This is a genomic window from Aeromonas sp. S5(2024) (assembly GCF_041403025.1).
In the GTDB taxonomy this organism is placed as follows: domain Bacteria; phylum Pseudomonadota; class Gammaproteobacteria; order Enterobacterales; family Aeromonadaceae; genus Aeromonas; species Aeromonas hydrophila.
Genome location: NZ_JBGLRI010000007.1, coordinates 57,047 through 172,389, shown reverse-complemented (window position 1 = coordinate 172,389; position 115,343 = coordinate 57,047). Strand labels below are relative to the sequence as shown.

82 protein-coding genes, 1 tRNA gene and 1 pseudogene (2 of these 84 running past the window's edge) are annotated in these 115,343 nt (G+C 62.8%); 34 read left to right on the top strand and 50 right to left on the bottom strand.

The annotated features are described in order from the left end of the window. From ACB032_RS14950 to dcuC, 5 genes are all read right to left on the bottom strand, one after another. Positions 1-813, bottom strand: partial view of a DUF2927 domain-containing protein gene (locus ACB032_RS14950; protein ID WP_371138224.1) — the 5' portion only. Its footprint begins 9 nt before the window's first position; the window shows 813 of its 822 coding nt (coding positions 1-813); its start codon is at positions 811-813; its stop codon lies off the left edge, out of view. A gap of 24 nt (positions 814-837) precedes the next feature. Continuing rightward, positions 838-1,341 carry a M48 family metallopeptidase gene (locus tag ACB032_RS14945; RefSeq protein WP_011705787.1) on the bottom strand — a complete coding sequence of 168 codons (504 nt, stop codon included), beginning with the start codon at positions 1,339-1,341 and terminating at the stop codon, positions 838-840. Positions 1,342-1,482: 141 nt separating this feature from the next. Next, positions 1,483-3,126: a hypothetical protein gene (locus tag ACB032_RS14940; RefSeq protein WP_029303209.1), complete on the bottom strand. Its 1,644-nt coding sequence runs from the start codon at positions 3,124-3,126 to the stop codon at positions 1,483-1,485. A 195-nt stretch (positions 3,127-3,321) separates the two neighbouring features. Next, the gene (locus ACB032_RS14935) at positions 3,322-4,980 is read right to left on the bottom strand and encodes a bifunctional UDP-sugar hydrolase/5'-nucleotidase (protein ID WP_371138223.1); all 1,659 of its coding nucleotides are present in this window, start codon (positions 4,978-4,980) and stop codon (positions 3,322-3,324) included. Between the two features lie 129 nt (positions 4,981-5,109). Further along, entirely contained in the window at positions 5,110-6,462 is a 1,353-nt protein-coding gene (dcuC, locus tag ACB032_RS14930) for an anaerobic C4-dicarboxylate transporter DcuC (RefSeq protein WP_016350497.1), read from the bottom strand. 335 nt (positions 6,463-6,797) lie between these two features. Here dcuC and ACB032_RS14925 point away from each other — a divergent pair, with 335 nt between their 5' ends. After that, entirely contained in the window at positions 6,798-7,397 is a 600-nt protein-coding gene (locus ACB032_RS14925) for a DUF922 domain-containing Zn-dependent protease (protein ID WP_371138222.1), read from the top strand. An 82-nt stretch (positions 7,398-7,479) separates the two neighbouring features. On the opposite strand, the gene mnmC is transcribed toward ACB032_RS14925, so the two are convergent. After that, entirely contained in the window at positions 7,480-9,498 is a 2,019-nt protein-coding gene (gene mnmC / locus ACB032_RS14920) for a bifunctional tRNA (5-methylaminomethyl-2-thiouridine)(34)-methyltransferase MnmD/FAD-dependent 5-carboxymethylaminomethyl-2-thiouridine(34) oxidoreductase MnmC (protein WP_371138221.1), read from the bottom strand. Positions 9,499-9,588: 90 nt separating this feature from the next. On the opposite strand from mnmC, the gene fabB reads away from it, so the two are divergent. Continuing rightward, on the top strand, positions 9,589-10,800 hold the full coding sequence (gene fabB / locus ACB032_RS14915) for a beta-ketoacyl-ACP synthase I (RefSeq protein WP_016350500.1): 1,212 nt from the start codon (positions 9,589-9,591) through the stop codon (positions 10,798-10,800). Positions 10,801-10,859: 59 nt separating this feature from the next. On the opposite strand, the gene ACB032_RS14910 is transcribed toward fabB, so the two are convergent. The 3 genes from ACB032_RS14910 to ACB032_RS14900 form a co-directional block, all read right to left on the bottom strand. Next, positions 10,860-11,354, bottom strand: coding sequence for a GNAT family N-acetyltransferase (locus ACB032_RS14910; protein ID WP_371138220.1), 495 nt, complete (start codon positions 11,352-11,354; stop codon positions 10,860-10,862). Between the two features lie 112 nt (positions 11,355-11,466). Beyond that, entirely contained in the window at positions 11,467-11,793 is a 327-nt protein-coding gene (locus tag ACB032_RS14905) for a DUF4377 domain-containing protein (protein ID WP_371138219.1), read from the bottom strand. Positions 11,794-11,887: 94 nt separating this feature from the next. Next, positions 11,888-13,174: a citrate synthase gene (locus tag ACB032_RS14900; protein ID WP_005300205.1), complete on the bottom strand. Its 1,287-nt coding sequence runs from the start codon at positions 13,172-13,174 to the stop codon at positions 11,888-11,890. A gap of 424 nt (positions 13,175-13,598) precedes the next feature. Here ACB032_RS14900 and sdhC point away from each other — a divergent pair, with 424 nt between their 5' ends. From sdhC to ACB032_RS14850, 10 genes are all read left to right on the top strand, one after another. Next, positions 13,599-13,988 (top strand): succinate dehydrogenase cytochrome b556 subunit, encoded by a 390-nt coding sequence (gene sdhC / locus ACB032_RS14895; protein ID WP_011705795.1) that lies wholly within the window; start codon positions 13,599-13,601, stop codon positions 13,986-13,988. Beyond that, positions 13,982-14,326, top strand: coding sequence for a succinate dehydrogenase, hydrophobic membrane anchor protein (gene sdhD / locus ACB032_RS14890; RefSeq protein ID WP_011705796.1), 345 nt, complete (start codon positions 13,982-13,984; stop codon positions 14,324-14,326). Before sdhC ends, sdhD begins: the two co-directional genes overlap by 7 nt. A gap of 1 nt (position 14,327) precedes the next feature. Then, positions 14,328-16,094: a succinate dehydrogenase flavoprotein subunit gene (gene sdhA / locus ACB032_RS14885; protein WP_011705797.1), complete on the top strand. Its 1,767-nt coding sequence runs from the start codon at positions 14,328-14,330 to the stop codon at positions 16,092-16,094. Positions 16,095-16,110: 16 nt separating this feature from the next. Next, positions 16,111-16,827: a succinate dehydrogenase iron-sulfur subunit gene (locus ACB032_RS14880; RefSeq protein ID WP_011705798.1), complete on the top strand. Its 717-nt coding sequence runs from the start codon at positions 16,111-16,113 to the stop codon at positions 16,825-16,827. A 122-nt stretch (positions 16,828-16,949) separates the two neighbouring features. Next, a complete protein-coding gene (gene sucA, locus ACB032_RS14875) occupies positions 16,950-19,760 on the top strand; it encodes a 2-oxoglutarate dehydrogenase E1 component (protein WP_371138218.1) in 2,811 nt (936 codons plus the stop codon). 92 nt (positions 19,761-19,852) lie between these two features. Further along, on the top strand, positions 19,853-21,040 hold the full coding sequence (gene odhB / locus ACB032_RS14870) for a 2-oxoglutarate dehydrogenase complex dihydrolipoyllysine-residue succinyltransferase (protein WP_011705800.1): 1,188 nt from the start codon (positions 19,853-19,855) through the stop codon (positions 21,038-21,040). A 223-nt stretch (positions 21,041-21,263) separates the two neighbouring features. Continuing rightward, positions 21,264-22,430, top strand: a complete 1,167-nt coding sequence (gene sucC, locus ACB032_RS14865) for an ADP-forming succinate--CoA ligase subunit beta (protein ID WP_016350506.1) — start codon at positions 21,264-21,266, stop codon at positions 22,428-22,430. Continuing rightward, the gene (gene sucD, locus ACB032_RS14860; RefSeq protein WP_005300222.1) at positions 22,430-23,302 is read left to right on the top strand and encodes a succinate--CoA ligase subunit alpha; all 873 of its coding nucleotides are present in this window, start codon (positions 22,430-22,432) and stop codon (positions 23,300-23,302) included. Before sucC ends, sucD begins: the two co-directional genes overlap by 1 nt. 268 nt (positions 23,303-23,570) lie before the next feature. Then, complete coding sequence (locus tag ACB032_RS14855; protein ID WP_371138217.1) at positions 23,571-24,599, top strand: hypothetical protein; 1,029 nt, start codon at positions 23,571-23,573, stop codon at positions 24,597-24,599. 379 nt (positions 24,600-24,978) lie between these two features. Continuing rightward, the gene (locus ACB032_RS14850; protein ID WP_005300228.1) at positions 24,979-25,434 is read left to right on the top strand and encodes a YcgN family cysteine cluster protein; all 456 of its coding nucleotides are present in this window, start codon (positions 24,979-24,981) and stop codon (positions 25,432-25,434) included. 116 nt (positions 25,435-25,550) lie between these two features. Here ACB032_RS14850 and ACB032_RS14845 read toward each other — a convergent pair whose 3' ends face one another. From ACB032_RS14845 to phnR, 5 genes are all read right to left on the bottom strand, one after another. Next, a complete protein-coding gene (locus ACB032_RS14845; RefSeq protein ID WP_371138216.1) occupies positions 25,551-26,957 on the bottom strand; it encodes an FAD-dependent oxidoreductase in 1,407 nt (468 codons plus the stop codon). 18 nt (positions 26,958-26,975) lie between these two features. Continuing rightward, positions 26,976-28,712, bottom strand: a complete 1,737-nt coding sequence (locus tag ACB032_RS14840; protein ID WP_371138215.1) for a putative 2-aminoethylphosphonate ABC transporter permease subunit — start codon at positions 28,710-28,712, stop codon at positions 26,976-26,978. After that, positions 28,709-29,803 carry a putative 2-aminoethylphosphonate ABC transporter ATP-binding protein gene (locus ACB032_RS14835; protein ID WP_371138214.1) on the bottom strand — a complete coding sequence of 365 codons (1,095 nt, stop codon included), beginning with the start codon at positions 29,801-29,803 and terminating at the stop codon, positions 28,709-28,711. The genes ACB032_RS14840 and ACB032_RS14835 overlap by 4 nt, the downstream gene beginning before the upstream one ends. A 271-nt stretch (positions 29,804-30,074) precedes the next feature. Further along, entirely contained in the window at positions 30,075-31,094 is a 1,020-nt protein-coding gene (locus ACB032_RS14830; RefSeq protein WP_371138213.1) for a putative 2-aminoethylphosphonate ABC transporter substrate-binding protein, read from the bottom strand. 120 nt (positions 31,095-31,214) lie between these two features. Beyond that, positions 31,215-31,922 (bottom strand): phosphonate utilization transcriptional regulator PhnR, encoded by a 708-nt coding sequence (phnR, locus tag ACB032_RS14825; RefSeq protein ID WP_005300236.1) that lies wholly within the window; start codon positions 31,920-31,922, stop codon positions 31,215-31,217. Between the two features lie 253 nt (positions 31,923-32,175). On the opposite strand from phnR, the gene phnW reads away from it, so the two are divergent. The 3 genes from phnW to phnX are packed head-to-tail and all read left to right on the top strand — an operon-like array spanning position 32,176 to position 35,589. Then, positions 32,176-33,318, top strand: a complete 1,143-nt coding sequence (gene phnW, locus ACB032_RS14820) for a 2-aminoethylphosphonate--pyruvate transaminase (RefSeq protein WP_371138212.1) — start codon at positions 32,176-32,178, stop codon at positions 33,316-33,318. After that, entirely contained in the window at positions 33,315-34,757 is a 1,443-nt protein-coding gene (locus tag ACB032_RS14815; RefSeq protein ID WP_371138211.1) for an aspartate aminotransferase family protein, read from the top strand. Before phnW ends, ACB032_RS14815 begins: the two co-directional genes overlap by 4 nt. Continuing rightward, positions 34,750-35,589: a phosphonoacetaldehyde hydrolase gene (phnX, locus tag ACB032_RS14810; RefSeq protein ID WP_371138210.1), complete on the top strand. Its 840-nt coding sequence runs from the start codon at positions 34,750-34,752 to the stop codon at positions 35,587-35,589. Before ACB032_RS14815 ends, phnX begins: the two co-directional genes overlap by 8 nt. 123 nt (positions 35,590-35,712) lie before the next feature. Here the strand turns inward: phnX and pflB are convergent, their stop codons facing one another. From pflB to sugE, 4 genes are all read right to left on the bottom strand, one after another. Then, the gene (gene pflB / locus ACB032_RS14805; RefSeq protein WP_371138209.1) at positions 35,713-37,995 is read right to left on the bottom strand and encodes a formate C-acetyltransferase; all 2,283 of its coding nucleotides are present in this window, start codon (positions 37,993-37,995) and stop codon (positions 35,713-35,715) included. Positions 37,996-38,040: 45 nt separating this feature from the next. Then, on the bottom strand, positions 38,041-38,889 hold the full coding sequence (gene focA / locus ACB032_RS14800; protein WP_011705812.1) for a formate transporter FocA: 849 nt from the start codon (positions 38,887-38,889) through the stop codon (positions 38,041-38,043). Positions 38,890-39,269: 380 nt separating this feature from the next. Then, entirely contained in the window at positions 39,270-41,030 is a 1,761-nt protein-coding gene (ycaO, locus tag ACB032_RS14795; RefSeq protein WP_371138208.1) for a 30S ribosomal protein S12 methylthiotransferase accessory factor YcaO, read from the bottom strand. Between the two features lie 127 nt (positions 41,031-41,157). Then, positions 41,158-41,472, bottom strand: coding sequence for a quaternary ammonium compound efflux SMR transporter SugE (sugE, locus tag ACB032_RS14790; RefSeq protein ID WP_371138207.1), 315 nt, complete (start codon positions 41,470-41,472; stop codon positions 41,158-41,160). A 339-nt stretch (positions 41,473-41,811) separates the two neighbouring features. On the opposite strand from sugE, the gene asd reads away from it, so the two are divergent. Together asd and ACB032_RS14780 are read left to right on the top strand one after the other, a co-directional pair. Further along, positions 41,812-42,927, top strand: coding sequence for an aspartate-semialdehyde dehydrogenase (asd, locus tag ACB032_RS14785; RefSeq protein ID WP_371138206.1), 1,116 nt, complete (start codon positions 41,812-41,814; stop codon positions 42,925-42,927). Positions 42,928-43,532: 605 nt separating this feature from the next. After that, positions 43,533-46,310: a M16 family metallopeptidase gene (locus ACB032_RS14780; RefSeq protein WP_371138205.1), complete on the top strand. Its 2,778-nt coding sequence runs from the start codon at positions 43,533-43,535 to the stop codon at positions 46,308-46,310. Between the two features lie 94 nt (positions 46,311-46,404). Here ACB032_RS14780 and ACB032_RS14775 read toward each other — a convergent pair whose 3' ends face one another. From ACB032_RS14775 to ACB032_RS14765, 3 genes are all read right to left on the bottom strand, one after another. Continuing rightward, positions 46,405-47,568: a PLP-dependent aspartate aminotransferase family protein gene (locus ACB032_RS14775; protein WP_371138204.1), complete on the bottom strand. Its 1,164-nt coding sequence runs from the start codon at positions 47,566-47,568 to the stop codon at positions 46,405-46,407. 92 nt (positions 47,569-47,660) lie between these two features. Further along, entirely contained in the window at positions 47,661-48,731 is a 1,071-nt protein-coding gene (locus tag ACB032_RS14770; RefSeq protein ID WP_371138203.1) for an isopenicillin N synthase family dioxygenase, read from the bottom strand. 459 nt (positions 48,732-49,190) lie between these two features. Then, positions 49,191-49,829 (bottom strand): NAD(P)-dependent oxidoreductase, encoded by a 639-nt coding sequence (locus tag ACB032_RS14765; RefSeq protein ID WP_371138202.1) that lies wholly within the window; start codon positions 49,827-49,829, stop codon positions 49,191-49,193. Between the two features lie 101 nt (positions 49,830-49,930). Between ACB032_RS14765 and ACB032_RS14760 the strand changes: the two genes are divergently transcribed. After that, positions 49,931-50,836: a LysR family transcriptional regulator gene (locus ACB032_RS14760; RefSeq protein ID WP_011705820.1), complete on the top strand. Its 906-nt coding sequence runs from the start codon at positions 49,931-49,933 to the stop codon at positions 50,834-50,836. A 115-nt stretch (positions 50,837-50,951) separates the two neighbouring features. Here the strand turns inward: ACB032_RS14760 and ACB032_RS14755 are convergent, their stop codons facing one another. Beyond that, the gene (locus ACB032_RS14755; protein ID WP_371138201.1) at positions 50,952-51,692 is read right to left on the bottom strand and encodes an SDR family oxidoreductase; all 741 of its coding nucleotides are present in this window, start codon (positions 51,690-51,692) and stop codon (positions 50,952-50,954) included. Positions 51,693-51,889: 197 nt separating this feature from the next. Between ACB032_RS14755 and ACB032_RS14750 the strand changes: the two genes are divergently transcribed. From ACB032_RS14750 to ACB032_RS14740, 3 genes are all read left to right on the top strand, one after another. Further along, positions 51,890-52,867 carry a helix-turn-helix domain-containing protein gene (locus ACB032_RS14750; protein ID WP_371138200.1) on the top strand — a complete coding sequence of 326 codons (978 nt, stop codon included), beginning with the start codon at positions 51,890-51,892 and terminating at the stop codon, positions 52,865-52,867. 255 nt (positions 52,868-53,122) lie between these two features. Next, positions 53,123-55,267 carry a TonB-dependent siderophore receptor gene (locus ACB032_RS14745; RefSeq protein WP_371138199.1) on the top strand — a complete coding sequence of 715 codons (2,145 nt, stop codon included), beginning with the start codon at positions 53,123-53,125 and terminating at the stop codon, positions 55,265-55,267. A gap of 38 nt (positions 55,268-55,305) precedes the next feature. Then, the gene (locus tag ACB032_RS14740) at positions 55,306-56,112 is read left to right on the top strand and encodes a siderophore ferric iron reductase (protein ID WP_371138198.1); all 807 of its coding nucleotides are present in this window, start codon (positions 55,306-55,308) and stop codon (positions 56,110-56,112) included. Between the two features lie 150 nt (positions 56,113-56,262). Here the strand turns inward: ACB032_RS14740 and ACB032_RS14735 are convergent, their stop codons facing one another. Continuing rightward, positions 56,263-57,183, bottom strand: a complete 921-nt coding sequence (locus ACB032_RS14735) for a LysR substrate-binding domain-containing protein (protein ID WP_371138197.1) — start codon at positions 57,181-57,183, stop codon at positions 56,263-56,265. Positions 57,184-57,365: 182 nt separating this feature from the next. Here ACB032_RS14735 and metE point away from each other — a divergent pair, with 182 nt between their 5' ends. Continuing rightward, entirely contained in the window at positions 57,366-59,630 is a 2,265-nt protein-coding gene (metE, locus tag ACB032_RS14730) for a 5-methyltetrahydropteroyltriglutamate--homocysteine S-methyltransferase (protein ID WP_371138196.1), read from the top strand. A gap of 87 nt (positions 59,631-59,717) precedes the next feature. On the opposite strand, the gene ACB032_RS14725 is transcribed toward metE, so the two are convergent. Next, complete coding sequence (locus tag ACB032_RS14725) at positions 59,718-60,839, bottom strand: glycosyltransferase family 9 protein (RefSeq protein WP_371138195.1); 1,122 nt, start codon at positions 60,837-60,839, stop codon at positions 59,718-59,720. A 284-nt stretch (positions 60,840-61,123) separates the two neighbouring features. On the opposite strand from ACB032_RS14725, the gene ACB032_RS14720 reads away from it, so the two are divergent. Continuing rightward, positions 61,124-62,251, top strand: coding sequence for an HPP family protein (locus tag ACB032_RS14720; RefSeq protein ID WP_371138194.1), 1,128 nt, complete (start codon positions 61,124-61,126; stop codon positions 62,249-62,251). A 42-nt stretch (positions 62,252-62,293) separates the two neighbouring features. Here the strand turns inward: ACB032_RS14720 and ACB032_RS14715 are convergent, their stop codons facing one another. Further along, the gene (locus tag ACB032_RS14715; RefSeq protein WP_371138193.1) at positions 62,294-64,228 is read right to left on the bottom strand and encodes an amidohydrolase; all 1,935 of its coding nucleotides are present in this window, start codon (positions 64,226-64,228) and stop codon (positions 62,294-62,296) included. A 166-nt stretch (positions 64,229-64,394) separates the two neighbouring features. Between ACB032_RS14715 and ACB032_RS14710 the strand changes: the two genes are divergently transcribed. Further along, positions 64,395-65,087 carry a TetR/AcrR family transcriptional regulator gene (locus ACB032_RS14710; RefSeq protein WP_371138192.1) on the top strand — a complete coding sequence of 231 codons (693 nt, stop codon included), beginning with the start codon at positions 64,395-64,397 and terminating at the stop codon, positions 65,085-65,087. A 94-nt stretch (positions 65,088-65,181) separates the two neighbouring features. Here ACB032_RS14710 and ACB032_RS14705 read toward each other — a convergent pair whose 3' ends face one another. From ACB032_RS14705 to ACB032_RS14695, 3 genes are all read right to left on the bottom strand, one after another. Then, complete coding sequence (locus ACB032_RS14705; RefSeq protein WP_044799873.1) at positions 65,182-66,435, bottom strand: D-amino acid dehydrogenase; 1,254 nt, start codon at positions 66,433-66,435, stop codon at positions 65,182-65,184. A 151-nt stretch (positions 66,436-66,586) separates the two neighbouring features. Further along, positions 66,587-68,107: a cryptochrome/photolyase family protein gene (locus ACB032_RS14700; protein ID WP_371138191.1), complete on the bottom strand. Its 1,521-nt coding sequence runs from the start codon at positions 68,105-68,107 to the stop codon at positions 66,587-66,589. Further along, positions 68,107-68,271, bottom strand: coding sequence for a DUF2256 domain-containing protein (locus ACB032_RS14695; RefSeq protein WP_224480362.1), 165 nt, complete (start codon positions 68,269-68,271; stop codon positions 68,107-68,109). The genes ACB032_RS14700 and ACB032_RS14695 overlap by 1 nt, the downstream gene beginning before the upstream one ends. 470 nt (positions 68,272-68,741) lie before the next feature. Here ACB032_RS14695 and ACB032_RS14690 point away from each other — a divergent pair, with 470 nt between their 5' ends. After that, positions 68,742-70,127, top strand: coding sequence for a tryptophanase (locus ACB032_RS14690; RefSeq protein WP_371138190.1), 1,386 nt, complete (start codon positions 68,742-68,744; stop codon positions 70,125-70,127). Between the two features lie 107 nt (positions 70,128-70,234). Here the strand turns inward: ACB032_RS14690 and pbpG are convergent, their stop codons facing one another. The 10 genes and pseudogenes from pbpG to ACB032_RS14640 all read right to left on the bottom strand — a co-directional run bounded on the left by pbpG (position 70,235) and on the right by ACB032_RS14640 (position 80,389). Then, entirely contained in the window at positions 70,235-71,155 is a 921-nt protein-coding gene (pbpG, locus tag ACB032_RS14685; RefSeq protein ID WP_139391162.1) for a D-alanyl-D-alanine endopeptidase, read from the bottom strand. A 402-nt stretch (positions 71,156-71,557) separates the two neighbouring features. Beyond that, positions 71,558-72,011, bottom strand: a pseudogene (locus ACB032_RS14680) (NUDIX pyrophosphatase). 137 nt (positions 72,012-72,148) lie between these two features. After that, on the bottom strand, positions 72,149-73,339 hold the full coding sequence (gene nrfF, locus ACB032_RS14675; protein WP_371138189.1) for a heme lyase NrfEFG subunit NrfF: 1,191 nt from the start codon (positions 73,337-73,339) through the stop codon (positions 72,149-72,151). Further along, positions 73,336-73,935, bottom strand: coding sequence for a DsbE family thiol:disulfide interchange protein (locus tag ACB032_RS14670; protein WP_371138188.1), 600 nt, complete (start codon positions 73,933-73,935; stop codon positions 73,336-73,338). Before ACB032_RS14670 ends, nrfF begins: the two co-directional genes overlap by 4 nt. Beyond that, on the bottom strand, positions 73,932-75,893 hold the full coding sequence (gene nrfE, locus ACB032_RS14665) for a heme lyase NrfEFG subunit NrfE (protein ID WP_371138187.1): 1,962 nt from the start codon (positions 75,891-75,893) through the stop codon (positions 73,932-73,934). The genes ACB032_RS14670 and nrfE overlap by 4 nt, the downstream gene beginning before the upstream one ends. A gap of 162 nt (positions 75,894-76,055) precedes the next feature. Continuing rightward, positions 76,056-77,009, bottom strand: coding sequence for a cytochrome c nitrite reductase subunit NrfD (nrfD, locus tag ACB032_RS14660; protein ID WP_268038761.1), 954 nt, complete (start codon positions 77,007-77,009; stop codon positions 76,056-76,058). A gap of 87 nt (positions 77,010-77,096) precedes the next feature. Then, the gene (gene nrfC, locus ACB032_RS14655) at positions 77,097-77,789 is read right to left on the bottom strand and encodes a cytochrome c nitrite reductase Fe-S protein (RefSeq protein ID WP_016350544.1); all 693 of its coding nucleotides are present in this window, start codon (positions 77,787-77,789) and stop codon (positions 77,097-77,099) included. Next, positions 77,786-78,400 (bottom strand): cytochrome c nitrite reductase pentaheme subunit, encoded by a 615-nt coding sequence (nrfB, locus tag ACB032_RS14650; RefSeq protein WP_045789974.1) that lies wholly within the window; start codon positions 78,398-78,400, stop codon positions 77,786-77,788. The genes nrfC and nrfB overlap by 4 nt, the downstream gene beginning before the upstream one ends. Before the next feature lie 51 nt (positions 78,401-78,451). Continuing rightward, positions 78,452-79,897, bottom strand: coding sequence for an ammonia-forming nitrite reductase cytochrome c552 subunit (gene nrfA / locus ACB032_RS14645; RefSeq protein WP_371138186.1), 1,446 nt, complete (start codon positions 79,895-79,897; stop codon positions 78,452-78,454). 276 nt (positions 79,898-80,173) lie between these two features. Beyond that, positions 80,174-80,389 carry a hypothetical protein gene (locus tag ACB032_RS14640; protein ID WP_371138185.1) on the bottom strand — a complete coding sequence of 72 codons (216 nt, stop codon included), beginning with the start codon at positions 80,387-80,389 and terminating at the stop codon, positions 80,174-80,176. Positions 80,390-80,613: 224 nt separating this feature from the next. On the opposite strand from ACB032_RS14640, the gene ACB032_RS14635 reads away from it, so the two are divergent. Beyond that, positions 80,614-91,290 carry a retention module-containing protein gene (locus ACB032_RS14635; RefSeq protein ID WP_371138184.1) on the top strand — a complete coding sequence of 3,559 codons (10,677 nt, stop codon included), beginning with the start codon at positions 80,614-80,616 and terminating at the stop codon, positions 91,288-91,290. Positions 91,291-91,378: 88 nt separating this feature from the next. On the opposite strand, the gene glpC is transcribed toward ACB032_RS14635, so the two are convergent. From glpC to ACB032_RS14615, 4 genes are all read right to left on the bottom strand, one after another. Next, positions 91,379-92,581 carry an anaerobic glycerol-3-phosphate dehydrogenase subunit GlpC gene (glpC, locus tag ACB032_RS14630; RefSeq protein ID WP_043165129.1) on the bottom strand — a complete coding sequence of 401 codons (1,203 nt, stop codon included), beginning with the start codon at positions 92,579-92,581 and terminating at the stop codon, positions 91,379-91,381. 51 nt (positions 92,582-92,632) lie between these two features. Continuing rightward, the gene (gene glpB, locus ACB032_RS14625; RefSeq protein ID WP_371138183.1) at positions 92,633-93,913 is read right to left on the bottom strand and encodes a glycerol-3-phosphate dehydrogenase subunit GlpB; all 1,281 of its coding nucleotides are present in this window, start codon (positions 93,911-93,913) and stop codon (positions 92,633-92,635) included. Then, positions 93,903-95,582: an anaerobic glycerol-3-phosphate dehydrogenase subunit A gene (glpA, locus tag ACB032_RS14620; RefSeq protein ID WP_371138182.1), complete on the bottom strand. Its 1,680-nt coding sequence runs from the start codon at positions 95,580-95,582 to the stop codon at positions 93,903-93,905. The genes glpB and glpA overlap by 11 nt, the downstream gene beginning before the upstream one ends. 193 nt (positions 95,583-95,775) lie before the next feature. Then, the gene (locus ACB032_RS14615; protein ID WP_148248271.1) at positions 95,776-96,231 is read right to left on the bottom strand and encodes a YchJ family protein; all 456 of its coding nucleotides are present in this window, start codon (positions 96,229-96,231) and stop codon (positions 95,776-95,778) included. Between the two features lie 131 nt (positions 96,232-96,362). Here ACB032_RS14615 and ACB032_RS14610 point away from each other — a divergent pair, with 131 nt between their 5' ends. From ACB032_RS14610 to ACB032_RS14595, 4 genes are all read left to right on the top strand, one after another. Continuing rightward, positions 96,363-98,030: a methyl-accepting chemotaxis protein gene (locus ACB032_RS14610; RefSeq protein WP_371138181.1), complete on the top strand. Its 1,668-nt coding sequence runs from the start codon at positions 96,363-96,365 to the stop codon at positions 98,028-98,030. 131 nt (positions 98,031-98,161) lie between these two features. After that, positions 98,162-99,373 (top strand): ROK family transcriptional regulator, encoded by a 1,212-nt coding sequence (locus tag ACB032_RS14605; protein ID WP_323995174.1) that lies wholly within the window; start codon positions 98,162-98,164, stop codon positions 99,371-99,373. Next, a complete protein-coding gene (locus ACB032_RS14600) occupies positions 99,370-100,953 on the top strand; it encodes an ATP-binding protein (RefSeq protein WP_371138180.1) in 1,584 nt (527 codons plus the stop codon). Before ACB032_RS14605 ends, ACB032_RS14600 begins: the two co-directional genes overlap by 4 nt. Next, complete coding sequence (locus ACB032_RS14595; RefSeq protein ID WP_011706286.1) at positions 100,954-101,619, top strand: response regulator; 666 nt, start codon at positions 100,954-100,956, stop codon at positions 101,617-101,619. A gap of 78 nt (positions 101,620-101,697) precedes the next feature. Here the strand turns inward: ACB032_RS14595 and ACB032_RS14590 are convergent, their stop codons facing one another. The 6 genes from ACB032_RS14590 to ACB032_RS14565 all read right to left on the bottom strand — a co-directional run bounded on the left by ACB032_RS14590 (position 101,698) and on the right by ACB032_RS14565 (position 109,216). Continuing rightward, entirely contained in the window at positions 101,698-103,230 is a 1,533-nt protein-coding gene (locus ACB032_RS14590) for a tripartite tricarboxylate transporter permease (protein ID WP_139707256.1), read from the bottom strand. A gap of 9 nt (positions 103,231-103,239) precedes the next feature. Next, positions 103,240-103,701: a tripartite tricarboxylate transporter TctB family protein gene (locus ACB032_RS14585; RefSeq protein ID WP_010634132.1), complete on the bottom strand. Its 462-nt coding sequence runs from the start codon at positions 103,699-103,701 to the stop codon at positions 103,240-103,242. Between the two features lie 42 nt (positions 103,702-103,743). Then, positions 103,744-104,709 (bottom strand): tripartite tricarboxylate transporter substrate binding protein, encoded by a 966-nt coding sequence (locus ACB032_RS14580; RefSeq protein ID WP_118881332.1) that lies wholly within the window; start codon positions 104,707-104,709, stop codon positions 103,744-103,746. A gap of 230 nt (positions 104,710-104,939) precedes the next feature. Further along, the gene (locus ACB032_RS14575; RefSeq protein ID WP_371138179.1) at positions 104,940-106,472 is read right to left on the bottom strand and encodes a transglycosylase SLT domain-containing protein; all 1,533 of its coding nucleotides are present in this window, start codon (positions 106,470-106,472) and stop codon (positions 104,940-104,942) included. A 207-nt stretch (positions 106,473-106,679) separates the two neighbouring features. Next, positions 106,680-108,365: an aspartate:alanine antiporter gene (locus ACB032_RS14570; protein WP_011706282.1), complete on the bottom strand. Its 1,686-nt coding sequence runs from the start codon at positions 108,363-108,365 to the stop codon at positions 106,680-106,682. Between the two features lie 775 nt (positions 108,366-109,140). Further along, a tRNA-Asn gene (locus ACB032_RS14565) sits at positions 109,141-109,216 on the bottom strand. 135 nt (positions 109,217-109,351) lie between these two features. Here ACB032_RS14565 and uvrB point away from each other — a divergent pair. The 3 genes from uvrB (at position 109,352) to ACB032_RS14550 (ending at position 112,440) form a co-directional block, all read left to right on the top strand. Further along, positions 109,352-111,364: an excinuclease ABC subunit UvrB gene (gene uvrB / locus ACB032_RS14560; RefSeq protein WP_029303152.1), complete on the top strand. Its 2,013-nt coding sequence runs from the start codon at positions 109,352-109,354 to the stop codon at positions 111,362-111,364. Continuing rightward, positions 111,361-111,630 carry a YkvA family protein gene (locus ACB032_RS14555; protein WP_011706280.1) on the top strand — a complete coding sequence of 90 codons (270 nt, stop codon included), beginning with the start codon at positions 111,361-111,363 and terminating at the stop codon, positions 111,628-111,630. Before uvrB ends, ACB032_RS14555 begins: the two co-directional genes overlap by 4 nt. 156 nt (positions 111,631-111,786) lie before the next feature. Further along, the gene (locus ACB032_RS14550) at positions 111,787-112,440 is read left to right on the top strand and encodes a DedA family protein (RefSeq protein WP_011706279.1); all 654 of its coding nucleotides are present in this window, start codon (positions 111,787-111,789) and stop codon (positions 112,438-112,440) included. A gap of 107 nt (positions 112,441-112,547) precedes the next feature. On the opposite strand, the gene dsbB is transcribed toward ACB032_RS14550, so the two are convergent. Together dsbB and nhaB are read right to left on the bottom strand one after the other, a co-directional pair. Next, positions 112,548-113,069, bottom strand: a complete 522-nt coding sequence (dsbB, locus tag ACB032_RS14545) for a disulfide bond formation protein DsbB (protein ID WP_371138178.1) — start codon at positions 113,067-113,069, stop codon at positions 112,548-112,550. 85 nt (positions 113,070-113,154) lie between these two features. After that, positions 113,155-114,735, bottom strand: a complete 1,581-nt coding sequence (gene nhaB, locus ACB032_RS14540; RefSeq protein WP_273763749.1) for a Na(+)/H(+) antiporter NhaB — start codon at positions 114,733-114,735, stop codon at positions 113,155-113,157. A gap of 333 nt (positions 114,736-115,068) precedes the next feature. Here nhaB and fadR point away from each other — a divergent pair, with 333 nt between their 5' ends. Then, a protein-coding gene (fadR, locus tag ACB032_RS14535; protein WP_016350565.1) for a fatty acid metabolism transcriptional regulator FadR crosses the window boundary here: on the top strand, positions 115,069-115,343 show its 5' portion. It continues 439 nt past the right edge of the window; 275 of the gene's 714 nt are visible here — the first part of the coding sequence; it begins with the start codon at positions 115,069-115,071; its stop codon lies off the right edge, out of view.

Sequence of the window (115,343 nt, the reverse complement as noted above, 5' to 3'; positions counted from 1 at the left end):
GGCCCAGCGTTTGAGGCTGTTTATCTGCACCCGCTGATCGGCCTGGGCGATGTCGCCGCTGGCGCGCAGTGCCTTGAGGGCGACGGGCAGGGCGGCCCGCACTTCGCTGGCCGTCATGCCGGCCTGCAGGGCCGGGTGATAGGCGAGCTTGAGCAGCACGTAATCGAGCCCGGTCGGAAAGCTGTCGATGCTGTTGTCGTTGAAGATGGAGGGGAACACCTTGTCCGAATCGTTGGGCAACCCCATCACCTGGGTGAGTTCTTCCACCACGCAGTCGAGAAAGCGCCCCTTGGCCCGGCTGTAATCCACCGGAATGATGATGGTGGCGCGGGCCATCTCGCGGCGGGTATTGGTGGTGAAGTTGGCCATGCAGAGCCCCTCCTTGAGCGCGGTCTTGACGGAGGCATCCTGCCCCATGGTGCGCTTGGCCCAGCTCGCCATCTTGGCGCGTTCGGTCATGATCAGGGTGATGTTGGGCCGCTCGCTGACCAGGGCGATGGGACGACCTATGATGCCGGCCAGATGCTGACTCTGTATTTTGACCACCTCGCTTTGCAGCGCCTTGTCGCCAAATTCGTTGACCAGCTTGAGCCGGATGGGCTGTTCCCAGCGGGAGAAGTGCACGTTCTGTTCGTGGCCGTACTCCCGCTTCATGGCGACCTCGAAGAAACTCTCGGTGAGATAGGCATCGCTCTGCCAACGCTCGGCGGCTTGCAGCCAGGGGCTCAGCAACAGGAGCGCCACCAGCCAGCGGCCGAGCGGTCGGTGCCGGCCTGAGTGGCGCACGGCAAGGTAACGGCGCAATGAAGTCATGTCTCCTCCTTGAAACAGTCGGGATCAGCGCGTGGCCCGTTCGAGATCGCGCCAGGTGAGCCAGAGCCGCAGATCAAACTCCAGTTGATGATAGTCCGGCTCCATATGCTGACAGAGCTGATAAAAGCCCTTGTTGTGATCCTTCTCCTTCAGGTGGGCCAGCTCGTGCACCACGATCATCTTCAGGAAGGCCGGGTGGGCCTCCTTGAACAGGGCGGCGATGCGGATCTCGTTCTTGGCCTTGAGCTTGCTGCCCTGCACCCGGCTCACATAGGTGTGCAGGCCGAGGGCATCCTTGATCACGTTGATCTTGCCGTCGAAGATCACCTTGGAAAGTGGCGCCGAGCTTTTCAGGTAGCGGTTCTTCAGCTCCATGGTGTAGGCGAGCAGCGCCTTGTCACTCTGGATGAGATGGGTCTCTGGATAACGCTTGGCCAGCACGTCTCCCAGCTTGCCCGCCGCGATCAGCTGTTGCACCTGGGCCTTGAGGGGCTCGGGGTAGCCACCGAGGTAGGTCAGTTCCGCCATGTCTGCATTACTCGTCATATCAAAAGAGCGCCATTGTAGTCAGCGCGTCGCCGCTTGCCTACCGTTTCGGGCCTTGCCTGCGTTGGCGCAATGAAAAGGGCCGTCATCGCGGGATGACGGCCCTTTTCGGGGAAGGGGGGCTCAGCGTCTGCGATAGAGGCCCGGATCCACCTCTTCATATTGGCTCACCAGATATTGATAGAAGGCGAGGCTGGAGGGGGAGCTGGGCTTTTTGAGCTCATCGGCCACCCGATCCGGCTTGGCGATGATGAACTTGGGACTCTGGCGCTTGAGATCGGCCAGCACCCGTTCACGCACGTCGTAGGGCGGGTTGACGTTGGCAAAGAACAGGTAGGCGGAGGCCGGCTGGCGATCGGTCCAGAGGTAATATTGCGGCTGGATGCCGTCCACCCAGATCTTGTCGGTGGGGCTGGTCTCGGCCTTGATCCGATCGACCCGTACCTGGGCCGGCGGGTTGAACGGCGTGCCCTTCAGGGTGCCTTCCCAGGCGTTGTTGAGCAGCAGGGCCAGCATGGCGAGCGAAGCGAGCCAGGGGGTGGCGCTGCGCACATCCCAGGCACGCCACAGGGGCACCAGGATGAGCACCGGCAGGGCCCACAACAGGCTGTTGCCGAGCACTTCACGCACCCGCTCCAGCGACCACTCCTTGGTGCTCCAGCCGTAACCCAGCTGCTGGGCCAGCAGCCAGCTGGCGGTCAGCACCACCAGCGAGATGCAGAGCAGGCCGAGGCCATCGGCTTGCTGTTCGCTGCGATCCAGCAGGCAGGCGAGCGGTAGCAGGGCCAGCGGCAGATAGAGCACATCGTAGTGATCGAACACGTGGCCGGAGACCGAGTTGGCGATCAGGGTGAAGATGACCCCAAACAGGGTGGCGCACAGGGCCGGCAGATACCACTCCTGACGGCGCCCCATCATCAGCACGATGAAGGCGGGCAACAGCATGATGAGGCCGGTACGCAGCAGGCCGACGCTGCCCACATCCGGCGAGAAGCCGTTGCCATAGCTCCCCTCGAAGAAGATGTCGAAGGCGTAGTATTTGAATTCGGCCAGCAGGTTGTGATGCTGGAAGTAGGCCAGCAGCGGGCCGCCAACCAGTGCCAGCCCCAGCAGGCTGGAGCAGAGCAGGGAGAGGGCGCAGCGCCACTGCTCGCGCAGGCACCAGTGGCAGAACAGCACCAGATACCAGGCACCCCAGAAGGCGCCGTTGTTGGTGCGCATCCAGGCGACGATGGCAAAGGTGAGCGCGGCCACCAGCGCCGGTCCCCAGCTGCAGCGCTTGTCCAGCAGCATGGTGATGAAGGCCCACTGGGCGATGAGGGCCAGATGGAACGTCCAGTCCTCGGTCATGTTGCCGTAATAGTAGCGGGTGCCGTAGAGCGCCAGTACCGCCAGCATGCTGCCGAGCCGGGCACGCAGCGAGAGGCCGAGCTGACCGAACGCCTGCCAGCTGGCCAGCAGCCCCAGCCAGCAGAGTGCCCACTCCAGCAGCCAGATCCCGAAGAAGCCGCCAAGGCCGTAGCCGAGGGCGTCGAGGGCGAAGATCATGGGGCCCTTGATGTCGATCATGTCCCGGTACAGCACGCCCCCTTCGCTCCACATCTTGCCCATCACCGCAAACAGCGAGGCGTCGAAGCCTGGCGCCATGCCGTGGAACAGCGGGTTGCGCAGGCAGAACAGCAAGGCCAACAAGCCGGTGAGCAGGATCACCAGCGGCCGCAGGCCCGGATTGACGCGAGGAGGGGTAAAACGGATGGCATGATTCATGGGTGACCTGTTCCTGCTGGGAAGTCTCGAAAGCGGGCCTATCTTGCCGAGCCTGACAGCACGATGCAATGGGCGAGGGGAATGTGCTTGAAATAATTTGTAAAAGTGCCGCTTTACGGCATGAAAGCGGCACGTTTTCTGACAAAACCGGCTAAAGCAACCTGGCGGGCCACCCCCAAGGGGCCCGGCAGATCCTTACCGGGTGGATGGCCCCTGATACTCCACCAGTGCCGGCGCAGCGGCGAGCTCGGGCAGATAGCGGGCCCAGCGGATGAAGGCATCCGCCAGGGTGATGCCGAGCTCCTGGTTGTGCTGGGTCAGGGTGCGGGCCAGCGCGGTGTAGCCCTCCTTGCCGGAGGCGGTGTAGGCGCTGGAAACCCCCCGGTAGATGGCGTCGGCTTCGACTGGCTGCCACTGGCCGGGGGCGCGCTCCCACTCCAGCCGCGTGATCCGGCGCCCCTTGGGCTGGTCCGCCTGATAACAGAAGCGCACTCCGGCGGTATAGGGGAAGCTGCCGCTGCCATTGCCCGTCACGCCGTTGTTGGTGGCGTTGTCGATGGCCCCCTCCAGCGCTTCGGCCAGCTCATGACCGTGCACCCGATAGAGGGTGAGCGGGATGGCGAAGGGCAGCAGGCGGCCGGCGATGTCCGCTTCGCTGAGTGGCCCGGGCTCGAGGGAACAACGTACCCCGCCGGCATTGTGCAGGGCGAAGTCCACCTGACCGACCTGCTCGCGGGCCCCGGCCAGCATGGCGCTTGCTACCAGGGGCGCCACCTGGCTGCCGGCCGGCAGGCTGGCATCGGGCAGCCGCTGGTGGTGCAGCGGCCCGCCAAGGCGGGTCACGATGCGCTGGGTCATGGTCTCGAGCTCTGGCCGGTAGCGTTTGGCCAGCAGTTGCTCGAGTGCGGGCGCCGGCTCGCAAAAGTGCAGCCCGGCCGGCGGCGTCGAGGCAAACGGCCAGGGCTGCCAGGGTAGCCACTCCAGCTGGCCACGGCTGCGCGCTACCCGGCCGTGCTGGTCAAACGTCAGTTCGCACACCCCGAGGCAGAGGGCGCTGTGGGCGGCGTGCAGGATGGCGACGCCGTTTCGCATCAGCGGATAGCTGCCCTCGCTCGCCAGACCCAGCGGCGCCAGATCCCCCAGCTGGCTGTGGGTGTGGCCACCGATGATGAGGCTCAGCTCGGGGAAATGCTCGGCCAGCTGTTTGTCCTGCTCCAGCCCCAGGTGGCTCAGCAGGATGATGTGGTGGATGCCGGCGGCCTTGATCTCTGCCAGTGCGGCCTTCAGGGTCTGCTCGATGCCGTGAAAGTGGGTATGGGGATCGGGGCTGGCGATGGCGGCCATCTGCGGCAGCGTGATGCCTAGCAGGGCGAAGGGCACGCCGTCGATGATGCGCTGGTGCCAGGGACGGCTGGCGTCATACAACTGGGGCAGGCCGCGCAGCCGCCGCGGGGCGTCGGCGGGCTCCTGACTGCTGTCGAGGTTGGCGGCCAGCACCGGAAAGTCGAGCTGGCGCAAAAATTCCACCAGCGGCCCGTTGCCCAGATCGAACTCGTGATTGCCGATCACCATGGCGTCTGGTTGCAGCAGGCTCAGCAGGTCGGCGTTGGCCCGCCCCTTGAAGCGGTTGAAATAGAGCGAGCCCTGGAAGGTGTCACCACCGTGCAGAAACAGGCAGGTCTGGCCCGCCGCGTCGGCCTGTCGGCGCAGGGCGTTGAGCCGGGTCAGGATGCGGGCGTAGCCACCACACTGGGTGCGCCACTCGGACTCGCCTGCGGGGGCGAAGCGCATGGGTGCGCCATCGAAATGGGAGTGGCAGTCACTGAAGTGGGCAAGTTGAACCGTAATACTCATCTCGGTCCTCCTTAGAGAAAAAAGAGCACCGAGTCTACTCCAATGGCGGGGGGAGATACCAGCCCGGCGGCAGTCCGGGCTGGTTGAGCGAGGGAGAGGCGGGGCAGCCGCTCAGGGAGCCCCGTCCCTTCAGGCGGGTACCATGATCTGGGTGGCGAGGATCACCACCAGCAGGCCGACCGCGACCGGCACCGAGGTGCGCTTGACCACTTCGAACGGAGAGAGGTTGCCCATCCCCGCACAGGCGACCACCACCCCGGAGACCGGCGAGATGGTGCGGCCCAGGTTGGAGGCCTGCAGCATGGGGATCACCAGATAGGCGGGATTGACGCCGAGGCTGGTGGCCAGATGGGGAATAAGCTCCACGAAGGCGTAGAAGGGGGCGTTGCCGGACCCCGTAGTAAAGGCGGCCAGGGTGGTGATGACCACCAGCACCAGCATGATGACGATGCCGCCGGTACCAAAGCTCTGGGCCAGATCCAGGAGATTGGCGATGAAGCCGAGCCCCATCAGCCCCTGGGCAAACACCCCGGCACCCACCAGCAGCATCACCACGCCGGCGAAGGCATCGGCCATGCTGCGCCAGCAGACCTGCAACCCGTCCAGCAGCTCTTTGCCGTTGCGCTTGCGGGCCAGCTCCAGCAGGGCGGCCAGCACCAGGCAGATGACGATGATGGTGACGATGTCGAGCTTGGGCCCGAGTTTGCCGTCAAATAGCAGCACCCCGATGATGGGGGTAAACGGCAGGATGGCGTAGAAACCGGGAGCATCGGTGATGAGATCGCTCGGGGCGACCGCCTCGTTGTGCTCGCCTGCCTTCTGATCCAGATAGCGCTGCCAGAAGAAGTGGGTCACGGCCATGGCGGCGATGGCCACCAGCGAAATGGGCAGGGTCAGCTTGAAGGCAAAATCGAGCAACTCCATGTTGGCGGCCTGGGCGGCCATCACCACGTCCCCGGAAGTGGGGGCCAGGATGATGGCGGCCGGTGAGGCGCACACCGCTGCCGCGGCGCCACGGGAGATCCCCATGTTGACCATCAGCGGGAACAGGGTGGCCATCAAGAGCACGCCGAGGCCGGTGGCGGAGCTCACCGCCAGCGACATGGCGCAGGCCACCAGATAGGCGGCAACCAGCAGGATGTAGGGGGACTTGATGATGCCAAGCGGCTTGCTGGCCAGCTTCACCAAAATGGTGTTGGCGCCGATGTGGCTCATGTAGCCGGCGAAGCCGCACAGCACCATGATTAGCATGCCGAGGCCACCGCCCCGATCCACCAGCAGGAAGCGCACGTATTCGAAGATGTCGGTAGCCACGTGGCCGGTGGAGGTGACGCTGGTGGGCAGTACCGCCTTGCCCATCAGGGCGGTGATCGCCAGCAGCAGCAAGCCGCCGCTGAGCAACACCCCGGTGGCCGAGTAGCCCTTGAAGATGTAGCGACCCACAGCCAGGGTGACCAGGGTGCCGATAAGGAGTTCCATCATAGAGTGAGTTCCTGAGTACGAATGAAGGTGGATGCATTCCTGGCGTCAACTTGGAGGTTAATCTGGCCAATCCCGAAATGTATCGACATAAAACTCGGCGATTATTATCCAATAAGGGGTATCTCACCATGATGTTGCGCATCACTTGTGATCTTGCTTGCAAATCAATGGCGGTGCGGGGTTGCGACTTGTCAACCTGACACTTAGGCTTTGTGACGGGAGTAGGTGACAGTCGCGGGGATCGCGGTTAATCTCCTGCTTCGAGTATTAATGCATTGATTATTAATTAAAATAACAACCCCGCCAGCAACGAGGTCAAGGCAGCAGAGATGGGAATGGTCAGCAAAGTTTTCATGGTGGCATTGATGTTGTTCGCCGCCACGGCCGGGGCCGAGAGTTCCCATTACACCGGTATCAAGGCGGTGCCTGACATCAAGGTAGACTTTCAGTTTTATCGGGTTTCCGGGCCGGACGTGGCGAGCCTGGTCCGCCAGATGACCAGCGCGGGCACAGCCCGGGCCAACGGTCACATCGGCATGGCCAGTTACCAACTCTCCTGGCAGTTGCAGACCCGTCCCGAGGCGCAGCGCTGCGAGCTGGAACAGGTCAGGGTAACCACCCGGATCAAGGTGATGGTGCCGAACTGGATGGACAAGGCCAAGGCCTCCGCCGCCGAGCGTCAGAAGTGGGACAAGCTGGTGGCCGCCATGTTCGATTACGAGAGCCGTCACAAAGACATACTGCTGGAGAGCGTCAGCCAGCTCGGCATCCAGCTGGCGCAGCTGCCGGTGGAGCGCGACTGCGCCGCGCTGGAGTATCAGGCCTGGCAGCGGGGGCAGGGGGTGTTGGCCAGCTCGCGCCAGCGTTTCAGCCAGTTGCAGCAGCAGACCGATCACGGTCGCAAACTGGGGCTTAACTGGCCAAAGGGCATCTGAGCCCGACAGGATTTGAGCGAACAAAAAGGGCTCCCGCCGGGGAGCCCTTTTTGTTGTTGCACCTTGCCGAGCATCTGGGCGCTCACTGGAGCGGCTTGCCCTTGAGCAGCTTGCGCACCCAGTAGCGGGCCGGGTGGAGCGCCTCCAGCAGATCGGCTGCCAGCGGCAGCGGATCGCCGCAGATCTCGCTGGCCAGCAGCTCGCCGCAAAGGGGTGCCGAGCAGAGTCCCCGCGAGCCGAGCGCCCCCAGCACATAGAGACCGGGATGCAGCGGCAACGGCGGTGCGCTTTGCTGATCGCCCTGCAGTACGGCGTAGTGATCCGCCAGGTTGACCAAGCTGGCGACTGGCCCCGCCACTGGCAGGTGATCCCGGCTGGCACTGCGCACGCCGACCCGGGCCTGATTGCCACTCGCATCCACCTCGGTGGGCCAGGTCTGCTGCGGCAGGCAGGCTTGCAGTCGCGCCTGGTTCTGGGCCTGCTCGTCGGCGCGAAACGCGAGGTCGGTCTGGTTGCGGCCATAGCTGGCACCGATGCAGTGGTGATCGTGGTGGGCCGGGGTGAGGTAGCCATCGTAACAGAGCACGGTATTGAGCTTGCTCAAGCTCGCCGAGGTCGGCACATGGCTCACCTGACCGCGCACCGGATAGAGCGGCAGCTCGGCAAAGGGGATGAGTGCAGGCAGCTGATGGCCGGCAGCCACCACCAGATTGGGGGCTTGCCAGCGGCGCCCGTCACGAGACTCGACCTGCCAGCCATCGGCCTGTTCGGCCATGGCGACCACCTCGGTATTGAACGTCACCTCAAGCAGCCCGCTGGCCTGCGCCTCCTGGATGGCGGCGCGGGTGAGATCCGCCGGGCAGAGCCAGCCCCCCTGCGGATAGCTGACGCCACCGTGACCGCAGGGCAGGCCGACCACTTGCTCAACCTCCGGCTCGGAAAGTACCTGCATCAGTTCGGGCGGGAAGGGGCCTTGTGCCATCTTGGCCAGCTTGGCGGCGGACTTGTCGTCATAGCCGAGCTGGGTGACGCCGCACAGCGAGAAGGCGACAGGGTGGCGCTCGGCCAGGGATAACAATCGGTTTCTGGCAAAGCCGAAGGCCAAGGAATAGAAGCGTGACAGGGCATCGTGTTCGCCGTTGAGCAGCGGGTAGAGGGCTCCCTGCCGGTTGCCGGAGGCGCCGGTCGCGGCCTCGCCATCCCGGCACAAGAGCGTCACCCTGCGGCCTCGCTCCACCAAGGAGAGCGCCGTCATGGCCGAGGCGATGCCGCCACCGATGAGCAGCACCTCACCCGCGCGGCCGGCGGGTCTGGCATACCAGGGGGCGATGGTCTGCTGTGGCTGTTTCTCTGCACGCTCCCCGGCCAGCATCTCCCGCTTGCTGCCGTGTCCTTTCACCTTCTGCATGGTAAAACCGGCGGCAATCAGGCCGCGGCGCACGAAGCCGGCACAGGTAAAGGTGGCGATGGTGGCGTGGGGCCGCGCGAGGCGGGCCAGGCCGTCGAACAACTCTTGTGTCCACATCTCCGGGTTCTTGGCGGGGGAGAAGCCATCCAGATACCAGGCGTCCACCAGCCCGTCTGCCGGGTGGGGCACCTGGGGCAGCATCTCCTTGATGTCGCCAAACCAGAGATCGAGCCGGATCCGGCCGCCGGCAAAGAGCAGCCGATGACAACCTGCGACGGGCAGTGGCCACTGCGCGATGAGGGGCTGGCTGAAGGTGGCAAGCTCTGGCCAGGCGGCCAGTGCCTTGCGCAGATCCTCCCGGGTCAGCGGGTATTTTTCGAAGCTGATGAAGTGGAGGCGGGCACCGTTGCCGGATTGGGGCGCCTGTTCCAGAAAGGCGGCCATTGTCGCCAGAAAGTTAAGACCTGTGCCGAAACCTGTCTCACCTATCACGAAAATGTCACTATCGTGATGCGAAAATCGCGCTGGCAGCCGATTTTGCTGCAAAAAGACGTAGCGGGTTTCACTTAGACCGTTATCATTGGAAAAGTACACATCCCCGAACTCACTGGAGACTGGAGTTCCCGCTTCATTCCAGTCCAATCGGGCATGATGTAAGGATGTTTGACTCACGTTTTCCTCTGCTCGCGTCACAAAATCGCGGGCATTCTACGTGAAAGCAGACCAGTTTGGCAGCCGAAAGCGGGTAGACTTGGCGCCAGTTTTTCCAGACGAGATGAATTAATGAGAAGAGCAGTGATCACCGGTATCGGCGTCATCTCCAGTATCGGCAACAACAAGGAAGAAGTGCTGGCCTCCCTGAAAGCAGGCAAATCTGGCATCACCTATTCCGAGCAGTTCGAACAGTACAACCTGCGCAGCCGTGTCTGGGGTAACATCAAACTCGACCCGTCTGAACTGATCGACCGTAAAGTCATGCGTTTCATGGGCGATGCAGCGGCTTATGCCTATCTCTCCATGCAACAGGCCATCGAAGACGCCGGTTTGCCGGAAGAGATGGTGTCCAACGAGCGTTCCGGTATCGTGACCGGTTCCGGTGGCGCCTCCGGCAAGAACACCTCCGAGTCTGCGGATATCGCTCGTGAGAAGGGCGTCAAGCGTGTGGGCCCCTACATGGTGCCGCGCACCATGTCCTCCACCACTTCCGCCTGTCTGGCCACCCCGTTCAAGATCAAGGGTGTCAACTACACCATCAGCTCCGCCTGCGCCACCTCTGCCCACTGCATCGGTCACGCTCTGGAACTGATCCAGCTCGGCAAGCAGGACATCGTCTTCGCCGGCGGCGGCGAGGAGCTGGACTGGTCTTCCACCATCCAGTTCGATGCCATGGGCGCCCTGTCCACCAAGTACAACGACACCCCGGAAAAAGCCTCCCGTACCTATGATGCGGATCGCGACGGTTTCGTCATCTCCGGTGGCGGCGGCATTCTGGTGGTCGAGGAGCTGGAACACGCCCTGGCCCGTGGTGCCCACATCTATGCCGAGATCACCGGTTACGGTGCCACCTCCGATGGCTACGACATGGTCGCGCCGAGCGGTGAAGGCGCGGTGCGTTGCATGAAGATGGCGATGCAGGGTGTCGGCAAGGTGGATTACATCAACACCCACGGTACCTCCACTCCGGTCGGTGATACCAAGGAGCTGGAAGCCATCCAGACGCTGTTTGGCAGCAATGCGCCCAAACTCTCCGCCACCAAGGCCATGACCGGTCATGCCCTGGGTGCTGCCGGCGTGCACGAGGCCGTCTACTCCCTGCTGATGATGGAACACGGCTTCATCGCCCCCAGCATCAACATCGAGACCCTGGACGAGAAGGCCGAAGGCCTGCCCATCGTGCGCGCGTACGAAGAGGCGGATCTCAACACCGTCATGTCCAACAGCTTCGGCTTTGGCGGGACCAACGCCTCCCTGGTGTTCAGCAAGTTCAAGGCTTAATGAGCCCACCATGAGTCGAAAAAAAGGCGCCGCAAGGCGCCTTTTTCATTGGGTGCTCGTCAGCCCCGTTGCGACAGTGGCAGCCGCATGTAGGTCGCGCCCTCGCCATATTCAGTGAGGGACTTGCGGGTACTGGCCGGCTGGAAGCCCTGCTTGCGCCAGAAGGCCGGTGCATCCTGTACCGCCACCAGACCGGCATGCTCGAACCCTTCGTCTGCGGCAAACGCGAGGGCGGTGGCGAGCAGCCGCTGCCCTATGCCCTTGCCGCGGGCCTGCCGTGAGACGGCGAGATCGTGCAGATAGAACTCGTCGTTGCCGGCCAGGTGCTGAATGGGAACGGAGAGGGGCGGGGGCTGGTGGGCACGCCAGGGGTGGCAGAGCAAATAGCCGAGTACCTGGCCCTGATGTTCGGCCACCCAGCAGCAGGCGGGGGCCAGTTCGGCCTTGTTGCTCATGACTTCGATGGGCTCAGGATCCAGCTGGTGATAACACTCGTCCTGAATGGCCATGATGGCGGGCCAGTCGTTGGCCCGGGTCGTGCGGATCTTGATCATAGTGGTAGGGCATGGCTGCCCGAAAACGCTGATTAAACAATGGATTCATCAACCAGCGTACCAGAACCGGGTCATGAACTGAACAAGCATCTCCAAATGATGCCTTTTTTGATCAGCGTGCGGCCTGCTTGCTGACGACCTTGATGAGCTGGTAGCGCAGGGAAGGGGCATCTGCCGGCACATCGGTGAGCTGCTCCTTGCTGACGGTCAGCTGATAGCGGTAGCCGGCTTCAAACTGAAAGCCTTCAATCTGCTGATAGAACAGGGTCCAGGGCTGCTGCTCGTCACTGCGCACCTGCATGCACTGCATGGGGCCGACGCCGACGCAGTGTACCAGCTGGCTGTTGACGTAGAGGGTCTCGCCTGCGGTTGGCGTGGGGGCGCTTTGACAGGCGCTGAGCAGCAGGGCGGCAGCGGCGCTGAGGAACAGTGGTCTCATGATGAACTCCTTCAATGGAAAGGGGGGCATTAGAGCGGCAAATAAAAAGGCGGTCAATGACCGCCTTTGTAACAAAAAATCCGAAACCCGTGACTCAACGCTGGTCGAGCGGGGTGAACTCGCGTTGCGGCTGACCGGTATAGAGCTGACGCGGACGGCCGATCTTCTGATCCGGATCCGAGTGCATTTCGTTCCAGTGGGCAATCCAGCCGATGGTACGGGAGATGGCGAAGATCACGGTGAACATGGACATGGGGATGCCGATGGCCTTCATGATGATGCCGGAGTAGAAGTCCACGTTCGGGTAGAGCTTCTTCTCGATGAAGTAGGGGTCGGAGAGCGCGATGCGTTCCAGCTCCATGGCCACGTCCAGCAGCGGATCCTTGATCTGCAGCTCGGTCAGTACCTCGTGACAGGTTTCGCGCATCACAGTGGCACGGGGGTCGTGGTTCTTGTAGACCCGGTGGCCGAAGCCCATCAGACGGAACGGATCGTTCTTGTCCTTGGCCTTGGCGATGTACTCGGGAATGCGGTCAACGGAGCCGATCTCCTCGAGCATCTTGAGGCAGGCTTCGTTGGCACCGCCGTGGGCCGGTCCCCACAGGGAGGCGATCCCCGCGGCGATACAGGCAAACGGGTTGGCGCCGGAGGAGCCGGCCAGACGCACGGTGGAGGTAGACGCGTTCTGCTCGTGGTCCGCATGCAGAGTGAAGATGCGGTCCATGGCGCGTTCGACGATGGGGTTGACCTTGTACTCTTCGGTCGGCACGCCAAACATCATGTGCAGGAAGTTGCCGGCATAGGAGAGGGCGTTACGCGGCTGCATGAACGGCTGACCGATGGAGTACTTGTAGCACATGGCGGCCAGGGTCGGCATCTTGGAGAGCAGACGGAAGGCGCAGATCTCGCGGTGCTCTTCGTTGTTGATGTCGAGGGCATCGTGATAGAAGGCGGAGAGCGCACTGACCACACCGCACATGACGGCCATGGGGTGGGCATCGCGACGGAAGCCGCGGAAGAAGAAGGCAATCTGCTCGTGCACCATGGTGTGGCGGGTGACCAGACGTTCGAATTCCGTGTACTGCGCCTTGGTGGGCGCCTCGCCGTACAGCAGGATGTAGCAGACTTCCAGATAGCTGGCCTGGGTGGCCAATTGGGCGATGGGGTAACCACGGTGCAGCAAGACACCCTGATCGCCATCTATGTACGTAATGGATGATTTGCAAGAACCGGTTGCCATAAAACCGGGGTCGAAGGTGAAGTACCCTTGCGCGCCCAGTTTTCTGACATCGATCACGTCGGGTCCGACAGTTCCTGACAGGATCGGGAGTTCTACCGGGTCTTTACCGGGCAGATGTAGGGTGGCTATCTTATCAGCCATAGCACGTCTCCTTTGCTCTTTTATAATTTGATTCCAGCTCTACTTTATTACGAGTTTGATGACGCTGGCAAAGGTTCTGACCCGTACCAGGGCGGCTGGAGCGCCTTATTTGAAACAGAGTTCAGGGCTGTTGTCAATTTTGCTGGATGATCATTAATGATTTGTTAAATGATTTGTGAGATCTGGTTTACGGTTTTGGGTTTTCTTTGTAGCTAATTGATTGTCATTGGTTAAGCCCGCCGATATACTGCGCCTCGTGGGTGATGGCTGTCGGTGTTTGAAACGCTTTCGCAAAGCTAGATGTGATATTGAAAATGTTATTTTTGGCTTTCCTGAGTTGTTTTGGTAACAAAAACCTAACAAATGCCACTCCATGCCCTCATAAGCGTGTAAAAACAATAACTAACGTGCTCAATGGAGCTGAGTGGGCAAAGCCGTGAAAAATAAACAGAGACCTGTAAACCTCGACCTACAGACGATCAGCTTTCCTGTCACCGCCATCGCTTCCATCTTGCATCGTGTCTCAGGGGTCATCACCTTTGTGGCGCTCTCAATCTTGCTGTGGATGCTTGGTACTTCACTCGCCTCTCCCGAAGGATTTGAGACCGTGGTGTCCATCATGGACAACTTCCTGGTCAAATTCGTGCTGTGGGGGATCCTGACTGCGCTGGCTTACCACATTGTGGGCGGACTGCGTCACCTGGTCATGGACATGGGCTATTGGGAAGAGCTGGAATCCGGTAATCAGAGTGCCCGTGTGGCCTTCGTGATCACCGCGGTTTTGGCGGTATTGGCGGGGGTACTGGTATGGTAACCAATTCTGCAACCTTCGGGCGCAGCGGCGTTCACGATTACATCCTGATCCGCGCCACCGCCCTCATCATGACCTGTTATGTCCTCTACCTGGTGGGCTTTGTCGCGTTCAACGACATCAGCTACGAGGTGTGGACCGGCTTCTTCGCCAAAACCTTCACCAAGGTGTTCACCCTGTTGGCGCTGCTGTGCGTACTGATCCACGCCTGGATCGGTCTGTGGCAGGTGCTGACCGACTATATCAAGCCGGTGGGGTTGCGCGGTGCGCTGCAATTTGCCCTGGTAGTGGTGCTGTTCGTCTACCTGATGACCGGCTTCGTTGTACTGTGGGGGGTGTAAGGTGACTATTCCAACTCGTGAGTTTGATGCGGTGGTGATCGGTGCCGGTGGCGCCGGTATGCGCGCCGCGCTGCAGATTGCCCAATCCGGCAAGAGCTGCGCTCTGTTATCCAAGGTATTCCCGACCCGTTCTCACACGGTTTCTGCCCAGGGCGGGATCACGGTTGCGCTGGGCAATGCCCACGACGACAACTGGCAGTGGCACATGTACGACACCGTCAAGGGCTCCGATTACATCGGTGATCAGGAAGCCATTGAATACATGTGCAAGACCGGCCCCGAGGCCGTCTATGAACTGGAGAACATGGGTCTGCCCTTCTCCCGCTTCGACAACGGCACCGTCTATCAGCGTCCGTTTGGCGGCCAGTCCAAGAATTTCGGTGGCGAGCAGGCGGCCCGTACCGCGGCGGCAGCCGACCGTACCGGCCACGCCCTGTTGCACACCCTCTATCAGCAGAACGTCAAGAACAAGACCACCGTCTTCTCCGAGTGGTATGCGCTGGATCTGGTGAAGAACCAGGACGGTCACATCGTTGGCTGTACCGCCATCGACATGGAGAGCGGTGAAGTCGTCTACTTCAAGGCCAAGGCCACCGTACTGGCCACCGGCGGCGCCGGTCGCATCTACCAGTCCACCACCAACGCCCACATCAACACCGGTGATGGCGTCGGCATGGCGCTGCGCGCCGGGGTCGGCGTGCAGGACATGGAGTTCTGGCAGTTCCACCCGACCGGCATCGCCGGGGCAGGGGTGCTGGTGACCGAAGGGTGCCGCGGTGAAGGCGGCTACCTGCTCAATAAAGACGGCGAGCGCTTCATGGAGCGTTATGCGCCGAACGCCAAGGATCTGGCCGGTCGCGACGTGGTGGCCCGTTCCATCATGATCGAGATCCGCGAAGGTCGCGGCTGTGACGGTCCCTGGGGCCCGCACATCAAGCTCAAGCTGGATCACCTCGGCAAAGAGGTGCTGGAATCCCGTCTGCCGGGCATCTGCGAGCTCTCTCGCACTTTCGCCCACGTAGATCCGGTCAAGGAACCCATCCCCATCATTCCGACCTGCCACTACATGATGGGCGGCGTGCCGACCAACGTGAACGGCCAGTGCCTGACCCAGGACAAGGACGGCAACGACGTGCCGGTGGTCGGTCTGTTTGCGGTGGGCGAAATCGCCTGCGTCTCGGTGCACGGTGCCAACCGTCTGGGTGGCAACTCGCTGCTGGATCTGGTGGTATTTGGCCGCGCCGCCGGCATGCACCTGGTCAACACCCTGAGCGAGATGGAGCACGGCCGCGCCGCCTCCGACGCCGATATCGACGCCGCACTGTCCCGCTTCAACCGCTGGGAAAATTGCCGTGACGGTGAAGATCCGGTGCAGATCCGCAAGGACCTGCAGCGCTGCATGCAGAACAACTTCTCCGTATTCCGGGAAGGCGATGCCATGGCCGAAGGGCTGGCCGAGCTGAAACTCATCCGCGAGCGCCTCAAGAACGCCCGTCTGGACGACACCTCCAAGGAGTTCAACACCCAGCGCATCGAGTGCCTGGAGCTGGACAACCTGATGGAGACGGCCTATGCCACCGCGGTGGCTGCCAACTTCCGTACCGAGAGCCGGGGCGCCCACAGCCGCTTCGATTTCCCGGAGCGTGACGATGAGAGCTGGCTGTGCCACAGCCTCTATCATCCGGACACCGAGTCCATGACCCGTCGCGCTGTCAACATGTCACCCAAGACCCGTGAGGCGTTCCCGCCCAAGGTCCGGACTTACTGATTGCGGAGCTAGCCCTATGAACGTCACATTCTCTGTCTACAGATACAATCCGGATGTTGATAACGTCCCCCATATGAAGGAATATCGTCTTGATATTCCTGAAGGTTCCGACATGATGGTGCTCGATGCACTGATCCAGCTCAAAGAGCTGGATCCCACGCTCGCCTTCCGCCGCTCTTGCCGCGAAGGGGTCTGTGGATCTGACGGTCTCAACATGAATGGCAAGAACGGTCTTGCCTGCATCACCCCGCTCTCCGATCTGCTGAAGAAGGGCAATAACGTCGTTATCCGCCCCTTGCCAGGCCTGCCGGTGATCCGTGATCTGGTGATCGACATGACCCAGTTCTACACCCAGTGGGAGAAGGTCAAACCCTTCCTCATCAACGACGAAAAATTGCCGCCCGTGCGTGAGCACCTGCAATCCCCCGAAGAGCGCGCCAAGCTGGATGGCCTGTACGAGTGTATTCTCTGTGCTTGCTGCTCCACCTCTTGCCCCTCCTTCTGGTGGAACCCGGACAAGTTCATCGGCCCGGCCGGTCTGCTCGCCGCCTATCGCTGGCTGGCGGACAGCCGCGATACCGCTGCTACCGATCGACTGGGTAATCTGGATGACGCCTTCAGCGTGTTCCGTTGCCACGGCATCATGAACTGCGTGAACGTCTGTCCCAAGGGCTTGAACCCGACCAAGGCCATCGGTCAGATCAAGTCGATGCTGCTCAATCGGGCTGTTTAGTATCAGGGCCAGGGCGTCACGCGCCAGGCCCGACCTCTGGATAGCCATCCGTCACCATGGCTGGATGGCTATTTAAACCCTACAAGCTGCGCTGCAGTGAACAAGATGTACAAGGGATAGAAATGCATAACGGCGTGATGAAGGCCTGGTTGGAGTCATCTCACCTGGCTGGTGCGAATGCAAGCTATATTGAGGATTTATACGAATCCTTCCTGGAAGACCCCGAGTCCGTAGCCGAAGAGTGGCGCAGCCTGTTTAGCTCGCTGCCCCAGGTCAATGGCCATGCGATAGAACAACCTCACTCCCGAGTCCGCGATTATTTCCGTCGCCTGGCCAAGGATCCCTCCCGCTACAGTGCCCCCGTCTCCGATCCGCAAGTGGATGCCAAGCAGGTGCGGGTACTGCAGCTGATCAACGCCTTCCGCTTCCGTGGCCATCAAAACGCCAATCTGGATCCGCTCGGCCTCTGGGCGCGTGAAACCGTTGCCGAACTGGATCCCGCGTTTCACAACCTGCAGGGCGCAGACATGGAGGCCACCTTCAACGTGGGCTCCTACGCTATCGGTCGCGAGACCATGGTGCTCTCCGATCTGTATGCCTCGCTGAAGAAAACCTACTGCGGCAGCATCGGCGCCGACTACATGCACCTCACCTCCACCGAGGAAAAGCGCTGGCTGCAACAGCGTCTCGAATCCATCGAAGGAACGGGCAGCTACACCCTGGAAGAGAAGACCCGCTTCCTCGAGAGCCTGACCGCCGCCGAAGGGCTGGAAAAATACCTGGGCGCCAAATTCCCGGGGGCCAAGCGTTTCTCCCTGGAAGGGGGCGATGCCATGGTGCCCATGCTCAAGGAGCTGATCCGTCGCGCCGGTGAGCAGGGCTGCAAAGAGGCCGTCATCGGCATGGCCCACCGCGGCCGTCTCAACGTGCTGATCAACGTGCTGGGCAAGCGCGCTCAGGACCTGTTCGACGAGTTTGCCGGCAAACACGGCGAATCCTGGGGCACGGGTGACGTGAAGTACCACATGGGCTTCTCGTCCGACTTCGCCACCCCGGGCGGCAACGTCCACCTGGCGCTCGCCTTCAACCCGTCTCACCTCGAGATCGTCAACCCTGTGGTCATCGGCTCGGTCCGTGCCCGCATGGACCGTCGTGGTGACAAGGACGGCTCGACCGTGCTGCCCATCACCATCCACGGCGACTCCGCCATGGCCGGTCAGGGCGTGGTGGCCGAGACCTTCAACATGTCCCAGACCCGTGCCTATGGCGTGGGCGGGACGGTGCGCATCGTCATCAACAACCAGGTGGGCTTCACCACCTCTTACATTCGTGACCTGCGCTCCACCGAATATTGCACCGACATCGCCAAGGCGGTGCAGGCCCCCGTGCTGCACGTCAACGGCGATGACCCGGAAGCCGTGGTGCTGGTGACCCAGATTGCGCTGGATTACCGCAACACCTTCAAGCGCGACGTGGTGATCGAGCTGGTCTGCTACCGTCGTCACGGTCACAACGAGGCCGACGAGCCGAGTGCGACCCAGCCGCTGATGTACCAGAAGATCAAACAGCACCCGACCCCGCGCAAGATCTACGCCGACCAACTGGTGGCGGAAGGCAGCATCAGTCAGGAGCTGGCCACTACCCTGGTCAACGAATATCGCGAAACTCTGGATCGCGGTGAACGGGTGAGCAAGGAGTGGCGTCCGATGGAGCTGCACTCCGTCGACTGGACCCCTTATCTCGGTCACGACTGGGCCATGGCCTATGACAGCACAGTGCCGATGGATCATCTGAAGTCCCTCGGCGAGCGCATCAGCCAGTACCCGGCCACCCATGTGCTGCAGCGCCAGGTCGAGAAGATCTACGAAGACCGTCGCCTGATGGCCGCCGGCGAGAAGCTGCTGGACTGGGGCTTTGCCGAGACCCTGGCCTATGCCACCCTGGTGGACAAGGGCTCGCGCATCCGTTTCACCGGTGAAGACTCCGGCCGTGGCACCTTCTTCCACCGCCACGCCGTGCTGCACAGCCAGACCGATGCCAGCACCTACACCCCGCTGTGCAACCTGCACGACGAGCAGGGCCCGTTCGAGGTGTACGATTCCGTGCTGACCGAAAACGCGGTACTGGCGTTTGAATATGGCTACGCCAGCGCCGAGCCGGCCGGCCTCACCATCTGGGAAGCCCAGTTCGGCGACTTCGCCAACTGTGCCCAAGTAGTAGTGGATCAGTTCCTTTCCTCCGGCGAGCAGAAGTGGGGCCGGATGTGCGGCCTGACCATGCTGCTGCCGCACGGCTACGAAGGGCAGGGCCCGGAGCACTCCTCCGCCCGTCTGGAGCGCTATCTGCAGATGTGCGCCCAGCACAACATGCAGGTGTGCGTACCGTCCACCCCGGCGCAGGTGTTCCACATGTTGCGTCGCCAGGTGGTACGTCCGATGCGCCGTCCGCTCATCGTGATGACGCCCAAATCCCTGCTGCGCCACCCGCTGGCGGTGAGCAAGCTCGAAGAGCTGGCCGAAGGCACCTTCCAGAACGCCATCGGCGAGATCGATGCGCTGGATCCGAAGGGTGTCAAGCGCGTGGTGTTCTGCTCCGGCAAGGTCTACTACGACCTGCTCGATGCCCGTCGCAAGGCCGAGCAGCAAGATGTAGCGCTGGTGCGAATTGAGCAGCTCTACCCCTTCCCGGAAGAGGACGTGCGCGCCATTCTGGCCGACTACAGCCATGTCACCGACTTCGTCTGGTGTCAGGAAGAGCCGCAGAACCAGGGCGCCTGGTACTGCACCCGTCATCACTACGACAGCGTGCTGCCAAGCCATGCCCGTCTGCGTTATGCCGGTCGCCCGGCGTCGGCTTCACCGGCCGTCGGTTACATGTCAGTCCACGCCAAGCAGCAAAAAGCCCTGGTGGAAGACGCGCTGACCCTGGAATAAACCCGTTGCGAAGGAGAGGGCACGTCGTTGCGCCGACCCTCTCCGACTCTGGAACAAGCCTGCTGGCCAAGAAGTAACAAGGAACTGATTAGATGACTATCGAGATCAAAGTACCGGACCTGCCGGAATCAGTGGCGGATGCCACCATCGCCACCTGGCACAAGAAACCGGGTGATCTGGTTGCCCGTGATGAAGTGCTGGTTGACATCGAGACCGACAAGGTCGTGCTGGAAGTGCCGGCGCCGGAAGCCGGCGTGCTGGGCGACATCCTGCAAAGCGAAGGGGCCACCGTGCTCTCCCGCCAGCTGATCGCCATGCTCAAGCCTGCCCCGGTGGCCGGCGAAGAGACCAAGGAGAAGCCGGTCGAAGCGGTGGCCGATGACGCTGCCGATGGCCTAAGCCCCTCCGTGCGCCGCCTGGTGGCCGAGCATGACATCGATGTCGCCAAGCTGACCGGTACCGGCAAGGGCGGTCGCGTCACCAAGGAAGACGTGGAAGCCTTCATCAAGGGGGGCAACAAGCCTGCCGCCGCACCGGTTGCCGCTGCAGCCCCGGCTGCGCCGGTCGCTCCGCTGGCCGGTCGCACCGAAAAACGCGTGCCGATGACCCGTCTGCGCAAGCGCATCGCCGAGCGTCTGCTGGAGGCCAAGAACACCACCGCCATGCTGACCACCTTCAACGAGATCAACATGGCGCCCATCATGAAGCTGCGCAAGCAGTACGGCGAGATCTTCGAGAAGAAGCACGGCATCAAGCTCGGCTTCATGTCCTTCTACGTGAAGGCGGTGGTGGAATCCCTCAAGCGCTACCCGGAAGTGAACGCGGCGTTGGACGGTGACGACATCGTCTACCACAACTACTTCGACGTCAGCATCGCCGTCTCCACCCCCCGTGGTCTGGTGACCCCGGTGCTGCGTGACTGCGACAACATGAGCCTGGCCGACATCGAGAAGGCCATCAAAGACCTGGCCGGCAAGGGCCGTGACGGCAAGCTGACGGTGGATGAACTGACCGGCGGCAACTTCACCATCACCAACGGCGGCGTGTTCGGCTCCCTGATGTCCACCCCGATCATCAACCCGCCCCAGAGCGCTATTCTGGGCATGCACAAGATCCAGGACCGCCCCATGGCCGTCGACGGCAAGGTCGAGATCCTGCCGATGATGTACCTGGCGCTCTCCTACGATCACCGCATCATCGACGGCCGCGAGTCGGTGGGCTTCCTGGTCTCCATCAAGGAGCTCTTGGAAGATCCGACCCGTCTGCTGCTGGACGTCTAAGCAAATCGGCCGGACCGGCAAGCCCTCTGGCTTGACGGCTCGCGCCACAAGCTTGCCGCCGGGCTTTCTGTTCGGCGGCAAGCGGGGGTCAACCCGGCCCCGACGGAACGTCTGAGTGAAAGTGAAATTAGAAAGATAACGAGGGGCCGCCTTGGCCCCTTTCACAGGGGATTGAGAAACACGAGCCCCGGACGGAAATACCTACAACACGGATAGAGCATCTATGAATCTGCATGAATATCAGGCAAAACAGCTGTTTGCCGAGTATGGCCTGCCGGTCTCCGAAGGTTATGCCTGTGCCACCCCGCAGGAAGCGGCCGAAGCGGCCGACAAGATTGGCGGCAACACCTGGGTCGTCAAGTGCCAGGTCCACGCCGGTGGCCGCGGTAAAGCGGGCGGCGTCAAGCTGGCCAAGAGCAAGGACGAGATCCGTGCCTTCGCCCAGAACTGGCTCGGCAAGAACCTGGTGACCTATCAGACTGACGCCAACGGTCAGCCGGTCACCAAGATCCTGGTGGAATCTTGCACCGACATCGCCAAGGAGCTCTATCTGGGCGCCGTGGTTGACCGTGGCTCTCGCCGCGTGGTCTTCATGGCCTCTACCGAAGGTGGCGTGGAGATTGAAAAAGTCGCCCACGAAACCCCTGAACTGATTCACAAAGCCGCCATCGATCCGCTGGTTGGCCCGCAGCCTTATCAGGCCCGCGAGCTGGCCTTCAAACTGGGTCTGGTTGGCGAGCAGATCAAGCAGTTCACCAAGATCTTCATGGGTCTGGGCCAGATGTTCCTGGACTGCGACTTCGCCCTGCTGGAAATCAACCCGCTGGTGATCACCGCCCAGGGCAACCTGCACTGCCTGGACGGCAAGATCAACATCGACGCCAACGCCCTGTACCGTCAGCCCAAGCTGCGCCAGATGCACGATCCGTCCCAGGATGACCCCCGCGAAGCGCACGCCGCCCAGTGGGAGCTGAACTATGTGGCGCTCGATGGCAACATCGGCTGCATGGTCAACGGCGCGGGCCTGGCCATGGGTACCATGGACATCGTCAACCTGCACGGAGGCTCACCGGCCAACTTCCTGGACGTCGGCGGCGGCGCCACCAAGGAGCGGGTGACCGAGGCGTTCAAGATCATCCTCTCCGACAGCAAGGTACAAGCCGTGCTGGTCAACATCTTCGGTGGCATCGTGCGCTGCGACATGATCGCGGAAGGCATCATTGGCGCCGTCAAGGAAGTGGGGGTGAAAGTGCCCGTGGTGGTGCGTCTGGAAGGCAACAACGCCGAACTGGGTGCCCGTAAACTGGCCGACAGCGGCCTCAATATCATCGCCGCAACGAGTCTGACTGACGCAGCTCAGCAAGTGGTAAAAGCAGCGGAGGCCAAATAATGAGCGTTCTGATCAACAAAGACACCAAGGTGATCTGCCAGGGCTTTACCGGCGGTCAGGGCACTTTCCACTCCGAACAGGCGATTGCCTACGGTACCCAGATGGTCGGCGGCGTCTCCCCGGGCAAGGGTGGCACCACCCACCTGGGCCTGCCGGTGTTCAACACCGTCCGTGACGCCGTGGAAGCCACCGGTGCCACTGCCTCCGTCATCTATGTTCCGGCCCCGTTCTGCAAGGACGCCATCCTGGAAGCCATCGATGCCGGCATCAAGCTCATCGTCACCATCACCGAAGGCATCCCGACCCTGGACATGCTGGACGTCAAGGTGAAGCTGCAGGAAACCGGCGTGCGCATGATCGGGCCCAACTGCCCGGGCGTCATCACCCCGGGTGAGTGCAAGATCGGGATCATGCCAGGCCACATCCACAAGCCGGGCAAGGTGGGCATCGTCTCCCGCTCCGGCACCCTGACCTATGAAGCGGTCAAGCAGACCACGGACGAGGGCTTCGGCCAGTCCACCTGCGTCGGTATCGGTGGCGACCCCATCCCGGGTTCCAACTTCATCGACATCCTGGAGATGTTCCAGAACGACCCGCAGACCGAAGCCATCGTGATGATCGGCGAGATCGGCGGCAATGCCGAGGAAGACGCAGCGGCCTACATCAAGGCCCACGTCACCAAGCCGGTGGTCTCCTACATCGCGGGCGTTACCGCCCCGGCTGGCAAGCGCATGGGTCATGCGGGCGCCATCATCGCCGGCGGTAAAGGCACCGCGGCCGAGAAATTTGCCGCCCTGGAAGATGCCGGCGTGAAAACCGTGCGCTCCCTGGCCGATATCGGCAAAGCCCTGCGTGAAGTAACCGGCTGGTAAGTTCTTTAGCCTGTTATCTCAGACAGCTAAATGCCGCCCTTGGGGCGGCATTTTTTATATGGATAGTTTTTTTCGCCTGCGTAATTTAATTCAGTACACATCTAGCTCAAAGGGACGCGATGAAGGCGCTGGTCTCTGCGTGCGATGAATTGAAGACCATCATGTAAACGATACAATCATAATAATAAAATTTGCACATGCTGAATGGCGAACTATATTCTTATGGTTTGCAAGTGATATTGGTATCAATGCTGCTGGGGGAGATGATATGATGACTTCGAAATGTATGTTTTTATTTTGTATTTCTTCTGCACTTATTTCTGGCTGTTCTAGTAATCTAAGTGCAGTAGATAAACTTACTAGCTCGACTCAAAATGATGGCGGTATCTCATCTTACTTTAATGACATTCCATTTCAAAGTCGCTTTCTTGCAATAAATGGCCAACTTCCTATAGATACTGTAGGAATGCCTTGCGTTGCGAGTAGTTATCGAGTGCCATATTCAATGATATGTCTGAGTACAGATAAGTCGAAAGTTATCGAATATGACTACCCCGTGACAAGAAATCCTGGTAAAAAAATAAAAGACATTAAAAACAGCCTCACTAATTTAGAGAAAAAATCACAAGACTTAGTTACCAAATTGCTTGTTAAGGCTACTTGCCAAAATGCAGGAAAAGAAGAATGCACGGCGGAGGTTGAGAGTGCATCTACTGCTCAGTCAGAATTTCAATCTTTACAGGCGGAAGTATTATCAAAGTTGTCAGATGGTAATACGTTTATATTTCAGTGGAGCAGCACAGCCGGTGGTGGATTCGATGTAGAAGCTGACCCCTATGGGAAAATTGATGGGCAGGGTGGCTATCAGAATAGTGGAATTACAATCGTGTCTGGTTTACGCATATCCCAATTTTTAGTGGGAAATGATATCAGCAGTATTTATCGGAATTTGCCAAAGGATACTAAGTTAGCAACATTTGTCATGCAGGCACAAGGAATTGCATATATAAGTACTCGAAGCATTAGTGCTACGGTGCAAGCTCGTTTAGGGCTAACGCCCACTCAATTTAGTGACATAATAAGCACTTTGTCTGGCGCTCAGAAAATACAATTGGCAGCAGCTTTCAATTATGTAAGCAGCCTGAGTAATGAAGGTCAATTTCACACTGTGAATAAGAACATTAAAGATGTGCCGACGTGGGGCGCAACAGGTAAGATAGAAGACCATGGATATCAAACTTTCTATGCAACCATGACAAAATTAGATGAGCTTAAAAAAATGATTGAGAGAAAATAGTAAATTAGTTACAGACCATATCTGCATATGCAGTGTGGTTGTATTATGGCAGTGTAATTGGATGCTTGAAAAACATTATTAATGCTTTCCCATTTATTCGAGTGAAATGCCATTTTTGACATTGCAATTGTTTGATGTGGCCACTGATAGAGTAATGCCTTGACCAAGAAAGTCTGATACTCATACTCAATAGGGCAATTCAATCCATCATGAGAACATTAGAATTTCAAAATTTATTGTCTTGTATCTATTTGTTTCCCCCTGTTTTACCGATAGCTACTAGTGAGTAGGCGAGCAAGGTTCTTCCACCAACCTTGAAAAATCGGGCCATAGGGCGTATAACCACGCGCTTGTCAGTGTATTGAGTGAGCCAACTTTTATGCAGCAGAGTGAACCCGTGCAGAACGCCCCCTTTTGGCAGGTAAAAAGCCTGCAACAGATGACCATGACGGAGTGGGAGTCCCTGTGCGACGGCTGCGGCAAGTGCTGCCTGAACAAGCTGATCGACGAGGACACCGAGGAGCTGGTGTTCACCAACGTGGCCTGCAACCTGCTCAATACCAAGACCTGCCAGTGCTCCGACTACGGCAACCGCTTTAAGAAAGAGCCGGACTGCCTGCAGATCACCCACGACAAGATTGCCGAATATGACTGGCTGCCTTCTACCTGTGCCTATCGCCTGCTGGCGGAGGGGCAGAGCCTGCCAGAGTGGCACCCGCTTATCACCGGCAGTCGCAGCGCCATGCACCAGGCCGGTCAGTCGGTGCGCGGCAAGGTGGTACATGAGGTGGATGCCGGCGACTGGATCGATCACATCATTACCTGGGCCAGCTAACGCCAGGCCTGTCTATCGGGCCAGCCGCGAGCCGTACCAACTGCGAAGGGGCAGGGGAGTCATCACTCTCCTGCCCCTTCGGCTTTCTGGCTCCTTTCTAAGCTCTGCGAAGGTGCCTATTTGTCCGCCTTGCCCGCCGCATCGGCAAGTTTGGCCAGCTGTTTGTCATACCAGGCCACCGGACGGTTCTCATCCTCTGCCCGCTCCTTGCGCCGGATGGCGTTGCGCACCGCCATGGCCCCCAGCCAGCGAAAGGGCTCGGGCGGAAAGTAGCCGCGTGGGCCGCTGACCAGCGCGCATTCGCGCCACGGCTTGTCCTCCTTCCGCACTTCATCGCGCACCAAGGCTGCCAGGATCTGGCCGCCGATCCAGCTCTGCGCCACCCCGTTGCCGGAGTAGCCGAGGCCATAGACAACGTTGGGCTGCCCTCGCCAGTGGCCGAAGAAGGGGAGGCCATCCACCGAGCGGTCGGAGGCGCCGCACCAGCTGGCGGCGATGGGCACCTCTGCAAGGGCCGGAAAGAAGCGGCGCAGGGTACGGGTGAGGGGGGCAAGATAACGGCTCGGCGCATCGAACTCGGCCAGATGGCGGTTGGCAAAGGCGAAGGTGTTGCCCCCCTTGCCCAGCATCAGCCGCCCTTGCGCAGTGGATCGGTAGTAGTGGACAAAGGTGCGGCCATCCACCACGGAGCGGCCGTGCGCAAGCTGCTGGGCGGCCAGTGCATCCGGCGCGGGGTCGGTGATCACCATATCGGAGGAGACCAGCACTATGCTGCGGCGAAACTCGCGAAAGTGCTGCACCATGGCGCTGTTGAGGGCCAGCACCACCTTGCGGGCGCGCACCTCACCCTGTGGCGTCTGCACCCGCGCAGGCTGGCCCGCCTCAAGGCGCTGCATGGGGGAGTGCTCATAGACCTCGACCCCCAGTTCCCGCGCCACCCGCAGCAGGCCGCGCACCAACAGTGCCGGTTGCACCGAACCCGCGTGGGGGCTGTAGAGCCCCTCCAGATGAACGTGGGAGCCGCTTTGGCTTGCCAGTTCACCCTCCGCAATTGCCTGCCACTGGTTAAGGCCGGCTCGCTTGAGTTCCTGCAATACCGGCTCCATCAGGCCGCGCTGCGCCTCGCTGGTGGCGGTGTAGCAGGTGCCCTCGACCCTCAGCTCCGCCTCTATCTGGTGCTGTTCACAGAAGCGGGCTATCTCGTGCACCGCCTGCTCGGAGCCTTGCACCAGCCAGGCGGCCTGCTCTTCGCCAAAGAGGCGCTTTAACGTCAAATACTTGGCCGACCAGGTGAGCAGGCAGCCGCCGTTGCGCCCGGAGGCGCCGCTGCCGCAGCGATCTTTTTCCAGCACCAGGATGCGCAAGTGTGGCTCGGCCTGTTTCAGGGCGATGGCGCTCCACAGCCCGGTAAAGCCGCCACCGACGATGCAGACATCGGCCTCGTGGTTGCCGACTAAGGGCGTGGGGGGCGCGGGCTGTTCGGCGGCGAGCGCTTCGGCCAGCCAGAAGGGGAGAGTGGACATGATGACTCCTCGATAAGGTTATGGGTGGCGCCAGCGCTGGGTGCGATCCAGCAGGGCGCGGCTCAAAAAGAGCTGGAGCAGCTTGACGGTAGCGGCGGCCAGCAGGATCAGGGTGGCCATGGCGGCGGCCGCGGCGGTATCGCCGGAATCCTCCATATTGAGCACGGCGATGGAGGCGAGCACGCTGTCGCTCGAATAGAGGAAGATCACCGCCGAGGTGGTGGTCATGGCGTTGACGAACAGATAGATAAAGATCTCCAGCAGTGCCGGCAGGGAGGCGGGCAGGGTGACCCGCCAGAACGCCTTCCAGAGCGGAATGCGCAATGAGATGGCCACCAGCTCCAGCTCCTTGGGCAGTTGCTTGAGGCTGGTCAGCGCCGTCATATGACCCACGGTGTAGTAGTGGATGACGCAGGAGAGCACCATCAGCGGCAGGGTGCCGTATAGGCTGCCAAAGAGCGGATTGCCGTTGAAAAAGAAGATGTAACCCAGCCCCAGCACCATGCCGGGCACCGCCAGCGACAGCATGGCAAGCAGATGCAGCAACTGGCGAAGCCATGCAAAGTGGCGCCCCTTCTCCTGTGCCCAGGCCAGTACCATCACCAGCACGGTGCCGATAAGCGCGGTATAGAGGCCCAGCTGCAAGGTGTTGGTAAAGGGCTGCCAGCCGTAGACGCTGTTGCTGTCAAAGGCGTAGTGATCCAGCGTCAGAGCGAGGTTGTAGGGCCAGAACTGCACCAGAGAGCCGTAAACGGCCATCCCCACCAGCGCCAGAAACAGCAGGGCCCAGAGCGTGCACCAGCCGAGCGCCAGCAGATCCCGCAGCCGATGGGGTTTGGGCTGATAGGGCACCGCCTTGGTGCTGCTCTGCTCCTGCATCTTGCTGCGCACCCTGTGCTCCAGCGCAAAGCTCAAGAGCGCCGGCAGCAGCAGGGTGACGCTGGCCACTGCGCCCAGCGAGAAGTTCTGCATCCCGATCACCTGCCGGTAGATGTCGGTGGCCAGCACGCTGTACTGGCCGCCAATCACCTTGGCCACCCCGAAGTCGCAGATGGTGAGGGTGAAGACGGCGATGGCGGCACTGAGCAGGCCATAGCGGGCGGTGGGCAGGGTGACGGTGACAAAGGTGCGCCAGCCGCTGCTGCCGAGCACCCGGGAGGCTTCATAGAGGCGGGCATCGCTCTGGCCCAGCGCCGTGATGAGGATCATCAGGGCGTGGGGGAAGCACCAGAAGCCCAGACCAATGACGATGCCGATGGGGCCGTAGATGCTCTCACCGCCGAGCAGCCCCTTGGCAACTCCCTGATTGCCAAACCAGTAGACCAGACTGATGGCGGGCAGCAGGGAGGGCATCAACAGCGGAATAAGGCCGATGAGGCGAAACAGGCTCTTGCCCGGCATGCAGGTGCGGGTGAGGGCATAGGCGTAGCCAAAGGCGATGGTCACCACCAGGGCGGTGATCAGCACCCCGAGCCAGAGGGTGTTGCCGATGGTGCGCCCCAGATGAGGGGAGTCGAAATATGCGCTGAAGTTGGCAAGGCCCACCCAGAGGCCGTTCTCATCCTGCAGACTCTTTTGCAGCATGGTGAGCAGTGGCAGCAAGAGACCCCCCACCAGCAGGGTGATGCCGAGCACTAGTAGAGTCAGTTGCAGCAGTTGATCCCGGCTCCAGCCGCGACAGAGCCGCTGCCAGCGGGCGTCTTGCCGGGCTGTCGCGGGTGGCAACAGGGAGGAGGTCGCAAAGGGGGCAGTCATGGGCGCTCTCCTTCAAACAGTTGCATCGCCCCGGCGTGCCAGTGCAGCGAGCAGCGCATGCCGCTGCGCCAGCCACCCTGTTCGTGGCGGGGCAGCTCGTGGGTCGGGCGCTCCACCAGAATTTGCTGCGGGCCCAGATAGGTGTCGGCGGTGCAGATCAGGCGCAGGGCTGCGCCGAGAAACTCCACCTGCTCGATGGTTGCTTCAACACCACGTTGCCCAAGACACGGTTCGCTCGGCGCACTCAGGGTGATTGCCTCGGGGCGGATCGCCACCTGCAATTTGCTGCCGGCTGCGGCCCGGTTGGCGAGTTGCAGTGGCTGCTCGTTAAGGCGCACCTGAGTGGGGCTCAGCACCAGGGCGTCGAGGAAGTTCATGGTGCCGACGAAGCTTGCCACGAAGCGGCTGGCAGGCTGGTGGTAGATCTCCTGCGGGGTGCCCACCTGCACGATACGGCCAGCCTCCATCACCACGATGCGATCGGCCATGGTCAGCGCCTCTTCCTGATCGTGGGTCACCATGATGGTGGTGATGCCAAGACGCTGCTGCAGGGCGCGGATCTCGCTGCGAAGGTGGGTGCGCACCAGCGCATCCAGTGCGCTGAGCGGTTCGTCCAGCAGCAGCAGGCCGGGGGAGAGGGCCAGCGCCCGGGCCAGCGCCACCCGCTGCTGTTGGCCGCCGGAGATCTGGCTCGGGTATTTGTGGGACTGGGCAGTGAGATCCACCAGCCCCAGCCAGTGATCGACCCGCTCCTTGATGAGATCCCGCGCCAGTCCCTGATTCTCAAGGCCAAAGGCGATGTTCTGGGCCACCGTCAGGTTGGGGAAGAGGGCATAGGACTGAAACACGATGCCAAAATCGCGCTGCTGGGGCGGCAGCTGGGAGATATTGCGCCCCCCTTGCCAGATCTCGCCGCTGTCCGGCAGATCCAGCCCGGCGATGGCTCTGAGCAAGGTGGTTTTGCCGCAGCCGGAGGGGCCGAGAAAGCAGATAAACTCCCCCGGCTCAATGGTCAGAGAGATCCCCTTGAGGGCCTGAAAAGCACCGAACTGCTTGTTGAGATGTTGAATGTCCAGATAGGGCTGGGTCATGGTTCGACTCGCTACTGATTTGGTATATACCAGTTTGCGGGCAAAGTGTGACGGTCAGGTGATCGGGGGATGACAGCTTGATGACAGTCAGATGACGACGGGTCGCCAGCAAGTGGCTTGGTCGCATGTGGATAGGGTAGGTGCCGCCCATTGAGAACGACACAAACAGGGGAGACGATGCCAAAAAGTGAAGGCCAACTTGAGTTGGCCTTCGGCAATGAATGGGTCGATGGCGAAGTGTCGCCATCGCACAAACCAGCCCTCAGCGGGATTACTGTTTGGCTTCGGTTTTGCCGTCGAAGCTGGCGCTCCACTGGGCCAGGATGGCGTTGCGCTCGCGGGCAGCCCAGCCAAAGTCGTTGTCGATCATCTGGCCCTTGATGTTGGCGGGATAACCGGCTCTGGGCTTGGCTACATCCGGAATGGCGACCACTGCGAACGACTTGTTGTAGAGGGCATTGGCCTGTTCGGTGGCGGCAAAGTCGAGCAGCTGCTTGGCGGCCTCCAGCTTGGGGGTGCCCTTGATGATGGCGGCAGCTTCCATGTCCCAGCCCGAACCCTCTTTCGGGAACACCACCTCGATGGGGGCACCCTTGGCCTTGAGGCTGGTAGCCGGGAAGTCGAAGGAGATACCGATCACCGTCTCGCCGCTGGCAGCCAGCTTGCAGGGGGCCGAGCCCGAGTGGGTGTAACGGTCGATGTTCTGGTGCAGGCCGTTCATAAATTGCCAGCCCTGCTGCTCACCCATGGTTTGCAGCCAGCCAGCGACGCTCAGGTAACCTGTGCCGGAGGAGCTGGGGTTGGGCATGATCACCTTGCCCTTGTAGATGGGCTTGGTGAGGTCGGCCCAGCTGGTGGGTGCCGGGATCCCCTGTTTCTCGGCCTCTACCTTGTTGAAGCAGATGGCGCTGAAGAAGGCGTCCAGTCCTATCCAGTGTGGCTCGGCCTTGCTGTCGCGAAAGCGGCTGTCGAGCTTGTCCAGCCCTTTCGGGGCATAGGCATTGAGCATCTGCTGCTGATCGAGCTGCATCAGGCTGGTGGCCGCCAGTCCCCATACCACATCCGCCTTGGGCTGGGCTTTTTCTGCCAGCAAGCGGGCGGTGACCACGCCGGTGGAGTCACGCACCCACTTGATGTTGATATCCGGATGCTGGCGCTCGAACGCGGTTTTCAGCTCGCCGAGCTGCTCCGGTTCGAAGGCGGTATAGACGGTAAGATCGGTGGCGGCCAGTGCCGGAGCTGTCGTGGCAGCCAACACGGCGGCGGCCAGCAGATGGGTTCCCTGTTTCATCCTCTTCTCCAGTTAAATTGGTTTGGTATAAACCAGATTGGTCGAGAGAGAGGCTAGGGGATTTTTATGACGTGACCGTGACAGCCCCGTGACGTTTTGCCGTTCTTGATTTGCCCCTGACTAATCCTGGGTATCTACCTCGATCTCCAGACTGTCGTGGCGCCAGTACTCCAGATCGAAGTCGAGCACCCGACCGTGCTGATCGAAGTTGAGTCGCTCGAGGCGCAGGGCGGGCAGACCGGCGGTGGCCCCGAGCGCCTTGGCCACCTCGTCCGGCAGGGCGGTGGGGAAGAAGCGCACCTGCATGCGGGCGTAGTGAAGATCGTAATGGGCCTGATAGATCTCGGTCAGACTACCGTTTAGATCCAGCTCCAGCAGGCCGGGCACCCGCTCAGGCAGGCAGTGGTTCTCGCAGTAGCAGATGGCGCGCCCATTGGCATAGCGCAGCCGTTTTAGCAGAAACAGGCTGTCGAACGGCTTGAGCTGCAACTGCGCCATCAACGCGGGCGGCACTGCCTGGCGGCTTTTCTCCAGCAGCTCGGTACGCGGCTCACCCCCTTGCTCCCGCACTATCTGGTGAAAGTTGGAGGTGCGTCTGGGGTTCAAGCGAAAGCGCGGCGGGGTGACGAACCAGCCGCGGCGATCCTCCCGATAGATAAGGCCGTTTGCCTCCAGCTGCACCAGTGCCTCGCGAATGGTGACCCTTGTGGTGCCATAGAGTTCCCCCAGCAGCCGCTCGGAGGGGAGCTTGTCGTTGGGGGCCAGGCCCCCTGCCAGGATCTGGTTGGCGAGGGCATCCTTGATCTGCAGATATTGCGGTTTGCTCATGAAAATCCCTGGTTGTGCAATGAGTTGGGCAATGGGCTGGGCACAGGGCTGGTTATCTGCCCGGTCGTTAAACGGCGATGTCAAAACATGTTGGTAGATACCAGTTTCGGCCCTGTTGTTCAGGCCTCCTAGATTATCGCGATCCCGGCGCTGAAAATGAATTTTTTGTTGCACGTAGCGCCACCCCTTTGACCTTGGCGGGGCAGTTACCCACAATGCGCTCATTCTGGTATATACCAAAAGGAGCGAAGTCATGACCCATATTCCTGCGGCCCCTGCCGCCGTCGATTACCTGCTGCTGACCCCGGGCCCCCTCTCAACCACAGCGACTGTGCGCGCCGCCATGCTGCAAGACAGCTGCACCTGGGATGCGGACTACAACCTCGGTGTGGTAGAGCCCATCCGCCGTGAGCTGGTGCACCTCGCCACTGGCCCGGAATATGCGAGCGACTACAGCACCGTACTGCTGCAGGGGAGCGGCAGCTATGTGGTGGAGAGCGTGCTGGGCTCGGCGATAGGCGTCGATGAGTGTCTGCTGATCATCAACAACGGCGCCTACGGTGCCCGCATGGGGGAGATGGCTCGCTGCCTTGGCCTGCGCCACCATGAGCTCGACTGCGGCGAAACAACCCGCCCAGAGCCCGCCGCCATCGAGGCGATGCTGGCGCGCCACCCCGAGATCACCCATCTGGCCATGGTGCACTGCGAGACCACCACCGGCATGCTCAACCCGCTGGAGGAGGTGGCTGCGCTCTGCCAGCGCCGCGGCATTCGCCTGATCGTCGATGCCATGAGCAGCTTTGGTGGCATTCCCATCGACATGGGGTGCCTTGGCATCGAGTTTCTCATCAGCTCCGCCAACAAGTGCATCCAGGGGGTGCCGGGCTTTGGCTTCGTCATCGCTCGCCGCGCCGCACTGGCGGCCTGCTCCGGTCGCGCCCGCTCGGTCTCCCTCGACCTGCATGCCCAGTGGCAGACCATGGAGCAGCAGGGGGGCAAGTGGCGCTTTACCTCGCCCACCCATACCGTGCTGGCCTTTGCCCAGGCCCTGCGCGAGCTGGAAGAGGAGGGGGGCATTGCCGCCCGCCATCAGCGCTACAGCGAGAACCAGCGCACCCTGGTGACGGGGATGGCTGCCCTCGGCTTTGCGCCGCTGCTGCCCGAGCAGTGGCAATCACCCATCATCACCGCCTTTTACTCTCCGGCCCATCCTGACTACCGCTTCGCCGACTTCTATCAGCGGCTCAAGGCGCAGGGCTTTGTCATCTATCCGGGCAAGGTCTCTCAGGCCGACTGCTTTCGCATCGGCAATATCGGTGACGTGACGCCAGCGCGGGTGCGCGGCTTGCTCGCCGCCATGGCCAGCGCCTGCTACTGGCAAGAGGACGCGCAATGACCAGCATGGCGCCTCAGGGTCGTGATCTGCGTGGCCGCGATTTACATGACGATAAGAAGCTGCACGGCAGCGGCCGCGCCGACAGCGAAGGGGATATCAACCTCGGCGAGGGACGGGCACGCTGGTGGGCGGGCCAGAGCGAAGATGTACAGGCCGGATTGGCGGAGGATAGCCGCTACTTCCTCCATCAGGCGCTCTCCACCCCCTGTCTCGATCTGCTTGAGCACGCGCAGGGGAGTTGGCTGACCAGCGTATCGGGCGCGCGTTACCTCGATTTTCACGGCAACAGCGTCCATCAGTTGGGCCACGGTCACCCCAAGGTGGTGGCCGCGGTGCAGCAGCAACTCGCCGATCTGCCGTTCGCACCCCGCCGTTACACCCATCAGGTTGCCATTGACTGCGCCCGCACTCTGGCCGAACTGGCCCCCGGCGATCTCAACCGGGTGCTGTTCGCCCCCGGCGGCAGCGAGGTGGTGGGGATTGCCCTGAAGCTTGCCCGTTTCATCACCGGCAACAGCAAGGTAGTGTCTCTGTGGGATGCCTTTCACGGCGCCTCCCTCGATGCCATCTCGGTCGGCGGCGAGGCCTGTTTTCGCGCCGGTATGGGCCCGCTGATGGCCGGGGTGGAGCGCATCCCGCCCCCCACCCGTTATCGCGGTGTCTGGTATCGCGGGGAAGGGGATGACCTGCACTACGCCGATTATCTGGAGTACGTCATCGAGAAGGAGGGGGGAGTAGGCGCCTTTATCGCCGAGCCCATCCGCAACACCGACGTGCAGGTGCCCTCGAAGGCCTACTGGCAGCGGGTGCGGGAGATCTGCGATCGCCACAAGGTGCTGTTGATCGTCGACGAAATCCCCAACGCGCTGGGCCGTACCGGCCACTGGTTCAGCTTCGAGGAGTTTGGCATCGAGCCCGACATTATCTGCTTGGGCAAGGGGTTGGGGGGCGGGGTGGTGCCGTTTGCGGCGCTCATCACCCGCGACCGTTTCAATCAGGCCGCAGCTATTTCGCTCGGTCACTACACCCACGAGAAGAGCCCTATCGGCTGCGCGGCGGCCCTCGCCACGATAGAGACAATCCGCGAAGCGGGATTGCTGGCAAAAGCGCAGGAGGATGGCCGTTTTATGGCGGCCGAGCTCGGCAAATTGGCCGAGCGCCACCCGCTGATCGGGCAGGTGCGGGGTATCGGTCTTTTGTGGGCGCTCGATCTGGTGGTCGATCACCAGAGTCGCACCCGCAACAGCCAGGCCGCCGAGCGGCTGCTCTACCGCTGTCTGGAGCTTGGGCTCAGCTTCAAAGTCTCCCAGGGCAACGTCATCCAGCTCTCGCCGCCGCTCAATATCGTCCGCGCCGATCTGGTGCGCGCCATCACCATTCTCGATCGCGCCCTTGGCGAGATCGCACTTTCACCGAAACAGGAACACCACCATGACTGACTTGCAGACTGCCATCGACCCGGCCACCGACGTAGAAGCGCTGATCCTCGACTGGGCCGGTACCGTCGTCGATTTCGGCTCCTTCGCCCCCACCTCCATCTTCGTCGAGGCCTTCGCCCGCGCCTATGACTTCTCCGTGACCCTGGACGAAGCGCGCCAGCCCATGGGGCTGGGCAAATGGGACCATATCGCCGCGCTGGGCCGTCTGCCCTCGGTGGATGCACGCTGGCAGGCCCGCTTCGGCCACCCCATGAACCATGCCGAGGTGGACCACCTCTATCACACCTTTATGCCGCTGCAGATTGCCGCGGTGACCCGCTTTGCTGCCCCGATCCCAGGTGTGCTGCCGGTGCTGGAGACACTGCGGGGGCAGGGGATGAAAATCGGATCCTGCTCCGGTTACCCCCGCCCGGTGATGGAGACGCTGGTACCTGCGGCGGCCGATCACGGCTATCGCCCGGATCACTGGGTCGCGACCGACGATCTCAAGGCTGGTGGTCGCCCCGGTCCCTGGATGGCGCTGGCCAACGTGATTGAGCTGGGAGTGAGCGCGGTGCATCGTTGCATCAAGGTAGATGACGCCGTGCCGGGTATCAGCGAAGGGTTGAATGCCGGTATGTGGACGGTGGGATTGTCGGTCTCCGGCAACGAGTTTGGCGCCACATGGGAAGCGTTTTCCGCCATGAGCGAAACGGAGATCACCGCCCGGCGTGCACCGGCCGAGGCCAAACTGCGGGCGGCGGGGGCCCACTATGTGATCGACACCCTGGCCGACATCGCGCCGGTCATCGCCGATATCAACCGCCGCCTGGCGGCAGGGGAGCGGCCCTGAACAAGGCGGTATGATAGGAGGGGAGTGCCGGCCTTGCCGGCAGGTTTTCAGGCCTATGCTCCCTGACTATCAGGCATAAAAAAACCGGCGCCTTGGCGCCGGTTTTTGCTCACCGAGACTCTATTACAGAGAAGCGGTGAAGGTACGGGTGATGACGTCTTGCTGTTGCTCTTTGGTCAAAGAGTTGAAGCGAACGGCATAACCGGATACGCGGATGGTCAACTGCGGATATTTTTCCGGGTTTTCCATGGCGTCCAGCAGCATTTCACGGTTCATCACGTTGACGTTCAGGTGCTGACCGCCTTCCAGGTTGGACTCATGGTGGAAGTAACCATCCATCAGACCGGCCAGGTTGGCTTTCTGGGCTTCCATGTCTTTACCCAGCGCGTTCGGCACGATGGAGAAGGTATAGGAGATACCATCTTTGGCGTAAGCGAACGGCAGCTTGGCAACGGAAGTCAGGGAAGCAACGGCACCCTTCTGGTCACGACCGTGCATCGGGTTGGCACCCGGGCCGAACGGCGCACCAGCGCGACGGCCATCCGGGGTGTTACCGGTCTTCTTGCCGTACACCACGTTGGAGGTGATGGTCAGCACGGACTGGGTAGCCACGGCACCACGGTAGGTGTTCAGCTTCTGAATCTTCTTCATGAAGCGCTCAACCAGGTCGCAGGCGATGTCATCGACGCGAGCGTCGTTGTTACCGAACTGCGGGTACTCGCCTTCGATTTCGAAGTCGATGGCAACGCCATCTTCGTCACGAACCGGCTTGACCTTGGCGAACTTGATGGCAGACAGGGAGTCAGCGGCTACGGACAGACCGGCGATACCACACGCCATGGTGCGATATACGTCACGGTCGTGCAGCGCCATCAGAGAGGCTTCGTAGCTGTACTTGTCGTGCATGTAGTGGATGATGTTCAGCGCGGCAACGTATTGCTTGGCCAGCCAGTCCATGAAGTGATCCAGACGATCCATCACGTCGTTGTAGTCGAGGTACTCGGACTTGACCATTTCGGTCTTCGGGCCGACCTGGATCTTGAGCTTCTCGTCCATACCGCCGTTGATTGCATACAGCATGGTCTTGGCCAGGTTGGCACGGGCACCGAAGAACTGCATCTGTTTGCCGACGATCATCGGGGACACACAGCAAGCGATGGCGTAGTCATCGTTGTTGAAGTCCGGACGCATCAGGTCGTCGTTCTCGTACTGAACGGAAGAGGTCTCGATGGATACCTTGGCGCAGTACTTCTTGAAACCGACCGGCAGCTTCTCGGACCACAGGATGGTCAGGTTCGGCTCAGGGGACGGGCCCATGGTGTACAGGGTGTTCAGCATACGGAAGCTGTTCTTGGTGACCAGGGTACGGCCATCAACGCCCATACCAGCCAGGGTCTCGGTAGCCCACATCGGGTCGCCGGAGAACAGTGAATCGTATTCCGGGGTACGCAGGAAGCGAACCATACGCAGCTTCATGACCATGTGGTCCATCAGCTCCTGGGCTTCTTGCTCGGTGATCAGGCCTTTCTTCAGGTCGCGCTCGATGTACACGTCCAGGAAGCTGGAAGTACGACCGAAGGACATGGCGGCGCCGTTCTGGGACTTGACTGCCGCCAGGTAGGCGAAGTAGGTCCACTGGACGGCTTCTTTGGCGTTCTTGGCCGGAACGGAGATATCGCAACCGTACTTGGCAGCCATTACCTTCATCTGTGCCAGGGCACGGTGCTGCTCGGAGATCTCTTCGCGCAGACGGATGGTGGCTTCCAGGTTGACACCGTTTTCCAGGTCAGCCTGCAGGGACTTGAACTGGGCCAGTTTGTCGGCCATCAGGAAGTCGATACCGTACAGGGCAACACGACGGTAGTCACCGATGATACGGCCACGGCCGTAGGCATCCGGCAGACCGGTGATGACGCCGGACTTGCGGCAGTTCAGGATGTCTTTGGTGTAAACGTCAAACACGCCCTGGTTGTGAGTCTTGCGGTACTCGGTGAAGATCTTCTCGACCATCGGGTCCAGCTGACGACCGTACACTTCGCAAGAGGTCTTGACCATCTTGATACCGCCGTTGGCGATGATGGCGCGCTTGAGCGGCTTGTCGGTCTGCAGACCAACGATTTGCTCCAGGCCCTGATCGATATAGCCGGCATCGTGAGCGGTAATGGTGGAGGGCAGGTCGGTATCAAAATCGACCGGCGCGTGGGTGCGGTTCTCGATCTTGATGCCTTCCATGACCTTGTCCCACAGCTTGGTGGTAGCTTCGGTCGCGCCAGCCAGGAAGGACTCGTCACCTTCATACGGGGTGTAGTTCTTCTGGATGAAGTCACGGGTGTTGACAGAGGTCTGCCATTCACCGGCCGCGAAGCCTTCCCATGCTTTTTGGAACTGTTCGTTAAGTTCTGCCATTTTCATTACCTCACACGGTATTGATGTAGTATCCCGCAATCATCCTTAATGATGACGACGGAAGATAAACCAGTAAGTCAGACCAACCATGACGCCACCACCAATGATATTACCTATGGTGACGGGAATGAGGTTGTGTAGGACGAAGTTGGATACGGTCAGGTCGGCAAAGGTCGCCGGGTCCTGGCCGATGGCCTGCCAAAATTCCGGGCCTGCTACCGCATGGATAGCGATACCGACCGGGATCATAAACATGTTTGCGATGCTGTGCTCAAAACCGGAGGCCACGAACATGGCGACGGGGAGCAGCATGACCATCACCTTGTCGGTCGCACTGCGGGCGCCGAACGCCATCCACACGGCGAGACACACCATGAGGTTGCAGAGGATACCGAGGGCAAGGGCCTCGAAGAAGGTATGGTGGATCTTGTGCTGGGCCACCTTGAGGGCGTTCAGACCCCACTGACCATCTGCCGCCATGTATTCGGCCGACATGATGATGAGGCCGACGATGATGAGACCGCCGATGAGGTTGCCGAAGTAGACCAGTCCCCAGTTCTTGAACAGCTGGGCCCAGGTGATGCGGTTGGCCGCCTTGGCCACCAGGGTCAGGGTAGTGGAGGTGAACAGCTCGGCACCGAGCAGCACGCAGAGGATCAGACCCAGTGCGAAACAGAGACCGCCGACCAGCTTGCTGAGACCCCAGGCCACATTGCCGGCACCGGTAGTCACCGTGATGAAGAAGACGAAAGCAATGGCGATGAAAGCGCCTGCGGTGATGGCCAGGGGGATGACCTTGTATGCAGGCTTGGTGGCCTTGGCATAGGTGATATCTTCTGCCAGTGCAGCGATGGCTTCTGGCTTGAGACAATCAAAGGGAGATTCTGCTTTCAATTCTCATGTACCTGATGTTTTGCCTGTGGAAATCATAACAAAGGGCCAGATCGTCAAAATTGACTCCGATCAAGAATTGCAGATTGTGAATGTAATTTTACTACAAAAATTTGAGTCCTCCGGCAGCGTTGCTTTACACCAGGTTTCAGCTGAAACATAAATGCTGATTTTTTAATGCAATGATTTTAAACAATTTATTTTTCATCGCCTAAAAATGGTACTGGCAAGGCATCTTTGCATCTCCCCAGCATTCTCTGCCCCGGCTTGGCAACCCCCTAAGAGGTATTTTTTGTTTTTTATTTCATCTTTGAATAACAAATCGCCTCTCTGGCGACCATAAAGCAAAAGGGGCCATCAGGGCCCCTTCACATACTACCACATCAGCCCCATGAATGGGCTCGTTTGGCCTTCTGCAGCTTCTCATAGGCTGCCAGCAGCTTCTGATGCAGCGGGAACTGGCTGAGGGACAGGTCGGCGGCTGTCAGTCCGTGGAAGCGCGCTTCACCGCTGGCGTGGGCCCAGGCCTCGGCCAGCGTCTCTGCACCATACATGCGGGTGAACACGGCGCGGTACTGCTCGGGGTCGCGATCCTCATCCAGGAACAGCTCGACGCAGGCGCGCAGGGCACGGTAGTAGTTGGCACGATCGGCCGGGAACACGGACTGGTTGAACTCCATGGTCCAGTCGATGAGATCGAGCGCCGTGTCGAGTTCGCCGGCGGCCAGTGCCAGCATGGCTTTGAGCTCGCCCACCCGCAGGGTGTGCAGGGCGGTGCCCTTGGCGGCGGCGATGCCGAGCAGCTCGCGCACCCGGGTGCGCTCGTCGTGACCCTCTTCATCCAGCTGGTCGAACAGCGCCATGTACTGCTCTGCGTCCCACTCCAGCGCCGGCAGCGCCAGGATGGTCTCCCGCAGGTGGGCACCCATGGTGTTGTTGGCCAGCAGCAGATCTTCGGCCGGATAGATGTCGGACATGCCGGGCACCAGGATGCGGCAGGCGTAGACGCCCAGGTGCTCGTAGTCGGCGATGTAGACCGGCTGCTCCAGCTCGTGGAAGATGCCGATCAGGTGGTCGAACTCCTCCTGCGAGGTGCCGCGGAAGTCCCAGTCGGCAAACTCGAAGTCCGCATCCTGCTTGAACAGATCCCAGCTGATGAGGCCGGAGGAGTCGATGAAGTGAGTCTCCAGGTTGTGGTGATCCGCCACCTGCTCGTTGTCGAACGAGGGCGGCACGAACACGTCCAGATCCTTGAGGCTGCGGCCCTGCAGCAGCTCGGTGACGGTGCGCTCGAAGGCCACTTCGAAGCGCGGGTGGGCGCCGAAGGAGGCAAAGCAGGTGCCGTTGCTCGGGTTGAGCAGTACTACGCAGATGACCGGGTAGCGACCGCCCAAGGAGGCGTCGAAGCTGTAGATGGGGAAACCTTCGGCTTCCAGCGCATCGATGGAGGCCTTGATGCCGGGGTAACGGGCGATCACCTCGTCCGGGATCAGCGGCAGGCTGAGGGCCTCGGCGATGATCTTGTTCTTCACGTGGCGTTCGAACACCTCCGACAGCCCCTGGGTGCGGGCCTCGGTGCGGGTGTTGCCGGCGCTCATGCCGTTGGAGACATACAGGTTGCCGATGATGTTCATCGGGATGTAGACGGTCTGGTGATCAGACTGGCGCTCGAAGGGCAGGGCGACGATGCCGCGTTCTTCGTTGCCGGATTGCAGATCCACCAGCATGTCGGTGGTCACTTCACCGTCCGGGTTGTAGAACTTGCGGGTGAAGCTGTCGAGCAGACCGGTGGGCAGCTGATCCCCCTCGATGGGGAACCACTTCTCGTTCGGGTAGTGAACGAAGTCGCCATTGGCGACCTGCTCGCCCAGATAGAAGTCGGCGAAGAAGTAGTTGGTGGAGAGACGTTCGAAATATTCACCCAGAGCGGAGGCGAGCGCCGCCTTCTTGCTGGCACCCTTGCCGTTGGTGAAACAGAGGGAGCACTCCTTGTCCCGGATGTGCACGGACCAGACGTTGGGCACGGGGTTGAGCCAGGAGGCCTCTTCGATATCAAACCCCAGGGCTTGCAGCTTGGTCTGGAAGCGTTCGATGGAGTCTTCCAGCGCCGCGTCCTTGCCGGGAATAAAAGTGTGGTCGGTCATCACGATATCCTGATTTTTATTGGCTCATGTTTGGCCGCAGATAATAGCAGGGGTCGGCGCGTTTGGCAGGCAAAAAACGGGGCCCATGCCCCGTTTTGCTCTCCATTCAACCGAGGTCGGTCACGGCTCAGCCGATGAATTTCAGACCCAGGATCCCGCCGATGATCAGCAGCAGGCAGAGCACCCGGGCGAGGGTAGACGGTTCGTTGAACAACCAGATCCCCATCAGCACGGTGCCGACCGCGCCGATGCCGGTCCAGACCGCGTAGGCGGTACCAAGGGGCAACTGTTTGACCGCCATGGCGAGCAGCAGCACGCTCACCCCCATGGCGATCAGGGTCAGCAGGGTGGGCAGGGGACGGCTGAAACCGTCGGTGTACTTGAGGCCGATGGCCCAGGCGACCTCGAACAGGCCGGCCAACAGCAGGAGCAACCAGGACATAAGGCAGATTCCGCAGGCAGCAGGGTCGTCCCTGCGTATCAGGAGGCCTCGGGGTCGTCCCCGAGGGGCAGCGGGGCTGCCGGTCGGTCTCAATGATGCCCCAAGTGGCGGCGGGATGCCAACCGGCTGCCCGTAGGTCGGCCAGGCTGACGGATATTGCAGCGAACGGCACAGAATATTGCGCAATTCGACTTGCGCCCGCCGTCACAATCCGTAATGTGGACAGACGCATTTTTCGCAACCCATATTTTGTGAACCGCTTGTAAACGGCCCGCGCCGGACAAGGGATCACGGGTATCACACTCGGTTTCTATAAGCAGCTATCCAGGGTAGGACATTATGAAAAAAGTAGGTTTGGTCGGTTGGCGTGGCATGGTGGGTTCGGTGTTGATGAGCCGGATGCAGGAAGAGAAGGATTTTTCCCGCATTCAGCCCACCTTCTTCACCACCTCCCAGGCCGGTGAGGCCGCCCCCAATTTCGGCGTTGATGCCGGCACCCTGCAGGATGCCTTCGACATCGAGGCGCTGGCCGTACAGGACGTCATCATCACCGCCCAGGGCGGCGACTACACCAAGGATGTCTATCCGCGCCTGAAAGCCGCCGGCTGGCAGGGCTACTGGATTGATGCCGCCTCCTCCCTGCGCATGGAGAAGGACGCGGTCATCATCCTGGATCCGGTTAACGGCGACGTCATCGAACATGCCCTGAACAACGGCATCAAGACCTTCGTCGGCGGCAACTGCACCGTCAGCCTGATGCTGCTGGCCCTGGGTGGCCTGTTCAAGGCCGATCTGGTGGAGTGGGTGAGCGTGGCCACCTATCAGGCCGCCTCCGGTGGTGGTGCGCGCCACATGCGCGAGCTGGTCACCCAGATGGGCATGCTGCGCGATGAAGTGGCGGTGGAGCTGGCGGATCCCGCCTCCGCCATCCTCGACATCGAGCGCAAGATCACCGAGAAGACCCGCTCCGGCACCCTGCCGGTGGACAACTTCGGCGTACCGCTGGCCGGTGGCCTGATCCCCTGGATCGACACCAAGCTCGACAACGGCCAGAGCCGCGAAGAGTGGAAGGGCCAGGCCGAGACCAACAAGATCCTGGGCATCGAAAATGCCGCCATTCCGGTGGATGGTCTGTGCGTGCGCATCGGCGCCCTGCGCTGCCACAGCCAGGCCTTCACCATCAAGCTGAAAAAAGACGTGCCGCTGGCGGAAGTCGAAGCCCTGCTGGCCGCCCACAACGATTGGGTCAAGGTGATCCCCAACGATCGCGACATCACCGCTCGCGAGCTGACTCCGGCTGCCGTCACCGGCACCCTCAGCATTCCGGTTGGTCGTCTGCGCAAGCTCAACATGGGGCCGGAGTACCTGGCCGCCTTCACCGTGGGTGACCAGCTGCTGTGGGGCGCCGCCGAGCCGCTGCGCCGCATGCTCAACATCCTGCTGGATCGCGGTTGAGCCGATTGCACCCAGCATGAACAGGGGGCCGCGGCCCCCTGTTTTTTTGCGCCTTTGCCAACTCTGCCGGCTGGCGGCGAGTACAAAAAGGGTGGGCTGGTGAGTGGCGGCTGCCATCCGCTTGTTATTAATTGAATCAATATTGACTAACCGCCGGGTTTATTTGTTCGTGACTCAATAACGGCAGATTTATTTCCCAGCAGCGGGCGAAACGCCATGCCGGCGATATTTTTCGGCACTGTTAATCGGCACGGTTAACACGGTTAAGTTAACACGGTTAAATAGCGCCGTTCAGGCTATTCAAGGGCGTTGACGGATGGGCCAGATATATACCTTGTTACAAAAGCACGTCTGTTGCTGATATCCCTTCGGGGCTTGATTGATTACACTGACGACCACGGCCGGGTTACAGGCTGCCAGCCTTTGGCTGCTGCATTGGTGGGCTCGGGGCAGACATTGCTGCCGGCAAAAATATTATTCATGTCATCAATAATGCGAAGCGCCTGTTGAGTGCTGTCGCCATTTTTCCGTTGTTGCGCGCTGGATATGAACGACGCGAAGCGACCGCCAATAATAATGTTCAGGTTTGAAAATTGGGAAATAACATGAGAGTCGTGTGGAGTTTGCTCTATTTCTTCAGTGTCTTGGCCTTGGCCGGCCCGGTGCTGGTCAAGGAGCAGAAAAAAGTGGCCGATCCGCTGATCGTCCCCTATCAGCAATATCGGCTCGACAATGGCTTGACGGTGATCCTGACCCAGGATCACTCCGATCCCCTGGTGCACGTGGCGGTCCACTATCGGGTTGGGCTGCCGGAAGAGGCTCCTGGCCAGTCCGGGTTGGCCCATCTGTTCGAACACATGATGTTTCAGGGCTCGGCCCACGTGGGGGAGGAGGGCTATATCCGGCTGTTGCAACAGGTGGGCGGGCGCAACATCAACGGCTTGACCTCCCGGGATCAGACCCGCTATTGCCAGACGCTGCCAGCCAATCAGCTGGAGAAGGTGCTCTGGCTGGAGGCGGATCGCATGGGGTTTCTGCTCGATACCCTCTACCAGCAGAAATTGGAGGCCAAGCGCGACATCGCCAAGAACGAGCGAGCCACCCTGGTGGATGCTGCTCCCTACGGCCGGGTGCTGGAGGTGCTCAACCGCACTCTCTACCCCCCCAATCACCCCTATTTCAACACGCCGTTTGGCCGGGTGGCGGACCTGGATCGCCTCACCCTGGAGGACGTGCGCCAGTTCTTCCTGCGCTGGTACGGGCCCAACAACGCCACCCTGGTGATCGGTGGCGACATTCAGCCGGCCCAGACCCTGGCCTGGGTCGAGCGCTACTTTGCCGCGCTGCCTCCGTCACCAACCCAGACAAGCCCGGTGGTGCGTCCGGTGGCGCTGAAAAAGAGCCGCTATCGCACCCTGGTGGATCGGGTCAGCGAACCCATGCTGGTGCTGGCCTATCCGACCGTTTCCGCCCGCGAGCCCGACTTCGAGGCCCTTGATCTGCTGGCGGATCAGCTGGGGGGCTCGGCCAGCAGCCTGTTGCAGCGACAACTGCAGCAAAGCGGCCGGCTGGTCTCGGTGACGGCCAGGCAGGAGTGCGGCGTGCTGGCCTGCATGCTGGTGATTGAGGCGGTGCCCAATCTGGCCAAAGGGGGCGAGCTGGGCCCCATCAAGGCGGAGATCGACCGGATCGTCGGCCAGCTCGCCAGCGAGGGTGTCTCCCGGGAGCAACTGGCCCACTCGGTCAATGCCCAGCGGGCCCAGCGGATCTGGCCGCTGGACAGCGTGGCCGGCAAGGTGGAGCAACTGGCCACCGGCCACACCCTGTTTGCTGACCCCAACTTCCAGTACCGCAACCTCCAGCGCATCGCCCGGGTGACGCCGACCGATCTGCAACGGGTGTTGACGCGCTATGTGCTGAACAAGCCCAGGGTGGTGCTGAGCGTGGTGCCGGCCGAGCACCCTGAATGGCAGGCGGGCAGCCCCAACTTTGTCGAGCCGCCCCCCTTGCCGCTGGCCCGGCCGACCCCCTCTTTGCTGCCGCATGTCATCAAGGAGACCCTGGACCGGCGCCAGGAGCCGGCCAGCGGCGGCGCCTTGCCGGTGCCCATGCCGACCCTGTGGCAGGCCAAGCTGGGTGAGCGGATCTCCCTGCTCGGTCACTACAGCGACGAGGTGCCAGCCTTTGCCATGAGCATCAGCTGGCCGGGCGGTGAGCGGGCCGAGCCCGAGGGCAAGGGCGGGGTCGCCACCCTGGCCGACGCCATGCTCTTCCTTGGCAGCGAGCAGTTGCAGGCGGCCAGCATCGAGGAGCGGGCCCGCCAGCTGGGGGCCAGCATTCGCTTCAATCATGGAGAGGGGCGCAGCTACGTCGAGATCGAGGGGCTCACCTCCCATTTTGACGAGACGCTGGCCCTGGTGCGGGAGCTGGTGCAGCAGCCCGCCATGCGCGTAGCCGATTTTGAGCGCAGCCGCTTTGATCATGTCCAGTGGTTGCAACAGCTGATGAAAGATCCCCAGTGGCAGGCGGACTGGCAGTTCGGCGCCCTGCTCGAGGGGAGCAAGCGGCCGGATCTGCTGGCCAGCGTGCGCGCGCTGACGCTGGACGATGTGCGCCACTTTTATCAGTCGGTCTATCGCAGCGGGGAAGCCCAGGTGGTGGTGAGCGGGGATCTGGCCCAGGAGCGGGTGATGAAGGCCCTCGGCTTTCTGGTCGAGCCTGCCGGTCAGCCGCCGGCCCTGCACTCCCTCGGCTGGCGCGGCCAGCAGGCGAAACGGGCCATCTATCTGCAGGACAATCCCGGGGCGGCGCTCAGCCAGATCCGGGTGGGGCGGCGGGCCATGGCGGAGGATGCCTTCGGCGAGCACTACCTGACCCGGCTGATGAATGTGTCCCTCGCCGAGCGGCTGCACATCCGGCTGCGCGAGGAGCTGGGTTACACCTACTTTATCGACGCCGCCTTCGACGGCAATGCCGATGCGGGCCATTTCCTGCTGCAAAGCAGCGTGCGCAGCGGGGTGACCGGGGCAGCCCTGCGGCAGATCCTGCAGGAGCTCGACAAGTACCAGCGGCTGGGGCCGACCCGGCTGGAGGTGCGCACCCTGCGGGATCGGGTGCTCAATGGGCAGGCGCTCGATTACGAAACGTTGCCGCAGGAAATGGAGTACATGCTGCCCATTCTGCTCAAGGGGTGGCCGGAGGATTATGTGGAGCAGCGGGTGCAGCAGGTGAGCCGGCTCTCTCCGTTTACCCTGCGTGAGCTGGCCCGCCGCTGGCTCGATCCCGACGACATGGTGATCCTGGTGGTGGGGGATGCCAAGACGCTGGCTCCCGAGCTGGCCGCGTTGGGCTGGCCGGTGCAGCGCCTCTCTGCCACGCCTTAAGCAGGGTTGCCCCTATCGGGCGACGTCCGCAAGCAAAACAGCCCGCCCCCTGGCAGGGGGCGGGCTGTTTTTTTGCGCTCAAAGAGGCAAACGGTCAGATCAGGGCCAGGGCGGCGGCCAGATCGGCAATCAGATCGTCGGCGTCTTCCACCCCGATGCTGAAGCGGATGAGATCGTCATTGACCCCGGCGGCGAGGCGGCTCGCCTCGTCCATGGCGGCGTGGGTGGTGCTGGCCGGATGGCAGGCGAGACTCTCGAGATCGCCGAGGCTCACCGCCTGCACGAACAGCTGCAGGTTGTCGAGCAGGGTGGCGCAACGGGCAAAGCCGCCTTCCAGCTCGATGCTCACCATGCCGCCAAAGCCGCTGGCGAAGGCGCCGAGGGCATCGTGGCCCGGATGGTTGGCCAGCCCCGGGTAGATCACCTTCTTCACCGCCGGGTGGGCGGCCAGGAAGTCGGCCACCTTCTGGGCGTTGTGCAGGTGGGCATCCATGCGCAGGGGCAGGGTCTTGACCCCGCGCTGCAACAGGTAGGCCTCCTGCGGGCCGATGGGGGAGCCGATGTGCTTGAGGGCCACGGTGCGAATCGACTTCATCAGCGCGTGAGAGCCCGCCACCACCCCGGCGATGATGTCGCCGTGGCCGCCCAGGTACTTGGTGCCGCTGTGCATGACGATGTCGATGCCAAGCTCGAGCGGGCGCAGCAGATAGGGGGTGAGGAAGGTGTTGTCACAGACCGTAATGGCGCCCACCTTGCGGGCCGCTTCCACCACTACCCGCGGATCCACCACCTTGAGAGTAGGGTTGGTCAGGGTTTCGAACAGTACCACCTTGGTGGCGGGGCGGATGTTGGCCAGCAGATCCTGATCGCTCTCGTAGGCGGTGACCGTGATGCCGGCGCGGCTGAAGGTCTGCTTGAGAAACGCATCGGTGCCGCCGTAGAGCGGGCCGATATAGGCCACTTCATCGCCGCTGTCGGCCAGGGCATACATGATGGCGCTCACCGCCGCCATGCCGCTCGCCACCACCAGCGCTTCGTCGGCCCCTTCCAGCGCCGCGAGTTTTTGCTCCAGCTCGGCGGTGGTCGGGTTGCCAAAACGGCTGTAGATGAAGCCGGGAGCCTGACCGGCGAAGCGCTCCTTGCCCGCCTGGGCGTTGAAGTAGCTGAAGGTGCTGCTCTGGTAGAGTGGGGTGGTGAGAGCGCCGGTCTGGGGATCGATCCGCTGGCCGCTGTGCACGCTCATGGTTTTGAATTTCATTGTATTGCTCCGTCATTGCCAGGTTGTGGCCCAACTGCTTGTGTCATCTGAAGGGGCACCGTGGCGCCCCCCGTCTATTAGGTATGGCAGCGTCAGGCGAGTTGTGGCTCGCGCCGATCGCGCTTTGCCATCTGTTCGCTGCTTGTCTGCGCATTGGCGGACGCCGGGGCGACGCCATAGTGGCGAGCCGCCACATCCGGGTGGGAGCGTAGCCTCCCTTTGAGCACGTTCTCCCCCACCTGATAAAAGAGCGGGTTGGTCGGGTCGCTCTCGGGCCCCTGTGCCAGCGCGGCCAGCGCGGGGGAGAGGCTGAGCAGCGGCACGGTCGCATCCAGTCGCGCCGCCATGAAGAAGGCGCAGGAGAGGCGCGATACCCCGGGCGGCGGGCTCTGCACCCGGTGCAGGGTGGCCTTGAGGTAGCCGTTGGAGGCGAGCTCCAGCAGCTCGCCGATGTTGACCACCAGGGCGCCCGGCAGGGGCGGCGCCGAGATCCAGCCGTCGGCTGTCTCCACCTCGAGTCCGGAGTGATGATCCTGCATCACCAGGGTCAGGTAGCCGGGATCCTTGTGGGCGCCCACCCCCTGACCGCTGCCCCCTGCGGCTTGCCCCGGGTAGTGGATCAGCTTCATGTGCTGATGGGGCGCCTTGCGAATGCTCTCGTCAAACACCCCGGCTGGCTGCTCCAGCACCTCGGCGAAGGCGGCCAGCAGGGTGAGGGTGATGGCGCTCAGCCGCTCCTGCCACGCCAGCAGGTGAGATTTCATCTCGGGCAGGGCGGTCGGCCACTGGTTGGGGCCGATGAGCCGCTGCCAGGGATGCTGCAGGCTGGCGGCATCGAGGGCGGCCTCTTCGTTCATGATGTCGAACTGCTCGCGCAGATCCGGCCGCGCCCGGGTGAGCTCGGCCCCCACCTGGTTGTAACCGCGAAAGTGGGGGGAGTGCACCATCTGTACCGCCAGCTTCTCCTGCTGTGGCAGGGCGAAGAAGCGGGCCGCCAGCGCCAGGGTTTCCTGCTGTTCTTGCTCGCTCAGGCCATGGCCGATCAGATAGAAAAAGCCTACCTCACGGGCCGCCCGGCCAAGGGTGGCCAGCATCTGGCGACGGGTCTCGGGGGCGCCGTCGAGCGCGGCGAGATCGATGATCGGCAGTGGTGAATGTTCCATGTGCACCTCCTCACTGGCCAGGGGCGAGATGCTACCCGCACACCTGACATGAAAACGACGACGCCCTGACCGATGAACCGGCCAACGCCCTGTTGCTAGGGATGGCGTCATTTGGATTGAGGGAGATGCTACTGTTCGGAGTTATAAGACGGAAACAACAAATTATTCTTAGTTATATACAAAAATCGAAATAGAATTCGCCACCCATCCGGGTGGCTGCCGATTGAGCGGCGATAATGGCAATATACCGGCGCACTTGGCACCCATGTTGGCCTGACCCGGCATGTACCGCCTTGAGCGCAATGTGAGCGCGACGTGAGCCAAAAAGAGGCGAGCGTTGCTGCCAGCACAGAGATGCGCAAAATGCAGAGATGCCCAAATACAGAGATGCAAAAAGGGAGGCTGATGCCTCCCTTTGTGTAACGGGCGCTACGGCCCTGTGTGGTGCCTGGCTCAGGCTCAGTAACCCAGGGTGAAGCGCTGGCGCAGGTGGGCCGGTTTTTCCGCTTCGTTGAGCACGCCGTCGGCCAGATCGCCGACCGTGATCCCGGCCGGTTGTTCACCGCTGAACAGCACCTGATCGGCACCGAGCCGGTAGCCGCCGCGCTTCTCGCCGGGTTCCAGGAACACGGGCGGGGAGACGAAACGCCAGTCGAGGGCGGTTTCACGGCGCAGGGCGGTGAGGCCGTCGCGGGCGGCCAGGGCCCCCTGTTTCCACTCGGCCGGGAATTCCGGGGTATCCACCAGTTGCACGCCCGGGGCAACTTCCAGACTGCCGGCACCGCCGACCACCAGCAGCCAGCTGTTGGCCGCGACGGCGGCGGCCACGATGGCGCTGGCCCCCTTGAGGTACTGATCGTAGATGTCCGGGGCGGTCCAGCCCGGGTTGTAGGCACTGATCACCCGATCGTGCCCCTTGAGCACCTTGGCCAGCGCCTGGCTGTCCTGGGCATCCACCGCCACGGCGGTGACCTGCGGGTGGGCGGCGACCTTGCTCACGTCACGCACGATGGCGGTGACGTGATGGCCGCGGCTGATGGCTTCGTTGAGGATGGCTGTACCGACAAAACCGCTGGCACCGATCAGGGCAATTTTCATGGGAGATTCTCCTTCACTGTTGGAATGGGGCTATCCTACGCCCCCGAATGTGATTTAATAATCCATTGCAAATTGCATTCACTTATAAGCTGGATTTAATAATGGAACAGCTCAAGCGTTACGCCATCTTCGCCGCCGTGGTCGAGGCGGGCAGCATGACCGGCGCCGCCAAGGCCCTCGGCATGACACCCTCCGCCGTCAGTCAGCATATCAGCCAGCTGGAGAGCCTGCTCGGCCTCACTCTGCTGCACCGCTCCACCCGCCGCCTCAACCTGACCGAGGCGGGAGAGGTGGTGTGGCAGGGGTGCCAGTCTTTGCAGCAGACCCTCAACCAGACCGAGCTGCGCCTCTCGGAGGTGCGTGACAGCCTGCTCGGTGAAGTGCGGATCACCGCCCCGGTGGGAATGGCCGGCCAGCCGCTGGCGCGGGCGCTCTCGCCGTTGCTGCAGGCTCACCCCGGACTGTGCATCCAGATCATCGCCGACGACGAGAAGCGGGATCTCATCGCCGAGCGCATCGACGTGGCACTGCGGGTCGGTACGCTCTCGGACTCCACCCTGGTGGCGCGCAAGCTGGGCCAGACCCGGATGTTGCTGTGCGCCTCGCCGGCTTATCTGGCGCGCAAGGGCACCCCGCGCAGCCCGGAGGCGCTGCTGGATCACGACTGGCTGGCCGCCGATATGCTGAGCGGCGGCCTGACCTTCTTCGACGAGAAGGGGCAGGGGCACAGGGTCAAGCCCAAGCCGCGGGTGGTGTGCAACAACGTGCTGCCGCTGCGCCAGTTCACCCTGGCGGGGCAGGGGGTGTCGCTGCAGCCGGAGGGGGAGATCGCCGACGATCTCGCCTCGGGTCGCCTGCTGGAACTGCTGCCGGGCTTTCGGGTGCCACCCATGGAGATCCACGCCATCACCCCGCAGCGGGAGATCCCGGAGAAGGTGCGCCGGGTGATCGCTGCCCTGCGCAGCCACTTCGCCGAGCCGGTGGGGGCGGCGGCGACACGCCCGTAGTCCGGGCAAGTAAGAAGGCCGTTCCGGTTGGCCGGAGCAAAACAAGAATCAAACAAAGAGGGCAGCCCGCGGGCTGCCCTCTGTCGATGCCATGCCGGTGAAAACAGGCCCGGCCTCACTTCATGTAGAGGCCGCCGTTGATGGCCAGGGTCCCGCCGGTGATATAGGCACCCGCCTCGCTGGCAAGAAACACCACGGCGGCGGCGATCTCCTCCGGCTTGGCCAGCCGGCGCATGGGGATGTCGGCCTTGATGCTGTCGAGGATGTCGGTGCGGATCGCCTCCACCATGGGGGTGGCGGTGTAGCCGGGGGCGATGGCGTTGACCGTCACCCCGAAGCGGGCTCCTTCCGCTGCCAGCGCCTTGGTAAAGCCCAGCATGCCCGCCTTGGCGGCCGAGTAGTTGACCTGGCCGAACTGCCCCTTCTGGCCATTGACCGAGGAGATGTTGATGATGCGGGCATCGCGCTGCTCGCACATGGCGTCGAACAGCGGCTGGGTCACGTTGTAGAGGCTGCACAGGTTGGTGTGGATCACCTCGAACCACTGCTCCGGGGTCATCCGCTTGAAGGCCCCGTCCCGGGTGATGCCGGCATTGTTGACCAGCACGTCCACCCGCCCCTCATCCTGCAGCAATCGGCCCAGGGTGTCGCGGCACATGGCGGTGTCGGCGACGTCCAGCGCCAGCAGCCGCACCTGATCCGGCCGAAAACCCTGCTCCCCGTACCAGTCGTGCGCCGCCGCCCCGTTGGGGCTGGAGTGGGTGGCGATGATGCGATACCCCTGGGCCAGCAAGGCGGTGGTGATGGCGGATCCGATGCCGCCACGGGCTCCGGTGATCAAGGCAACTTTCTTCATCTTGGCTCTCCCTGCATAAAAGATTCGAACGAGGACTTTATGGGCTTTTTGAGGTAATTGATATATTTGTTTTCAAACAATCTGACAGGCAAACGCGTCACTTTTGTGACAGTCTGCCAAGCTGGCTTGACGCGCTGGCGCGAAGGGGCGGGCAACGCCTTGGGCAAGGGGGCCGGGATGAGCGCCGCTGCCAGCGCTTGCCGCCAAGGTCGCGGCCATGTTTAATGGGGCCCTTGCGCGCAGCGCCTTGCCGACAGCCCAGATCCGATCTCGTCATGACCATCTTGTCCACCATTCCGGGCGCCGTGCCCCAGCCGCACAGCCAGCTGACCCGCATCGAGCGGGTGCTCGATTACATCCACGCCAACCTGGATCTGCCGCTGGCGCTGGCCGAGCTGGCGGAGCAGAGCTGCTGGTCGCGCTGGCAGTTGCAGCGGGTGTTCCTCCATGAGACTGGGCTGACGGTGGCCCACTATGTGCGCGAGCTCAAGCTGAGCCAGGCGGCAGAGGCCCTGCTCTCTGGTCGCCAGCGGGTGCTGGATCTGGCGCTCTGTTACGGTTTTGGCTCCGAGGTGAGCTTCAGCCGCGCCTTCAAGCAGCAGTTCGGCTGCTCGCCGCTGGCCTATCGCAAGCGGGGTCTGCGGCTGGGGCTGCGTACCCCCCTGGTGCGGGCTACCCTGCCGCAGCCCATGCCTGCCAGGCTGATACAGGTACGGATCGAGAGCCAGCCGGGCTTTATCCTGCAAGGAGTGAAGGGGCAGATCCGCGGGCTGTTTGCCGCCGTCCCCGACTTTCAACAGACGGTGCCCGCCATCTGGCGTGCCCTGCGCACGGCGGGCGGTTTGCCACCCGGGCAGGAGCGGGTGGGGGTGGTGGATGTTGCTGGTGCCGGCGAGTCGCTCCCCTACTGGGCGGGCAGCGTGATGGAGGAGGGGGCCAGTTTGCCCGCCGGTCTGACGTACCTCCCGGTGCCGGCCCAGACCTACGCGGTGCTAAGTCACGTGGGCCCCGTCAGCCAGCTGGGACAGACCCTCAACTGGTTCATCCTGCACTGGCTGCCGAGCTCCGGCTATCGCGGTGTGGACGGTTTCGAGCTGGAGCGCTACGCCCCCGATTTTGACGGCAACCAGCCGGATGCCCGCATGGAGTACTGGCTGCCCGTCGCCCCTCTCTGACACGGCTATTCCCTTGCCCGGCGGATGCCGGGCGCTGCTATTCCCTCTTTCCCTTTTTGCTGCGCCAGGCTTTGCTATCCATTCGACATCGCCTGCGTTGCTGCCGTCAGTTGAGGTTGCCGGATGGGGCCAGAGTGGCCGCATTTTCTCCCTTTTCAGTGCCAACATGCCCCAAATTGTTAATTCAAGGGCAAAATGACCCAATAAAATGCAAATGAGATTTGTTACTATTCACTCATTGCATTCGAGGATCAGATGTACGCCACTCACCCCCCTTTGACCCTGGTCGCCGCGACTATCTCCGCCCTGTTGGCTGGCCCTGTGCAGGCAGCTGCTGCCGAGCGCCCGACACAGACGCGGGTCGACGAGACCCTGACCGTGCTCGGCGAGACCTATCGCAACACCGCGACCAAGACCCGGCTCGACCCCCTGGAGACGCCCCAGGCCATTTCGGTGGTGGAGGGTGACGCCCTGGAACAGCGCGGCGTCAGCTCGGTGAGCGAGGCGCTGCGCTACGTGCCTGGAGTCAACACCGAGCTGCGGGGCGGGGCGGTCAACCGGCTGGATCTGTTCAACATCCGCGGCTTTGACAACTACCAGAACTTCTACGACGGCCTGCTGCTGCAGTACAACGACTGGAACCTGCAGCCCCAGATCGATCCGGTGGCCATCGAGCAGTTGGAAGTGTTCAAGGGGCCCACCTCCGTGCTCTACGGCAGTATGCCCCCCGGCGGCATGGTCAACCTCATCGCCAAGCGTCCCCAGCGGGAGAGCAGGCACAGCGTCAGCGTGGCGAGCGGGACGGGCACCCTCAAGGAGCTGACCCTCGACAGCACCGGTGCCCTCAACGATCAGTTTGCCTATCGGCTGGTGGGGCTGGCCCGCCAGAAAGAGGGCCAGGCGGTGACCTCAGAGGAGGAGCGCTACGTGCTGGCGCCCTCTCTCGACTGGCAGTTGAGTGATCGCACCCTGCTGAACCTCAACCTCTATTACCAGAAAGACCCGCAAGCCGGCATCTACACCACGGTGCCGGCCAGCGGCTCGGTCAAATCCAACCCGCTGGGTCAGTTGGGCAGCGACACCTTCCTTGGCGATGAAAACTGGAACCACTACAGCCGGGAGGTGACCCTGCTCGGCTACAAGCTGAGCCACGACTTCAACGCCAACTGGCAGCTGCTGCAAAACGCCCGCTACATGGATGCCTCGGCCAACCAGCAGAACACCTATAACGCGGCGCTGGCGGCCGATCACCGCACCCTGGCCCGCAACGCCTACCTGACCGATGAAGAGTCTCGCGGCTTTGTCATCGACAACCAGCTGGCGGGCAAGGTGCAGACCGGCAAGGCCCAGCACAACCTGCTGCTGGGGGTCGATTACCAGTATCTGGATGCGCGCATTCTCTACCGGGATACTCTCGACTACTCTGCCCCGGCCATCGACATCTTCAACCCAAATCACCAGCAGATAGTGCCGGCGGCCCTCAGCTTCAACTATCAGGACAACCGCACCATCCGCCAGTATCAGAGCGGCCTCTACCTGCAGGATCAGGTGCGCCTCGATCGGCTGGTGGCCATCGGCGGCGCCCGCTACGACCGCTACCGGATGGACACCGACAGCCGGACCCTCTATCAAGGGGCGGCGAGCAACACCCTGGCCCAGATTGATCAGGACAACCTCTCGCTGCGCCTCGGTGCCCTCTACGAGCTGGATCACGGCCTCTCGCCCTATGTGAGTTATGCCGAGAGTTTCGAACCGGTGGCGGGAGCGGACAAGCAGGGCCAGGCGTTCAAACCGGCCACCGGCCGGCAGTGGGAGGGGGGGCTCAAGTTCCTCTCCGAGGACATGAGCAAAACCTTTACCGCTTCGGTCTTCCACATCACCAAGCAAAATGCCCTGGTGACGGATCCGGACAATGTCTACGGACCCAAGTTGCAGACCGGCGAGATGGTCTCCAAGGGGGTCGAGCTGGAGGGGCGACTCGATCTCACCAGCCGCTGGGATCTGGCGCTGAGCTATACCCGTCAGGATATGGAGATCACCCGCGACACCACCAGCCTGCAGGGCAAGACACCGGTCTGGGTGCCGAAACAAATGGCTTCGCTGTGGAGCAACTACCTGCCGGCCGGCCCGCTGGAAGGAGCGCGCCTGGGGGCCGGCCTGCGCTACGTGGGGGAGGCCCAGCTTGATGCCGCCAACACCGACACCGTGCCGGACTACCTGCTGATGGACATGGCTGCCTCCTACGATCTGGCCCAACTCAGCCAGCGTCTGCAAGGGGTGGCGGTGTCACTCAGCGCCAGCAACCTGTTCAACAAGACCTACTACTCCTGCTACGACCAGAACAACTGCTGGTTCGGGGCCGAGCGCAGCGTGGAGGCGCGACTCAAATACGTATTCTGACCCTGCGTCCCGGGCCGCGCCCGGGACACTCTCACCCCATGAGCGGCGCCAGCCGCCGTGTCCGCAGCCCGGTGGCGCGGCGTGAGCTGGATCTGCAGGCGCTGGCGGATCACGGCGCTCTGTTTGCGGCCGCCGCCGGGCTTATCCCGTCCCTCAAGGGGCGGCTGGTGGCGACCGGTTCGGCTGCGGCGCTGTTGACGACGGCCGAACAGGCCACGCCGGCCGAGGTGGCGGCCGCGCTGCACGAGCATTGGCGGCTGGCCCATCCGGAGGCGGGCCCCGCCTACTGGCTCACCCGCAGCTGGGGCATGCTCTGCTGGCAATCCATCTATCTTGCCATGGTGGCCGTCTATCGGCTGCGGGCCGTGCCGGCGCTGGAGAGGCTGGGCCAGGGCTATCAGGATGGGCTGGTATCGGGCTTTACCCTGCCGGCCGAGCCCATGATCAAGGGGGAGCTGGAGCTTTTGATCAAGGTGGCGGGCGAGCGGCTGCAGGCCCATTGGCAGGCACTGTTCGCAGCGCTCGGGCAGGTGCAGCGGCTGCGACCCGGTTTCGTGCGGCCGCTCTTGGCGGACGATCTGCTGGCAGCGCTGGTGCGGGTTCCGGCGTTCTTTGACGAGATAAGCCACGCCGAGGTGGCGGCCCATGCGCCGCACTGGCTTGCCGCCTGCGGCCTGCCGGCCGAGCACCTGACGGGCTGGCAGTTGGCGCCCTGGCCGCCAGCGGCCGGCTTGGTCGGTTATGTGCGCCAGCGCTGCTGCCTGCACTACAAGCGCCGCGATGGTGACCTGTGCGCCAACTGCCCGCGGCGGCAGGGGGCGGCGAGCTGTGAAGAAGGGGCTTGAACAGAGAAGCCCTGCGTGATGAAAAGCCGCCCTCAGGCGGCTTTTTACTGTGCTTTTACGTCGCCCATCTTGCTGCGAATGCGCCCGAACAGGCTCTGCCGTCAGCAGGTTCTGATGATCCTGGTCGGCGCAGCCCCCTTCTCTTGCAAGTCACTGCGCTCTTACGTCGCCCATCTTGCTGCGAATGCACTCGAACAGGCTCTGCAAACAGGCTTGATCCCGGTCGGCGGCGCGCACGGCGCCATACATGTGGCGGCGCACCCCCTCGGCGAGCGGGCGCGCCTCGAGCAGCCCCTGGCGCACGAACTCCTCGCAGGCCCAGCGCGGCAGGGCGGCGACACCCAGGCCGGCGGCTGCCATCTGCAGCATCACGGAGGTGTTGTCCACCGGCTTGCAGCGGGCGGGTTCGATACCGGCCGGCTGCAGGAAGCGGCTGAACACGTCCATCCGCGCCCGCTCCACCGGGTAGACCAGCAGCACCTCGGGGCGCAGCTCCTCAGGCTTGATGGTCTGCTGCCCACAGAGGGGGTGGTCCGGCGCCATCACCAGCACCAGCTCGAAGGCGAACAGCGGCTCGAAGTGGAGATCGCCGCGCGCCTGCACGTCCGAGGTGAGCAGCAAGTCGAGCTGGCCGCCGAGCAGGGCGCTGATGGCATCAAAGCCCGGCACCGATTCCACCTCCAGATCCACCCCCGGCCACTGGCGGCGAAAAGCGGGCAACAGCGGCAGCAGCCACTGGATGCAGCTGTGGCAATCGAGCGCCAGGTGGAGGCGACCGGCGTCGCCGCTGTGCAGGGCCTGCAGCTGTTTCTCGGTCTGCGCCAGCGCCGGCAGCACCTGGCGGGCCAGCCCCAGCAGCTGGTTGCCGGCCGCGGTCAGCACCAGGGGGCGGCTTTTGCGCAGATAGAGCTCCAGATTGAGGCGGGTCTCCAGCTCTTTTAGCTGGTGGGAGAGGGCGGACTGGGTGAGGTTGAGGGTCAGCGCCGCCCCGGCCAGCGAGCCCTGCTCGGCCAGCGCGCTCACCGTCTTCAGGTGCTTGATGTCGATCCCCGGGTTGCTTGACACCGCCATGGTATCCCTCCTTGTTGTGCTTGGGCGGCGGCTTGGCGCCCGCCTTGAGAATTTCTTGAGAGCCAGTTGAAAAGGATTCAATAGCCAACGCCACCTTATCTTGTCATTTTGGATGTGTAAACATCTGGATGGCTAAATCATCCAGTTCACCATCAGATGAATGAGCATAAGGAATGGAACCTATGACCTGCGCACACACCCTGGGCTTTCCCCGTATCGGCGCCAAGCGCGAGCTGAAATTTGCCCTCGAATCCTACTGGCGCGGCGAGACCAGCCAGGCCGAACTCATCGCCACCGGCAAGAGCCTGCGTGAGCGTCACTGGCAGGCCCAGCAACAGGCCGGTGTGACCCTGCTGCCGGTGGGTGACTTCGCCTGGTACGATCAGGTGCTCGGCACCAGCCTGCTGGTGGATGCCATCCCCGCCCGCCACCGCCATGGCGACACCGACCTCGATACCCTGTTCCGGGTCGCCCGTGGCCGTGCGCCGACCGGCCCGGCCGCTGCCGCCGCCGAGATGACCAAGTGGTTCAACACCAACTACCACTACCTGGTGCCCGAGTTCAGCCGCGACCAGCGCTTCAAACTGGGCTGGAGCCAGCTGTTTGACGAAGTGGAAGAGGCCAAGGCACTGGGGCTGCCGGTCAAGGCGGTGCTGCTGGGCCCGGTCTCCTACCTCTGGCTTGGCAAGGAGAAAGAGAGCGGCTTCTCCCGCCTCGAGCTGCTCGATCGCCTGCTCATCGTCTATCAGGAGATCCTGGCGAAACTGGCCGCCCAGGGGGTGGAGTGGGTACAAATCGACGAGCCGGCGCTGGCGCTGGACTTGCCGGACGAGTGGCGCCTCGCCTATCTCAACGCCTATGAGCGTCTGGCCGGTCCCTGCAAGCTGCTGCTGACTACCTATTTCGGCTCTGTTGCCCATCAGCGCGACATCATCACCAGCCTGAAGGTGGACGGCCTGCACCTGGATCTGGTGGCGGCGCCCGAGCAGCTGGAGACCCTGGTCCCGCACCTGCCGGCCCAGTGGGTCATCTCGGCCGGGGTCATCAACGGTCGCAACGTCTGGCGTGCCAACCTGGCCAAGCTGGTACCGGCTCTAAAATCGCTGAAGGATAAGCTTGGCGAGCGGCTCTGGGTGGCCTCCTCCTGCTCCTTACTGCACAGCCCGGTGGACTTGACCCTTGAGTTGGAGCTGGATGCCCAGACCCGCAGCTGGTTCGCCTTCGCCCTGCAAAAATGCTACGAGCTGGGGCTGTTGGCTGACCATCTCAACGGCGGGGAGCTGGACAAGATCACTGCCTACAGCCAGCCCATCGTGGATCGGGAGTCCGACAGTCGGGTGCACAAGAAGGCGGTGCAGTCACGGCTGGCCAGCCTGACCAACAGCGATTTCGATCGCCAGAGCGCCTACCCGGTGCGGGCCGAGGCGCAGCGCTCGGATCTCAAGCTGCCGCTGTTGCCGACCACCACCATCGGCTCCTTCCCGCAGACCTCGGAAATTCGGGTGCTGCGCCAGGATTGGCGCGCCGGTCGCATCGACGACCAGGCCTACGAGGCGGGCATTCAGGCCCAGATCAAGGATGCCATCCTGCGCCAGGAGGCCATCGGGCTGGACGTGCTGGTGCACGGCGAGGCCGAGCGCAACGACATGGTGGAGTATTTCGGTGAGCTGCTGGACGGCTTTGCCATCACCCGTTTCGGCTGGGTACAGAGCTATGGCTCGCGCTGCGTCAAGCCGCCGGTGATCACCCGTGACATCGACCGACCGACCCCCATGACCCTGGCGTGGACCCAGTTTGCCCAGAGCCTGACCGACAAACCGGTCAAGGGCATGCTGACCGGCCCGGTGACCATCCTCTGCTGGTCCTTCCCGCGCGAAGACGTGAGTCGCGAGCAGTCCGCCCTGCAGATTGGCCTGGCCATTCGCGACGAGGTGGCAGATCTCGAAGCCGCCGGCATCAAGATCATCCAGATCGACGAGCCGGCGATCCGTGAAGGGCTGCCGCTGCGCAAGCAGGATCACCAGGCTTATCTGGACTGGGCGGTGCGGGCCTTCCGTCTGAGCGCAAGCCCGGTGGCGGACAGCACCCAGATCCACACCCACATGTGCTATAGCGACTTCAACCTCATCATCGAGGCGGTGGCGGCGCTGGATGCGGACGTGATCACCATCGAGACCAGCCGCAGCCAGATGCAGCTGCTCGAAGCGTTCGAGCGCTTCAACTACCCCAACGAAATCGGCCCGGGCGTCTACGACATCCACTCGCCGAATGTGCCGAGCCAGAGCTGGATTGAAGGCCTGCTGCGCAAGGCGGCCAAGCAGATCCCGGCCGAGCGGCTGTGGGTCAACCCGGATTGCGGCCTCAAGACCCGCGGCTGGGAAGAGACCGAGGCCGCCCTCAAGGTGATGGTCGATGCCACCAAGGCGCTGCGCGCCGAACTGGCCTGAAGAGCATCAGCAAACAACAAGAGAGTACGGGCATAACGAACGAGGGAAGGCGCAAGCCTTCCCTCTTTTTTGGTTGGTTGACGCCCCTCAGAGGGTGACGACAAAGGCGCCGCTGGCAAGCCCTGGGCCTGGGACGGGCGAGGGGGTGCTCGGCAGCTGCTGCGGCATGGGTTCCCTCGCCAGTGCCTCGGCCAGCCAATGGTGATCGAGGGGGATGGCATTGCGATCACCGATCACCAGATTGAGGTGCTGGGCGCCGAGGCAGCCGTAGCGGGCGGGATCGGTCTGGGTAAAGAGGCCGAGGCAGGGCACGCCGCTGGCGGCGGCCAGGTGCAGCGGCCCGGTGTCGCCGCTGACGAAGAGGGAGAGGCCGCCGGCAAAGCGGGCCAGCTCGCTCAGGCTGGCGAGGGAGACCTGCACGTCCCCGAGCCGGGGCTGGGGATCGGCGGGATCCTCGAGCTGGATCAGCAGGGTGCTGGGGTAGTGGCGGCGCAGATCCCCGAGCAATCGTTGCCACTGGGGCAGAGAGAGCCCCTTGCCCTTGCGGGCCCCGGTGAAAAAGCCGATGAGCGGCCGCGCCGGGTAGTCGTGCCTGAGTGTCAGCAGCCGTGGGCTGGCACTGTGCAGCAAGCTGCCGAGCTCAATTTGATCGGCGAGATGGCCGTGCATGCCGAGCAGTTGCAGCGGCTGGTGGGCGTAATGGCAGTGTTGGTTGGGGGTGAGGGGCTGGGGGAACAGGGCATCGCCCTTGGCATCGTCAAAGCCCAGCTTCTCTCGCGCCTTCACCCAGCCGGCGATCAGGTGATCGGTGCTGGAGGCAAAGGGCACGTAGACCCGATCATAGTGCTGACGGCGCAGCCGCCACAGCACCGACAGGGAGGCCAGCAGCCGTTTGCCCTGCAGCTTGACCGGATGAATGCGCTGCAGTTGCAGATCGGCCAGAAAGGGGAGCAGCTGGCCGCCGCTGCACACCAGCTCAATCTCGGCGTGGGGATGGGCGCTGCGCACCTTTTGCAAAAAGGGCAGCAGAAACAGGTTGTTGCCGATGCGGCAGGTACTGCGAATGACCAGGATCCGCTGGGGAGGCTGGCTGCTTGCCGGCAGTCGGCCTTGACGCGCGAGCCAGGCGAGGGCGGCCCGCTCCAGCCCGGCGGTCCAGCAGCGGCGCTGGCCGTCGAAGCGGCGAAGGGCATCTCTGATGGTGCTCATAAGTAGTGGCTCCGTGCATGAAGATGAGCTCAAGATGACACTGCGATTCTTAAGCGAATGTTAAGAGAAGGGGGAAAGGGGGCCGTCAGCAGCTTTTTTGTAAGAATTTCTTGCTGCATCACAGTTTTGTGACGAGCGCGGGGAGCAGAGGGATGGCGGTATGACTCCCATGAGGCCGCACGTCACCAAATAAGAGGGGCTGGCTGCATCTGGCTGTGGTATTGGGCGAGGGGATACCGTTAAAATTGCGCATTTGAAATAAATGTTATCCGCGCAGGAGCCCCATGCAGTTCAGGGATTTTTTTCCGGTATCCACCAATACCAGTATCAAAGAGAGTTGTTACGGCGCCCTGGGCGCCTTCGTCGGGCTGCTGGGTACCGCCCTCTTGTGTCGGTGGGGGCTGGGGCTTGAGGTCCATTGGCTGATCGCCCCCATGGGGGCCTCCGCCGTGCTGCTGTTTGCCGCGCCCGCCAGCCCGCTGGCCCAGCCCTGGTCCATCGTGGTGGGCAACGGGGTCTCGGCGCTGATGGGGGTGCTGAGTGCCAGCCTGGTGGCGGATCCGGCGCTGGCTGCGGCCCTTGCCGTGATGCTGGCCATCGCCGCCATGTTTCTCACCCGCAGCCTGCATCCGCCCGGCGGCGCCGTGGCCTTGACCGCGGTCATCGGCGGCGAGGGGATCCGCCAGCTCGGGGTCGGCTATGTGCTGCTGCCGGTGTTGCTCAACTCGCTCTTGTTGCTGCTACTGGCGCTCTGCTACAACCGGCTGCTGGGACGGCGCTACCCCAACAGCGGTCAGGCCCAGCCCAACCGCCACCAGACCGCCGATCCCCAGCCGAGCGAGCGGGTGGCGACCCAGGCGGCGGACATCGACTTTGCGCTGGAAAAGCACGGCGAGCTGCTCGACATCAGCCGCCAGGATCTGCAGGCGCTGCTGCAGGAGGCCCAGCTGCACGCGCTGCGGGCCAGGGTGGGCACGGTGCGGGTGCAGGACGTGATGTCGCGGGATCTGATCCTGATAGAGGCGCAGCAGCCGGCCATGGCGGCCTGGCAACTGCTCTCCCACCATCAGGTCAAGGCGCTGCCGGTGGTGGACGAGGCCGGCCGGCTGACCGGCATCATTACCCTGCATGACCTGATGATCGACCGGGCGTTGCAACAGCCGCGAGGCGTCGCGGACCTGGCCGAGCTGCGAGTCGCGGATCTGATGACCCGCAACGTGTCGACCGCCCGCCGCTATCAGCCGCTCTACGATCTGGTGGGGGCCTTCTCCGATGGCGGCCTGCACCACATGCCGGTGGTGGATGGCGAGCAGCTGGTGGGGATCCTGACCCAGTCGGACATGGTGGCAGCGCTGTTCAACCTGGCGCTGCACCCGGCGCAGGGCGAAACCGGCGCGCCGGTCAGTCCATAAGAAAGGCCCCTCGCGGGGCCTTTTTGTTGTCAGCGGCTTGGCTCAAGGGGCCGGGTAGATGGTGTTGCCCTGAAACACGGTCTGCTCGACCCGGGTTTCGGCAATCTGCTCCGGCGTGCCGGCCTCGACCAGGGCGAACAGATCCCGGTCGAGCACGATGAAGTCGGCGGATTTACCCGCTTCGATGGAGCCGGTGATCTCCCCCTGGCGCACCGCCCTGGCACCGTTGATGGTGTAGGCGGCCAGCATTTCGGAGAGCGAGATGCGCTGGCTGGCGCGAAATGCATCGTCGCTGCCGGCCGCCCGCACGATGCCGGCGGCCATGTTTTCAAACGGGCGGGGATCCCGGCTGTCGACCGGTGCGTCGCTGCCCGCCACCAGGATGGCGCCCGCCTTGCGGCTGCTCTCGACCGGATAGAGGGCCTGCTGCAGATAGCCCAGCGGATCGTAGAGCGCCTCGCTCAGGGACTGGCCGGCCCTGGTTGGCTGGATGAAGGGGGTGACCAGCATGTCGTAGGCAAGCTGGGGTGTGGTCCAGGCGTAGGTGAAGGTGAGGTAGAGCCCGAGTTCGCCAAGGCGACGCTGATCGTCCGGGTGCACCACCTGCAGGTGGGCCAGGGTGTGGGGGATGCCCCGATCGCCGTTGCTGGCGCGGGCGGCGGCCAGCGCATCGAGCCCGACCCGGGTGCTGCGATCACCGATGCTGTGCATGTGGATGCCAAAACCGGCCCCGTCCAGCGCGGTGACGTAGCGCTTCAGATCCGCCTCCCGGTAGTTGACGATGCCGTTGCTGCCGGCGTCTTCGCTGTCGGCGGTGATGGTGACCCGGCCGCTGTCCGGATCCAGCGCCAGATGGGGGTTCTGGTAGTTCTCCAGCATGCCGGCGTTGGGCAGGAAAGGCGGTGTGGTGAAGGGATCCCCCTCCAGCACTCCGTCGAGGAAGATCTTGACCGCATCGGCCTTGATCAGCGGGTTGCCGGCAAAGGCGCTTCTGACCTGAGTGGCCTTGGTCAGGTGCCCCTCGATGTCCAGCTTGCCGCTGTAGTCATCCTCGTGAAAGCAGGTGGCGGCGGTGATGCGCATCTGCAGCAGCCCCCGTGCCTGCATGCTGAGCAGACGCTGGCGGATGAAGTCGGTGGCACAGGCGTCCTGCACGCCGGTGATACCGCGCGAGGCCATCAGGGTGGCGATGGCCGGCAGGATCTGCTCGTACTGGGCGGCGGCCCGCTCGTCGCTGGCGCTCAGCACCCCGCTGTCAGGTACCGGAATGGCGCTGCGGGCCCCCTCCCGGATGACGCCGCTGGTCAAGTCCACATAGGGGATGAACCGCTCGAACACCCCGCCCGGCGCCAATGTGCCGAGGTTGAAGCCCACCTGATTGCCATCCTGATCTTCGGCGCTGGCCAGTGCCTGCGAGTTGTAGGCACTGGCGTGACCGTCCGCCCCGAGCAGCACCACCGGATTGTCCGGCGCCACGGCATCCAGGGCGGCCAGCAGGGTGGCATGGCTGGCGGTCGGGGTATTGCCGTCATAGGGGGACCACTGATTGACCACCAGCCACTCGCCCGGTTGTGCGGCGTAGCGGGGCAGACACGCCTTGACCTTGGCAGCCAGCTGATCGAGATCGACGGCCTGACCATCCAGATCGCACATGGGCAGGGCCACGGTGCCGAGCAGGTGGATGTGGTTGTCGTGCAGCCCCGGCAGCACCATGCGCCCCTGCAGATCCACCTGGCGGGTGGCGTTGGTCATGAAGGATTCGGCCCCCTGGCGCGAGCCGACGTAGCGGAACTTGCCATCCTCGACCACCATGGCCTCGGCCAGGCTGCGCTGGTCGTCCTGGGTGTGAATCTTGCCGTTGAAGTAGAGGGTGCTGGTCGGTTCCTGCGAGCGGTTGTCCTGCTGGCAGCCGCCGAGCAGGACTGTCATCAGCAGGGCGACAAGCCCCCGGCGGTGGTTGTGTTGTTTGCCATCCATTGCGTGCTCTCCTTGTATGATTGCAGTGATTACTGCAAATATGAGCACAGTTGTTTATTGCAGCTGTGCCGGAAAATGCCAGTGATTACTGCACTTTTTTTGACTTGTGTTGAGTCTGTCTCATCATGTAGTGATGAGACTCGGTGACCATGGAGGGAAAGACGCAATGGCGGAACACGCATTGCCAGAGGGGCTCTGCATGCGGCGTCAGCCGCGGCAGCAGCGCAGTCAGGAGGTAGCGACCCGCATCGAGCAGGCCACCCTGGTGCTGCTGCGGGAGCAGGGGTTCGCGGCGCTCAACACCAATGCCATCGCCGCCCGCGCCGGGGTGGGCATCAAGTCGCTCTATCACCTCTATCCCAACAAGGAGGCGATCATCTGCCGGCTGGCGATGGACTGGCTGGCGGCGGTGTGCGAGGCGCAGGCGGCGATCCGCCAGCAGGCCGACGACTGGCCGCAGACCCTGGCGATGCTGGATCAGGCGCTGGACGCACTGGATGAGCGCTTCGTCGGCTACGGGGCCCTGTGGCAGGCGATGGATCTCATCCCGGCCCTGCACGGGCTCGAGCAGGAGCACGAGCGCGGTCAGCTGGCATTCTGGCACGAACGGCTGCGCCATTTTGGCTGCCGCTGGCCCGAACCCGAGCTCACCAGCCTGATCCGCTACTTCTACCGGACGGCGGATGTGGTCAAGCAGTGCGCCAAGGAGCAGGGGCGCCTGGGGGATCCCATCTGGCTGCTCCATCGCCACTGGCTGCAGCAACTGGTGGCAAGCGCCATCGCCGAGCCGGATCCCGCCCGGGTGTGGCAGGCCTTGCCCACCCTGATGCCGGGCGGTGCGGCGGCAGAGGCTGAATAAACCGCACTGCGGTCAAAACAAACTGGAGTCAAAACAAGAGGGAGTGCCAGGCACTCCCTCTTTGGGATGAAACGGGAAGAGATGCAGGACAAGTCTAGCCGTAGCGGGCTAGGGTGAGCCCTTCGTCGCTGATGGCGGTGTCGCTGCCGCTGATGAGATCGCACAGCAGCTGGCCCGAGCCCGCCGCCATGGTCCAGCCCAGGGTGCCGTGGCCGGTGTTGAGCCAGAGCCCGGGGATGGGGCTTGGGCCCACCAGCGGGGTGCCGTCCGGCGTCATGGGGCGCAGCCCGGTCCAGAAGTCGGCGCGGCTGATGTCGCCCCCCTCGGGGAAGAGATCGCCGACCACCATGGCCAGGGTATCGTGCCGTTTCGGGTTGAGGGCCAGGTTGTAGCCCGACAGCTCCGCCATGCCGCCCACCCGGATCCGCTCATCGAAGCGGGTGATGGCCACCTTGTAGGTTTCGTCCAGCACGGTACTGCGCGGCGAGGCCTCGGCGTTGACCATCGGCAGGGTGAGGGAGTAGCCCTTGACCGGGTAGACGGGCAGATCGAGGCCGAGCGGGCGCAGGAACCCGGTGGCATAGCTGCCGAGGGCACAGACGATGGCGTCGGCCTTGAAGCGCTGCTCACCGGCCCGCACCGCCACGGCGCGTCCCTGCGCCAGCTCGATCTCGTCGATGGCGCAGTTGAACACGAACTTGACCCCCAGTCGCTGCGCTTCCGCTGCCATGGCCTTGGTGAAGCGGAAGCAGTCGCCGGTCTCATCGCCCGGCAGGCGCAGGCCGCCCACTATCTTGCCGCGTACCCGGGCCAGCGCCGGCTCTGCCCCTTCACAGCCTGCGGCATCGAGGGACTGGTAGGGCACGCCGTACTCTTCCAGCACCTCGATGTCGCGCTTGCTGGCATCAAGCTGGGCCTGACTGCGAAACAGCTGCAGGGTGCCGAGCTGGCGCCCTTCATAATCGATGCTCAGCTCGTCGCGCAGCAGCTTCATGCAGTCGCGGCTGTATTCGGCCAGCCGCACCATGCGCCCCTTGTTGACCGCATAGGCCGCCGGGGTGCAGTTAGCAAACATCTTCAGCATCCAGCGCAGCTGGAAGGGATCCGAGGTCGGTCGCACCGTGAAGGGGGCATGCTTTTGCAGCAGCCACTTGGCGGCCTTGAGGGGAATGCCGGGGGCCGCCCAGGGGGCCGCGTAACCGGGGGAGATCTGGCCGGCATTGGCGTGGCTGGTTTCAAGGGCCACCCCGTCACGTCGCTCCAGCAGTGTCACCTTGTGACCCGCCTTGGCCAGATACCAGGCGCTGGTCACGCCGACCACGCCACCACCGAGTACCACTATGTCCATCTTGTCTCTCCTTGACTGGGGCCCTCACCTTAATCAGCCGCCACAGGATATTCAACTGGTGTAGATATAATTGGGATATATATCTATTTACATTTATTTAACTGGTTTTCAATGTTGAAAAGTGTGGACTTGCTGGCATTAGATGTGGCAGTCAGAGCTGCTCCAGCCGGATCAGGTACTGCTCCGCCGTCGTCAGGATGGCGTGCTGCTGTTCGGCGGCTTGGCCATCCCAGTTGGCATAGGGCAGGGCGAGGCGAGGATTGCTGCCAAGTTTGTCCCGGTTGCGCCACAAAAAGTGCCAGTAGAGGCTGTTGAAGGGGCAACTCCCATCGCCGCTGCGGGCTTTGACCTGATAGTGGCACCCCTTGCAGTAGTGGCCCATCCGCTCGAGATAGGCGCCGCTGCTGGCGTAGGGCTTGCTGCCCATCAGGCCGCCGTCGGCAAATTGGCTCATGCCGCGGGTGTTGGGCAACTCCACCCACTCGATGGCATCCACATAGATGCCGAGATACCAGGCATCCACCTCGTCAGGATCGATCCCCGCCAGCAGGGCAAAGTTGCCGGTCACCATCAGCCGCTGGATATGGTGGGCGTAGGCGTGCTCCAGAGACTGGCCAATGGCGTGGCGCATGCAGGCCATGTTTGTTTCACCGCTCCAGAAAAAACCGGGCAGCGGCCGCTCGGCCCCGAGAAAATTGGTGCGCCGATAGTCGGGCATCTTCTCCCAGTAGAGGGCGCGCACGAATTCGCGCCAGCCGAGGATCTGGCGGATAAACCCTTCCACCTGCGCCAGGGTGATAGTGCCCTGATTGGCCTGCCAGTGGGCTTCGGCGGCGCGGATCACCTCGAGCGGGTGGAGCATCTTGCTGTTGAGGGAAAACGACAGGCGGCTGTGAAACAGGCTCCAGCCCCGTTCGCTCAGGGCATCCTGATAGCGGCCAAAGTGGGGCAGGCAGTGCGCCAGAAAATGGGCCAGCAACTCGCGACTCTGGCGCCGGCTGATGGGCCAGGGCAGGCTGCTGGCATCCGCCTCGCCGATGGTACTGACCCCGTGGCGGATCAGCATGGCATCGATGTCGCTCACTTCGTTGGCAAAGGTGAGGGGCGCCGGGATGGGCTGGCTCGCCGGCAATTTGGCGCGGTTCTCGTCATCAAAGTTCCAGCGCCCGCCAAGGGGCTGGCCGCTCTCATCGAGCAGCACCCTGTATTGCTTTCGCAGGGCGCGGTAGAAGAACTCCATCCGGCTGTGGGGGTAGCGCTGCCAGCCATCGCGGGGGGTGAGAAAATGTTCGCTATCCACCTCGGTGGCAGGGATGGCGAGGCCCGCCGCCCAGCTTTTCAACTGGCTGGCGAGGCGCCACTCGTCCGGGCTCTGCCAGGCAACGCTGTCGGCCTGATGCGCCGCGATCTGAGCTGCCAGCAGGGTAGGCAAGTCGGGCCAGCGGGCGCTCTCATCAAGGGTCAGGTAACAGACGCGGTGGCCCGCCTTGCCAAGGGCCGCCGCGAAGGCGCGCATGGCGGCAAAGAAGGCCAGCACCTTCTGGCGATGGTGGCGGCAGTAGTCGGTCTCCTGGCGCAGCTCCGCCATCAGATAGCAGACCGCCGGATCCGGGGTGCGAAACCAGCTGTGACCAGCGTTCAGCTGATCGCCGAGCACAAGGCGCAGCTCCATCAGACTGGCTCCCCGTTATGTTGATGACTGCTATGACGAGCGTGGCGACAGCGTTCGCTGCAGTAGCGAACCTCCTCCCAGCTGCGCGCCCACTTGCGCCGCCAGCTGAAGGGGCGTTGGCAGACGGGGCAGATCTTCTCGGGCAGATGGGCTTTGCGATGCATGGGTCTTCCGGCTGTGGGCAACGAGGTGCGTGAACAGGGTCAAGTCAACGGGATAACAGCTTAACGAAGCGGGGTGCGGGTGGGATCACCGTTGCCGGTATCGGGCCAAGTGAATGGATGCTTTGTGAGCAGGCGCACAGCCCGGCGGTGCGCCTCTTGTCTGCCAATTAACCTGCCGTTAACGTGGCGAGGCTGCCCGCTGGCAGCACCCATCAATGGATCTTATTGGCCACCGACTGTTTACAACCGACATGGAGGGGAGTGATGCCAATCATGACAGCTACGCCCCGGGCAGCTTGCCTGCTCGCCCACTGGTACACCCGGGATCCCATTCTGACCCTCGACTTTCCTCACCGCTGATTGGCGGCACCCGCCGTTTGAATTTGTCAGCCGGACGACTCTGATCGCCCCGGCCTCTTTGCCAATCCCGATTTCAAACACACTGGCCTTGCGCCGGTGAGGAGTCTTTTATGCGTCGTATACCCGAGCCGTTTCGTATCAAGATGGTCGAGCCCATCAAACAGACCACTGGCGCCGAGCGCCGCGCCGCCCTCGAGGCCGCTGGCTGGAACCCCTTCCTGCTGCTGGCCGAGGACGTCTATATCGATCTGCTGACTGACAGCGGCACCGGTGCCATGTCCGACCGTCAGTGGGCCGGCATCATGATGGGGGACGAAGCCTATGCGGGCAGCCGCAACTTCGTCGAGCTGGAGCGTGCGGTGCGCGAGATCTTTGGCTATCAGCATGTGATGCCCACCCACCAGGGGCGCGGGGCGGAGCAGATCCTCTTCCCCGAGCTGGTCAAGCGCTGCCGGGGCAAGGCGCCGGTCTTCATCTCCAACTACCACTTCGACACCACCAAGGCCCACGTGGAGTTGGCTGGGGCGCGGGCCATCAACCTGCTCACCCCGAAGGCCCTAGACACCACGGCCCCCTACGCCTGGAAGGGGGATTTTGATCTCCCTCGCCTGACCGACACCATCGAGACCCTGGGGGCCGACAACGTGGCCGGCATCATCATCACGGTCACCTGCAACAGCGCCGGTGGCCAGCCGGTCTCCATGGCCAATATGGAGGCGGTCTCCGAGCTGGCCCGTCGCCACCATATTCCGGTGGTGATCGATGCCGCCCGCTTTGCTGAGAACGCCTGGTTTATCAAGGAACGGGACCCGGCTTATGCCAAGCGCAGCATCAAGGAGATAGTGCGCCAGATGTTTGCGCTGGGGGACATCTTCACCATGTCCGCCAAGAAGGACGGGCTGGTCAATATCGGCGGGCTCTGTTGTTTCAAGGAAGATCTCGACCTGTTTCGCGCGGTGCAGGTGCGCTGCGTGGCGATGGAAGGGTTTGTCACCTACGGTGGCCTCGCCGGACGGGACATGGCGGCGCTCGCCATCGGCCTGCGCGAGGGGATGGATGAGGAGTATCTGACTTATCGCATCAGTCAGGTAGCCTATCTGGGCGAGCGGCTGGCCGAGGCGGGCATCCCCATCCAGACCCCCACTGGCGGTCATGCGGTGTTTGTCGATGCCAAAAAGCTGCTGCCCCATATTCCGGCTGAGCAGTTCCCGGCCCATGCGCTTGCCTGCGATCTCTATCTGGAAGGGGGCGTGCGCGGGGTGGAGATAGGCTCCCTGCTGCTCGGGCGCGATCCCACTACCGGCAAGCAGGAGGCGGCGGACTTCGAGCTGTTGCGCCTCACCATTCCGCGCCGGGTCTACACTCGGGATCACATGGACTATGTGGCCGACTGCCTGATCGCGGTGAAAGCGCGGGCCAGCGACATTCGCGGGCTCACCTTTGACTACGAGCCGCCGCTGCTGCGCCACTTCACCGCGCGGCTCAAGCCGGTCTGATTGCCAGCACTTTGGCGTCGTAGCCAGCGGATTTGTTCACAAGGCTAAACAACAAAAGCCCCCGCACCTAGGTGCGGGGGCTTTTTTGACGATGATAGCCGGGCGCGTTACTGGCTGCTGAACAGCTTGGTCTGGGGAGTGGACTGGGCGGTCAGGCTCATGCGACCGGAGCTCTCCAGCCAGGATTTGATCCGCTTGGCATCGGCCACCCGGGCGTTGGGGGTATCGGCATTGAGCAGCACCATGATCACCGGCTCGCGGTTGATCTGGGTGGCCATCACCAGGCAGCGACCCGCCTCGCGAATGTAGCCGGTCTTGGAGAGGGAGATGGGCCAGCTCCCTTCGCGCACCAGCCGGTTGGAGTTGAGGTAGTGCAGCTGACGCTTGCCGTTGCGCACCATGCGCTCCTCGGTGGAGGAGTACTGGCGAATAAGCGGATAGGTGGATGCCGCCGCCACCAGCTTGGCGAGATCGTGGGCGCTGGAGACGTTGCGGGGGGTGAGGCCGGTACTGTCGGAGAACTGGGTGCTCCACATGCCGAGCATGCGGGCCTTGGCGTTCATCGCCTCGATGAAGGCGCGCTGGCCACCCGGGTAGTTTCTGGCCAGCGCCGAGGCGGCGCGGTTTTCCGACGACATCAGGGCGATGTGCAGCATGTCGGCCCGGCTCAGGCGCGAGCCCACCGCCAGCCGCGACCCGGTGCCCTTGAGTCTGTCCACGTCGGCCATGGTAACCGTCAGCATCTCGGAGAGCCGCTGGTTGGCATCGAGCACCACCAGCGCCGTCATCAGCTTGGTGATGGAGGCTATCGGCATCACCCGGTTGGCGTTGCGCTCCGACAGCACTTCACCGGTGCGCGGGTTGGCCACCACGAAGGCGGCGGAGCTCAGCGCCAGATCGTTGCGCTGCTCCAGAAAGCTGTTGGGGGAGTGGGACTGGGCTGAAAACGGATTGGCCTGGGCGCTCTCCATGCTGACGGGAACAAGGAAGGCACCGAGCAACAGGGTAAGAAAAGGGCGAGTAATCATGATTTGACGCTACCGTACGGCTGACAGGGATATTTGGCTAAGTTATATGACGGTAATTGACGCTTCACAACGTCTAATGGCCCGATATTTCAATTTTATGGGATGGCGCACCTTGAAATAACGGTAATGGCGGCTATGGGTGGCTTCATACGAGTAATGATGGGGTGGGCAGGAGTGGGGAGCCTGGTCGCGGTGGGCGGCTGGCGGCGCCCCCTGGCCGCCAGATAGCCACTCTTTTACCTCTCTCTGCTGCTTGTTTCCTTCCTCTCGCTCATTCTGGGTGATCATCTCTGCTGAAAATGGCCTGATCAGGGGCGGCAACATGTGCTGATGGCCGCCATGGCCGGATGTGGATCATCACAGGATCAAGGGGATAACGGTAGGGCTTTTGGCATGCACCCGCTATGGTGTCATGGCCACCCGCATCAGCGCCGAGGGGCTGTTTTCGACAAAGTAGTGCCAGAGGTGATCATAGAGTGCCTGCTGGCCGGGGAAGCCCGCCAGTGCCTTGGCCTCGGCCAGGGTGCACCAGCGGTACTCGGTGTGCTCGTGGTTGAGGGTCACCGCCTGCCTTGGCGGGCAGTAGACCACGAACACCGGCACCAGACTGACGGTGTTGGTGGCGTGCTCGTAAAACTGCTCCAGATACTGGCCGTTGTAGAGTTCGTGCACGACGATGCCGGTCTCCTCGCGAAATTCGCGCTATGGTTTGCCAACCGGTTTCCCCCGCCTCGAGCGTGCCCGCCACATGACACCAGAAGCCGCCCTTGACCCGTTTCATCATCAGCAACCTAGTCTCGCCCTGGACGGTGGAGAGCGCGACGCCGGAGACGGCGTGACAGCGAATGGGGATCATGGGAGCGGCTCCACAAATAGGTTCAATAGACGCCTATTGTTCGGCCGCCGACGGGAGCTTGGCAAGTCATTTCCCTGCCAACACCACCGGTGCGGGCCCAACGTGACAGGGGCATTCAGCCCCAGTCACGCGTGCGGTCAGCCCCCCATCATGCGGGCGGTCTGGATCGCCTCGATCAGCGCGGCCCGGTTGATGCGGGGGCGCTCCTCGTCCAGCAACTGCTGCCAGAGGGCGATGGCCTGGGAGTAGCGGCCGTGCAGGAAGTGATCGGAGGCGAGCAGCATCAGGGCGCTCACCTCGCCCTTGTCCTGCTTGAGCGCGCTACCCAGCAGGCGCTGCGCCTCCGGGGTCAGTTGCTGGCCCGCCTGGTAGTAGAGCACGGTGGCTTGGGCGGCCTGGGTCGCGGCGCTGGCGCCCCCTTCTTGCAGGGCGAGGCGCTGGTAGGCGAGCAAGGCGTTGTCGTACTCGTCCCGATAGAGATAGAGCTGGCCGAGCGCCGCCCAGCCGTCGAGATCGGCGGGGTTGGCTTGCAGGCGCTGGTGCAGGGCGCCCAGCTCCTTGTCCTGCAGATCCCGCGGGCTCAATCCCGCCAGCGGATCGGGGCGCGACTGATAAGCCTGCCACGCCTGATAGCGGCCGGTGCCGGCATAAATACCGACCATCAGCGCCAGCAGCAGGGCTCCAAGCAGTATCCAGGCGCGCAGCCTAAGCTGCGGACGGGCGGTGCGGTCCTTGACCAGCCGATCGCGCAGAGTTTGCTCGGCGGTTGGGGTGGCGTTGGCGAGGCGAGCCAGCTCCAGCTCCCGGTAGAGGCGGCTGTGGGGGGCAAGCCCCGCCTGCTGCTCGGCCATGATCAGCCGGTTCAGCTCGGCCCTGGGGTCGTGGGCGAGCATCCCTTCGGCTCTGTCGCCGACAAGCGGTACCCGCGCCGGTTGCCGGCGATGCAGACTCCTGCGCAGGCGATTGAGCGCCAGCAACAGCAAGAGGGCGGGGCCGCCCCACAGCAGGGCCGTGCTGCGCTTGAAGGGGGGATCGTAGCGCACGAAATCGCCGAAGCGCTCCGTCATGCGGGCGATCACCTGCTCATCAGACTGCCCCTCGTCCACCCAGCGGTAGACCTCGAGCCGCAGATCCCGGGCGATGGGGGAGTTGGACTCCACCAGGTTCTGGTTCTGGCACTGGGGGCAGCGCAGGGCGCGGGCCAGATCCTGAGCGCGAGTCTGCCGCTCGGGGTGGCGAAACTCATAGGTGTCGACCCCGCTGGCAAGGACCCCGAGGCTCAAGGCCAGCAAGAGCGGCGCGATCAGGGCGTGGCCGAGACGGCTCATGGCTTGCTCTCCTGCACTTGTCTCTCTACTTCTCTCTCCACTTCTCTCTCAACTTTGGGCTGGCTAACGGTGTTGCTGCGGGCCTTTGCAAGCAGGGGGGCAAACTGGCGTTGCCAGATCTCCCGGGTGAGCAGGCCGGTATGACGAGTCAGCAGGGTACCGTCGCCGGCGAAGAGATAGGTCTCCGGCGTGCCGTAGACGCCGAGCTCCAGTGCGAGTCGGCCATCGGGGTCCGCCAGCACGGCGCGATAGGGGTTGCCCGCCTCGGCAAGCCAGGCGCGAGCGGCATCCCCCTTGTCCCGATAGTTGAGGCCATAGAGGGGCACGGCGCTGGCCAGCTCACCCAGCAGCGGATGCTCGGCGCGGCAGTTGGGGCACCAGCTCGCCCAGACGTTGAGCACGAAGGGTTCCCCCTTGAGCGCCGCGGTGTGGATGGGAGCGCCGCCAAGCAGATCGTCACTCTGCCAGGCAGGCAGGGTGCGCCCGGCGACGGCCTCATCCTGGCTGTAGGGATTGTTGCCAAGGCCGAGCCAGAGCAGGGCACCGAGCCCCAGGGTGAGCACCAGCGGCACGAACAGGCGCAGACGGGCGTTCATAATGACTCCTGTTCAAGCCGAGGGCAGGGGGCGGTAGCTGACGCAGGATGGCTAGCCAGCAGCGGCCGGCGGGCGAGCAGGCGCAGGGCGCCGCCCGCCATCATCAACAGGCCACCGAGCCAGATCCAGCGCACCAGCGGCTTGTAGTGCAGTCGCATGGCATAGGCACCTGGCCCCATCTTTTCGCCAAGCACCACGTAGAGATCGCCGAGCATTCCCCACGCGATGCCGGGCTCGTTCATGTTCATGGTGCGCACGCTGTAGTGACGCCGTTCCGGCGTCAGCCGCGCCACCTCTTTACCGTCCTTATGCACGCCGAGAGTGATGCGCTCGGCGGTGTAGTTGGGGCCGATGATCGGCTCGTTCCCCTCATAGCGAAACTCGAAGGCGCCGAGCCGATAGGGCTGGCCTGCGGCGAGCACGGCGCCCCCCTCCTGACTGTGGTGACTCACCTGCGCAATACCGAGGGCGCACACCGCCACCCCGAGGTGGGCCAGCAGGCTGCCGAACCGATTGAGGGTGAGCTCGCGCAGCGACGTCGGCTGCAAGAGCGGGAGCAGCAGGCTGGCCATCAGCCAGAGGCTCAGCACGTTGGCCGCAAGCCCCAGCCAGCATGCCCGCAGCGGCTCGGGATAGGCGAGGCTCAGCAAGGCGCCCCCCAGCAGGCCGAGCAGGCATGGGAGCAGCACCTTGATGCGGCGCTGGGCTGCCAGATGCTGCCAGCGCAGGCGCGGCAGCTGGGTCATCAGCGCCATCAGGCAGAGGGCCAGCGGCACGAAGATGGTATTGAAATAGGGGGCGCCCACCGAGAGTGAGCCCAGATGGAGTGACTGGAACACCATGGGGTAGAAGGTACCGAGCAGCACGCTGGCGCAGGCCACGCTGAGCAGCAGGATGGCGGCGCCGAGCAGCCCCTCTTTTGACAGCAGGCCAAAGCGGGCATAGGGGGCGCGAATGTCTGCCCGCAGGGCAAACAGGGTGAGTGCGCAGGTCAATAGCAAGCCGAGCAGCAACAACAGGGTGAGGCCGCGGCTGGGGTCCACCGCAAAGGCGTGCACCGAGGTGAGCACCCCGGAGCGCACCACGAAGGTGCCGAGCAGGCTCAAGGAGAAGGTAAAGATGGAGAGCAGCAGCACGGCGTGGCCGTAAGCGCCACGCTTCTCGCACACCACCAGAGCGTGCAGCAGGGCAGTGCCGAGCAGCCAGGGCAGAAGGGAGGCATTTTCCACCGGATCCCAGAACCACCAGCCGCCCCAGCCGAGCTCGTAATAAGCCCACCAGGAGCCCAGCACGATGCCGGCAGTAAGAAACACCCAGGAGCCGAGCGCCCAGGGGCGGCTCCAGTGGGCCACGGCGCCATCGAGCCGACCCGAGTGCAGCGCCGCCATGGCGAAGGCGAAGTTGACCGCAAAGCCGACGTAACCGAGATAGAGCAGGGGCGGGTGGATGATGAGGCCGATATCCTGCAGCATGGGGTTGAGATCGCGCCCCTCCAGCGGCCCCGGGAACTGGCGGTCAAACGGGCTGGAGAAGATCAGGGTATAGAGGCCGAACAGCCCGACGATCAGCCCCATGATGGCCAGTACCCGGGTTGTGATCAGCGGATCGACCCGCTTGGAGCAAAGGGCCACCAGCGCACCCCACAGCCCCAGCGCAAAGACGAAGAACAGCATGGAACCCTCGTGGCCGCCCCACACGGCCGCCAGCTTGAAGCCAAGGGGCAGGGCGCTGTTGGCGTGCTGGGCCACATAGACCAGGGTGAAGTCATCCTGGCCAAAACAGCTGGCGAGCAGCAGCAGGGCGGCCAACAGCAGGAGCGCGACCAGGAGGGCCAGCGGTGTTGCGCAGCCCAGCAGCGGACGTGAGGCGAGCCGCAATCCCAGCCAGGGCAGCAGCCCTTGCAGCAGGGCGAGCCCGGTCGCCAGCAACAGTGAGAGATAGCCGAGCTCCGCCAGCACACAACCTCCAGTCAATCATTTGTCTATGTTATGCCGCAGCGTCTGCACCGTACCGGCGCTGGGGAATAACATCCACATTTCTGGCAACAACCAATCGCAACAACTCATCGCAACAAATAAGCGCCAGTCACCCGAGGGTGGCTGGCGCTGGTGATCATACCTTTAAACTACCGTCATCTGGCCGGCGTAGAGCACGAAGTAGCGCAGCAGCAGGATCCCCACCAGAGTCAGGCTGCAGACCAGCACCAGATAGCCGTTTTTGGCCCGCAGCGGCGCGGGGGCCAGCAGGGCCAGCAACTGGGGCAGCAGCATGCCGATGCCCACTACCCCGAGCCAGAATACCTGAGCCCAGAAGCCGCTGCCGATGGCGGCCCACATGGCTGCCTCCTTCTGGCCGCCACCGAAGTAGAGGCCGGTAAAGAAGCAGACCAGCAGCAACACCTCCACCGCCAGCACCGGCCGCTCAAAGCGGTGGACGAAGCTCACTCCCTGGCTGTGATGGTTCTCCTTGAACAGGGTGACCGCCAGCAAGATGGTGGAAGCGATGCCGGAGCTGACGCCGGAGATGAGGAACAGCACCGGCAGCACCGGGTTGTTCAACAGCGGATAGGTCTTGAGCGCCGACAGCAGAAAGCCGGTGTAGGCCCCCAAGAGCACGGCAAGCAGCAGCAAGAGCGGTGCCAGCAGCCGCTCGATGCGGGCAAGCCAGGCGATGAGATCATCCACAAAGGCGAACTTCTCTTGCAGCAGGTGACGGCGCAAGGTCTCGATCTCGGTCCGAAACACCACCGCCAGCCAGGCGAACAGCACCGCCATGTAGACCTGAAACAGCATGACCCCCATCGACATCACGGAGTCGAACTGGTAGTGGAACATCAGCTTCCAGAAGGTCCAGGGGCGGGCCAGATGGAAGATGAGGATCAGTAACCCCAGCACCACGCTCACCGGCGCCAGGATGGCGGTCGCCTTGATGATGCCGCTCTCGCTGCCGGCCCCTTTGCGGCGCAGCAGCACCGAGAGGGTGGTGGCCCCGGCAGAGATGCCGAGCAGAAAGAGATAGATGGCGATCGGCCAGTCCCACACCAGCGAGGAGAAGTGAAATGCGTCATGCAACATGATCCATTCCTCCTTCTGTTACTGCGGTAGATGGCGATCGGACAAATCCCCACACGAGTGAAGGAAAGTGAAACGCCTCTTGCATCGTCATGACTTTATCTCCCCTTTGGGCACGCGGTACATCTTGGGCGAGGTGCCGAGTGCCTGCTTGTAGCGATAGGTGGTCTCCTTCACCAGCCGTTTGGCGATGGGGCTGTCCGGGTCATCCAGATTGCCGAACACCAGCGCCTTGGTGGGGCAGGATTCCACGCAGGCCGGCTCCTTGCCCGCCGCCAGGTTGGTCTTGCGGCAAAAGTCGCACTTGTCGGCCACCTTGGTCACAGGGTTGATAAAGCGCACCTGATAGGGGCAGGCAGCCAGACAGTACATGCAGCCGACGCAGAGATCCGGGTTGACGTCGACGATGCCATCCTCCTTGCGGATATGGGAGGCACCGGTCGGGCAGACGTGCACGCAGGGGGCGTTGTCGCAGTGCTGGCAGGACTTGCGAAAGAAGTGGTACTCGGCATCGGGGAAGGTGCCGATGGGACCGGAGCGGATGATCTCGAGGCGCGAGACCCCCTCTGGCACCTGATTTACCTCCCGGCAGGCATCCATGCAGGCGGTACAGCCGATACAGGCCGTCTCGTCGTGGATCATGCCGTAGCGGACCCCGTCGATGGTCTGGCTGTGGGCGAGGGTGGTGGCAAGGGAGCGGGTGTTGGCACGAGCAGCCCCCGTCATCATGATGAGGGCCCCCGCGCTCATCCCCGCCATGAAGTGACGGCGAGAGCAGCTCATTGTGCCTCCTTGCCCGAGGTGGTGTTCGCCTTGGCCGCCTTGACGGCCTCATGCTGCTTGCTGTGGCAGTCGACGCAGAGCTTGATGCGGGACTTCTCCGGAATAGCCACCATGGGCTCCTTGGCCGGGTGCAGCTGGTGGCAGCTGGTGCAGGTGAGCTTGGTGGCGTGCACGTCGTGGGCCCAGAGCGCCTCGCGCAGCGGTTTGGGCTCGTGACAGCTCATGCAGACCCCGTTCTGCTCGGCGATGGGGTAGCTCTCGGTGCTCTGTTTGTCATTGAAGCTGTCGCTAAAGCGCATCACATCCTTGACCCCTTCCCGGTGTTTGGGGGAGGGCTGACCATGGCAGTTGGTGCAGGTGACCGGCGCCAGGTTGTTGGGGTTGGTCGCCTGGCCATGCTTGCCGTGCATGCCGTATGCCTGCTCCTTGTGGCAGTCGGTACAGGCGGCATCGGGATTGCGCAAAAACTCCACCTCGTGTGTGGCAGAGACAGGTGTGGCGGGGAGGGCCGCAGGCGCATTGGCCGCATCGGCGGCCTGGCCCTGCAGGCTGGTCAGCAGCATGGCTGCCATCAGCATCAGTCGTAAGAAATCCATTGTTAAATCACCCATAGGAAGCCTCCATCCGGCTGCGGGCCCGACACTGCGGGCCCGCATGCCTCGTCATTGTGCGAGCCGTCCGGCCGCTTTGGCCTCGGCATCCCAGGCGGGGACTGTGGTCTTGAGGAACTGGGCCTTGTCGCTGTTCATCTGCTTCATGTCCATGCCAAGAGCGGCCTGGGCCTTCTCCTTGCTGGAGATGTCAGGAATGGCGATCTCGTGGCTGATCCCCTTGGCGGCCAGCAGGCGTGCCAGCTTGGTGCGGGCGTCGGCGGCCTTGTCCAGGGCGGTTCCCAGCATGCGCAGCGCCACTTCCGGGGCGTGCATCTGCACCCCGTGGGAGGCGATGGAGAAGTCCCAGCGCCATTGGGCGTGACGGATGTCCTGCAGAATGTCCTTCATCTCGGCCTCGGTGGCGCCGGCATCCCAGGCGGCCTTGGCTTCAAAGTGGGCGTGCACCAGCTGCTTCTCGACTTTGAGCTTGATCTCGGTGACGGCATCCTTGCGCTGCTTGACCACCCCTTGCAGCATCTCCTTGCTCTGGGTGTGGCAGTTGCGGCAGGTCTGGTCGAAGCGATCGAAGGGGTTGCCTACCTTGTGATCGGTGTAGACCTTGCCCTGCTCGTTCTGCACCTTGGGCATGTGGCAGTCGACGCAGGCGACGTTGTTCTGGCCGTGAATGCCGGCGCGCCAGGTCTCGTACTCGGGGTGCTGGGCTTTGAGCATGGGGGTCTTGGAGAGGGCATGGGTCCAGTCGGCAAAGCCTATTTCATCGTAATACTGCTCCATCTGCTCCACTGTGGTGCCCTTGTCCCAGGGGAATTTCACCGCCTTGGTGGGGCCGCTGAAGTAGTACTCCACGTGGCACTGGCCGCACACTTGGGACTGCTGATCAAAGCGCCCCTGCTCCTTGAACGGCTTGCCGATGGCGGTCATGGCCCGATCGGCATAGGGACGGGAGAGGTGCAGGGCGGGTTTGCCCTCCTTGAACTCTTTCGAGGCGGTGTCGTGGCAGTCGGCGCAGCCGATGGTGTTGACTATCTCGGGTCCGCCTTTTGCCCACATCCCCTTGAAGTAGCCATCCTCACCCTTCTCGTCGATGACGCGGGCCACGTCCGGGCCTTTGCAGCTCCAGCAGGCCATGGGCAGCGGACCGTCTTCGGCGGTCTTGGGGGCGCCGGTACGCAGGGTTTCCCGCACGTCGGTCAGTGCATAGAAGTGGCCACGCGGCTTGTTGTAATCCTTGGAGAAGGGGTAGCCGGCCCAGAGCACCACCATCTGCGGATCTTCCGCCAGGGCGTCGGTGCGTTCCTTGCTCTCGCTGGTGCCTTTCCAGCTGGTGAACTGATCGGCGTGATCCTTGGCGAACAGCTCGCTGCGCGCCTCAATCTTGCCCTTGGGTTGTGCCTCGTCGGCCGCCTGTGCCCAGTCGCTGGTGCCAAGGCAGGTGGTAAGCAGCAGGGCGGCGAGGCCCAGCCTGGTCTGTCTGTTGTGTGAACTCACGATCATCACTCCCAAATCGATCTCATTGCCAAGCCTGACCGTTCCATCCTGGATGTGGGCATCAGCCCCCGCACTAGGCAGGAGCAGGCAGGCCGATTAATTGTTATTAGTGAATAAAACCCATGTATTTATGCGATTGCTCGAGCTGGATATTACCAAATGGGTAAAACGAATGATGATTTATCGGGAGCGGGATTGCGCTAGATCAATTGTCGGAGCAGGCAACAAGCGGAAATGAGATCCCGGTTAAATTATGAGGAAACTCAACTTATTGCATCATTGTTAATACGGTGCACCACGTACCCTGGCGGCCATGGCCCGCCAACCCGCGTCCCGCAAGGGAATGTGCGTCAAATGGCGCGAGCTGTATTCATTTAGGGATAGAAAATTTTTTGTGAATAGATATGCATTATTGAATTCAGGGAAGGGAGCCATGATTATCCCCTGATTGCCGGATTCAATCAGGGGGATTGCGGCGGCTGCGTCACGTTTTGCCATACTGGATCCGTCCGCGCAGGAAGGGATCCTGCCAGATCATCTTCATATGGAATCTTGTCTCGCAAGGGAAACGTTTTACGTGCAAAAAAGCGTATGGAATGGTCTGGATGGCACATTTTCTGTCGAAATTATGGGGGGATCCACCAGTGATATGTCGATAAAATAAGCGCTCACAAAATGACCCGACTTGGCACCGGGCCCGCTCAATATTTGCTGGAGGTTGTATGGCCGAGCTGCGTATCGAAAAACCCACCGTCATGACTCAACTGGAGGGAACCGTCTTCGTCATTCATGACGATGGCACCGTAGTGCGCGCCAGGGCCGGCGTCTTGTTGCAACCGGGCGACCGGATCCTGAGTGGCGAGGAAGGCAGCTACCAGCTGGCCGACACCGTCGAGCTCGCTCATCAGGAGGAGGCTGCGGCTGGAGTCGCGTCGTCCACCGCACAGCCAGTCGAGCCGACAAACGGTGGCGACAGCGAGCTGGCCGCCCTGCAGGCGGCGATCCGCGCAGGCACCGATCCCACCGCCCAGTTCGAGGCGAGCGCCGCCGGCAACCCGGCGGCAGGCGGCACGATCGGCGGCGTGGCCGGTTCCAGTTCCGGGGGCTTCGTGGTGGTCGATCGCACCAATGACGCCACCCTGGCCGAGGCTGGCTTCGACACGGATCACGCCGACATGCCCCGGGGCGATGAGCCGCTGCTGGAAGGGGAGCGGGATCTGTTTGCCGCCATCACCATCACCGAGCCACAGACCAGCGACAATATCATCAACGCCGACGAGGCGACCGGCGTCATCATCCGCGGCACCGTGGAGGATGTGGAAGTCGGCCAGCCGGTGACCGTCACCCTGCTGGATCAGGATGGCAACCGGCTCACCGTCACTACTGTGGTGCTGCCCGGTCTGGTCTGGGAGGCCAGCTTTGGCGACCTCACCGGCAAGCTGGTGGACGGCCCTCTCATCATTCAGGCCGATACCCAGGATGCCGCCGGCAACCGGGCCAGCGATCTGGGCCAGACCCTGCTCGATACCATCACCACCATCACCCTCGATCTGGCCGATGAGAGCGACACCGGCGCCAGCCAGAGCGATGATCTGACCCGCGACAATACCCCGCTGCTGCAGGGTAAGGGGGAGCCCGGCGCCACCGTTACCCTGTCCCTTGGCGGCAGCGTGCTCGCCACTCTCACCGTCGATGGCAACGGCAACTGGCAATATCAGCTGCCCGATACGCTGGCTGACGGGGCGCATGATTTTCGGGTTGATTCGGTGGATATCGCCGGCAACCGGGCCAGCGACATCCTCACCATTGAGGTCGATACCCAGGCCGCCATCGACATCGATGATCTCGACGCGGCAGCTCTTTTTGGCAACGGCAATGCCACCCTGAGCGGCACCACCGCCAATGTGGAAGCGGGTCAGAGCGTGACCATCACCCTGGTTGGCAGCAACGGGCAGGCGCTGCTCACTACCTCCGCCCTGGTGGGGGCCGATGGCCGCTGGCAGGTATCAGGTCTTGATCTCTCTGGCATCACGCAATCTTTTGAGGTGCGCGCCAGCGTCACCGATCTGGCGGGTAACTCGGCCTTGGACGGGGCGCCGCTGATCGGCCAGAGCGAGACGCTCACGCTGTCCGAAGCCGGGCTGGCCGATGGCCCGGTCACGGCGACCGGCAGCCTCAATACCGGTGCCGGCATCGATGGCAATCTGCAGGTCACCTTCGCCGCTGACCAGAGTGCATTGGCAGGGCTGGGGCTTGCCAGCCAGGGCGCGCCGCTTGGCTACTCCATGAATGGCCAGACCCTGACCGCCACTGCCGGTGGGGCGACTGTCTTCACCCTGACCCTTGGCAATGACGGCAGCTATCGCATCGTCTGGAGTCAGAGCCTGGATCACGGCCAGGATACCCTGCGTCTGCCGTTCAACCTCGAATACCGCGACAGCGACGGTGATCTGGTGACAGCGCCGCTGGTGATCAATCTGCTGGACAGCAATCCGCCGAGCTTCGAGATCCCGGCCATTACCCTCATCGAGGATGCCTTTACCAACGGCGCCGCCGTGGTAGGGGAGAGCCGCTTCGTGGTTGGCCACACCGCCGATCCCTTGCTGGCCGATTCGCTGGTGTTCAGCAATCAGAGCGACACCCTGGCGACCCTCAATGGCTTGGGCCTGGCCAGCGATGGTCATTCGCTTGTCTTCGAATTTGCCGATGATCGCACCCTGCTGGGCTACTACTTCGACAACAATGGTCAGCGGGTTGAGGTGTTGCGCGCCCAGCTGCTGGCCGAACAGCAGGGCAGCGATGTGGGCGGCCGGGTGGTTATTACCCTCACCGGCTCGCTCGATCATCAGGGCAGCGACAGCCTCTCGCTGGGGTTGCAGGTAAGCGCCAACGAGATTGATGGCGACACCACCAGTGCCAACCTGACTCTGACCATCGACGACGGCAGGGATCCTTCGCTCGGTCTCGACAAGGGAGTCTCGCTGCAAGAGGGGGGCAACCAGCGCATCGATGGTCAGCTGCCGGTCACGGTGGGCAGCGATCGCCTGGTCTCTCTCACTTGTGAGGCGAGCCAGCCAGCGCTGGCAGGGCTCACCAGCGGCGGCAAGCCGACCAGCTATCAGGTGAACGGCAATCTCCTCACCCTGCTGGACGCAGAGGGCAAGGGCATCCTGACCGTCACCCTGGATCTCGATGGCAAGTACCATCTTGAGCTCAAAGGCGTGCTGGATCAGCCGGTGGCCACCGACAGCATCAAGCTGGGCCTGCAGGTAGTGGGCCGCGATTTTGACGGGGACCAGAGCAACCTCGGCACCCTCAACATCACCATCATCGACGGTGTCTTGCCGCAAGTTGACCCTGTTTCCCTGACCCTCACCGAAGACAGCGACTGGCAGCTGGGCCAGACCCTTGGCGGCGAGCTCGCCATCACCGCGGGCAGCGACCCGCTGGTGAGCATCGCGTTTGATGCCAGCCAGCCGGGCCTGCAGGGGCTCAGTTCGGGCCAGCAGAGCGTGACGATCACGGTGGCCGATCACCTCATCGAGGGGCGTACCCCCGATGGCAAGCTGGTGTTTGAGCTGACCCTCGGCAACGATGGCAAGTACAGCTTTGCCCTGCATCAACCGCTGGATCAGGGCAGTGCAGATGCGCTGCTGACGGCGGGGCTGACCCTGACCGACAGCGACGGTGACAAGGTGGCCACGACCATCACGGTGGCGGTAGGGGATGGCGCCAACCCGACCATCTCCGCCGTGACCGGCACCGCGATCACCGAGATGGCGCAAGGGGAGGCCGCTGCGGTCAGTACCATGAGCTTCGTGGTGACCCACGGCAGCGACGCCCTCGACCCTGCCTCCCTCGGTTTTGATATCGCCTTCATCCAGAGCACCCTGACCGGATTCGCCAGCCATGGCAGCCCGATCAGTTTCTCTCTCGATGGCAACGGCCAGCTGGTCGGCACCACGGCAGATGGTCGCGAGATCCTGCGCGCCGAGCTGAGCCTGGTCGAGCAAAGCGGCAACTGGAGCGTGAGCGCCAGGGTGACCCTGACGGGTGAGCTGGATCATCAAGGGAGCGAGTCCCTCAACCTGCCGCTGGCCATCACCCTGGCCGACATGGATGGCGATCGCATCGGTACCACGCTGCCGCTCACCATCGCGGATGGCAAGGCACCGAGCTTTATCCCGGGCACTGGCGTGACCCTCGATGAAGGGGGGCTCACCGGCAGCAACAGCCTGAGCCAAACCGGTCACTTTGACGTGCAAGCCGGGTCGGATCGGGTCATCGATGTGGCCTTTGCGGATGCTAACGAACAACCTGCGCTGACCGCATTGGGTAAACCCGTGCAATACGAGCTGGTTGATGGCAACAGCGCCATTCCCGGCAGCCAGCTGCTCAAGGGCTTTGTGATGGTGGATGGCGAGCGGGTCGAGGTGTTTGAGGTACGGCTGGTCGGCACGCTGGATCAGGCGAGCAAGAACGGTTTTGACTATCAGGTGACCCTCTATCAGGGGATCCATCAGGGCGCCAGCGCGGTGACCGAGCTGCCCATCAAGGTGATCGTCAACGACTACGACAAGGCGGGCGGCAACAACGACAGCACCAGCGGCACCCTCGCTATCCAGATTGGCGAGGGGGAGAAACCGATGCTGACGCTGACCGGCGTGACCCTCGGTGAAGGGCGCTTCGATGGCGTCGGCAGCAGTGGTGATACCGGCACGATCACCATCACCGCCGATTCCGACCCCGTGGTCGATGTGCGTCTGGCCTTTGCGGGCCAGGTAGTGGATGCCAACGGCAACCCCATCACCCACAATGGCGAGGCCTTGACCTGGCAGGCGGTGGGCAGCGATGGCCACAGTTTCCAGGCGGTCACGGCCGGCGGCCTGGTGGTGATGACGGTGACTCTGGGGCTGGTGCCGGCGACCATAGGCGCTCATGCCAGCGCGACCATCGACTATCAGGTGACGGTGCATACCAACCTGGATCACGGCGCCGATGACCAGCTTGAGCTGACACTGCCGGTGCAGGTCACCGACAGCGACGGCAGCCAGAGCCAGGGCGCCACCACCATCAGGGTGACGGATGGCGTGGATCCCGTCATCTCGGCCATCGACGCGGTTGCAGTGAAAGAGTCTGCCCTCGATGGCGCTGCCGACCAGCATCCGGGCACCATGCCCTCCGATCGGGGTGAAACCGCCAGCGGCAAGGTGACCATCAGCGCCGGTTCGGATCGGGTTGCCTCCCTTGAGCTCGACGTGGCCGCCTTCAATCAGGCCAATCAGCTGACTTCCAACGGTCAGGCAGTGACGCTGGCCGCCCACAGCCCGGACTGGTATCTGGCCACGGCAGAGGGTGGCAAGGCAGTGTTCTGGATCCACCTCGACGTCAGCGGCAGCTATAGCGTCTATCTGGTGGGGCAGCTCGATCACGGCGCGCAGGGTAGAGATGATCTTGCCATCGAGGTGCCGCTCTTTGTCACCGATCACGATGGCGATCGCAGCCCCAATGTCAGCGTGACCGTGACGGTGCAAGATGACATGCCCATTGGCACCGTGCTGGCGCATACCCTGAACGAGGGGAGCGCCACCGTCAGTGGCGATCTGTTGCCGGCCGCCAATGAAGGGGCTGATGGCGCCCGGGTTGAGTCGATCACCATCAATGGCCAGACCCATGCCGTCAATGGCTCCCTCACCCGGGATGTGATGAGTCCGGATGGCAAGCAGGTGATGGGCTCTCTCACCATCTCGGCCGATGGCAGCTACCGTTTCACCCCGGCACCCGGCTTTGATCACGACAATGCCGAGCTGAGTCAGATCATCACCGCCCATCTGGTGGATGGCGACGGTGATCGCGCCGACAGCACCCTGACCCTTCATCTGCGGGACGAGCCGGTGAGCTTCACCGTCACTGTGGCTACCGGCAATGAAGATCAGGGGGCGCAAGATCCGGCCGCCGGCATCCCCATCAACATGCAGCTCGATATCGGCGATTTCGACCGGGGCGAGCATGTGGAGCAGCTCCTTGTTCAGGCGCCGGCCAATGCCCATGGCACCTTCTATTACAACGGGGTTGCCCTTGCCACCACCGCGGATGGCAACTGGTTTATCGTCCCGCCTGCGGCCATGGTGACCAGCGATAACGTGCATTACCGCACCCAGGGGGTGACCTTTGTACCGGATGCCAACTGGTCTAGCTGGAGCAACCAGGGCCAGCCGCTGCACTTCCAGGTGCAGTTGCAGGTGGGGGTGACCGAGGGGGATGCCCCTGCGGCGGTCACCGGCGATCTTGCCATCACGGTACGCGGCGTGGCCGACAAGCCGGTGTGGGACGCAGGTCACACCAGCAAGCACTACGACACCAGCGAGGACAGCAGTGGCATTGCCCTCAATGTGAAGGCGGGCCTCACCGATACGGATGGCTCCGAGACCCTGACCTACCAGATCAAGTGGGAGGCGGGCAAGGGTACGCTCATGCTCAACGGAACTGAACTCAAGCCAAACGCCAGCGGGCTCTACAGTGTCTCGGCCGCCAACATCAACAAGGTGAGCGTGGTCCCGGCCAAGGACTTCAGCGGCGACATCAAGCTGTCGGTGACCCCGATCAGCACGGAGAAGACCCCGGTAGCACCGGGGCAGGGAACGGCGCAGGGAGAGAAGATTGAGCTGGTGATCAACGTCAATCCGCAGGCGGATGACGCCAAACTCACCGTGCGCGACATTCAGGGCAAAGAGGATACCCTGCTGGATCTGGGCAGCAAGATTGGTCTGGCCCACCTGGGTGACACCACCGATGGCTCCGAGCAGCTCTTTGTGCGCATCAGCGGCCTGCCCGCCGGGGCAACGCTGCTGTTGGGCGGCGTTGCCGTCAGCCAGCACGCTGCCGGCTATTACGAGGTGCCCTTTGAGCGCATCAACGAACTCAAGCTGCAGCCGCCCAAAAACAGCAACGTCGATTTCGACCTGACCATCAAGGGTGTGGTGAAGGATAGCGCCACCCTGACCGATGCCAATGGCCAGCCCCATGTCGTGGTAAACGAGAAGGAGACCGGCTCCCAGACCCTGCATGTGGATCTGGTGGGGGTGGTGGACCAGCCCCATTTCGACCTCAATACCTCCGGCTGGACCGCCGATGGCAATGGCTACACCACCACGGTTCAGGAGGATGGCCGGGCCCCGCTGGACTTCAAGCTGACTTCCGGGGAGTGGACCGACACACCGCTGGATCATTCGGAAACCTTGAACCTGGTGCTGGAAGGGCTACCGGAAGGGGCCCGGGTATTTGATGCCAGCGGCAAGGCGTTGACCCTCACTTATGCCGGGCTCGACGGCAAGGGCAACCCCCTCTATCAGGTGGATGTCTCCAGCCTTGGCAACCTGCAGATCCAGCCGCCGGCCAACAGCACCGCCGATATTCACCTCATCGGCCACGTGGTGGTGACCGAAAACGACGGCGACAGCAAGCGCTTCGACGTGCCGCTTACCATCAAGGTGGAGCCGGCCATCGATGCCACCGACTACGCCAAGACCAGCCAGGGTCTGGAAGATGCGTTTACCGTGCTGGACTGGCAGCCAACCCTCACCGATGGCGCCGAAAAGGTCACGGCGCTGAGCCTCTCCGGGGTGGAAGATGGTTACCAGATCTGGCTGCGCGCTGGCGGCGTGGAGAGCCAGCTGACCGTGCTGGATGGCAAGCTCAGCCTGACCGCCGCCCAGCTCGACAGCCTGCTCAACGGGGGCCAATTGCTGGTGAAGGCGCTGGAGGACAGCGATCGGGATACCACTCTCCAGAGCCACGTCACCGTGACCCAGCATGATGTGGATTCGGGGGCGGTGGCCGAGAAGGTGATCGACGGCAATCTGCACGTCGATATCCAGGCGGTGGTGGAGCCCGATGGCGTGCTGACCCAGACCGGCGGGGCACTCGTGGGGTTGGGGGGGGCCGATATCGATCTGGCAGGGCGTTTCCTCTTTACCGATCTCGACCCCTCCAGTGTGGAGGAGATCGACTATCTGGTGATCAATCTGCCGGTGCTGAACGGCGGCGCAGGGGATCAGTTCGTGGTGATTGGCGGCATCAACAACGGTGATGGCAGCTGGATCGTACCGGCCGGCAATCTCGGCAGCTTCCAGCTGCATGCGCCGGACGGGTTTGTCGGCAAGGTCGAACCGATCCGCATCGATGCCATGGTGATCGACCGGGGCGACGATGGCGATGCCAGTGCCCATGTCAAGGTGAGCCTCACCACGGAGGCGACCTTCGAGGCGACGCCGACGACCAACAAGGAGCCGGCGGCGACTGTCGATATCGACGACCACGCCGTGCTGGTGGGCAAGGAGGATATCCGGGTCGATTTCGGCGCCCAACTCAAGGGGGTGATCCACATAGGCGCCGCCGATCAGGCCAGCGACGAGGTGACCATCGTCCTCAAGGGGTTGCCGGCGGGCGTCACCATCAGCGGGGCCGAGTACAACATCTCGACCGGTGAGTACGTCATCAAGGTGCCGCCGTCACTGGCGGGCCTGGAGGGGCTGACCCTCGGTTTGCCGCAGGACTTTGCCGGTTCGCTCGATATCGAGGTGAAGGTGGTCAACACGGATACCGCCAGTGGCGACATCAAGGTCGACAGCAGCACGGTACGGGTCGATGTGGCCCCCGTGGTCGATGTGAATGGTGGTGCTGACGGCCACCCGGAACTGACGCTGACCGTGCAGGACACCAACCATGACGGACAGCCGGACAATCTGGAAGACAGCGAGATCCACCTCGATCTCTCGGTGAAACTGGCCGATATCAGCCCCTCCATCGCGGGCGGTGGCCTGGAAACCGTGGAGCGGGTCACCATCACGGTGGATGCCAAATATGGCTCTTTCCTCGATGGCAACGGCCAGCCGGTCAATACCCTGATCGTGAACGACATGGCGGCACTTAAAGATCTGGTGTTTGTGCCCAAGGCGCACTTCAGCGGTCAGGTGCCGCTCGGCATCAAAGTCGATATCGTCGATACCGCGCTGGTCGGTGGCCAGCTGGTGACCGACAGCGGCAGCTGGAGCGGGCAGGTCGGCTTTGAGGTGAGACCGGTCAACGATCCGGCTGTGTTCACGCTGCACGACGTGGCGGGCGACGAGGATGGTGCCATCAGCCTGGCTGGCTTTGGTGCCGCCCTCATCGACAACGATGGCTCCGAGCAGATAGTGGCGCTGCAGATCAAGGGGGTGCCGGATGGTTTCACCCTCTCGGCTCCGGCGGTCAACAATGGCGGTGGTGTCTGGCAGGTCCCCGTGGGCACCGATTTTGCCAAGCTGACCCTGATCCCGCCGGCCGATTTCAGCGGCAGCGTGGATCTGTCACTCAGCGCCTTTACCCTCGATCAGGGGCTGGTGCTGCCGCTTGAAACCAGCGGCAGCTTCACCGTGACCGTCAATCCGGTGGGGGATGCGCTCATCAGCGATCTGCTGCCCACCGCCAGCGGGGTGGAGGGCGACAGGATCCTGCTCAATCTGGGGCTGGAGACCCGCGATACCCACGCCACCGGCGGAAGCGCGAGCAATGTGCATGAAAATGGCGCCGAGCAGGTGCGGGTGACCATCCGCAACGTGCCGGAAGGGGCCTCCATCGCGCTGCCTGACGGAGTGGCCGGTGAGGCCATCAGATTGCCGAACGGCGACTGGCAGGTGACCACGGTGGACGGCAACCTGGCAAATCTGGTGCTGGTGACAAACGACGTCAATGGCACCCTCACACTCGAGGTGATCGCCCAGAGCCTGGACAACGGCGCGCTGGGGCCCGAGGTGAAGGGCAGCATCGATGTCACCATAGCGGCGGTCAACGACGCGCCCGAGAACATTCTACCCACAGTGCCGCTGGTGGCCGAAGAGGATGTGCCTTACCGCATTGATGGTCTGCAGGTCAAGGATGTGGATGCGGGCAACAGCACCATCGAAGTGCGCCTCTCGGTAGCGCACGGCACCCTCACTCTGGCGGATGGCAGCGGGGTGACCCTGACCGGCAACGGTACGGGCTCGCTGGTACTGAGCGGCTCGCTCGATGCCATCAATGCATTGCTGGCGGGCGGCGTGACCTATCTGGGTGAGCAGGACTTCAACGGCCAGGATCAGCTCACCATGGTGACCAATGATCGCGGCAACTCCGGCAGCGGCGGCCCCTTGAGCGACACTGACGTGGTGCCCATCGAGGTGTTGCCGGTCAACGATGCGCCGGTCAATCAGCTGCCCGGCAGCATGGCGGTGAAAGAGGATGGCTCTCTGTCGCTATCCGGCATCAGCGTGAAGGATGTGGATGCCGGCAGTGCGCCCATGGCCATGGTGCTGCGGGTCGAGCACGGGGTGCTGACCCTGCTGGGGGCGGCGGGCGCGGTCTCGGTACAGGGGGCGGGCAGCAACGAGATGACCCTGGTGGGATCGCTGGCCGACCTCAACCAGCTGCTGGCCGGCAACCTGCACTATGAACCGGCCAGGGATTTCTGGGGCGAGGACAACCTCACCATCACCACCTCGGATCAGGGCAACAGCGGTGCAGGCGGGCCCTTGAGCGACACCGACCAGGTGACCATCACGGTGACGGCCGAACCGGATCTGCCGAGCCTGACGGTGGGGATGCACGAGATCCATGCCCTGCAGGGCGCCATGGTGCCCCTCAATCTGACCGCCAGCGTGGTGAACCCGGCACCGGGCGAGCTGTCGCTGCGCATCAGCGGCCTGGCGGGGGCCCAGGTGCTGGATGAGCAGGGGCAGCCGGTCGGCCATGCCGACGGCAACGGTGACTGGCTCATTCCGGGTGGTCACTCGCTGCCGCTCTACCTGGACGGTCTGACGGCGGGAGACCATGTGCTGGGGCTGAGCGCCGAGTCGAGTACAGGGGGGGCCACCATCAGCTCTCCTCTCGATACCGTGACCATCCATACCCAGGCCGGTCATACGTTGCTGGGGTCGGATCAGGGAGATTGGTTGTTTGGCAGCGCGGGGGATGATCGTCTGCTGGGTGGCAAGGGTGACGACATCCTCACCGGCGGCGCCGGCAGCGATCTCTTCGTCTGGCAGCAGGGGGATGCGGGGAGCGCGGGCCAGCCCGCCATCGACACCATCACCGACTTCCATCCGGAAGAGGGGGACAGGATCGATCTGGCGGACCTGCTCAAGGGGGTGACCGACAGCAGCGTGGACGGCCTGCTGGGCCACCTGCAGGCGTCGGTGACCAGCGTGAGCAACGGCCTGAGCGACGTGAACCTCTCGGTGTCACCGGCAGGGGATGGCCAGGTGACCCAGCAGATCACCCTGAAAGGGGTGGACTTGAGCAGCTGGCAGCTTGGCGGTACCTCGTCCCACGACATCCTGCAGAGCATGCTGGATCAGCACAGCCTGATCATCCAGCACCCTTGATGGGGCGGATGTGAATAAAAAGAGCCGGCAATTGCCGGCTCTTTTTCTATCTGGTGCTTGCTCACAAGCGGATATGGCGGTGCTCATCTCACGCCAAGGCTTTGGCCAGCAGGTGGATGGGGTGTTCACAAGGGAACGGTGTGCTCATCTCGATCTGCCATTTGCAGGTTTCGCAGTCGGTGATGACCAGATCAGGCTTGAGCCGGTTTATCTGATCAAACAGCCCTTCGCCGATGGCCTGACTGGTCTGGTAGTTCTCCGACTTGAAGCCGTAGGTGCCGGCGATGCCGCAGCACTGGGAGTCCAGCACGGTCACCTTGACCCCTGGGATGGCGCGCAGCAGCTCGAGGGTATAGATGACGCCGCCCATCTTCTCCATGTGGCAGGGGGTGTGGTAGGCGATGTGCAGATTGAGCGGCTTCATCGCCGGCTTGTTGCCCCTGTAGAACTCGTTCCACAGGAAGCGGGTCACCAGTGAGATGCGGTCGCGCACCTTGTGGTTGTCCTGCTCCAGCAGGTGGGGATATTCGTCCCGCAGGGTGAAGCCGCAGGTGGAGGAGGTGGCCAGCAGCGGCATCTCGTTGCCGAGCAGGGTGTTCTCCAGCTGTTTGATGTTGAAGGCCGCCTGCTGCTTGGCCTTGTCCATGAAGCCGTTGGCAATCAGCGGCACGCCGCAGCACTTCTCCCGCTCCAGCAACTGGACGCCGATGTTCATGGCGTTGAGCACCTGCACCAGCTCCTTGCCGAGCTGCGGGTGGTTGTAGTTGACGTAGCAGCCGTGGAAGTAGGCGATCTGGCGCTCGAAACGGGCCTGACTCGCTTTCTGCTTCTTGTACCAGCCGCGGAAGGTGCCCTGGGAGTATTTGGGCAGGTCACGGTGGGAGGAGACCCCCAGCGCCTTGTCCAGCACCAGCTTCATCGGTTTGAGGCCGGTGGTGAAGTTGACCACCGGGGCCATCAGGGTGGACATGCTGCCCATCAGATCGGTGTGGGAGAGCACGAATTCGCGGATCCCCGGCTTGAAGCCGCTGTACTGGTGCTTGGCCTTGGCGATGATGTCGCCGATGCGCACCCCGCTCGGGCAGGCCACTTCGCAGCGCTTGCAGTTGGTGCAGTACTTGAGGGCGCTGTCAAAGAGCTCCGGGCTCTTGATGCGCAGCCGCTCGCCATCCGGGCCCGCCTGCTTGGGGCCGGGGTAGGCCGGGTTGGCCTTGGCCACCGGGCAGTAGGCGGTACAGACAGTGCATTTGATGCACTGATCGAAAGTTTGGTTGGCATGATCCAGTAACATGTCAGTTCTCCTCCCGTTGGGTGTGAAGGCACGGGATGTGGGACAAAATCATCATTGGGCTGAACTCAAAATGTGACCGGCAGCCTGCCAGCCGGTGGCAACTGCCACGCCGGAACCTGACCCTTCCTTGATGGGGTCATAGTGCGCCAGCACGCTGCCGGCGCCATAGAGGTTGGTGAGCGGCTTGCCGCCACGCAGCACTCTGAGCTTGTCGTCGGTCTTGACTCCGAAGCCCATGAAGGGGTGGTGGTCGAACAGGCGGCGACCGGCCCAGGCGTCGCGCTCGGGCAGGCTCAGCACATCGGCGTTGAAGATCGGCTCGCGAATGCCGCGCAGGCGGGACTCCAGCCCGCGGCTGAAGAAGCTGCCGGAGGCGAGCACGAAGTGGTCCGCCTCGAACAGCTGATCGTCGCCATTCTGGCTGTGCACGCCAATCACCCGATTGCCCTCGTAACGGGCGCCCAGCACCCGCTCGCTGGTGAGGAAGGTGCCGCCAAGGGCCATGAAGCGGCGCTTGAGCGCCTCCTGCATCCGCATGCCGATCAGTGACGGCGGCATGGTGGCTACCTCTTTGATGATGCAGCCGGTGCGCTGCTCCAGCTCCGCCAGGCGCGGGCCGACCAGCCCCAGCGACAAGCAGGCGGGCAGCACCAGGTGGTGGCAGCGCGGCTCACCGCTCTCTTGCACCAGGCGGCTGATCTCGCGGGCCAGATCCGTCAGCAGGTCACGCTGGCCATTGCCCTGCTTGTCGAACAGGCGGGCGATGTCGGCGGAGCGAAACTCGTGGGGATTGCGGCTGAACTCGGCCAGCTGGGGCAGGCGGAGCTCACCGGTCAGGATGCGGCAGTGGGCGAAGCGGGTGTGGGTCGCCAGGTTGGCGGCCGCGAGCTCTGGGTGAAAGTCGCGAAATCCCTCCAGGGTCGCCAGCAGGATGGCGTCGGGGGCCGGCGCATCGGTCACACAGGCGCAGGTGTCGGGGGAGAGCCAGGTGGTTTTGAGGGTGCCGATGGGGGTCAGCCGCTGGTGGTTGCGCTCCTGGCGAAACAGCGGCAATCCCTGCGCGGCGCAGTGGCGCTGCAGATCATCGAGGCTCGCCGCGATATGGGTCAGCCCCACCTTGTTGTAGGGATGCTCGGGGTTGGCAGCCATGAAGGCGGGCAGGGCGGCGCGGGGATCCCCCTCGCTCTCCAGCAGATCGACCGAGCCGGAGGAGAAGTGCAGGGCGCTCTGGCCGGAGGCCATCAGCAGGGTCTTCTGGCCTGCCTCGGCCAGGCGCAGGGCCGCCGAGAGGCCCGCCATGCCGCCGCCGATCACGATGCTGTCAAATTTCATGGCTGCGCTCCTTGGTGGGATTTGCGGTGCTGGCATCGAGCGGGAAGGGCGGCTCGGCCACCAGGTGGGGGGCCGTCCACTCGCCAAGGCCGAACAGCCCCTCGTAGATCCAGTAGGTAAATTCGGCTTCGCGCAGGGCATCGCCCCACAGCACCGGCCGGGTGCCCTTGTAGCGCTCCTCCAGGAACTGGCGCAGCATGACGCAGGCCTGACGGCCGTCGGCCTTGCCATACTCCTGCATCAGACCGGCGGCGCGATAGGCGCACAGCTCCCCCTGACAGGGGCCCATGCCGAGGCGGGTGCGGCGGCGCAGATCCACCAGGTTGTCCACATCCAGCTCGCGCAGGGCATATTCGATTTCACCTGCGGTGACCATTTCGCACTCGCAGATGAGGGCGTTGGCCTTGGGATTGTCGCGGAAGAAGGCGATGACCCGCTCGCCGTGGCGGTACTGGGCCGAGCCTTCGGCGGGCACCGAGAGGCCGGGGGCGGAGACCTTCTCCGGATCCCGCGAGCCGGGCAGGCTCAGTTCGGCGGTGCGGCAGGGCTTGCTGTTGCCCAGCTTCTTGGCCAGCAGATCGGTTGCCCATTCGGCCATCAGCCGGTAGGTCATCAGCTTGCCGCCGGTGATGGTGTTGAACCCCTTGAGACCGTCACGTTCGGCGTGATCCAGCAGCACTATGCCACGGCTGATGTTGCGGCCGGACTCGTCGCCATCCACCGCCACCAGCGGGCGAACGCCAGCGTAGGCGCGCAGCAGACGGGTGCGGGCCATGATGGGGGCGAGCTTGATCCCCTCGCGCAGCAGCACCTCCACCTCTTCGGGCTCGACGGTGAGCTGGTCAATCTTGTGGTAATCGATGCGACTCGAGGTGGTGCCGATGAGGGAGATGGTATCGCCCGGCACCAGGATGTCCGCGTCCGCCGGTTTGCGGGCGCGGTTGAGCACCAGCTGGTTGATGCGGTAATCCATGATGAGCAGGGAGCCCTTGGCCGGGAACATGCGGATGCCGAGATCGGCGTACTCGCAGATCTGCTGGCCCCAGATGCCGGCGGCGTTGATCACCTCCTGGCACTCCACTTCGAACGCTTCACCGGTGCGGGTGTTGATCGCCTTGACCCCGTGCACCCGATCCTGAGTGCGCAAAAGCCCCAGCACCTTGCTGTGGGTGAAGATGCGGGCGCCGTGCTCCTTGGCATCCAGCACGTTGGCGGCGGCCAGGCGGAACGGATCGACCGTGCCGTCCGGCACCTGGATGGCGCCGATCAGCGCGGGGTTGACGTTGGGTTCGAGGCGCAGCGCATCGGTGGGATCCAGCTGGCGGGCGTCAATGCCCGCCAGGGCGCAGGTGTCCATGAAGGTATTTTGAAAATTGATGTCATCTTCCGGCAGGGTAATGAAGAGGCCGCCGGTGTCCTCGACGCAGTGGCTGGCGATCCGCTTGAGGATGCGGTTCTCCTGAATGCACTCGCGGGCGGACTCCTGATCCGTCACCGCGTAGCGGGCGCCGGAGTGGAGCAGGCCGTGGTTGCGACCCGTGGTGCCGGCGGCGATATCGTCCCGCTCAAGCAGGATGCAGTCGATGCCGCGCAGTGCGCAATCGCGCATGATGCCAGCTCCGGTGGCGCCACCCCCTATGATGACGACTTGTGTGGTTATTCTTTTCATTCTTGCCCGTCTCATCTCTTCCAGATGGTGCCAGTGTGGCCTGTCTCTGGGCGAAAATGTTTGATATGGGCCAAGTTAATGTTCGCAAACGCTCAAGTTAAGGGGTGTTAATGAGCAAATCGTGATTGTTGTCACACTCCAGCAACAGCAGAGGGGGCCGCTGGGCCTCCTCTGTCGACACGAGTCACGGCGTTCAGCCGCAGCACTTCTTGAATTTCTTGCCGCTGCCGCAGGGGCAGGGGTCGTTGCGTCCCACCCGCAGCGGCGCCGGATCCTGCTCGCCGTCGGTGTAGACCCAGCGCCCCTGATGGCGCACGAAGCGGGAGCGCTCATGCAGGCAGTGGCGCGCTTCACCTTCCATGAACCAGGCCTTGAACTCCACCATGCCAAGGGGGTCATCGGGGCCGCCCTGGCTGGCGATGATCTCGAGCCCGTCCCATTGGGTGTCGGTCTGGGAGAGCTGCTCTGCAGTCAGATCCCCCAGATAGTCAGGGTGCCAGCTGTGCACCAGGTACTCCCCCAATCCCAGCACGAAGGCGCTGTAGCGCGAGCGCATCAGCTGCTCCGGGGTCTGGGCGGCGGCGCCCCGATGCAGTGATCCACAGCACAATTCGAGAGAAAGAGTTGAACCGCAAGGACATTTGTTCATGTGTCTGGCCATCAGAGTCGATAGATATAGAGGGCGGGGATTGTAGCGAAAGCGGGTCCCCGTCGACCAGCATCCTATACTGGTCTGGTAGGAACGGAACGCTCATAAAAATAGCTGCAAGGATGTGAAAGATGACGCTAAAGCAGAAAATTCTGTTGTTGGGAGCCGTCCCCGTGCTCCTGATGGCCCTGGTGGTCAATCTCAGCAACTACATGATTTCAAAGAGTGACCTGGAAGCCGATCTGGTGGTGGCGCGGGAGAATGCGATCAAGGAGCGCAAGGCGTTGCTCAGCAGCTACCTGATGCTTGCCAAGACGGCCGTCGACACTGCCTACAACCAGCCAGACACCCCGGAAGCGCGCAAGCAGGTCACCGAGCTGCTGCGGCCATTGCGCTACAGCAGTGACGGCTACTTCTTCGTCTACGACTTCCAGGGCAATACGGTATTGCTGCCGACCCGCCCCGAGATGGAAGGCAAGAACCGCTGGCAGGACAAGGATGCCAAGGGCAAGCTGCTGATCCAGGAGATCGTCAAGGCGGCGCGCCAGGGGGATGGCTTCTCCGAGTACTGGACCGCCAAGCCCTCCATCGGCCGGGATGCGCCTAAACTCTCCTTCAACCTGGTGCTCGACAAATATCAGTGGATCATCGGCACCGGCTTTTACATCGATGACATCGACAACGAGCTGGCGGTGCTGCGCACCGAGCGCGAGAGCAACATGCGCGACTCCCTGCAGAGCAGCGTGCTGCTGATCCTGGTGATCCTGGGGGTGACCCTGGCCGCCACCGTGGTGATCGGCAACCGGGTCACCCGGCCGCTGGCGGACGCGGTCTCGGCCCTCAACGACATCGCCGACGGGGAGGGGGATCTGACCCAGCGCCTCAAGGTGCAGAGCCATGACGAGATTGGTCAGCTGGCCACCGCCTTCAACCGCTTCGTGACGCGGATCCAGTCGGTGGTGAGCCAGGTGGGGGAGACCAGCAATCACCTGTTCAGCGCGGTGGAGAAGCTGCACCACCTGAGCGAGCACTATGACCATCAGATGCACGGCCACAGCCGGGAGACCGATCAGGTGGTCACCGCAGTGACCGAGATGAGCTCCACCGCCCAGGAAGTGGCGGCCAGCGCCTCCAACGCGGCCACCGCCACCAGCGATGCGGCGCGCGAATCTGATGCCGCTCGCGGCGTGGTGGGCACCGCCATCAACAGCATCAACCGGCTGGTGGGCGAGGTGCACACCGCCTCCGGCGTCATCGAGCAGCTGGCGCAGGAGACCGCCAAGATAGGATCCGTGGTGGAGGTCATTCGCGGCATTGCCGAGCAGACCAACCTGCTGGCGCTCAACGCCGCCATCGAGGCGGCCCGGGCCGGCGAGCAGGGGCGCGGCTTTGCGGTGGTGGCGGACGAAGTCCGCTCGCTCGCCGGTCGCACCCAGCAGAGCACCAAGGAGATCAACGAGATGCTGCAGCGCCTGCAGGGCGGGGTGAAGCAGGCGGTGGACGTGATGCAGGCCAGCGAAGAGCGCAGCCAGGAGACGGTGCAGGAGGCGAGCCACATCGCCACCTCCCTCGACAGCATGGTAATGGCGGTCAGCACCATCAACGACATGAACATCCAGATAGCCACTGCCGCCGAGGAGCAGCACGCGGTCTCCGAGGAGATCAACAAGAACCTGGTGGCCATTCAGCAGATCGTCAGCGAGCTGACCGACGCGGCGGTCGAGTCCAACAGCACCACCCGCGATCTCGCCAGCACCGGCGACAAACTGCGCAAGCTGGTCTCCCAGTTCCGCTACTGATGGGGTGACAAGAGGGGGATGTCCCTCACAAGATGCGGCCTGAACCCCGGTTCAGGCCGCACTTTATTTGGGGATTGACCAATAATATGTGAAAATTGCCCCCCTCTGTGTCAGCCCTTGCCCCGTACCCTATGAATGAGATCGTGAAAGGCAGTATCGATTTGATCCGTCAGCTCAACTATGGCCTGGTCTACGCCAGCCTGGAGGAGCACAAGGAGCTGTCCCGTACTGATCTCTCCCGCTTGACCGGCCTTTCGCCTGCCAGCATCACCAAGATCACCCGCGAGCTGCTCGACGGCGGCCTGGTGGTCACCTGTGGCGAGAGCTCGGTGGGGCGTGGTCGCCGCCAGACCTTGCTGCGTATCAACGAGCGCCGCTTCCAGTTTCTCTCCATGCGCCTTGGCCGCGGCTATGTGGACATGGCGCTGTTCGATCTGGCCGGCCGCTCGCTCGCCCGTCATCGCCATGTCTTCAGCGAAGGGGAGCGCGTCGACCTGCTGGCCAGCCTGGTGCGGGCCATCGAGGGCTTCTTGCCCAAGAAGGCGCTGCGCCTCGCCTGCATCGCCCTCTGTCTGCCGGGGCAGGTGGAGCGCCACTCCGGCATGGTCAAACACTTCCCCTTCTACGATCTGCGCAACTGGCCGCTTGGCCCCACCCTGCAGGAGGCCTTCGCGGTGCCCGTGCTGGTGAGTGGCGACGTGCGCACCTGGATCCAGGCCGAACGTGAGTGGGGGGCCGCCAAGAACTGCGCCGATGCGGTGCTGGTGTTCGTGCACAACGACATCGGGGTCGGCATGGTGGTCAACGGCCAGCTCATCGAGAGCGAGTCGGCCCTGCTCGGCGATCTCAGCCACCTGCAGCTCGAGCCCTACGGTCAGCGCTGCTACTGCGGCGGCTTTGGTTGTGCCTGCACCCTGGTGACCAATCAGGCGCTCGAAGCCCAGTACCGGGATCTGCGCGAGCGGATGCAGGAGTACGATCTGCCGGAGAGCGTCACCATCCGCGAGCTGTGCGAGCTGGCGCTGGCGGGCAACAGCCTCTGCCAGGACATCCTCCATCAGGCGGCGGGGCGGCTCTCCCGGGTGCTCTCCAACCTCATCTGCCTGCTCAATCCGGGCAAGCTGCTGCTGGGGGGGGAAATCACCCGCGCCGATCGGTTGCTGTTCCCCATGCTGCACCAGTCGCTGGCAAGCCAGTTGCCGGCCGAATACCTGGTGCGGCTGCAGATTGAATCCACCCACTTCTACGAAGATCCCACCAAGCCCACCTCGGTGCAGGTGCACAAGGCCCTGCGCGACGGCAGCCTGCTGCTCGACTTGTTGCGAGGCGACAAGGAGGCATGAAGTTGGGGTTGCAAGGACGCATCCTCCTCATGCTCTGTCTGGTCAGTCTGCTGCAGCTGGTGCTGCTGAGCGGGGCCAGTTACTACTATGTGTCCGAGCAGCGCTACCGCGAGGTGGGGGATCAGGCCCTCGACGTGGCGCGGCTGGTGGCCCGCGAGCCGGGCGTGCTGGCCGGGGTGAAGCGGGCCGACACCGCCCGCCTCAATGTGCTGGTGGAGCGGATCCGCGCCGAGGTCGGCGCCAGCTACATCGTCATCGGCGATAAAGAGGCGCGCCGGCTGGTGCACCCCAATGCGGATCGCATCGGCCAACCCATGATGGGGGATGATCCGAAGCGGGCGCTGCAGGGGGAGGCCTACATCTCCCGCGCGCAAGGGTCCCTCGGGGTCTCGGTGCGCGGCAAGAGCCCCATCCGCGATGAGCTCGGCCAGATCATCGGGGTGGTCTCGGTCGGTTATCTGGTGCGGGATATCGAGGCGGATCTGCAGGGGTTCCTGCGTTTCGGCCTCGCCATGACCCTGCTCATCGTGCTGCTCAACAGCCTGGCCGCCGCCTGGCTGGCCCGCCGTTACAAACGTGCCATCCTCGGCTTTGAGCCCGAGCAGATCGGCCGCCTCTATGCCGAACTGGACTGCACCCTGCGCACCGTGCGCGAGGGGATCCTCACCATCGACGAGCAGGGCCGGCTCACCTCCCTCAATCCCAATGGCATCCGCCTGCTGCGCCTTGACGAGCAGACGGCCCAGGCCGCCATCGGCCAGCCCGTTACCCGCCTGCTGCCGGAGAGTCGCATGCTCTCCCTCATTCAGGATCCGCGCCCCCAGTTTGACGAGGAGATAGTGCTCAACGGCCAGTCCCTCATCGTCAACCGGCTGCCGCTGGTGCGCGATGGCAAGCTGATCGGCGCGGTGTCGAGCTTTCGGCGCAAGGACGAGCTGGCCGAACTCAGTGCCCAGCTCTCCCAGGTACAGGCCTACAGCGATCTGCTGCGGGTGCAGACCCACGAACACCACAACCAGCTCGGCACCATCGCCGGGCTCATCGAGCTCGGGGCCACCCGCGAGGCGCTTGCCTTCATCGGGCGGGAGGCGGCCACCGAGCAGAGCCTGCTCAGCTTCCTGCTGCGCGCCATCGCCAAGCCCAAGGTGGCCGGCCTGCTGCTCGGCAAATACCACAGGGCTCACGAGCTGGGGCTGGTGCTGGAGGTGGATCCGGATTCCCGCCTGCACGACATCCCCCTTCGCGTCAGCGGCTCCCAGCTGGTGACGGTACTGGGCAATCTCATCGACAATGCCTTCGAGGCGACCCGTCGCCACGGCGCCCCCTACCAACCGGTGCGGGTGGCGCTGAGCGATCTCGGCCAGGATCTCATTCTGGAGGTGGAAGACGGGGCGGGGGGAATCGATCCCGCGCTGGCGGACAGGTTGTTCGAGCGGGGGGTCAGCAGCAAGGCGGAGCCGGATCACGGCATCGGCCTCGCGCTGGTACGCAAGACCCTGGATGCCCTGCAGGGGACCATCACCATCGAAGCCACGACGCAGGGGAGTTGCGTCGTCTGTTACATTCCCAAGGAGGTGTGAGTGATCAAGATCCTGATCGTCGAGGATGACCCGGCCATTGCCGAGATCCACCGCCGCTTCGTGCAGCGGCTGGCGGGTTTCGAGGTGCTGGGGGTGGCGCTCACCCTGTTCGATGCCAGGGAGCAGATAGAGATCCTCAAGCCCGATCTGGTGCTGCTGGACGTCTGGCTGCCCGATGGCGAGGGCTTTGCCCTGCTGCGGGAGCTGCGCCAGGCGGGGGCTTCCCTTGACGTGATACTGCTCACCGCGGCGCGGGAGGCCGGTGCCCTGCAGGAGGCGATGCGGCTCGGGGTGGTGGATTTCATCCTCAAACCCGTGGTGTTCGAGCGATTGCGCGACACCCTCGACAAATATTGCCAGAACCGCGCCGCCCTGGCGGCCTTGGCCGACATCGATCAGCAGGCGGTGGATGCTTTGCTGGGGACGCCGTTGCAGCAGGTGGCGGCGGGCGGCCTGCCCAAGGGGATCGACGGGCTCACCCTGCAGCGGGTGCTGGCGGCGCTGGGATCGCAGGGGGCCAGCGCCGAGGAGATCGGTGGCCGGGTCGGGGTGAGCCGCACCACGGCGCGCCGCTATCTGGAGTTTCTGGTGGGCCAGCAGCTGGCGAGCCCGGAGCTGGAGTACGGTACCGTGGGTCGGCCGGAGCGGCGTTATCGCCAGCCCTGAGCGGGATAGCCACCCATCTCGTCTTGCCAATAAAAAGAGCGCCTGTCGGCGCTCTTTTGCTGTGTGAGATCCGTCAACTCAGCTCGGTTCGGATTGCAGTGTGGCGGCCGGTGCGCGGCGCGCCTGCCACCACTGCCACACCGGCAACAGCAGCATCACCAGGGTGACCAGAGTGAAGGCGAGGGTGATGGGGCGCTCCCACAGGAAGCTCAGGGAGCCGTCGTTGATCACCAGGGCACGGCGCAGGTTGTCCTCCAGCATGCCCCCCAGAATGAAGCCGAGCAGCATGGGCGCCATGGGAAAGTCCAGCAGGCGCAGGCCGATGGCGATCAGCGCCACCAGCGCCATCACATAGATGTCCATGGTGTTGAAGGAGACCAGATAGACCCCGATGAGCGAGAACAGCAGCACCATGGGGATGAGCACGGGGCGTGGCACCTGCAGGATCTTGGCCAGATAAGGGATGAGCGGCAGATTGAGGATCAACAGCACCACGTTGCCCAGGTACATGGAGATGATCACCGACCAGAACACGTCCGGGTGCTCCATGAACAGGCGCGGGCCCGGCTGGATGCCGTAGGCGATGAGGGCCCCCAGCATCAGCGCCGTGGTGCCGGAGCCCGGGATCCCCAGGGTCAGCAGCGGCACGAAGGCCCCGCTGGAGGCGGCGTTGTTGGCCGCTTCCGGCGCGGCGATGCCGGTCAGGCTGCCCTTGCCGAACTCCTCCTGTCTGCGCTTGCTGGCGAAGTTGCGCTCGGCGCCATAGGCCATGAAGGAGGCGATGGTGGCGCCTGCCCCCGGCAGCACGCCGATGAGAAAACCCATCACCGAGGAGCGGGCGATGGGGGGCGCTATCTCTTTGACCTCGTCCCTGCTCAGTTTGAGAGAGCCGAGCTGCTGGATCTTGCGCGCCTCCTCCTTGCTGGTGTCCTTGCCCGGGCGCAGCACCGTCATCAGGATCTCCGCCAGGGCGAAGGTGGCCATGGCCAGCAGCAGGAAGGAGAAGCCGTCGCGCAAGTCCGGCAAGCCGAAGGTGAACCTGTCCACCCCGACGCTGCGATCGATGCCGACGGTGGAGAGCATGATGCCGAACAGCGCCATGATCAACGCCTTGAGCACCTGGCCCTTGCCGGCAAAGGCCGCCACCGCCGAGAGCCCCAGCACCATGAGGGCGAAGTAGTCCGCCGACTGGAACGAGAGGGAGACCTTGGCCAGCAGCGGCGCCGCCACCATCAGGAAGATGGCAGACAGGGTGCCGCCGGTGAAGGAGGCGTAGGCGGCAATGGCCAGCGCCTTGCCCGCCTGCCCCTTGCAGGCCAGTGGATAGCCGTCGATGGCGGTGATCATGCTGGCGGAGCAGCCCGGGGTGTTGATCAGGATGGAGGAGGTGGAGCCACCGAACATGGAGCCGTAATAGACCCCGGCCATCAGGATGATGCCGGAGGCGGGATCCAGCCCATAGGTGATGGGGATCATCAGGGCGATGGCGGTGACGGGCCCAAGGCCCGGCAGCATGCCGATGAAGGTGCCGACGAAACAGCCGACGATCACCATGAAGATGTTGATGGGCATCATGGCGGTGCCCAGTCCTTGCAGAATGCCGTCTAACATGGGTTCTCCTTATCCCAGCAACTGGGTGAACAGCCGGCCCGGCTCGAGGTAGACGTTGAGCCCCTTGGTGAGCAGGGCCCAGAAGATGAGGGTGAACGGCAGGCTCACCTTGCAGGCGAAGGCGAGGCTCTGCTCGCCCATCAGCCGGATCCCGCCGATGAGAAACAGGGTGGTGGCGACCAGAAAGCCGAGCCAGCCAAGGGCCAGGCCATAGGCCAGCATCAGCAGCAACAGGGCGAACACCAGCCGCCAGTTGCCGCTCTCCCGCTGCAGTCGCTCGCCGCCCGGAAAGCAGATCAGCAGCAGGGAGAGCAGGGCGCCGGCACCGGCCAGGGCATAGGGCAGGGTACTGGCGGTAAAGGGTTCATATTCGTCCCCGGGGTAGCCGGGGATCTGGGTGGCGTGATAGCCGTAGGCGAGGGAGAGCAGCAAAAACAGCAGCCCCCCGAGTCGCTCCTTGGTCAGGTGCATGGGATGACTCCGATGGGCGGGCCAGGCCCGCCGACAGTGGGATTACTTGATGAAGCCGAGTTCGCGCATCAGGCCGCCAATCTGCTGCTCCTGCTGGATCAGAAAGGCGGTGAACTCGGGGCCGGCCTGATAGAGGTTGGTCCAGTTGTTGCGGGCGCGGACCGTCTCCCACTCCGGCTTGTCATACATCTGCTTGAGCAGGGCGGCGAATTCGGCCGACTTGTCGGCGCTGACGGCGGGGGAGGCGAAATAGCCGCGCCAGTTGGCAAAGACCGTGGGGTTGCCCTGCTCGCTGAAGGTGGGCACCTCGCTCGCATCCGGCATCCGGGTGGGGGCCGTCATACCGAGGATCCGCATCTGGCCCGACTTGACCGCCTCCATCGCCTCGCCAAAGCCGGTGGAGAGCACCTGGGTTTCCCCCGCTAGCACCGCCGCCATGGCGCTGCCGCCGGCATCATAGGCCACGTAGCGCAGCTTGCCGGCATCGGCCCCGGCATTCTTGAAGGTCATGGCCGCCACCAGATGATCCAGGCTGCCACGGGCGGAGCCGCCGGCAATCTTCACCTTGGCGGGGTTCTCCTGATAGGCGGCCAGCAGCTGGGGCCAGCTCTGGTAGGGGGAGTCCAGCGGCACGGCCAGCGCCTGGTAGTCGGCGATGATGGCGGCCACCGGGGTGAGATCCCGGAACGATTGCGGCAGCTCCTTGGAGAGGGATTTGACGATGATGGGGGTGGAGTTGACCATCAGGGTCTTGTCGGACTGGGCCGAGGTCTCGATCAGGTGAGCGATGGCCTTGGCACCGCCACCGGCCGAGATGTTCTGGTAGGAGGCGGTGGTGATGAGGCCGGATTTGGTCAGCGCCTCGCCGGTGCCGCGGGCTGTGTTGTCCCAGCCGCCGCCGGCGCCGCCCGGAATGAGGAAGTGGATTTCGTCGATCTTGGCCTGGGCGCCGAGGCTGGCGGCCAGCAGGCAGCAGAGCAACGTGCGTTTGAGGGTTCCTTGCAACATGGTGTTCTCCTTGTGATTGTTGCAGGAAGGTTAATTAATCATGATTGGTCGGCAAACAATCTGACCGTAATGGCTATTAAGGCTGTTGTGGTCATTGTGTGCATTCTGGTCACGGCAATGTGAGGTTGGGCGATTGCGGGGCTGAAGGTGGCCAGGATGGAGCTTTGGTGACGGCTAAAAAGGCGCGCGGCTCCCCGTCAGACGGGGAGCCTCGCGGATGAAGGGCTGGCTTATCCCTGTGATGCGGGGGCGGAGGAGACCTTGTCGCCGCCGGTGCCCTGCTGCTTGATGGTCTCGGTCGCCTGCTGCCTGCGCTGCAACTGCTCCATCACCAGCTTGTAGGCGATGTAGTACTTGTAGATGTTGCCGACGTAGGTGACGGTTTCCGGCCCAATCTTCTCCGCCGCCACGTACTCGACGTTGTGAAACCAGACGTTGGGATCCAGCCCCCGTTTCTTGGCCTCGGTGCGCAGCCGTGCCACCCGGGCGGGGCCGGCGTTGTAGGAGGCGAACGAGAACAACGCCTTGTCGAGGGCCGTCATGGGCTCGTCTGCATAGTAGTGGTCGATCATCCAGCGCATGTATTTGACGCCGCCGTGGATGTTGGGCTCAAGCTGGCGGGTGTCGCCCACTTTGAGCCCTTTGCCGGTGGCGGGCATGATCTGCATGATGCCGATGGCGCCGACGTGGCTGCGCGCCTTGTGATTGAGGGCCGACTCCTGATAGCCCTGGGCCGCCATCAGCAGCCAGTCCACCTCGTACTTCTCGCCATATTCGCGAAACAGATCCACCACCTGCAGAAACTTCTGGCGCTCGGCGTCGGCGGCGGCGCTCTTGACGAATTTGTTCTGCTTGAGACAGCGGGCCAGGATGGCGTCGCCACTGTGTTTGCCGCGCAGGGCGGCTATCTGTTCGTTGAGCATGGCCAGCAACTGCGGGCTCTCCTTGCGTACCGCCCAGGCGATGACCCCCCCTTGGCGGAACACCGGCTGTTCATGGATGCGGATGGCGGGGAAGATCTTCTGCCAGAACCGGGCCTTGTGCTCGTCCATGATGATGAAGGGCAGCAGGCCGGCATTGACCATCTCCACCAGATCTTCATCTTCCAGCGCCTCCGGGGCGGGCTGGATGTCGACAAGCGGCTCTCCCGCCGCCTTGCGCGCCTGGTTGTAGGCCGTGAGGCTCTCGAAGTAGCTGGAGGAGGGGCGCACGTAGACCCGTTGGCCGGCCAGATCGGCGGCGCTCTCCACCTTGGGGGAGGCCGGCCCCGAGATGAGCAGCTCCCGGACGTTCTCCAGCAGAGGGTCGGTAAAGAGCACCCCCTGCAGTTTGCGTCGCTCGGTGATGGTGAGATTGGCGGCGGCGATGTCGCCCTTGCCTGCGATGAGGGCTTCCAGCAGGGCCTCGCGCGCTACCGGGATGAAGACCAGGTGCAGCTTGAGGTGGCGCTTGATGCTCTTTTTCTTGCGCAACTGTTCGTTGAGCCGCTTCTCCACCTCGATGAAGGCGTCGTAGGTGACGCCTCGCTGCACCCCCTTGTAGATGAAATAGCCGGTCTTGTTGTAGGTGGTGAGCACCCGGATGGTGCGCCGTGCCAGCATGGCATCGAGATCGCCAAGCAGGGGCTGGGCCAGCTGGTCGCTGCTAAAAGCCAGGGCGGCCGGCTCGGGCTCGGCTTCCTCTGCGGGGGAGGTTTGCGCTGGCGTGGCGGCCTGCAGCGGGCCGCACAGCAGCCAGCCCAGAAGGATCCATAACCGTATCATGACGATGCCCTCGTGTGTTTCATTGAGTGTAAGCGGCATGGGGCGGGCGCTTTAGCTCATTGGGTTTGGTCGGTGAGGGGCAGATAGCACGATAGGCCCTATCCGGCGGAGGCGAACGAATGGGAGTTTGGGAGCCATAAACGAAAAGGGGAGCCATAACGGCTCCCCTTGGGTTGGCGGGATTGGTGCTGTGCTAGACAGTCGGCGCTAGAACCAGAAGCCGATGATGAAGGAGCCCGCCAGAGTCAGCATGACGTTGGCCACCGCATAGGTGCCGGCATAGCCGAGCGCCGGGATGGAGCTGTTGGCCGCCTCGTTCACCACGTCCATGGCCGGGGCGCAGGTGCGGGCTCCCGTGATGGCGCCGAGCAGCAGGGCCGGGTTCATCTTCAGCACCCAGACCCCGAACAGATAGCCCACCAGCACCGGCAGGGTAGTCACCAGCATGCCGGAGAAGAGAACCACGGCACCGACCTGGCTCAGGTGATCCAGAATGCCGCCGCCGGCTTTGAGGCCAGTGCTCACCATGAACACCGCCAGGCCGAGATCCTTGGCCAGACGCAGGGCGCCCGGCGGCACGTAGCCGACCGTGGGGTGGTTGGCGCGCAGGTAGCCCATCAGGATCCCCGCCAGCAGCAGGCCGACGGCGTTGCCCAGCCCAAATTCGAGCTGGCCGAATACCAGGGAGACGGAGCCGATCAGCAGCCCCAGCACGAAGAAGGTGGTGAAGGCCACCAGATCCGTGGTCTGGCTATGGATGCTGATGAAGCCAATCTTGTTGGCCAGCAGCTTGACCCGCTGCTTCTCGCCGCTGATCTGCAACACGTCGCCCTTTTGCAGCATGATGTTGCGATCGAACGGCATCTCGATCTGGGAGCGCACCACCCGGTTGAGGAAGCAGCCCTTCTCGGTGAGGTTGAGCTCAACCAGATGGCGACCCACCACCGCATCGTTTTTCACCACTATCTCTTCGGTGACGATCTGCAGGTCAAGCAGGTTGCGGTCGAACACCTCCTTGCCGTTGCGGTAGTTGACGTCGAGCTTCTCATGGCTCTCGGGGTAACCCACCAGGGCGATCTCGTCCCCTTCCTGAATGACGGCGTCGCCATCCGGGCTCGCCAGAATGCCGTTGCGGCGGATCCGCTCCACGTAGCAGCCGGTGTGGGGGTAGATGCCGGTCTCGCGCAGGGTGCGGCCGCCGATCCAGGCCGCGAGCTCCGGGCCGACCCGGTAGGCACGGATGATGGGCAGGTAGGTCTTGCGGCTCTCGTTGTCGGAGAGGCCGCGCTCGCGGGCGATCTTCTGCGCCTCGGTGTTGAGGTCGAGCCGTGCCAGCGAAGGCAGGTAGCGCACCACCAGCATCAGGCCGACCAGCCCCACCAGATAGGTGAGTGCATAGCCGATGCCCATGTTGTCGAGCACTGACTGCATGTCGGTCTGATGGGGCAGGTTGAGCAGGCCGCTGCGCAGGGCATCCTGCGCGCCCACCAGCGCCGGGGTCGAGGTGAGCGAGCCGGCCAATATGCCGGCCGCCATGCCCGGCCCCAGGTTGAAGAACTTGGCCAGCCCCACGGTGAGGAAGAGGGCGGTCAGCAGGATCACCAGGGTGAGGGTGATGTAGTGGATGCCGTCACGCAGGAAGACGCTGAAGAAGTGCGGCCCCGCTTCTATCCCCACGCAGAAGATGAACAGCATGAAGCCGACGTTCTCCGTAGTGGCGGTGAATTCGAAGCCCATCTGGCCGAACAGCAGGGCGGTAAACAGCACGCCGATGGTGTTGCCGATCTGGAAGTTGCCGAACCTGACTTTACCGAGCAGCAGGCCGAAGGCCAGTACCACGAACAGCAGCAGGGAGTCGCTTTGATGTAGCAGTGTCACAAAATCTATGGTCATGCCCGGAAAAACCGAGGAAAAAAGTGGGGCCGATATTGTGCCGGATCCCTCACCAATAAAGAAGCGTCAAAGGAGGATTAATCGGCACTAACCCGCCACGCAGCTCGCCTGTGTGGGGGAAACTGCGGGGCGGGTCTGGTGATGACCTCTATTTCCCTCTGCCAGCCCCGCTGTCAATTAGTGATTCCTGCTATCTGTGATCCTCGTCTTTCCGCTCTGCTTGAAAATTTATTCTCTGCTGTTTGGCTGGGCGGTTTCCTGGTTTTTCAGCACATCTGACTGAAGGGGATGGCATGAGTCCGGGAGCCGATCGGTGGGGGTCGCCAGGGAGTGACCCATGTTGTGTGGGATGGCGAAAAGATATCTGCAAAAGGCATCTGTCGGCGGCGATGGCAACCCATTCAGGGGGGAGCCCAAAAACAGCAGAAAATCAGGTCGGCAGGGAAAAACATCGCCCGTTGCTGGCAATGGCCTGCCAGCCTAGGCCGTCATTGGCTTTGCTCTACTTACCCACAGAATCTGTGGATAACCCTGTTCATGAAACTTGGTGATCAGGCTGTACCCCGCGCCAATACTGGGCTGCAAGGACTGTTCAAAAAATACCTGAGATAAATTGTTTCTATAAAAATCAAATGGTTAGACGCAGCAGAACAAAACGCTGCCGGGGCGGATGCGGAATCAAAAGAGAGGCGTCACCGCGGGAGGCGGCTTGTGCATTAAAATTGGCAGAGGAAAGCACTAAAGTGGATAACTTGCACCGAGATGGTGAGGAGATTGGCTCCCCCGACTGGACTTGAACCAGTGACATACGGATTAACAGTCCGCCGTTCTACCGACTGAACTACGGGGGAACATCAGGCAAGGAGGAACATCATACAGAGGTCGTATTTCGAGGTCAATAGCCGCTTCTTCCGGCAGAGTGGATACCCAGTCCACCCCATCTCGGAGTACACTTCTGCTCTTGCGTTTTTTTGCCGGGAGTCGTCATGAGCAAGTTATTCCAGCTGGCCAGCCAGTTTCAACCCGCCGGGGATCAGCCAAGGGCCATCGCCCAGCTGCTCGATGGCATCGAATCCGGCCTTGCCCATCAGACCCTGCTCGGGGTGACCGGCTCGGGCAAGACCTTCACCATGGCCAACGTCATTGCCACCCTCAATCGCCCTACCATGATCCTGGCTCCCAACAAGACCCTGGCGGCCCAGCTCTATGGCGAGATGAAGGAGTTCTTTCCCGACAACTCGGTGGAGTATTTCGTCTCCTACTACGACTACTACCAGCCGGAAGCCTATGTGCCGACCACCGACACCTTCATCGAGAAGGATGCCTCCATCAACGATCACATCGAGCAGATGCGGCTGTCGGCCACCAAGGCACTGCTGGAGCGCCGTGACGTGGTGATCGTCGCCTCGGTGTCGGCCATCTACGGTCTGGGGGATCCGCAAGCCTACCTCAGCATGATGCTGCACCTGAAAGTGGGGGACCTGATCAATCAGCGGGATATCCTGCGCCGTCTCGCCGAGCTGCAGTACACCCGCAATGACATGGCCTTCCAGCGCGGCACCTTCCGGGTGCGGGGGGAGGTGATCGACATCTACCCCGCCGAATCGGACAAGCTGGCCCTGCGGGTGGAGCTGTTTGACGAGGAGGTGGAGCGTCTCTCCCTGTTCGATCCGCTGACCGGTGCCATCGAGCAGACGGTGGTGCGCTACACCATCTATCCCAAGACCCACTATGCCACTCCGCGCGAGACCATCCTGGGGGCCATCGAGCACATCAAGGAGGAGCTCAAGAGCCGCCGTGAACAGCTGTTGTCGCTGGGCAAGCTGGTGGAGGAGCAGCGCATCAGCCAGCGTACCCAGTTCGACATCGAGATGATGCAGGAGCTGGGCTATTGCTCGGGCATCGAGAACTACAGCCGTTACCTCTCCGGCCGCGCGCCCGGCGAGCCGCCGCCCACCCTGTTTGACTATCTGCCGGGGGATGGCCTGCTCATCATCGATGAATCCCACGTCACGGTGCCGCAGATCGGCGCCATGTTCAAAGGGGACAGATCCCGCAAGGAGACCCTGGTGGAGTACGGCTTCCGGCTCCCCTCGGCGCTCGACAACCGGCCGCTCAAGTTCGACGAGTTCGAGGCGCTTATGCCGCAGACGGTGTTTGTCTCGGCCACCCCCGGCCCCTACGAGCTGGAGAAGTCCGGCGGCGATGTGGTGCAGCAGGTGGTGCGCCCCACCGGCCTGCTGGACCCCGAGATCGAGGTGCGTCCGGTCACTACCCAGGTGGACGACCTGCTCTCCGAGATCCGCAAACGGGTGGCGGTGGAGGAGCGGGTGCTGGTCACCACCCTCACCAAGCGGATGGCGGAGGACTTGACCGAATACCTGGCGGATCACGAGGTGCGGGTGCGTTATCTGCACTCCGACATCGACACCGTCGAGCGGGTGGAGATCATTCGGGACCTGCGCCTCGGCAAGTTCGACGTGCTGGTGGGGATCAACCTGCTGCGGGAGGGGCTAGATATGCCGGAGGTCTCGCTGGTGGCGATCCTGGATGCAGATAAAGAGGGTTTCCTGCGCTCCACCCGCTCCCTCATCCAGACCATCGGCCGGGCGGCGCGCAACCTCAACGGCAAGGTCATTCTCTACGGGGATACCATCACCAACTCCATGCAGGTGGCGATCGAAGAGACCGAGCGGCGCCGCGCCCTGCAGCATGCCCACAACCAGGAACACGGCATCACCCCGACGGGGCTCAACAAGTCGGTGGGCGATGTGATGGACATGGGAGGCAGTCGCAGTGCGGGCAAGAGCGGGCGGGGCAGTCGCAAGGCCGCCGAGCCGCAAGGGGAGTACCATGCCCGCTCCGCCAGCGAGATCAGCAAGGAGATCAAGCGGATGGAAGAGCAGATGTTCCAGCATGCACGGGATCTGGAGTTCGAGCAGGCGGCAGCGCTGCGGGACCAGATCCAGCGGCTGCGCAACGAGTTGATCGAGAGTTGAGTGCCTTGCCGGGCGCCCGACGCTGGCTGATCTGGCGGCGTTTGCGCCGCCTCTATCGGGGTTTTCGTCACCCTGATACCCCCTGGTGGGCCAGGGGGCTGGTGATCCTGGTCCTGCTCTACGGCATCAGCCCGCTGGATCTCATCCCCGATGTGGTGCCATTTGTTGGCTGGCTCGACGATGCGACCTTGCTGCTGCTCTTGTTGTGGGGTTGGGAGTTATGCCTGCCCGGTGCCGTGAGGGCGGCGCTCGCCGAGCGGGAGTAGGCCGCCTTGGCCGTGCCCGCTGTATCGCCATCGATTTGATGAAAAGTGTCATGCCGGTTGTGTTTGGGCGTGATAAGAAAGAGCATGGTGGGGGAGATTGTGGCGCTCAATGCATTGGCGTAGACTCCACGCCGTTCACTTTATGGGTATGAGAAAATGGATCTGATCCTGTTTGCGATTGATTTTATCCTGCACGTCGACGTGCACTTGAAAGAGCTGTTTGAAAACTATGGGATCTGGGTTTACGCCATCCTGTTTCTGATCATCTTCTGCGAGACCGGACTGGTGGTAACCCCCTTCCTGCCGGGCGATTCCCTGCTGTTTGCCGCCGGTGCGCTCACCGTGGGCAGCGTGCTGGATGTGCATACCCTGGCCGCCGTGCTGATCATCGCCGCGGTGCTCGGCAACGTGGTGAACTACACCATAGGTCACTTCTTCGGCGAGCAGCTGTTTCGCAATCCTGACTCCAAGATTTTCCGGCGGGATTACCTGGACAAGACCCATGCCTTCTACGCCAAGCATGGCGGCAAGACCATCATCATCACCCGCTTCCTGCCCATCGTGCGCACCTTCGCGCCCTTCGTGGCGGGCATGGGTGCCATGACCTACCCGCGCTTCCTGGCGTTCAATCTGGTGGGCGGTCTGTTGTGGGTCCTTTCATTCGTCTATGCCGGCCACTTCTTCGGCAATCTGCCGGTGGTGCGTCAGAACTTTACCCTGCTCATCTTCGGCATCATCGGTATTTCGCTGCTGCCCATGGTGATCGGCATGGTGAAGGCCAGAATGAACGCCAGCAAGGCGGCTTCCTGAGCACCCTGCCACCTGGCTGATGAAGCAGAATGACATAAAAAAGAAGGGAGCCGCTGGCTCCCTTCTTTATTTGTACTGCTATCGGGCTATTTGTACTGCTATCGGGCTTAGTTGCAGCAGCGACCCTTGACCAGATTGCCGATGGCCACCACGACGAACACCAGCAGGTAGGCGGCGAAGATGGCCACCAGCCACTGAGGCATGGAGAAGCTCAGGAACTGCCAGGTGACCTCGCTGCAATCGCCATCCGGGTAGAACATCCAGGGGATCCACTGATCCAGCGGCGCCCAGCTCGGGAAGTCGACAAAGCCTTCGCAGACGTTGAAGGGGGAGGGATTGACCTGATAATCCACATGCTTGAGCGCCAGTTTCAGGCCCCAGAAGGCACTGGAGCCCCACAACAGCAGAGCACTCCAGCGCACGTACCATTTCTGCGGCGCCACCATGCCGAGCAGCCCTGCGGTGAGGGCTCCCAGCGTGGCGATCCGCTCATAGACGCACATGACGCAGGGATGCAGGCCCAGCACATGCTGGAAGAAAAGGGCGCTCAACTCGAGGAACAGGGCAGAGGCTGCAAGCAGACTCCAGGCCAGGCGATGGGCGGCAATACGGCGCAGAAACTCTATCATCTGGTTGATCTCACAGAAAAAACAGTGGCTGAATTAGAGCAGAGCAGGGGCCAAAAGGAAAGGGCCCGCATGGGCCCTTATGGTATCAATGCAGGGCGGGCAGCACCGCCGGCGTGACATTGTCGAGCACCAGCCAGCCGGCCTGATAGAACCAGTCGGTGAGCGGCCCGAGCAGTATCTCCACCGAGAAGAAACCCACCAGTCCCAGCACCAGGGTATAGGGCAGCGCCATCCACACCATGCGCCCGTAGGAGAGGCGCAGAAGCGGTGCCAGCGCCGAGGTCAGCATGAACAGGAAGGCGGCCTGACCGTTGGGGGTGGCCACCGACGGCAGGTTGGTCCCGGTGTTGATGGCCACGGCCAGCAGTTCGAACTGCTCGCGGCTGATGGCGTTGTTGAGCAGCGCCGTCTTCACCTCGTTGATGTAGACGGTGCCGACGAAGACGTTGTCACTGACCATGGAGAGCAGGCCGTTGGCCAGATAGAAGAGCGCGAGCTGGGCGTCCGGCTCGGCGGCCAGCACCCACTGGATAACCGGTTTGAACAGCTGCTGGTCGATGATGACGGCGACCACGCTGAAGAAGACGGCCAGCAGGGCGGTAAAGGGCAGCGCCTCCTGGAATGCCTTGCCGAGGGAGTGCTCTTCGGTGATGCCGGTGAGCGAGGTGGCCAGCACGATGACCGACAGGCCGATGAGGCCCACCGCCGCCAGGTGCATGGCCAGCCCCAGGATCAGCCAGAGGGCGATCATGGCCTGCACGATAAGCTTGGCCTTGTCCTGGGCGGTACGTCCGGCCTCTTCATAGCGGTTGTAATCCTCCATGATGCGGCGTACTGCGTCCGGCAGCTTGGCGCCGTAGCCAAACCAGCGGCACTTTTCGACCAGAACACAGGTGAGCAGGCCGCAGATGAACACCGGCACCGTGACTGGAGACATGCGAATGGCAAACTCGCCGAAGTTCCAGCCCGCCTGCTCGCCGATGATCAGGTTCTGCGGTTCTCCTACCAGGGTGCAGACACCGCCGAGGGCGGTACCGATGGCGGCATGCATCATCAGGCTGCGGAGGAAGGCGCGAAAGTCGTCCAGATGTTGGCGATTGAGTTCATTGACGGCGTCATCATCGGTGTGATCGTGCGGGTTGCCGAACTCCTTGCCGGAAGAGACCTTGTGATAGATGGCGTAGAAACCGGTGGCGACGCTGATCACCACGGCGATCACGGTGAGGGCGTCGAGGAAGGCTGACAGGAAGGCGGAGACCAGACAAAATGCCAATGAAAGCAGGGTCTTGGAGTGGATCCGGATCAGCAGCTTGGTAAACACATAGAGCAGCAGTTGCTTCATGAAATAGATGCCGGCCACCATGAAGACCAGCAGCAGCAGTACCTCGATATTGGCCACCAGCTCATGTTTGACCTGCTCTGCCGAGGTCATGCCGATCAGCACCGCCTCAATGGCCAGCAGACCGCCGGGTTGCAACGGATAGCACTTGAGGGCCATGGCCAGCGTGAAGATGAACTCGACGACCAGCAGCCAGCCGGCGATGAAGGGATCGAGGTAAAAGGCGATCGGGTTGATCAGCAGGAATAGAAGAATAGCGGCCTTGTACCACTGGGGCGCATTGCCCAGAAAGTTCCTGGCAAAGGCTTGCCCTAAGCTGATTGGCATAATAATGGGTCTCTGTGTTGTGGTTGGTATCTGCGTCTATGCAGTCAAGACAGGCTCGACCAGAACATCCGGATGTTGTCCCTTATCAGATTGATTCCTCATGATTTTAATCAAAAAGAGCATTAACTATAAATAACATAGTCGGCCTTGCCCACGAGATTGGCCGTTTTATCGCCAATCGATGGGGTTGGCTGACACCCATCGTAGCAGTCAATACATATTTTTAACAAAATGGCCTGCTTATGTGAGCAGAGGACCGACCTTCTGCTTGCCAGCCCTCCCTGCTTTGCTATTATTCGTGAGCCTTTTTACGTACTACAACAGAGTCACTACATGGTCATAAAAGCGCAGAGCCCTGCAGGGTTTGCCGAGGAATATATCATCGAGTCCATCTGGAACAATCGCTTTCCTCCAGGATCCATCTTGCCGGCCGAGCGTGAGCTGTCCGAGCTGATTGGTGTGACTCGAACCACCTTGCGTGAAGTGCTGCAGCGTCTGGCCCGTGATGGCTGGCTCACCATCCAGCATGGCAAACCGACCAAGGTGAACAACTTCTGGGAAACCTCGGGCCTCAACATTTTGGAGACCCTGGCCAGGCTGGATCAGGA

Excerpts from the sequence above, each read along its gene's own strand:
- ACB032_RS14945 (WP_011705787.1), bottom strand. The coding sequence starts at position 1,341 with ATGGCGGAACTGACCTACCTCGGTGGCTACCCCGAGCCCCTCAAGGCC.
- ACB032_RS14940 (WP_029303209.1), bottom strand. The coding sequence starts at position 3,126 with ATGAATCATGCCATCCGTTTTACCCCTCCTCGCGTCAATCCGGGCCTG.
- ACB032_RS14935 (WP_371138223.1), bottom strand. The coding sequence starts at position 4,980 with ATGAGTATTACGGTTCAACTTGCCCACTTCAGTGACTGCCACTCCCAT.
- dcuC (WP_016350497.1), bottom strand. The coding sequence starts at position 6,462 with ATGATGGAACTCCTTATCGGCACCCTGGTCACCCTGGCTGTGGGTCGC.
- ACB032_RS14925 (WP_371138222.1), top strand. The coding sequence starts at position 6,798 with ATGGTCAGCAAAGTTTTCATGGTGGCATTGATGTTGTTCGCCGCCACG.
- fabB (WP_016350500.1), top strand. The coding sequence starts at position 9,589 with ATGAGAAGAGCAGTGATCACCGGTATCGGCGTCATCTCCAGTATCGGC.
- ACB032_RS14910 (WP_371138220.1), bottom strand. The coding sequence starts at position 11,354 with ATGATCAAGATCCGCACGACCCGGGCCAACGACTGGCCCGCCATCATG.
- ACB032_RS14905 (WP_371138219.1), bottom strand. The coding sequence starts at position 11,793 with ATGAGACCACTGTTCCTCAGCGCCGCTGCCGCCCTGCTGCTCAGCGCC.
- ACB032_RS14900 (WP_005300205.1), bottom strand. The coding sequence starts at position 13,174 with ATGGCTGATAAGATAGCCACCCTACATCTGCCCGGTAAAGACCCGGTA.
- sdhD (WP_011705796.1), top strand. The coding sequence starts at position 13,982 with ATGGTAACCAATTCTGCAACCTTCGGGCGCAGCGGCGTTCACGATTAC.
- ACB032_RS14880 (WP_011705798.1), top strand. The coding sequence starts at position 16,111 with ATGAACGTCACATTCTCTGTCTACAGATACAATCCGGATGTTGATAAC.
- sucA (WP_371138218.1), top strand. The coding sequence starts at position 16,950 with ATGCATAACGGCGTGATGAAGGCCTGGTTGGAGTCATCTCACCTGGCT.
- odhB (WP_011705800.1), top strand. The coding sequence starts at position 19,853 with ATGACTATCGAGATCAAAGTACCGGACCTGCCGGAATCAGTGGCGGAT.
- sucC (WP_016350506.1), top strand. The coding sequence starts at position 21,264 with ATGAATCTGCATGAATATCAGGCAAAACAGCTGTTTGCCGAGTATGGC.
- sucD (WP_005300222.1), top strand. The coding sequence starts at position 22,430 with ATGAGCGTTCTGATCAACAAAGACACCAAGGTGATCTGCCAGGGCTTT.
- ACB032_RS14855 (WP_371138217.1), top strand. The coding sequence starts at position 23,571 with ATGATGACTTCGAAATGTATGTTTTTATTTTGTATTTCTTCTGCACTT.
- ACB032_RS14850 (WP_005300228.1), top strand. The coding sequence starts at position 24,979 with ATGCAGCAGAGTGAACCCGTGCAGAACGCCCCCTTTTGGCAGGTAAAA.
- ACB032_RS14845 (WP_371138216.1), bottom strand. The coding sequence starts at position 26,957 with ATGTCCACTCTCCCCTTCTGGCTGGCCGAAGCGCTCGCCGCCGAACAG.
- ACB032_RS14840 (WP_371138215.1), bottom strand. The coding sequence starts at position 28,712 with ATGACTGCCCCCTTTGCGACCTCCTCCCTGTTGCCACCCGCGACAGCC.
- ACB032_RS14835 (WP_371138214.1), bottom strand. The coding sequence starts at position 29,803 with ATGACCCAGCCCTATCTGGACATTCAACATCTCAACAAGCAGTTCGGT.
- ACB032_RS14830 (WP_371138213.1), bottom strand. The coding sequence starts at position 31,094 with ATGAAACAGGGAACCCATCTGCTGGCCGCCGCCGTGTTGGCTGCCACG.
- phnR (WP_005300236.1), bottom strand. The coding sequence starts at position 31,922 with ATGAGCAAACCGCAATATCTGCAGATCAAGGATGCCCTCGCCAACCAG.
- phnW (WP_371138212.1), top strand. The coding sequence starts at position 32,176 with ATGACCCATATTCCTGCGGCCCCTGCCGCCGTCGATTACCTGCTGCTG.
- ACB032_RS14815 (WP_371138211.1), top strand. The coding sequence starts at position 33,315 with ATGACCAGCATGGCGCCTCAGGGTCGTGATCTGCGTGGCCGCGATTTA.
- phnX (WP_371138210.1), top strand. The coding sequence starts at position 34,750 with ATGACTGACTTGCAGACTGCCATCGACCCGGCCACCGACGTAGAAGCG.
- pflB (WP_371138209.1), bottom strand. The coding sequence starts at position 37,995 with ATGGCAGAACTTAACGAACAGTTCCAAAAAGCATGGGAAGGCTTCGCG.
- ycaO (WP_371138208.1), bottom strand. The coding sequence starts at position 41,030 with ATGACCGACCACACTTTTATTCCCGGCAAGGACGCGGCGCTGGAAGAC.
- sugE (WP_371138207.1), bottom strand. The coding sequence starts at position 41,472 with ATGTCCTGGTTGCTCCTGCTGTTGGCCGGCCTGTTCGAGGTCGCCTGG.
- asd (WP_371138206.1), top strand. The coding sequence starts at position 41,812 with ATGAAAAAAGTAGGTTTGGTCGGTTGGCGTGGCATGGTGGGTTCGGTG.
- ACB032_RS14780 (WP_371138205.1), top strand. The coding sequence starts at position 43,533 with ATGAGAGTCGTGTGGAGTTTGCTCTATTTCTTCAGTGTCTTGGCCTTG.
- ACB032_RS14775 (WP_371138204.1), bottom strand. The coding sequence starts at position 47,568 with ATGAAATTCAAAACCATGAGCGTGCACAGCGGCCAGCGGATCGATCCC.
- ACB032_RS14770 (WP_371138203.1), bottom strand. The coding sequence starts at position 48,731 with ATGGAACATTCACCACTGCCGATCATCGATCTCGCCGCGCTCGACGGC.
- ACB032_RS14765 (WP_371138202.1), bottom strand. The coding sequence starts at position 49,829 with ATGAAAATTGCCCTGATCGGTGCCAGCGGTTTTGTCGGTACAGCCATC.
- ACB032_RS14760 (WP_011705820.1), top strand. The coding sequence starts at position 49,931 with ATGGAACAGCTCAAGCGTTACGCCATCTTCGCCGCCGTGGTCGAGGCG.
- ACB032_RS14755 (WP_371138201.1), bottom strand. The coding sequence starts at position 51,692 with ATGAAGAAAGTTGCCTTGATCACCGGAGCCCGTGGCGGCATCGGATCC.
- ACB032_RS14745 (WP_371138199.1), top strand. The coding sequence starts at position 53,123 with ATGTACGCCACTCACCCCCCTTTGACCCTGGTCGCCGCGACTATCTCC.
- ACB032_RS14740 (WP_371138198.1), top strand. The coding sequence starts at position 55,306 with ATGAGCGGCGCCAGCCGCCGTGTCCGCAGCCCGGTGGCGCGGCGTGAG.
- ACB032_RS14735 (WP_371138197.1), bottom strand. The coding sequence starts at position 57,183 with ATGGCGGTGTCAAGCAACCCGGGGATCGACATCAAGCACCTGAAGACG.
- metE (WP_371138196.1), top strand. The coding sequence starts at position 57,366 with ATGACCTGCGCACACACCCTGGGCTTTCCCCGTATCGGCGCCAAGCGC.
- ACB032_RS14725 (WP_371138195.1), bottom strand. The coding sequence starts at position 60,839 with ATGAGCACCATCAGAGATGCCCTTCGCCGCTTCGACGGCCAGCGCCGC.
- ACB032_RS14720 (WP_371138194.1), top strand. The coding sequence starts at position 61,124 with ATGCAGTTCAGGGATTTTTTTCCGGTATCCACCAATACCAGTATCAAA.
- ACB032_RS14715 (WP_371138193.1), bottom strand. The coding sequence starts at position 64,228 with ATGGATGGCAAACAACACAACCACCGCCGGGGGCTTGTCGCCCTGCTG.
- ACB032_RS14710 (WP_371138192.1), top strand. The coding sequence starts at position 64,395 with ATGGCGGAACACGCATTGCCAGAGGGGCTCTGCATGCGGCGTCAGCCG.
- ACB032_RS14705 (WP_044799873.1), bottom strand. The coding sequence starts at position 66,435 with ATGGACATAGTGGTACTCGGTGGTGGCGTGGTCGGCGTGACCAGCGCC.
- ACB032_RS14700 (WP_371138191.1), bottom strand. The coding sequence starts at position 68,107 with ATGGAGCTGCGCCTTGTGCTCGGCGATCAGCTGAACGCTGGTCACAGC.
- ACB032_RS14695 (WP_224480362.1), bottom strand. The coding sequence starts at position 68,271 with ATGCATCGCAAAGCCCATCTGCCCGAGAAGATCTGCCCCGTCTGCCAA.
- ACB032_RS14690 (WP_371138190.1), top strand. The coding sequence starts at position 68,742 with ATGCGTCGTATACCCGAGCCGTTTCGTATCAAGATGGTCGAGCCCATC.
- pbpG (WP_139391162.1), bottom strand. The coding sequence starts at position 71,155 with ATGATTACTCGCCCTTTTCTTACCCTGTTGCTCGGTGCCTTCCTTGTT.
- nrfF (WP_371138189.1), bottom strand. The coding sequence starts at position 73,339 with ATGAGCCGTCTCGGCCACGCCCTGATCGCGCCGCTCTTGCTGGCCTTG.
- ACB032_RS14670 (WP_371138188.1), bottom strand. The coding sequence starts at position 73,935 with ATGAACGCCCGTCTGCGCCTGTTCGTGCCGCTGGTGCTCACCCTGGGG.
- nrfD (WP_268038761.1), bottom strand. The coding sequence starts at position 77,009 with ATGTTGCATGACGCATTTCACTTCTCCTCGCTGGTGTGGGACTGGCCG.
- nrfC (WP_016350544.1), bottom strand. The coding sequence starts at position 77,789 with ATGAGCTGCTCTCGCCGTCACTTCATGGCGGGGATGAGCGCGGGGGCC.
- nrfB (WP_045789974.1), bottom strand. The coding sequence starts at position 78,400 with ATGGGTGATTTAACAATGGATTTCTTACGACTGATGCTGATGGCAGCC.
- nrfA (WP_371138186.1), bottom strand. The coding sequence starts at position 79,897 with ATGATCGTGAGTTCACACAACAGACAGACCAGGCTGGGCCTCGCCGCC.
- ACB032_RS14640 (WP_371138185.1), bottom strand. The coding sequence starts at position 80,389 with ATGGCAAAACGTGACGCAGCCGCCGCAATCCCCCTGATTGAATCCGGC.
- ACB032_RS14635 (WP_371138184.1), top strand. The coding sequence starts at position 80,614 with ATGGCCGAGCTGCGTATCGAAAAACCCACCGTCATGACTCAACTGGAG.
- glpC (WP_043165129.1), bottom strand. The coding sequence starts at position 92,581 with ATGTTACTGGATCATGCCAACCAAACTTTCGATCAGTGCATCAAATGC.
- glpB (WP_371138183.1), bottom strand. The coding sequence starts at position 93,913 with ATGAAATTTGACAGCATCGTGATCGGCGGCGGCATGGCGGGCCTCTCG.
- glpA (WP_371138182.1), bottom strand. The coding sequence starts at position 95,582 with ATGAAAAGAATAACCACACAAGTCGTCATCATAGGGGGTGGCGCCACC.
- ACB032_RS14615 (WP_148248271.1), bottom strand. The coding sequence starts at position 96,231 with ATGAACAAATGTCCTTGCGGTTCAACTCTTTCTCTCGAATTGTGCTGT.
- ACB032_RS14610 (WP_371138181.1), top strand. The coding sequence starts at position 96,363 with ATGACGCTAAAGCAGAAAATTCTGTTGTTGGGAGCCGTCCCCGTGCTC.
- ACB032_RS14605 (WP_323995174.1), top strand. The coding sequence starts at position 98,162 with ATGAATGAGATCGTGAAAGGCAGTATCGATTTGATCCGTCAGCTCAAC.
- ACB032_RS14600 (WP_371138180.1), top strand. The coding sequence starts at position 99,370 with ATGAAGTTGGGGTTGCAAGGACGCATCCTCCTCATGCTCTGTCTGGTC.
- ACB032_RS14590 (WP_139707256.1), bottom strand. The coding sequence starts at position 103,230 with ATGTTAGACGGCATTCTGCAAGGACTGGGCACCGCCATGATGCCCATC.
- ACB032_RS14585 (WP_010634132.1), bottom strand. The coding sequence starts at position 103,701 with ATGCACCTGACCAAGGAGCGACTCGGGGGGCTGCTGTTTTTGCTGCTC.
- ACB032_RS14580 (WP_118881332.1), bottom strand. The coding sequence starts at position 104,709 with ATGTTGCAAGGAACCCTCAAACGCACGTTGCTCTGCTGCCTGCTGGCC.
- ACB032_RS14575 (WP_371138179.1), bottom strand. The coding sequence starts at position 106,472 with ATGATACGGTTATGGATCCTTCTGGGCTGGCTGCTGTGCGGCCCGCTG.
- ACB032_RS14570 (WP_011706282.1), bottom strand. The coding sequence starts at position 108,365 with ATGACCATAGATTTTGTGACACTGCTACATCAAAGCGACTCCCTGCTG.
- uvrB (WP_029303152.1), top strand. The coding sequence starts at position 109,352 with ATGAGCAAGTTATTCCAGCTGGCCAGCCAGTTTCAACCCGCCGGGGAT.
- ACB032_RS14550 (WP_011706279.1), top strand. The coding sequence starts at position 111,787 with ATGGATCTGATCCTGTTTGCGATTGATTTTATCCTGCACGTCGACGTG.
- dsbB (WP_371138178.1), bottom strand. The coding sequence starts at position 113,069 with ATGATAGAGTTTCTGCGCCGTATTGCCGCCCATCGCCTGGCCTGGAGT.
- nhaB (WP_273763749.1), bottom strand. The coding sequence starts at position 114,735 with ATGCCAATCAGCTTAGGGCAAGCCTTTGCCAGGAACTTTCTGGGCAAT.